The sequence below is a fragment of the Pseudomonas sp. TE6288 genome, from assembly GCF_054062095.1.
The window spans coordinates 1-112306 of the sequence record NZ_JBSSEW010000005.1; the positions used below are offsets into that span (position 1 = coordinate 1).

The 112306-nt window shown below is 63.5% G+C and carries 103 protein-coding genes and 1 pseudogene (1 of these 104 cut by a window edge); 52 read left to right on the forward strand and 52 right to left on the reverse strand.

Annotated elements, in window-relative coordinates; all coding sequences use genetic code 11:
- Positions 1-278 precede the first annotated feature (278 nt).
- From ACVWY1_RS06245 to ACVWY1_RS06265, 5 genes are read left to right on the forward strand one after another with little or no spacing between them, the layout of a single operon-like run.
- Positions 279-680, forward strand: coding sequence for a hypothetical protein (locus tag ACVWY1_RS06245; RefSeq protein ID WP_046856974.1), 402 nt, complete (start codon positions 279-281; stop codon positions 678-680).
- The gene (locus tag ACVWY1_RS06250; protein ID WP_277502992.1) at positions 673-2049 is read left to right on the forward strand and encodes a class II fumarate hydratase; all 1377 of its coding nucleotides are present in this window, start codon (positions 673-675) and stop codon (positions 2047-2049) included. Before ACVWY1_RS06245 ends, ACVWY1_RS06250 begins: the two co-directional genes overlap by 8 nt.
- 25 nt (positions 2050-2074) lie before the next feature.
- Complete coding sequence (locus tag ACVWY1_RS06255) at positions 2075-2536, forward strand: DUF2753 family protein (RefSeq protein WP_102682712.1); 462 nt, start codon at positions 2075-2077, stop codon at positions 2534-2536.
- Between the two features lies 1 nt (position 2537).
- A complete protein-coding gene (locus ACVWY1_RS06260; protein WP_277502993.1) occupies positions 2538-3149 on the forward strand; it encodes a superoxide dismutase in 612 nt (203 codons plus the stop codon).
- Positions 3150-3160: 11 nt separating this feature from the next.
- Positions 3161-4054, forward strand: a complete 894-nt coding sequence (locus tag ACVWY1_RS06265) for a ZIP family metal transporter (RefSeq protein WP_277505558.1) — start codon at positions 3161-3163, stop codon at positions 4052-4054.
- A 33-nt stretch (positions 4055-4087) separates the two neighbouring features.
- On the opposite strand, the gene ACVWY1_RS06270 is transcribed toward ACVWY1_RS06265, so the two are convergent.
- The 10 genes from ACVWY1_RS06270 to ACVWY1_RS06315 all read right to left on the reverse strand — a co-directional run bounded on the left by ACVWY1_RS06270 (position 4088) and on the right by ACVWY1_RS06315 (position 11089).
- Positions 4088-4360: an HPr family phosphocarrier protein gene (locus tag ACVWY1_RS06270; protein ID WP_277502994.1), complete on the reverse strand. Its 273-nt coding sequence runs from the start codon at positions 4358-4360 to the stop codon at positions 4088-4090.
- A 19-nt stretch (positions 4361-4379) separates the two neighbouring features.
- Positions 4380-5234, reverse strand: coding sequence for an RNase adapter RapZ (rapZ, locus tag ACVWY1_RS06275; RefSeq protein WP_023629088.1), 855 nt, complete (start codon positions 5232-5234; stop codon positions 4380-4382).
- Between the two features lie 2 nt (positions 5235-5236).
- Positions 5237-5701: a PTS IIA-like nitrogen regulatory protein PtsN gene (gene ptsN, locus ACVWY1_RS06280; RefSeq protein ID WP_198755567.1), complete on the reverse strand. Its 465-nt coding sequence runs from the start codon at positions 5699-5701 to the stop codon at positions 5237-5239.
- Positions 5702-5713: 12 nt separating this feature from the next.
- A complete protein-coding gene (gene hpf / locus ACVWY1_RS06285; protein ID WP_023629086.1) occupies positions 5714-6022 on the reverse strand; it encodes a ribosome hibernation-promoting factor, HPF/YfiA family in 309 nt (102 codons plus the stop codon).
- Positions 6023-6100: 78 nt separating this feature from the next.
- Positions 6101-7597, reverse strand: a complete 1497-nt coding sequence (locus ACVWY1_RS06290; RefSeq protein WP_277502995.1) for an RNA polymerase factor sigma-54 — start codon at positions 7595-7597, stop codon at positions 6101-6103.
- A 174-nt stretch (positions 7598-7771) separates the two neighbouring features.
- Positions 7772-8497 carry an LPS export ABC transporter ATP-binding protein gene (gene lptB / locus ACVWY1_RS06295; protein ID WP_023629084.1) on the reverse strand — a complete coding sequence of 242 codons (726 nt, stop codon included), beginning with the start codon at positions 8495-8497 and terminating at the stop codon, positions 7772-7774.
- Positions 8498-9022: a lipopolysaccharide transport periplasmic protein LptA gene (gene lptA / locus ACVWY1_RS06300; RefSeq protein WP_023629083.1), complete on the reverse strand. Its 525-nt coding sequence runs from the start codon at positions 9020-9022 to the stop codon at positions 8498-8500. It lies immediately after the preceding gene.
- Complete coding sequence (gene lptC, locus ACVWY1_RS06305) at positions 9009-9581, reverse strand: LPS export ABC transporter periplasmic protein LptC (protein ID WP_046856968.1); 573 nt, start codon at positions 9579-9581, stop codon at positions 9009-9011. The genes lptA and lptC overlap by 14 nt, the downstream gene beginning before the upstream one ends.
- An 8-nt stretch (positions 9582-9589) precedes the next feature.
- On the reverse strand, positions 9590-10114 hold the full coding sequence (locus tag ACVWY1_RS06310; RefSeq protein ID WP_046856967.1) for a KdsC family phosphatase: 525 nt from the start codon (positions 10112-10114) through the stop codon (positions 9590-9592).
- Positions 10115-11089: a KpsF/GutQ family sugar-phosphate isomerase gene (locus ACVWY1_RS06315; RefSeq protein WP_277502996.1), complete on the reverse strand. Its 975-nt coding sequence runs from the start codon at positions 11087-11089 to the stop codon at positions 10115-10117.
- Positions 11090-11334: 245 nt separating this feature from the next.
- Here ACVWY1_RS06315 and ACVWY1_RS06320 point away from each other — a divergent pair, with 245 nt between their 5' ends.
- From ACVWY1_RS06320 to hisC, 10 genes are all read left to right on the forward strand, one after another.
- Positions 11335-12144 carry an ATP-binding cassette domain-containing protein gene (locus ACVWY1_RS06320; protein WP_023630420.1) on the forward strand — a complete coding sequence of 270 codons (810 nt, stop codon included), beginning with the start codon at positions 11335-11337 and terminating at the stop codon, positions 12142-12144.
- Positions 12144-12941, forward strand: coding sequence for a lipid asymmetry maintenance ABC transporter permease subunit MlaE (gene mlaE / locus ACVWY1_RS06325; protein ID WP_031315029.1), 798 nt, complete (start codon positions 12144-12146; stop codon positions 12939-12941). Before ACVWY1_RS06320 ends, mlaE begins: the two co-directional genes overlap by 1 nt.
- Entirely contained in the window at positions 12941-13426 is a 486-nt protein-coding gene (gene mlaD, locus ACVWY1_RS06330; protein WP_023630422.1) for an outer membrane lipid asymmetry maintenance protein MlaD, read from the forward strand. The genes mlaE and mlaD overlap by 1 nt, the downstream gene beginning before the upstream one ends.
- A 9-nt stretch (positions 13427-13435) precedes the next feature.
- Positions 13436-14089 carry an MlaC/ttg2D family ABC transporter substrate-binding protein gene (locus ACVWY1_RS06335; RefSeq protein ID WP_457377975.1) on the forward strand — a complete coding sequence of 218 codons (654 nt, stop codon included), beginning with the start codon at positions 13436-13438 and terminating at the stop codon, positions 14087-14089.
- Positions 14086-14388 carry an STAS domain-containing protein gene (locus tag ACVWY1_RS06340; RefSeq protein ID WP_023630424.1) on the forward strand — a complete coding sequence of 101 codons (303 nt, stop codon included), beginning with the start codon at positions 14086-14088 and terminating at the stop codon, positions 14386-14388. Before ACVWY1_RS06335 ends, ACVWY1_RS06340 begins: the two co-directional genes overlap by 4 nt.
- A 118-nt stretch (positions 14389-14506) precedes the next feature.
- Positions 14507-14746, forward strand: a complete 240-nt coding sequence (locus tag ACVWY1_RS06345; protein WP_023630425.1) for a BolA family protein — start codon at positions 14507-14509, stop codon at positions 14744-14746.
- Between the two features lie 23 nt (positions 14747-14769).
- Positions 14770-16035, forward strand: a complete 1266-nt coding sequence (gene murA / locus ACVWY1_RS06350) for a UDP-N-acetylglucosamine 1-carboxyvinyltransferase (protein ID WP_046856963.1) — start codon at positions 14770-14772, stop codon at positions 16033-16035.
- A gap of 93 nt (positions 16036-16128) precedes the next feature.
- A complete protein-coding gene (gene hisG, locus ACVWY1_RS06355; protein WP_023630427.1) occupies positions 16129-16764 on the forward strand; it encodes an ATP phosphoribosyltransferase in 636 nt (211 codons plus the stop codon).
- A gap of 126 nt (positions 16765-16890) precedes the next feature.
- Positions 16891-18213 carry a histidinol dehydrogenase gene (gene hisD, locus ACVWY1_RS06360; RefSeq protein WP_457377976.1) on the forward strand — a complete coding sequence of 441 codons (1323 nt, stop codon included), beginning with the start codon at positions 16891-16893 and terminating at the stop codon, positions 18211-18213.
- Between the two features lie 2 nt (positions 18214-18215).
- Entirely contained in the window at positions 18216-19265 is a 1050-nt protein-coding gene (hisC, locus tag ACVWY1_RS06365; RefSeq protein WP_457377977.1) for a histidinol-phosphate transaminase, read from the forward strand.
- A gap of 835 nt (positions 19266-20100) precedes the next feature.
- On the opposite strand, the gene ACVWY1_RS06370 is transcribed toward hisC, so the two are convergent.
- The 9 genes from ACVWY1_RS06370 to ACVWY1_RS06410 all read right to left on the reverse strand — a co-directional run bounded on the left by ACVWY1_RS06370 (position 20101) and on the right by ACVWY1_RS06410 (position 33619).
- On the reverse strand, positions 20101-23142 hold the full coding sequence (locus tag ACVWY1_RS06370; protein ID WP_457377978.1) for a multidrug efflux RND transporter permease subunit: 3042 nt from the start codon (positions 23140-23142) through the stop codon (positions 20101-20103).
- Positions 23143-23155: 13 nt separating this feature from the next.
- Positions 23156-24298 (reverse strand): efflux RND transporter periplasmic adaptor subunit, encoded by a 1143-nt coding sequence (locus tag ACVWY1_RS06375; RefSeq protein ID WP_457377979.1) that lies wholly within the window; start codon positions 24296-24298, stop codon positions 23156-23158.
- Between the two features lie 217 nt (positions 24299-24515).
- A complete protein-coding gene (locus ACVWY1_RS06380) occupies positions 24516-25613 on the reverse strand; it encodes a DUF1513 domain-containing protein (protein WP_457377980.1) in 1098 nt (365 codons plus the stop codon).
- 2 nt (positions 25614-25615) lie between these two features.
- Positions 25616-26680 carry an imelysin family protein gene (locus tag ACVWY1_RS06385; protein WP_110697558.1) on the reverse strand — a complete coding sequence of 355 codons (1065 nt, stop codon included), beginning with the start codon at positions 26678-26680 and terminating at the stop codon, positions 25616-25618.
- Positions 26681-26698: 18 nt separating this feature from the next.
- Complete coding sequence (locus ACVWY1_RS06390) at positions 26699-28120, reverse strand: di-heme oxidoreductase family protein (RefSeq protein ID WP_457377981.1); 1422 nt, start codon at positions 28118-28120, stop codon at positions 26699-26701.
- Between the two features lie 198 nt (positions 28121-28318).
- Positions 28319-29653 carry an imelysin family protein gene (locus ACVWY1_RS06395; protein WP_277503004.1) on the reverse strand — a complete coding sequence of 445 codons (1335 nt, stop codon included), beginning with the start codon at positions 29651-29653 and terminating at the stop codon, positions 28319-28321.
- A 159-nt stretch (positions 29654-29812) separates the two neighbouring features.
- Positions 29813-31864, reverse strand: coding sequence for a putative bifunctional diguanylate cyclase/phosphodiesterase (locus ACVWY1_RS06400; protein ID WP_102682811.1), 2052 nt, complete (start codon positions 31862-31864; stop codon positions 29813-29815).
- 320 nt (positions 31865-32184) lie between these two features.
- The gene (locus ACVWY1_RS06405) at positions 32185-32781 is read right to left on the reverse strand and encodes a superoxide dismutase (protein WP_102682810.1); all 597 of its coding nucleotides are present in this window, start codon (positions 32779-32781) and stop codon (positions 32185-32187) included.
- A 238-nt stretch (positions 32782-33019) separates the two neighbouring features.
- Positions 33020-33619, reverse strand: coding sequence for a LysE/ArgO family amino acid transporter (locus tag ACVWY1_RS06410; RefSeq protein ID WP_038705505.1), 600 nt, complete (start codon positions 33617-33619; stop codon positions 33020-33022).
- Between the two features lie 124 nt (positions 33620-33743).
- Here ACVWY1_RS06410 and ACVWY1_RS06415 point away from each other — a divergent pair, with 124 nt between their 5' ends.
- The 6 genes from ACVWY1_RS06415 (at position 33744) to ACVWY1_RS06440 (ending at position 43476) form a co-directional block, all read left to right on the forward strand.
- A complete protein-coding gene (locus ACVWY1_RS06415; RefSeq protein ID WP_277503006.1) occupies positions 33744-34634 on the forward strand; it encodes a LysR family transcriptional regulator ArgP in 891 nt (296 codons plus the stop codon).
- Between the two features lie 49 nt (positions 34635-34683).
- Positions 34684-35679, forward strand: coding sequence for an NAD-dependent epimerase/dehydratase family protein (locus tag ACVWY1_RS06420; protein ID WP_457377982.1), 996 nt, complete (start codon positions 34684-34686; stop codon positions 35677-35679).
- Between the two features lie 87 nt (positions 35680-35766).
- Positions 35767-36591, forward strand: a complete 825-nt coding sequence (locus tag ACVWY1_RS06425; RefSeq protein ID WP_457377983.1) for an ATPase — start codon at positions 35767-35769, stop codon at positions 36589-36591.
- A gap of 301 nt (positions 36592-36892) precedes the next feature.
- Entirely contained in the window at positions 36893-38914 is a 2022-nt protein-coding gene (locus tag ACVWY1_RS06430; protein WP_457377984.1) for a hypothetical protein, read from the forward strand.
- A gap of 88 nt (positions 38915-39002) precedes the next feature.
- Positions 39003-41078: a hypothetical protein gene (locus ACVWY1_RS06435; RefSeq protein WP_457377985.1), complete on the forward strand. Its 2076-nt coding sequence runs from the start codon at positions 39003-39005 to the stop codon at positions 41076-41078.
- A 244-nt stretch (positions 41079-41322) separates the two neighbouring features.
- On the forward strand, positions 41323-43476 hold the full coding sequence (locus ACVWY1_RS06440) for an autotransporter outer membrane beta-barrel domain-containing protein (RefSeq protein ID WP_277503013.1): 2154 nt from the start codon (positions 41323-41325) through the stop codon (positions 43474-43476).
- A 53-nt stretch (positions 43477-43529) separates the two neighbouring features.
- Here the strand turns inward: ACVWY1_RS06440 and ACVWY1_RS06445 are convergent, their stop codons facing one another.
- A complete protein-coding gene (locus ACVWY1_RS06445) occupies positions 43530-44579 on the reverse strand; it encodes an alkene reductase (protein WP_277503014.1) in 1050 nt (349 codons plus the stop codon).
- Positions 44580-44603: 24 nt separating this feature from the next.
- Complete coding sequence (locus tag ACVWY1_RS06450) at positions 44604-44906, reverse strand: ArsR/SmtB family transcription factor (RefSeq protein ID WP_110697584.1); 303 nt, start codon at positions 44904-44906, stop codon at positions 44604-44606.
- Positions 44907-45058: 152 nt separating this feature from the next.
- Between ACVWY1_RS06450 and ACVWY1_RS06455 the strand changes: the two genes are divergently transcribed.
- Complete coding sequence (locus ACVWY1_RS06455) at positions 45059-45637, forward strand: acyl carrier protein phosphodiesterase (protein ID WP_457377986.1); 579 nt, start codon at positions 45059-45061, stop codon at positions 45635-45637.
- 16 nt (positions 45638-45653) lie between these two features.
- Here ACVWY1_RS06455 and ACVWY1_RS06460 read toward each other — a convergent pair whose 3' ends face one another.
- Together ACVWY1_RS06460 and olsB are read right to left on the reverse strand one after the other, a co-directional pair.
- Entirely contained in the window at positions 45654-46442 is a 789-nt protein-coding gene (locus tag ACVWY1_RS06460) for a lysophospholipid acyltransferase family protein (RefSeq protein WP_277503016.1), read from the reverse strand.
- A complete protein-coding gene (olsB, locus tag ACVWY1_RS06465) occupies positions 46442-47197 on the reverse strand; it encodes an L-ornithine N(alpha)-acyltransferase (RefSeq protein ID WP_102682799.1) in 756 nt (251 codons plus the stop codon). The genes ACVWY1_RS06460 and olsB overlap by 1 nt, the downstream gene beginning before the upstream one ends.
- 133 nt (positions 47198-47330) lie before the next feature.
- Here olsB and ACVWY1_RS06470 point away from each other — a divergent pair, with 133 nt between their 5' ends.
- The 7 genes from ACVWY1_RS06470 (at position 47331) to ACVWY1_RS06500 (ending at position 52808) form a co-directional block, all read left to right on the forward strand.
- A complete protein-coding gene (locus ACVWY1_RS06470) occupies positions 47331-48218 on the forward strand; it encodes an acyl-CoA dehydrogenase (protein ID WP_457377987.1) in 888 nt (295 codons plus the stop codon).
- Between the two features lie 46 nt (positions 48219-48264).
- Positions 48265-49341: a serine hydrolase domain-containing protein gene (locus ACVWY1_RS06475; RefSeq protein WP_277503019.1), complete on the forward strand. Its 1077-nt coding sequence runs from the start codon at positions 48265-48267 to the stop codon at positions 49339-49341.
- On the forward strand, positions 49338-49634 hold the full coding sequence (locus tag ACVWY1_RS06480) for an amidase (RefSeq protein WP_139669396.1): 297 nt from the start codon (positions 49338-49340) through the stop codon (positions 49632-49634). Before ACVWY1_RS06475 ends, ACVWY1_RS06480 begins: the two co-directional genes overlap by 4 nt.
- A gap of 44 nt (positions 49635-49678) precedes the next feature.
- Positions 49679-50260, forward strand: coding sequence for a YceI family protein (locus ACVWY1_RS06485; protein WP_102682795.1), 582 nt, complete (start codon positions 49679-49681; stop codon positions 50258-50260).
- Between the two features lies 1 nt (position 50261).
- The gene (locus tag ACVWY1_RS06490; protein ID WP_198755682.1) at positions 50262-51419 is read left to right on the forward strand and encodes a phospholipase D-like domain-containing protein; all 1158 of its coding nucleotides are present in this window, start codon (positions 50262-50264) and stop codon (positions 51417-51419) included.
- A gap of 74 nt (positions 51420-51493) precedes the next feature.
- Positions 51494-52072: a DJ-1/PfpI family protein gene (locus ACVWY1_RS06495; RefSeq protein WP_139669400.1), complete on the forward strand. Its 579-nt coding sequence runs from the start codon at positions 51494-51496 to the stop codon at positions 52070-52072.
- Between the two features lie 145 nt (positions 52073-52217).
- Complete coding sequence (locus ACVWY1_RS06500; RefSeq protein WP_277503020.1) at positions 52218-52808, forward strand: GNAT family acetyltransferase; 591 nt, start codon at positions 52218-52220, stop codon at positions 52806-52808.
- A gap of 32 nt (positions 52809-52840) precedes the next feature.
- Here the strand turns inward: ACVWY1_RS06500 and ACVWY1_RS06505 are convergent, their stop codons facing one another.
- From ACVWY1_RS06505 to ACVWY1_RS06520, 4 genes are all read right to left on the reverse strand, one after another.
- A complete protein-coding gene (locus ACVWY1_RS06505; RefSeq protein ID WP_457377988.1) occupies positions 52841-55234 on the reverse strand; it encodes an RHS repeat-associated core domain-containing protein in 2394 nt (797 codons plus the stop codon).
- Positions 55231-57822: a hypothetical protein gene (locus ACVWY1_RS06510; protein ID WP_457377989.1), complete on the reverse strand. Its 2592-nt coding sequence runs from the start codon at positions 57820-57822 to the stop codon at positions 55231-55233. Before ACVWY1_RS06510 ends, ACVWY1_RS06505 begins: the two co-directional genes overlap by 4 nt.
- Positions 57823-57887: 65 nt before the next feature.
- The gene (locus ACVWY1_RS06515; protein WP_457377990.1) at positions 57888-58859 is read right to left on the reverse strand and encodes a hypothetical protein; all 972 of its coding nucleotides are present in this window, start codon (positions 58857-58859) and stop codon (positions 57888-57890) included.
- A gap of 158 nt (positions 58860-59017) precedes the next feature.
- Complete coding sequence (locus tag ACVWY1_RS06520) at positions 59018-60541, reverse strand: fumarate hydratase (RefSeq protein WP_457377991.1); 1524 nt, start codon at positions 60539-60541, stop codon at positions 59018-59020.
- A 275-nt stretch (positions 60542-60816) separates the two neighbouring features.
- On the opposite strand from ACVWY1_RS06520, the gene ACVWY1_RS06525 reads away from it, so the two are divergent.
- On the forward strand, positions 60817-61737 hold the full coding sequence (locus ACVWY1_RS06525) for an iron-sulfur-binding ferredoxin reductase (protein WP_139669410.1): 921 nt from the start codon (positions 60817-60819) through the stop codon (positions 61735-61737).
- A 91-nt stretch (positions 61738-61828) separates the two neighbouring features.
- On the opposite strand, the gene pyk is transcribed toward ACVWY1_RS06525, so the two are convergent.
- On the reverse strand, positions 61829-63283 hold the full coding sequence (pyk, locus tag ACVWY1_RS06530) for a pyruvate kinase (protein ID WP_023631128.1): 1455 nt from the start codon (positions 63281-63283) through the stop codon (positions 61829-61831).
- Positions 63284-63463: 180 nt separating this feature from the next.
- Here pyk and ACVWY1_RS06535 point away from each other — a divergent pair, with 180 nt between their 5' ends.
- From ACVWY1_RS06535 to sbcB, 3 genes are all read left to right on the forward strand, one after another.
- Positions 63464-63850 carry a tetratricopeptide repeat protein gene (locus ACVWY1_RS06535; RefSeq protein ID WP_277503024.1) on the forward strand — a complete coding sequence of 129 codons (387 nt, stop codon included), beginning with the start codon at positions 63464-63466 and terminating at the stop codon, positions 63848-63850.
- Positions 63851-63973: 123 nt separating this feature from the next.
- Entirely contained in the window at positions 63974-64333 is a 360-nt protein-coding gene (locus ACVWY1_RS06540; RefSeq protein ID WP_046856935.1) for a PilZ domain-containing protein, read from the forward strand.
- A gap of 61 nt (positions 64334-64394) precedes the next feature.
- Positions 64395-65825 carry an exodeoxyribonuclease I gene (gene sbcB / locus ACVWY1_RS06545; RefSeq protein ID WP_457377992.1) on the forward strand — a complete coding sequence of 477 codons (1431 nt, stop codon included), beginning with the start codon at positions 64395-64397 and terminating at the stop codon, positions 65823-65825.
- A gap of 73 nt (positions 65826-65898) precedes the next feature.
- Here the strand turns inward: sbcB and mvaT are convergent, their stop codons facing one another.
- A complete protein-coding gene (gene mvaT / locus ACVWY1_RS06550; RefSeq protein ID WP_028690229.1) occupies positions 65899-66276 on the reverse strand; it encodes a histone-like nucleoid-structuring protein MvaT in 378 nt (125 codons plus the stop codon).
- A gap of 302 nt (positions 66277-66578) precedes the next feature.
- On the opposite strand from mvaT, the gene purU reads away from it, so the two are divergent.
- Positions 66579-67430: a formyltetrahydrofolate deformylase gene (gene purU, locus ACVWY1_RS06555; protein ID WP_046856933.1), complete on the forward strand. Its 852-nt coding sequence runs from the start codon at positions 66579-66581 to the stop codon at positions 67428-67430.
- A gap of 154 nt (positions 67431-67584) precedes the next feature.
- Here the strand turns inward: purU and ACVWY1_RS06560 are convergent, their stop codons facing one another.
- The 5 genes and pseudogenes from ACVWY1_RS06560 to ACVWY1_RS06580 form a co-directional block, all read right to left on the reverse strand.
- The gene (locus ACVWY1_RS06560; protein WP_102682784.1) at positions 67585-68577 is read right to left on the reverse strand and encodes a lysylphosphatidylglycerol synthase transmembrane domain-containing protein; all 993 of its coding nucleotides are present in this window, start codon (positions 68575-68577) and stop codon (positions 67585-67587) included.
- The gene (locus ACVWY1_RS06565) at positions 68574-69338 is read right to left on the reverse strand and encodes a DUF2334 domain-containing protein (protein WP_139669416.1); all 765 of its coding nucleotides are present in this window, start codon (positions 69336-69338) and stop codon (positions 68574-68576) included. Before ACVWY1_RS06565 ends, ACVWY1_RS06560 begins: the two co-directional genes overlap by 4 nt.
- Entirely contained in the window at positions 69331-70452 is a 1122-nt protein-coding gene (locus tag ACVWY1_RS06570; RefSeq protein ID WP_102682782.1) for a glycosyltransferase family 4 protein, read from the reverse strand. The genes ACVWY1_RS06565 and ACVWY1_RS06570 overlap by 8 nt, the downstream gene beginning before the upstream one ends.
- 146 nt (positions 70453-70598) lie before the next feature.
- The gene (locus ACVWY1_RS06575; RefSeq protein WP_457378039.1) at positions 70599-71363 is read right to left on the reverse strand and encodes a methyl-accepting chemotaxis protein; all 765 of its coding nucleotides are present in this window, start codon (positions 71361-71363) and stop codon (positions 70599-70601) included.
- Between the two features lie 93 nt (positions 71364-71456).
- Positions 71457-72593: pseudogene (locus ACVWY1_RS06580) on the reverse strand (HAMP domain-containing protein); the annotation flags it as partial.
- 51 nt (positions 72594-72644) lie between these two features.
- Between ACVWY1_RS06580 and ACVWY1_RS06585 the strand changes: the two are divergent.
- The gene (locus ACVWY1_RS06585) at positions 72645-74120 is read left to right on the forward strand and encodes a helicase HerA-like domain-containing protein (protein WP_457377993.1); all 1476 of its coding nucleotides are present in this window, start codon (positions 72645-72647) and stop codon (positions 74118-74120) included.
- Between the two features lie 101 nt (positions 74121-74221).
- Here the strand turns inward: ACVWY1_RS06585 and ACVWY1_RS06590 are convergent, their stop codons facing one another.
- Both ACVWY1_RS06590 and ACVWY1_RS06595 read right to left on the reverse strand, forming a co-directional pair.
- A complete protein-coding gene (locus ACVWY1_RS06590) occupies positions 74222-75694 on the reverse strand; it encodes an inorganic phosphate transporter (protein WP_023629967.1) in 1473 nt (490 codons plus the stop codon).
- 312 nt (positions 75695-76006) lie between these two features.
- Positions 76007-76207, reverse strand: coding sequence for a hypothetical protein (locus tag ACVWY1_RS06595; protein ID WP_023629966.1), 201 nt, complete (start codon positions 76205-76207; stop codon positions 76007-76009).
- Positions 76208-76775: 568 nt separating this feature from the next.
- Here ACVWY1_RS06595 and pcaR point away from each other — a divergent pair.
- The 9 genes from pcaR (at position 76776) to pcaC (ending at position 86448) form a co-directional block, all read left to right on the forward strand.
- Positions 76776-77645, forward strand: a complete 870-nt coding sequence (gene pcaR / locus ACVWY1_RS06600) for a pca regulon transcriptional regulator PcaR (RefSeq protein ID WP_102682779.1) — start codon at positions 76776-76778, stop codon at positions 77643-77645.
- 416 nt (positions 77646-78061) lie between these two features.
- Positions 78062-79408, forward strand: a complete 1347-nt coding sequence (locus ACVWY1_RS06605) for an MFS transporter (protein ID WP_046856926.1) — start codon at positions 78062-78064, stop codon at positions 79406-79408.
- 181 nt (positions 79409-79589) lie between these two features.
- On the forward strand, positions 79590-80450 hold the full coding sequence (locus ACVWY1_RS06610; RefSeq protein ID WP_102682778.1) for a CoA transferase subunit A: 861 nt from the start codon (positions 79590-79592) through the stop codon (positions 80448-80450).
- Positions 80447-81226 carry a CoA-transferase subunit beta gene (locus tag ACVWY1_RS06615; RefSeq protein WP_139669423.1) on the forward strand — a complete coding sequence of 260 codons (780 nt, stop codon included), beginning with the start codon at positions 80447-80449 and terminating at the stop codon, positions 81224-81226. The genes ACVWY1_RS06610 and ACVWY1_RS06615 overlap by 4 nt, the downstream gene beginning before the upstream one ends.
- Positions 81223-82428 (forward strand): 3-oxoadipyl-CoA thiolase, encoded by a 1206-nt coding sequence (gene pcaF / locus ACVWY1_RS06620; protein ID WP_173862429.1) that lies wholly within the window; start codon positions 81223-81225, stop codon positions 82426-82428. Before ACVWY1_RS06615 ends, pcaF begins: the two co-directional genes overlap by 4 nt.
- Positions 82429-82589: 161 nt before the next feature.
- A complete protein-coding gene (locus tag ACVWY1_RS06625; protein ID WP_102682775.1) occupies positions 82590-83879 on the forward strand; it encodes an MFS family transporter in 1290 nt (429 codons plus the stop codon).
- 9 nt (positions 83880-83888) lie between these two features.
- Positions 83889-85241: a 3-carboxy-cis,cis-muconate cycloisomerase gene (locus ACVWY1_RS06630; RefSeq protein ID WP_457377994.1), complete on the forward strand. Its 1353-nt coding sequence runs from the start codon at positions 83889-83891 to the stop codon at positions 85239-85241.
- Positions 85242-85253: 12 nt separating this feature from the next.
- Complete coding sequence (gene pcaD, locus ACVWY1_RS06635) at positions 85254-86045, forward strand: 3-oxoadipate enol-lactonase (RefSeq protein WP_457377995.1); 792 nt, start codon at positions 85254-85256, stop codon at positions 86043-86045.
- Positions 86046-86055: 10 nt separating this feature from the next.
- Positions 86056-86448 carry a 4-carboxymuconolactone decarboxylase gene (gene pcaC, locus ACVWY1_RS06640; protein ID WP_070093782.1) on the forward strand — a complete coding sequence of 131 codons (393 nt, stop codon included), beginning with the start codon at positions 86056-86058 and terminating at the stop codon, positions 86446-86448.
- 55 nt (positions 86449-86503) lie between these two features.
- Here the strand turns inward: pcaC and ACVWY1_RS06645 are convergent, their stop codons facing one another.
- A complete protein-coding gene (locus ACVWY1_RS06645; RefSeq protein ID WP_102682772.1) occupies positions 86504-87028 on the reverse strand; it encodes an Mpo1 family 2-hydroxy fatty acid dioxygenase in 525 nt (174 codons plus the stop codon).
- A 92-nt stretch (positions 87029-87120) separates the two neighbouring features.
- On the opposite strand from ACVWY1_RS06645, the gene ACVWY1_RS06650 reads away from it, so the two are divergent.
- Positions 87121-87807, forward strand: coding sequence for a Crp/Fnr family transcriptional regulator (locus ACVWY1_RS06650; protein WP_457377996.1), 687 nt, complete (start codon positions 87121-87123; stop codon positions 87805-87807).
- On the opposite strand, the gene ACVWY1_RS06655 is transcribed toward ACVWY1_RS06650, so the two are convergent.
- From ACVWY1_RS06655 to ttgA, 5 genes are all read right to left on the reverse strand, one after another.
- Entirely contained in the window at positions 87707-88690 is a 984-nt protein-coding gene (locus ACVWY1_RS06655) for a LysR family transcriptional regulator (protein WP_430945206.1), read from the reverse strand. The two genes, ACVWY1_RS06650 and ACVWY1_RS06655, sit on opposite strands and share 101 nt — an antisense overlap.
- A 180-nt stretch (positions 88691-88870) precedes the next feature.
- The gene (locus tag ACVWY1_RS06660) at positions 88871-90124 is read right to left on the reverse strand and encodes an OprD family porin (protein WP_457377997.1); all 1254 of its coding nucleotides are present in this window, start codon (positions 90122-90124) and stop codon (positions 88871-88873) included.
- A gap of 322 nt (positions 90125-90446) precedes the next feature.
- Positions 90447-91892, reverse strand: a complete 1446-nt coding sequence (locus tag ACVWY1_RS06665; protein ID WP_046856915.1) for an AdeC/AdeK/OprM family multidrug efflux complex outer membrane factor — start codon at positions 91890-91892, stop codon at positions 90447-90449.
- A complete protein-coding gene (gene ttgB, locus ACVWY1_RS06670) occupies positions 91889-95041 on the reverse strand; it encodes a multidrug efflux RND transporter permease subunit TtgB (RefSeq protein WP_102682767.1) in 3153 nt (1050 codons plus the stop codon). The genes ACVWY1_RS06665 and ttgB overlap by 4 nt, the downstream gene beginning before the upstream one ends.
- Positions 95042-95044: 3 nt before the next feature.
- Complete coding sequence (gene ttgA / locus ACVWY1_RS06675) at positions 95045-96199, reverse strand: toluene efflux RND transporter periplasmic adaptor subunit TtgA (protein WP_102682766.1); 1155 nt, start codon at positions 96197-96199, stop codon at positions 95045-95047.
- Positions 96200-96457: 258 nt separating this feature from the next.
- Between ttgA and ttgR the strand changes: the two genes are divergently transcribed.
- On the forward strand, positions 96458-97090 hold the full coding sequence (gene ttgR, locus ACVWY1_RS06680; RefSeq protein WP_023630222.1) for an efflux transport transcriptional regulator TtgR: 633 nt from the start codon (positions 96458-96460) through the stop codon (positions 97088-97090).
- 151 nt (positions 97091-97241) lie between these two features.
- Here ttgR and ACVWY1_RS06685 read toward each other — a convergent pair whose 3' ends face one another.
- The gene (locus ACVWY1_RS06685; RefSeq protein WP_457377998.1) at positions 97242-98693 is read right to left on the reverse strand and encodes an MDR family MFS transporter; all 1452 of its coding nucleotides are present in this window, start codon (positions 98691-98693) and stop codon (positions 97242-97244) included.
- Positions 98694-99095: 402 nt separating this feature from the next.
- Here ACVWY1_RS06685 and ACVWY1_RS06690 point away from each other — a divergent pair, with 402 nt between their 5' ends.
- Positions 99096-99965 (forward strand): isocitrate lyase/PEP mutase family protein, encoded by an 870-nt coding sequence (locus tag ACVWY1_RS06690; RefSeq protein ID WP_023630223.1) that lies wholly within the window; start codon positions 99096-99098, stop codon positions 99963-99965.
- Positions 99966-99971: 6 nt separating this feature from the next.
- On the opposite strand, the gene ACVWY1_RS06695 is transcribed toward ACVWY1_RS06690, so the two are convergent.
- Together ACVWY1_RS06695 and ACVWY1_RS06700 are read right to left on the reverse strand one after the other, a co-directional pair.
- A complete protein-coding gene (locus ACVWY1_RS06695; protein WP_173862428.1) occupies positions 99972-100145 on the reverse strand; it encodes a hypothetical protein in 174 nt (57 codons plus the stop codon).
- 76 nt (positions 100146-100221) lie between these two features.
- A complete protein-coding gene (locus ACVWY1_RS06700) occupies positions 100222-101130 on the reverse strand; it encodes a LysR family transcriptional regulator (protein WP_102682765.1) in 909 nt (302 codons plus the stop codon).
- 103 nt (positions 101131-101233) lie between these two features.
- Between ACVWY1_RS06700 and ACVWY1_RS06705 the strand changes: the two genes are divergently transcribed.
- A complete protein-coding gene (locus tag ACVWY1_RS06705; RefSeq protein ID WP_457377999.1) occupies positions 101234-102109 on the forward strand; it encodes an MBL fold metallo-hydrolase in 876 nt (291 codons plus the stop codon).
- Between the two features lie 28 nt (positions 102110-102137).
- Positions 102138-102752: an NAD(P)-dependent oxidoreductase gene (locus tag ACVWY1_RS06710; RefSeq protein ID WP_457378000.1), complete on the forward strand. Its 615-nt coding sequence runs from the start codon at positions 102138-102140 to the stop codon at positions 102750-102752.
- Between the two features lie 42 nt (positions 102753-102794).
- Here ACVWY1_RS06710 and ACVWY1_RS06715 read toward each other — a convergent pair whose 3' ends face one another.
- Positions 102795-103661, reverse strand: coding sequence for a LysR substrate-binding domain-containing protein (locus ACVWY1_RS06715; protein WP_046856909.1), 867 nt, complete (start codon positions 103659-103661; stop codon positions 102795-102797).
- Positions 103662-103773: 112 nt separating this feature from the next.
- On the opposite strand from ACVWY1_RS06715, the gene ACVWY1_RS06720 reads away from it, so the two are divergent.
- Complete coding sequence (locus tag ACVWY1_RS06720) at positions 103774-105411, forward strand: 5-guanidino-2-oxopentanoate decarboxylase (protein WP_457378040.1); 1638 nt, start codon at positions 103774-103776, stop codon at positions 105409-105411.
- Positions 105412-105476: 65 nt separating this feature from the next.
- Here the strand turns inward: ACVWY1_RS06720 and ACVWY1_RS06725 are convergent, their stop codons facing one another.
- On the reverse strand, positions 105477-106397 hold the full coding sequence (locus tag ACVWY1_RS06725) for an AraC family transcriptional regulator (protein ID WP_457378001.1): 921 nt from the start codon (positions 106395-106397) through the stop codon (positions 105477-105479).
- 201 nt (positions 106398-106598) lie between these two features.
- Between ACVWY1_RS06725 and ACVWY1_RS06730 the strand changes: the two genes are divergently transcribed.
- Complete coding sequence (locus ACVWY1_RS06730) at positions 106599-106892, forward strand: putative quinol monooxygenase (RefSeq protein WP_139669448.1); 294 nt, start codon at positions 106599-106601, stop codon at positions 106890-106892.
- Positions 106893-106934: 42 nt separating this feature from the next.
- Positions 106935-107168 (forward strand): hypothetical protein, encoded by a 234-nt coding sequence (locus ACVWY1_RS06735; protein WP_277503035.1) that lies wholly within the window; start codon positions 106935-106937, stop codon positions 107166-107168.
- On the opposite strand, the gene ACVWY1_RS06740 is transcribed toward ACVWY1_RS06735, so the two are convergent.
- The 5 genes from ACVWY1_RS06740 to ACVWY1_RS06760 form a co-directional block, all read right to left on the reverse strand.
- Positions 107169-107774, reverse strand: a complete 606-nt coding sequence (locus ACVWY1_RS06740) for a flavin reductase family protein (RefSeq protein ID WP_277503036.1) — start codon at positions 107772-107774, stop codon at positions 107169-107171. It lies immediately after the preceding gene.
- 118 nt (positions 107775-107892) lie between these two features.
- The gene (locus tag ACVWY1_RS06745) at positions 107893-108297 is read right to left on the reverse strand and encodes a heme utilization protein (protein ID WP_457378002.1); all 405 of its coding nucleotides are present in this window, start codon (positions 108295-108297) and stop codon (positions 107893-107895) included.
- Between the two features lie 335 nt (positions 108298-108632).
- Positions 108633-109784, reverse strand: a complete 1152-nt coding sequence (locus tag ACVWY1_RS06750) for a Fic family protein (protein ID WP_457378003.1) — start codon at positions 109782-109784, stop codon at positions 108633-108635.
- Between the two features lie 126 nt (positions 109785-109910).
- Entirely contained in the window at positions 109911-111230 is a 1320-nt protein-coding gene (locus tag ACVWY1_RS06755; RefSeq protein WP_110697667.1) for an MFS transporter, read from the reverse strand.
- Between the two features lie 269 nt (positions 111231-111499).
- A protein-coding gene (locus ACVWY1_RS06760; protein ID WP_102682756.1) for a sigma-54-dependent transcriptional regulator crosses the window boundary here: on the reverse strand, positions 111500-112306 show its 3' portion. The gene runs 528 nt beyond the window's last position; only the last 807 of its 1335 coding nucleotides appear in the window; its start codon lies beyond the right edge, outside the window; its stop codon occupies positions 111500-111502.

Genomic DNA, 112306 nt, shown 5'->3' on the forward strand with positions numbered 1-112306 from the left:
GCCGGCAAGCAAGTGATCGACCTGGTCGGCTTCATGAGCAAGCCGACCTGCACCACCAGCCGCACCGAAGGCATCTGCTGGTAAACCCGGTCGGGGGGGGGGGGGGGGCCCCCCCCCCCCCCCCCCCCCCCCCCCCCCCCCCCCCCCCCCCCCCCCCACGCCGTAACTCCCATTTTCCCCAACCCGGCCATCGCGCCGGGTTTATTTTGCCTATCGTCCAGCTTGAACTGATTCTATTTATCACTTAATAATGAATATCATTATCCAGTAACCCGGCGATGATGTTCATGAAAACCGTCCTCCACGAACTGCCCTACCTGGAAAACTGGCGCTGGCTCAGCCGGCGCATCCGCTGCGCGCTGGAACCCGACGAGCCACGCCTGATCGAGCACTACCTCGCCGAAGGCCGCTATCTGGTGTGCTGCACCGAGACCTCGCCATGGACGGTGGCCTTGACCGCCTTGCGTCTGCTGCTCGATACCGCCAACGATCGCATGTTGCCCTGGCACTGGCGCTGCCTGTGCCTGGACCAGGCCTGGCGGCCGCTGCTCGACCTGCGCAATCTCGACCGCCTCGAACAGAACCAGCGTTGGCAGCCCTACGCGATGCAGCTCGCCAATTGCGTGCTGCTGCCGTCGATTTCTCCCGAAGAACTGATGCAAGGACTTGAAGATGAGTGATACCCGTATCGAGCGCGACAGCATGGGTGAACTGCAGGTGCCGGCCCAGGCCCTGTACGGTGCCCAGACCCAGCGCGCGGTCGACAACTTCCCGGTCAGCGGCAAGCCGATGCCGGCCCAGTTCATCCGCGCCTTGCTGCTGGCCAAGGCCGCTGCGGCCAAGGCCAACGTCGAGCTGGAACAGCTGAGCGCAGGGCAGGGCGCGGCCATCGTCAAGGCGGTGGAACAGTTGCTGGCCGAGGATTTCATCCGGCACTTCCCGGTGGACGTGTTCCAGACCGGCTCTGGCACCAGCTCGAACATGAACGCCAACGAGGTCATCGCGACCCTGGCCAGCCATGTGCTGGGCGAGCCGGTCAATGCCAACGACCACGTCAACTGTGGCCAGAGCAGCAACGACATCATCCCCACCACCATTCATGTCAGCGCCGCCCTGGCCCTGCACGAACAGCTGCTGCCGGCCTTGCGCCATCTCACCCAGGTGATCGAGGCCAAGGCAGTCGAGGTGCACAAGCACGTGAAGACCGGGCGCACCCATTTGATGGACGCGATGCCGGTACGCATGAGCCAGGTGCTTGGTGGCTGGGCCGCCCAGATCAAGGGGGCCCAGGCGCATATCGAAGCCACGCTGCCGAGCCTGCAAGCGCTGGCTCAGGGCGGCACGGCCGTGGGCACCGGGATCAATGCCCACCCGCAGTTCGCCGCAGGCTTTGCCCGCCAGTTGAGCGTCCTGACCCAGGTCGAGTTCACCCCCGGCGAGAACCTGTTTGCCCTGATCGGCTCCCAGGACACCGCGGTGGCGCTGTCGGGCCAGCTCAAGACGGCTGCCGTGGCGCTGATGAAGATCGCCAACGACCTGCGCTGGATGAACTCCGGCCCGCTCGCCGGTCTTGGTGAAATCGAGCTGCAGGGTCTGCAACCAGGCTCTTCGATCATGCCGGGCAAGGTCAACCCGGTGATCCCGGAGGCCACCGCGATGGTCGCCGCCCAGGTGATCGGCAACGACGCGACCATCGCCGTGGCCGGCCAGTCGGGCAACTTCGAGCTCAACGTGATGCTGCCGGTGATTGCCCGCAACCTGCTGGAGAGCATCGAGCTGATGGCCAATGTCAGCCGTTTGCTGGCCGACAAGGCCATCGCCAGCTTCAAGGTCAATGAGGCCAAGCTCAAGGAGGCGCTGTCGCGCAACCCGATCCTGGTCACCGCGCTGAATCCGATCATCGGCTACCTGAAGGCTGCCGAGATTGCCAAGACCGCCTACAAGCAGGGGCGTCCGATCATCGATGTGGCGCTGGAGCACACCGACCTGTCGCGTGACCAGCTCGAAGCGCTGCTGGACCCGGAAAAACTTACCGCTGGCGGCATCTGAACCCGGGCCGCCCAGGAGGCACGTCATGCAGCATTGGAAACGCACCACCCAAGATGCAAACCGCCTGTTCGAGCAGGGCGAGCTGGTCGACGCCCGGGAGCACTACCTGCAAGCACTGGCCTTGGCCCAGGTGCTGTTCGAGCGCTGGCATGACGTCGACGAGGCGGTGGCCGCACTGGTCATCGCCCACCACAACCTGGCCGACCTGCACCTGCGCCTGAACCAGCCGCACGAAAGCGCCGACTACTTGTGCGCGGCGCACCAGCGGCTGCTCCAGGCCAGCCAGGATCCGCGCCTGCCCCAGGCCCTGCGTGACGCGGCCTTGCGCCACAGCGGGCGCACTTATACCGAACTGCTGAGTTTCATCGCCGAGTACGGCCAATACCCGCGTACCGAGCGCCTGCTGAACCGCCAGGCGCCCGCAGCCAGCGAGCTGGTCGCGCACGCGGACATCACGGAACGCAAACCTGCCTACGGAATCCACTGACATGCCACATACCTTGCCTGCGTTGCCCTACGCCTACGATGCGCTGGAACCGCACATTGATACCCAAACCATGGAGATCCACCACAGCAAGCACCATCAGACCTACATCAACAACCTCAACGCTGCCATCGAGGGCACCGAATGGGCCGAATGGCCGGTGGAGCGACTGGTGGGCGCGGTCAAGCAACTGCCCGAGAAACTGCAAGGGGCGGTGGTCAACCAGGGCGGTGGCCATGCCAACCACACGTTGTTCTGGACCGTCATGTCGCCCAAGGGCGGTGGCCAACCCGAGGGTCAGGTAGCCCAGGCCATTGACGAGCAACTTGGTGGTTTCGAGGCGTTCAAGGAGGCCTTCACCAAGGCCGCGCTGAGCCGGTTCGGCAGTGGCTGGGCCTGGCTCAGCGTGACCCCGCAGAAAACGCTGGTGGTGGAGAGCAGCGGTAACCAGGACAGCCCGCTGATGCACGGCAACACGCCGATCCTCGGCCTGGATGTGTGGGAGCACGCCTATTACCTGAAGTACCAGAACCGCCGTCCTGAATACATTGGCGCCTTCTACAACGTGGTCGACTGGACCGAAGTGGAACGCCGCTACCTTGAAGCCCTGAAGTGAGTCTGACCGGTATGCGCTCCGAGGTGATGTCTGTCAGCAGTGTGCGCCTGTTCCGCCTGGCGCTTGGGACCGTGCTGTTGCTGGTCGGCACCGCATTGCTGGTGTCGCGTGGCATCGCCTGGTTGGACCTGGAACCGCGCATGTTGCGAGCCCTGGAGGGCGGCGCACTGTGCGCATTGGGGACGGCCTTGGGCGCAGTGCCGGTGCTGGTAATCCGCAACATGCCAGTGGCCGTGGCCGACACCTTGCTCGGTTTTGGTGCCGGGGTGATGTTGGCGGCCACCGCGTTCTCGCTGATCATTCCCGGGTTGGATGCGGCCCAGGCCATCGGCTTCAGCCCCTGGGGCGCCGGTGGTGTGATCAGCAGCGGCCTGTTGTTCGGCGCGTTGTGCCTGTTTCTGGTCGACCTCAAGGTCTCCGGCGCTTCACCGGAGGCCCTGGTCGGCAGTGAGCGGCAACCGGTTATCGCCGCGCGGATCTGGCTGTTCGTCATCGCCATCATTGCCCACAACATCCCCGAAGGCATGGCGATCGGGGTTTCCGCCGGTGGCGGGATGCCTGATGCCGATAGCCTGGCCATGGGCATCGCGTTGCAGGATGTGCCTGAGGGCCTGGTGATTGCGCTGGTGCTGGCAGGGGCGGGCATGCCGCGCTTCAAGGCGTTTCTGATCGGTGCGGCATCGGGGCTGGTCGAGCCGCTGGCAGCGGTGATCTGTGCCTGGCTGGTGAACATTGCCGAACTGTTGCTGCCGTTGGGCCTGGCCTGCGCGGCGGGGGCGATGCTGCTGGTGGTGACCCAGGAGATCATTCCGGAGTCACGCAGCAACGGGCATCACCGCCTGGCGAGCCTGGGGTTGTGTGTCGGGTTCTGTCTGATGATGGTGATGGACACGGCGATGTCCTGACGCCCCAATTATCTGTTTGGCGTGCCGCCTGGCTCATTCGCCTTCGTCGAATAAGTTCTCGATCAGCGCGACCAACGCCTCCATGGCGTCGCTGTCCTGCTCGCCCTCGGTGAGCAGGTGCACCTGAGTGCCCTTGCCGGCGGCGAGCATCATTACCGCCATGATGCTCTTGCCGTCCACCAGCTTGTCCGGCGCGCGCCCGACTCGTACCTGGCAGGGGAAACGCCCGGCGACGCCGACGAACTTGGCGGCCGCCCGCGCATGCAGGCCCAGCTTGTTGATGATGGTGATTTCGCGGGCGGGCATCGTGGGGCGGATCCTGTGGCTAGAGGTCGCGGTGGCGGACCTGGACGTTTTTCAGGGATTGCTGGAGCAGTTGGCCAAGCCGTTCGGTAATGTATACCGAGCGGTGGTGGCCGCCGGTACAGCCGATGGCGATGGTGACATAGGCGCGGTTGCTGGCTGCGAAGCGCGGCAGCCATTTGAGCAGGTAGCTGGAAATGTCCTGGAACATCTCCTCGACGTCCGGCTGCGCGGCCAGGTAGTCGATCACCGGCTGTTCGAGGCCGGAATGTTCGCGAAGTTCCGGCTTCCAGTACGGGTTGGGCAGGCAGCGCACGTCGAACACCAGGTCGGCATCCACCGGCATGCCACGCTTGAAACCGAATGACTCGACGAGAAACGCAGTGCCGGGCTCGGGCTGGTTGAGCAGGCGCAGCTTGATCGAGTCACGCAACTGGTACAGGTTCAGGTTGGTGGTATCGATCTTCAGGTCGGCAAGGTCGGCGATCGGCCCAAGCAGCTCGCTCTCCACCCGGATTGCCTCAGCCAGCGAACGGCTGTCGTTGGTCAGTGGATGGCGGCGGCGGGTTTCCGAAAAACGCTTGAGCAGTGTGTCTTCGTCGGCATCCAGATACAGCACGTCGCACTGAATATGCCGGGAGCGTGCCTCTTCCAGCAACTGAGGGAAGCGTGACAGATGGCTGGGCAGGTTGCGTGCATCGATCGAGACCGCAACCTTGGGTTGCAACAGCTCTGTGTTGATCAAGGCGTTTTCAGCCAGCTGCGGCAACAGCCCGGCGGGCAGGTTGTCGATGCAGTAATAGCCGTTGTCTTCCAGCACGTCGAGGGCGGTGCTCTTACCGGAGCCGGAGCGACCGCTGACGATGATCAGGCGCATGTTCAGTGCTCGTTTTGTACGTCCAGGACGACCTGGTAGAGGGTCTCGCTGCTATCGGCGGCACGCAGGTTATCGCGGACCTCCTTGCGATCAAGCATGCTGGCGATCTGGCGCAGCAGTTCTAGGTGCGCGTCGGTGGCGGCTTCCGGGACCAGCAGGACAAACAGCAGGTCGACCGGGGCGCCATCGATGGCATCGTAATCAATGGGGGCGTCCAGATGCAGCAGGGCGCTGACAGGCGCGCTGCAACCTGCCAGGCGGCAATGGGGTATGGCGATACCATTGCCAAAACCGGTGGAGCCCAGTTTTTCGCGAGCCCACAGGCTGTCGAAGACGTCTTGCATCTCCAGCTCGGGTACTTGCTCGGCGATCAGGTTGGCGACCTTTTCCAGGGCGCGCTTCTTACTGCCGCCCGGCACGTTCACGAGGGAACGGCCGGGGGTCAGGATGGTTTCAAGTCGGATCATGGATGAGGGGGATCAGCGGGCGGCTGCGCCTTGCAGCAGGCTTTGCTGTTTTTCCTTGTGTTTTTTCAGTTGGCGGTCGAGCTTGTCGGCCAGGGCGTCGATCGCTGCATACATGTCTTGGTGTTCGGCGTTTGCAACCACCTCACCGCCGGGAATCTGGAGCGTGGCTTCGATCTTCTGCTGAAGCTTCTCGACTTTCATGATCACCGTCACGTTGGTGATCTTGTCGAAATGACCCTCCACCCGGGCGAGCTTCTCGAGCACGTAATCGCGCAGTGGTTGGGTGACTTCTACATGCTGTCCACTGATGTTGACTTGCATACAGCTTCTCCTTTGTTGCCCGTGCATAAAGAGGCAGGTGTTGCACCTGCCACTGAAACGCTGTGGCACATCCGGGGGCTACATCAGCCGCTTGCGCTCGCTCGAAGGGGCAATCCCCAACGACTCGCGATACTTGGCGACGGTGCGACGGGCTACCTGGATGCCTTGTGCCTCCAGTAAACCAGCGATCTTGCTGTCACTCAATGGCTTTTTCTGATTTTCCGCAGCCACCAGTTTCTTGATGATCGCGCGGATTGCCGTGGACGAGCATTCGCCGCCCTCGGCGGTGCTCACGTGGCTCGAGAAAAAGTATTTCAGTTCGTAGATGCCGCGCGGGGTGTGCATGTATTTCTGCGTGGTCACCCGGGAAATCGTCGATTCGTGCATGCCCACCGCCTCGGCGATGTCATGCAGGACCAGCGGCTTCATGGCCTCGTCGCCATGGTCGAGGAAGCCACGCTGGTGCTCGACAATCTGCGTCGCCACTTTCATCAGCGTCTCGTTGCGGCTCTGCAGGCTCTTGATGAACCACCGCGCTTCCTGCAGCTGATTGCGCATGAAGGTGTTGTCGGCGCTGGTGTCGGCGCGCCGGACGAAGCCGGCGTACTGCGGATTGACGCGCAGCTTCGGCACTGCCTCCTGGTTGAGCTCGACCAGCCAGCGCTCGCTGTCCTTGCGCACGATGACGTCGGGCACGACGTATTCGGGTTCACTGGACTCGATCTGCGAGCCCGGGCGCGGGTTGAGGCTCTGTACCAGTTCGATGATCTGGCGCAGTTCGTCTTCCTTGAGCTTCATCCGGCGCATCAGCTGGCTGTAGTCGCGGCTGCCGAGGAGGTCGATGAAGTCGGTGACCAGGCGCTGTGCCTCGCTCATCCAGGGTGTCGAGGCCGGCAGCTGGCGCAGTTGCAGCAGCAGGCATTCGCCGAGGGTGCGGGCGCCAATGCCGGCCGGCTCGAACTGCTGGATGCGGTGCAGCACCGCCTCGACCTCGTCCAGCTCGATGTCCAGCTCCGGGTCGAAACCGGCGCAGATTTCTTCGAGGGTGTCTTCCAGGTAGCCCTGGGCGTTGATGCTGTCGATCAGGGTGACGGCGATCAGCCGGTCGGTGTCGGACATCGGCGCCAGGTTGAGCTGCCACAGCAGGTGGCTTTGCAGGCTCTCGCCCACCGACGTACGGGTGGTGAAGTCCCATTCGTCGTCATCGTTGCTCGGCAGGCTGCTGGCGCTGGTCTGGTAGATGTCTTCCCAGGCAGTGTCGACCGGCAATTCGTTGGGGATCCGCTCGGCCCATTCGCCGTCCTCCAGGTTTTCCGTGATACTGCTGGAGGTTTCCTGGAAACTGTTGTCCTGGGCTTCGGCGGTCGGCTTGTTCTCGGCGTTGTCCGCCATGGGGTCGCTGTTGTCGAAGTCCTCGCCGTCTTCCTGACGTTCGAGCATCGGGTTGGACTCCAGCGCTTCCTGGATTTCCTGCTGGAGGTCCAGGGTGGAGAGCTGAAGCAGGCGGATGGCCTGTTGCAACTGAGGTGTCATCGTCAGTTGCTGGCCCATTTTTAGGACGAGCGATGGTTTCATGGCTGGGGCTTAATACCTTGTTGCCGGCGCGCATGCGCCATCCACTACACGTAGGGCGCTTGGGCGCCGACTTTAAGCAAGTTATATGCCTGAAATTGCAGCGTTTGCCTAGAGCACTGTAACAACTTAAGCCCCGATCAGGCGCATTCGCCAGTGCTCCGGGCAGGCCTGTGGTCAGAGTCGGAACTCGTGCCCCAGGTAAACTTCCTTGACCAACTGGTTGGCCAGGATGGTCTCGGCATCGCCTTCGGCGATCAGTTGGCCATCGTTGACGATGTAGGCCGTCTCGCAGATGTCCAGGGTCTCGCGAACGTTGTGGTCGGTGATCAGTACGCCGATGCCTTTGTTCTTGAGGTGGTGGATGATCTGCTTGATGTCGCCGACGGAAATCGGGTCGACACCGGCGAACGGTTCGTCCAGCAGGATGAACTTGGGTGCGGTGGCCAGGGCGCGGGCGATCTCGACCCGGCGACGTTCGCCACCGGACAGGCTCATGCCCAGATTGTCGCGGATATGGCTGATGTGGAACTCCTGCAGCAGGCTTTCCAGTTCCTTGCGGCGGCCTTCGCGATCGAGGTCCTTGCGGGTCTCGAGGATGGCCATGATGTTGTCGGCCACCGACAGTTTACGGAAGATCGACGCTTCCTGCGGCAGGTAGCCGATACCGGCCTGGGCGCGCCCGTGCATCGGCTGGTGGCTGACATCGAGGCTGTCGATCAGCACACGGCCCTGGTCGGCCTGGACCAGGCCGACGATCATGTAGAAACAGGTGGTCTTGCCGGCGCCGTTGGGGCCGAGCAGGCCGACGATCTGGCCGCTGTCGATGGACAGGCTGACGTCGCGCACGACTTGCCTGCCCTTGTAGCTCTTGGCCAGGTGCTGGGCTTTGAGGGTTGCCATTTACTCGGCCTTTTTCTTCGGTTGAATGACCATGTCGATACGCTGACGCGGTGCAGTCACGTTGCCACCGCGCCCGGCGGTAGCCACCTGGGTCTTGGTGTTGTAGACGATCTTCTCGCCTTCGGTGGTGTTGCCTTCGTTCTCGACCTTGGCGCGGTCGGTGAGGATCACCACGTCTTTCTGCGCCTGGTACTGGATGGTCACGGCCCAGCCTTTCATCTTGTCGGGCTTGGCGGCACTCTGCTGCTGCTCGAAGTAGGCCAGGTTGCCCACCGAGGTGACCACATCGATATCGCCGTTGGCGGCGCGGGTCATGGTCACGGTGTTGCCTTTGATCATCATCGAGCCCTGGGTGATGATCACGTCGCCCGTGTAGGTGGCGACGCCCTGCTTGTCGTCCAGGTGGGCGTTGTCCGCCTGGATGCGGATCGGCTGGTCACGGTCGTTCGGCAGGGCGAAGGCGCTCGCGCTTCCCAGTGCTACGCCCAGGCTGAGCAGAAGGGGGATGGTTTTAACGAGCCTCATACTGTCCTCTTACGTTAGAGAGCAGGTCCATCCTGCCTTCTTTCAAATACGCTTTCATTCCTTTGCCCGTAGTCGTGCCACCGGCGCCGTCGATTCTAACGGCTTGCTCGGTCTGCGCATATTGCTTCTGCGGGAACACGGTCATGCGTGTGCTGGTGATGATGGTTTCGCGTTGCTTCTCGTCGGTGCGCGCCACGCGCACCTCGTCGATCAACTCCACCTCGGTGCCGTCCGGGTTGACCTCGGCGCGTTTGCTCTGCACATGCCAGGGGTATTCGGTACCACGGTACATGTGCAGGTCGGGCGTGGTCACCAGGGTAACCTCGCTGGCCTTGAGGTGCTCGACCTTGGCGGCGGTCATTTCGTACTGCAGCTTGCCGTCGGGCAGGAACTGCAGGCTGTGGGCGTTGATCGCGTAGTAGTCGATGGCGCTCTGGTCGACCTGGGCCTGGGGCTGTTCGAGGAAGCTTTCCGGGCTGATGTTCCAGTAGCCTACCGCAACCAGCACGGCAGCGATCCCGCCTAGCAGCGCGACATTTCTGATCTTCTTGCTGAGCATGGGCAGCCTTACAGGTAATGGGCGTTGGCAGCGTCCAGGGTGCCCTGGGCCTGCATGATCAGTTCACAGAACTCGCGGGCGGCGCCTTCGCCGCCGCGGGCCTGGGTAACGCCGTGGGCGTGCTGGCGAACGAAGGCCGCGGCATTCTGCACCGCCATGCCCAGGCCGACGCGGCGGATCACCGGCAGGTCGGGCAGGTCGTCGCCGAGGTAGGCGACCTGTTCATAGCTTAGATTGAGTTCGGCGAGCAGGCCGTCCAGCACCACCAGTTTGTCCTCGCGCCCCTGGAACAGGTGCGGGATGCCGAGATTTTTCGCCCGGCGCTCGACCACGGGGGTCTTGCGACCGCTGATGATCGCGGTGGTCACGCCCGAGGCCATGAGCATCTTGATGCCGTGGCCGTCGAGGGTGTTGAACGTCTTGAACTCGCTGCCGTCTTCGAGGAAGTACAGGCGGCCATCGGTGAGCACGCCGTCGACGTCGAACACCGCCAGCTTGATGGCCTTGGCGCGTTGCATCAGGTCCTGAGTCATTTACATCACTCCGGCGCGCAGCAGGTCGTGCATGTTCAGGGCGCCGGTCGGGCGGTCGTCCTGATCGACAACCACCAGCGCGCTGATCTTGTGGTCTTCCATGATCTTCAGTGCCTCGGCGGCGAGCATCTCGGCGCGGGCGGTCTTGCCGTGCACGGTCATGACTTCGTCGATGAGCGTCTTGTGCACGTCGATGTTGCGGTCCAGGCTGCGGCGCAGGTCACCGTCGGTGAAGACGCCGGCCAGCTTGCCGTCGTTACCCAGCACCACGGTCATGCCCAAACCTTTGCGAGACATTTCAAGCAGCGCGTCCTTGAGCAGGGTGCCGCTCTTTACCACGGGCAGCTCTTCGCCGGCATGCATGACGTTCTCGACCTTCAGCAGCAGGCGACGGCCCAGCGCGCCGCCTGGGTGGGAGAAGGCAAAGTCTTCGGCGGTGAAGCCGCGAGCCTCCAGCAGGGCGATGGCCAGGGCGTCGCCCAGCGCCAGCGCCGCAGTGGTGGAGGAGGTCGGCGCAAGGTTGAGCGGGCAGGCTTCCTGGGCGACGCTGGCGTCAAGGTTGACCTCGGCGGCCTGGGCCAGGGGCGAGTCCGGTTTGCCGGTGAGGCTGATCATCTGGATGCCCAGGCGCTTGATCAAGGGCAGCAGGGTGATGATCTCGGCGGTGCTGCCGGAGTTGGACAGGGCAAGAATGACATCGTCACGGGTGATCATGCCCATATCGCCATGGCTGGCCTCGGCCGGGTGCACGAAGAACGCCGGGGTGCCGGTGCTGGCCAGGGTAGCGGCGATCTTGTTGCCGATGTGCCCCGACTTGCCCATGCCTACCACCACGACCCGCCCCTTGCTGGCCAGGATCAGTTCGCAGGCCTTGATGAAGTCCCCGTCGATGCGGGCCAGCAGGGCCTCCACGGCCTCGAGTTCGAGGCGCAGGGTGCGCTGGGCGGATTGGATCAGCTCGCTGGATTGGGTCATGTCGGAACGCAATGCCTGATGAAAAGGCGGCGATTATAGCCGCAATGTGTGAAAGGCTCATCCTTCGAATGTCATATGGATGCCGCGCCTGCCTGTCTGTGCCCTGAACGAGTGGGGTGACGGCCTTGGGGCGGGCCTATCAGCGGTGCTATAGTTCGCCGCTATTCGGCCCGCCGGGGACCTGTGTGCCTTCAAGATGAAGGCAGGCGTCCACTATGACGAGGCTGCACTAGCAAGGAGTCTAGATGAGTGTGGATAGCGCCTACGCGGTCGAGTTGAAGGGCGTCACCTTCAAGCGCGGTTCGCGCAGCATTTTCAGCAACGTGGACATACGCATTCCCCGCGGCAAGGTCACCGGCATCATGGGGCCTTCAGGGTGCGGCAAGACCACCTTGCTGCGCCTGATGGGCGCGCAGTTGCGCCCGGCCGGCGGCGAAGTCTGGGTCAATGGGCAGAACCTGCCCGCGCTGTCGCGGGGCGACCTGTTCGATGCGCGCAAGCAGATGGGCGTGCTGTTCCAGAGCGGTGCGCTGTTCACCGACCTGGATGTGTTCGAGAACGTGGCCTTCCCGCTGCGGGTGCATACGCAGCTGTCGGACGAGATGATCCGCGACATCGTGCTGATGAAGCTGCAGGCCGTGGGTCTGCGCGGCGCCATCGACCTGATGCCCGACGAACTGTCTGGCGGCATGAAGCGCCGTGTGGCACTGGCCCGTGCGATCGCCCTGGACCCGCAGATCCTCATGTACGACGAGCCGTTCGTCGGCCAGGACCCGATCGCCATGGGCGTGCTGGTGCGCCTGATCCGCCTGCTCAACGATGCCCTGGGTATCACCAGCATCGTGGTGTCCCATGACCTTGCGGAAACCGCGAGCATTGCCGACTACATCTATGTGGTCGGCGATGGCCAGGTGCTGGGGCAGGGCACGCCGGACGAACTGATGGGCTCGGACAACCCGCGCATCCGCCAGTTCATGAAAGGCGACCCTGATGGCCCGGTACCCTTCCACTTCCCTGCGCCTGACTACCGCGCCGATTTGCTGGGGACGCGTTGATGCGCAGAAAATCCTTACTCGAACGTATCCGTCTGTTCGGCCGTTCGGCCATCGATGTGCTGGCCGTACTGGGACGCTCGTGCCTGTTCCTCGGCCATTCGCTGGGCGGGCGCAGTGGTATCGGCGGCGGTTTCCAGCTGCTGGTCAAGCAACTGTATTCGGTGGGCGTGCTGTCGCTGGCGATCATCGTCGTGTCCGGCGTGTTCATCGGCATGGTCCTGGCGCTGCAGGGCTACAGCATTCTCAACAAGTATGGCTCGGAACAGGCGGTCGGGCAGATGGTCGCCCTGACCCTGCTGCGCGAGCTCGGGCCGGTGGTCACCGCTTTGCTGTTCGCTGGCCGCGCGGGTTCTGCGCTGACCGCCGAAATCGGCAACATGAAATCCACCGAGCAACTGTCGAGCCTGGAAATGATCGGCGTCGACCCGCTCAAGTACATCGTGGCGCCACGCCTGTGGGCCGGCTTCATTTCGCTGCCGCTGCTGGCGCTGATCTTCAGCGTGGTGGGCATCTGGGGCGGCTCGTGGGTCGCCGTGGACTGGCTGGGCGTCTACGAAGGCTCGTTCTGGGGCAACATGCAGAACAGTGTCTCTTTCAGCGACGACGTGCTCAACGGGCTGATCAAGAGCCTGGTGTTCGCCTTCGTCGTTACCTGGATCGCCGTATTCCAGGGGTACGACTGTGAGCCCACTTCAGAAGGGATCAGCCGTGCCACCACCAAGACCGTGGTCTATGCCTCGTTGGCAGTCCTGGGTCTGGACTTTATTCTGACCGCCTTGATGTTTGGAGATTTCTGATGCAAAACCGCACCCTGGAAATCGGTGTCGGCCTGTTCCTCCTGGCCGGGATCCTGGCGCTGCTGCTGCTGGCCCTGCGTGTCAGCGGGCTGTCGGCCAGCCCGAGCAGCGACACATATAAAGTTTATGCGTACTTCGACAATATCGCCGGTTTGACGGTCAGAGCTAAAGTGACCATGGCCGGTGTGACCATCGGCAAGGTCACGGCCATCGATCTGGACCGCGACTCGTATACCGGTCGGGTGACGCTGCAGCTGGACAAGCATGTCGACAACCTGCCGACCGACTCCACTGCCTCGATCCTGACCGCCGGCCTGCTGGGCGAGAAGTACATCGGCATCAGCGTGGGCGGCGAGGACGTGGTTCTCAAGGATGGCAGCACCATCCACGACACGCAGTCGGCGCTGGTGCTGGAAGATCTGATCGGCAAGTTCCTGCTCAACTCGGTGGGCAAGGAACCGAAAGAAGCTCAACCGGCTAATTAAGGAGTTTCCATGATTTCGATCCTGCGACGTGGCCTGCTGGTCCTGCTGGCGATCTTTCCCCTGCTGGCCCTGGCGGCGCCGGGGCAGTCTGCCCGTGATGTGATCCAGGGCACCACCACCCAGTTGCTCAGCGACCTGAAGAGCAACAAGGAGCAGTACAAGGCCGACCCCAATGCGTTCTACAACGCGCTCAACGCCAACCTTGGCCCGGTGGTCGATGCCGACGGCATCTCCAGGAGCATCATGACGGTCAAGTATTCGCGCAAGGCCTCGCCCGAGCAGATGCAGCGCTTCCAGGAGAACTTCAAGCGCAGCCTGATGCAGTTCTATGGCAACGCCTTGCTGGAGTACAACAACCAGGGCATCACCGTCGACCCGGCCAAGGCCGAGGGTGACGATCGCACCAGCGTCGGCATGAAGATCACCGGCACCAACGGCGCGGTCTATCCGGTGCAGTACACCATGGTCAAGCTGGACGGCGAGTGGAAGGTGCGTAACGTCATCGTCAACGGCATCAACATCGGCAAGCTGTTCCGCGACCAGTTCCAGGATGCCATGCAGCGTAACGGCAACAACCTGGACAAGACCATCGACGGTTGGGCCGGTGAAGTGGCCAAGGCCAAGGAAACAGCCGACAGCTCGCCGGATAAGGAAGTCAAATGAGCGACGCCGCCGTGAGCATGGCCGCGCCGGGCGTTCTCGCCCTGGCCGGCGTGCTGGATTACCGCAGCGGCCCGGCCCTGCGCAAACAGGGCAAGGCGTTGATCGCCGCCAGTGGCGAGGCGCGCCTGGTGTTCGATTGCACTGCGGTGGTCAAATCGAGCAGCGTTGGCCTGTCGTTGCTGCTGGGGTTCATGCGCGATGCCCAGGCAGCCGGAAAAACCTGGGAGTTGCGCGGTATCCCCGAGAACATGCAGGAAATTGCCGGGGTCTATGACCTCGATGAGGTATTGGCGGGCTGATGCCCTGCCGTTCGGGAAAGGCCCCTCGGTCAGTGCGCCCCTTCATGGGCTTCGCAGGCGAGGGGCTTTTTTGTATGATGGCCGACCCGCGCGCGTTGGGCGCCGATCGAGGTTGAGCATGCAGGCCGTAGAAGTTAAAAGCTTTCTGGAAGAGAAATTGCCGGGAACCCAGGTCGAAGTTGAAGGCGAAGGCTGCAACTTCCAGTTGAACGTGATCAGCGACGAGCTGGCCGGCCAAAGCCCGGTCAAGCGTCAGCAGGCGATCTATGCTCACCTCAATCCGTGGATCGCCAACGGCAGCATTCACGCGGTAACCATGAAATTCTTCAGCAGCGCAGCCTGGGCTGAGCGCACCTGAGCCTACTTGGCGGCGAGATACGTATGGACAAACTGATTATCACTGGTGGCGCGCGTCTCGATGGCGAGATCCGCATTTCCGGCGCAAAGAACTCCGCCCTGCCGATCCTTTCGGCCACCCTGCTGTGCGATGGCCCGGTCACGGTCGGCAACCTGCCGCACCTGCACGACATCACCACCATGATCGAGCTGTTCGGCCGCATGGGCATCGAGCCTGTGATCGACGAAAAGCTCTCGGTGGAGATCGACCCGCGCACCATCAAGACCCTGGTCGCTCCCTACGAGCTGGTCAAGACCATGCGCGCCTCGATCCTGGTGCTCGGCCCCATGGTAGCCCGCTTCGGTGAAGCCGAAGTGGCCCTGCCGGGTGGCTGCGCCATCGGTTCGCGTCCGGTCGACCTGCACATCCGCGGCCTCGAGGCCATGGGCGCGAAGATCGACGTCGAGGGTGGCTACATCAAGGCCAAGGCCCCCGAAGGCGGCCTGCGTGGCGCGCACTTCTTCTTCGACACTGTCAGCGTCACCGGCACCGAGAACATCATGATGGCCGCTGCCCTGGCCAAGGGCCGCAGCGTGCTGCAGAACGCCGCCCGTGAGCCGGAGGTGGTCGACCTGGCCAACTTCCTGATCGCCATGGGTGCGAAGATCCAGGGCGCCGGTACCGACACCATCACCATCGATGGCGTCGAGCGCCTGCACTCGGCCAACTACCGCGTCATGCCCGACCGTATCGAGACCGGCACCTACCTGGTCGCCGCTGCCGTTACCGGTGGCCGCGTCAAGGTCAAGGATACCGACCCGACCATCCTCGAAGCCGTCCTCGAGAAGCTCAAGGAAGCCGGCGCCGACATCACCACTGGAGAAGACTGGATCGAGCTGGACATGCACGGCAAGCGTCCGAAGGCCGTTAACCTGCGTACCGCTCCTTACCCGGCGTTCCCGACCGACATGCAGGCGCAGTTCATTTCGCTCAACGCCATCGCCGAAGGCACTGGCGCGGTAATCGAGACCATCTTCGAGAACCGCTTCATGCACGTGTATGAGATGCACCGCATGGGTGCGCAGATCCAGGTCGAGGGCAACACCGCCATCGTCACTGGCGTCAAGGCGCTCAAAGGTGCGCCGGTGATGGCCACCGACCTGCGCGCTTCCGCCAGCCTGGTGCTGTCGGCGCTGGTCGCCGAAGGCGACACCCTGATCGATCGCATCTACCACATCGACCGTGGCTACGAGTGCATCGAGGAGAAACTGCAGATGCTGGGCGCGAAGATCCGTCGCGTACCGGGCTAGCAGTCATCGTGGCGCAGGGACGCGCCAGCCGAATCGTATGCGGTCGGGCTGCTGAGCCCGGCCGGCAGTAGACGCTTAAGGACCGACGTTCCAATGTTGACCATCGCGCTATCCAAAGGCCGTATTCTCGACGATACCCTGCCACTGCTGGCCGAGGCCGGTATCGTGCCGACCGAGAATCCGGACAAGAGCCGCAAGCTGATCATCCCCACCACGCAGGATGATGTGCGCCTGCTCATCGTGCGTGCCACCGATGTGCCGACCTATGTCGAGCATGGCGCCGCCGACCTCGGTGTGGCCGGCAAGGACGTGCTGATGGAATACGGTGGCCAGGGCCTGTACGAACCCCTGGACCTGCAGATCGCCCAGTGCAAGCTGATGACCGCTGGCGTAACCGGCGCACCAGAGCCCAAAGGCCGCCTGCGCGTGGCTACCAAGTTCGTCAATGTAGCCAAGCGCTACTATGCCGAACAGGGCCGCCAGGTCGACATCATCAAGCTGTACGGCTCCATGGAACTGGCGCCGCTGATCAACCTTGCCGACAAGATCATCGACGTGGTCGACACCGGCAATACCCTGCGCGCCAACGGCCTCGAGCCCCAGGACCTGATCGCCACGATCAGCTCTCGCCTGGTGGTCAACAAGGCCTCCATGAAGATGCAGCACGCCCGTATCCAGAGCCTGATCGACACCCTGCGCAACGCCGTCGAATCGCGACACCGCGGCTGACCTCTGCGCGCGACCTCCGCTGTCGCGCCCGTCTATCCGCGTCATAGCCTTTTTTCTCAGGTGCCCGCGCGGATGGAGTGGTAGCTTTAGGGCGCCTGAACATCCGCTAATAACGAGGCCCTCGCCATGACCGTGTCCACTGCAATTGCCCGTCTCAACGCCGCTGACCAGGATTTCGCCCGACATCTGGATCATCTGCTGAGCTGGGAAAGTGTGTCCGATGACGCGGTCAACCAGCGCGTGCTCGACATCATCAAGGCCGTGCGTGAGCGCGGTGACCAGGCGCTGGTGGAGTTCACCCAGCGTTTCGATGGTGTTGATGCCAAGACGATCGACGACTTGATCCTCGATCGCGAGCGCCTGGAGCTGGCGCTGACGCGCATTACCCCGGTACAGCGCGAGGCCCTGGAAAAGGCCGCCAGCCGCGTGCGTATCTACCATGAGCGGCAGAAGCAGGACTCGTGGCAGTACACCGAGGCTGACGGCACGGTCCTCGGCCAGAAGGTCACGCCGCTGGACCGCGCTGGGCTGTATGTGCCTGGTGGCAAGGCATCGTACCCGTCGTCGGTGTTGATGAATGCCATTCCGGCCAAGGTCGCGGGCGTCGGCGAGGTGGTGATGGTAGTGCCGACCCCCCGTGGCGAGGTCAACGAACTGGTCCTCGCCGCAGCCTGTATCGCCGGGGTCGACCGGGTGTTCACCGTCGGTGGTGCCCAGGCCGTGGCAGCCCTGGCCTACGGTACCGAGAGCGTGCCGCAGGTGGACAAGATCGTCGGCCCGGGCAACATCTACGTGGCCACTGCCAAGCGCCATGTGTTCGGCCAGGTTGGTATCGACATGATCGCCGGCCCTTCGGAGATTCTGGTGGTCTGCGACGGCCAGACCGATCCGGACTGGATCGCCATGGACCTGTTCTCCCAGGCCGAACACGACGAGGATGCCCAGGCGATTCTGGTCAGCCCGGACGCCGCTTTCCTCGATCGCGTCGCTGCCAGCATCGATAAACTGCTTCCGACCATGGAGCGTGCCGAGATCATCGAGAAGTCGATCAATGGCCGTGGCGCGCTGATCCAGGTGCGTGACATGCAGCAGGCCATCGAGGTGGCCAACCGCATTGCCCCCGAGCACCTGGAGCTGTCGGTGGCCGATCCGCAGGCCTGGTTGCCGCATATCCGCCATGCCGGCGCGATCTTCATGGGCCGTCACACCAGCGAGGCGCTGGGCGACTACTGTGCCGGCCCCAACCACGTGCTGCCGACTTCCGGCACTGCGCGCTTCTCTTCGCCGCTGGGCGTGTATGACTTCCAGAAGCGTTCGTCGATCATCTTCTGCTCCGAGCAGGGCGCATCCGAACTGGGTCACACCGCTTCGGTGCTGGCCCGTGGCGAGTCGCTGACCGCCCATGCCCGTAGCGCCGAATACCGCATCCTCAACGAGAAGGGGAACTGAGCATGAGTCGTTTCTGGAGTCCCTTCGTCAAGGACCTGGTGCCTTACGTGCCGGGCGAGCAGCCCAAGCTGGCGCGTCTGGTCAAGCTGAACACCAATGAGAACCCCTATGGCCCGTCGCCCAAGGCGCTGGAGGCCATGCGCGGCGAGCTCAACGACAACCTGCGGCTGTATCCGGACCCGAACGGTGACCGGCTCAAGCAGGCGGTGGCCGAGTACTACGGCGTGACGCCGGCCCAGGTGTTCGTCGGCAACGGTTCGGACGAGGTGCTGGCGCACATCTTCCATGGCCTGTTCCAGCACGACCGTGGGCCGCTGCTGTTCCCGGACGTCAGCTACAGCTTCTACCCGGTCTATTGCGGCTTGTACGGTATCGCGTTCGAGCAGGTGGCGCTGGATGAGCAGTTCCAGATCCGTGTTTCGGACTACATCAAGCCTAATGCCGGGGTCATCTTCCCCAACCCCAATGCGCCGACCGGCTGCCTGTTGCCGCTTGAGGCGGTCGAGCAACTGCTGCAGGCCAACTGTGATTCGGTGGTGGTGGTCGATGAGGCCTACATCGATTTCGGTGGCGAAACGGCCATCAGCCTGGTTGATCGCTATGACAACCTGCTGGTGACCCAGACCTTGTCCAAGTCGCGTTCGCTGGCGGGGCTCAGGGTTGGCCTGGCGGTGGGGCATCCTGACCTGATCGAGGCCTTGGAGCGGATCAAGAACAGCTTCAACTCCTATCCGTTGGATCGCATGGCTATTGTCGGGGCGGCGGCGGCGTTCGACGACCGTGAGTATTTCGATGAGACCTGCCGCAAGGTTATCGATAGCCGGGACTTGCTGGTTTCTGAGTTGGTGGCGCGTGGGTTCGAAGTGCTGCCTTCGGCGGCGAACTTTATCTTTGCCCGGCATCCCGGGCAGGATGCTGCCGGGATCGCGGCGCGGCTTCGTGAGCAGGGGGTGATTGTTCGGCACTTCAAGCAGGAGCGGATTGCGCAGTTCCTGCGGATTACGATTGGGACGCCGGAGATGAACCAGGCTTTGCTTGATGCTTTGAATTGATTTCAGGGGTTTGACAGGGGGGCGGATTGGGGGTGGTTGTTCTGACTTCTGATTCGCCCCTTGTTGTTTGGTGGTTTTGGAAGTTGTATGCGCATTCATTTGTGATGTCGACGCTTATTCACCTTTCCGCCCTTACGGCGGCTTACTTTGGTCGTAACTCGCCGTCCGCGGCCAAAGTAAGCAAAGCCGTGGCGCTCCATTCATCCGGCCCTCCGCTTCGCTCCGGGTTCCCTCACTCCGGTCTTGCTCCCGGGAGGACCGCGCTGAACGCCCCATCCTGGGGCGCAGCGCTTGACGGGCATCCATGCCCGTCACCTCCCTCCGCAAGACCTCCGTTCGGCCTCCTGAAGTCGCGAAGTTACGGGCGGCGCCTGGACTGGCGCAGCTGTCGCTAGTTGGAGCGCAATTAATCTCTCGATTGTTTCGCGGGCTTGCCCCGCGATAGGCCGGAACAGCCAATATATAACTTACTTTGAAACAGTAAGCTTCGCACTTCCTGTTCTTGCTCTTGCTCTTGCTCTTGCTTCTAAGCGCGCGACAGTTCAGGCGCTGCCAATTGCGACTTCAGGAGGCCGAGCGGAGTTCTTGCGTAGTGGGGCGACGGGCATGGATGGCCGTCGAGCGCTGCGCCCCAGGATGGGGCGTACAGCGCGGTACCCACGGGAGCAAGAACGGAGCGAGGGAACCCCGGAGCGAAGCGTAGGGGCCGTATGAACGGAGCCGAACGGTTTTGCCGACTTTTGCCAAGACAAAAGTCGGCCGCCGTAAGGGCGGAAAGGTGACTAAATGTCGATATCGTCTACGAATACGCATAAAAAACAAAAAACAATCACCCTCAAGCCCCAGCAGCACCCCGCCCCCCTTTATGCGCCAAAACACTATAAATGCACGGCAAAACAAACAACGTAAACAAAGTCCCCACCGACATCCCGGTAGCAATCACCATCCCGATATCAAACCGGCTGACCGCCCCGGCCCCGGTTGCCAAAATCAAGGGCACCATGCCGAACACCATGGCCGCCGTGGTCATCAGCACCGGCCGCAAGCGAATCGCGGCGGCTTCTTCGATCGCCTCGCGTACCCCAAGCCCCCGCTCGTCCCGTAGCTGGTTGGCAAACTCGACAATGAGAATCCCATGCTTGGTAATCAACCCGATCAGTGTCACCAACCCTACCTGGGTATAGATGTTCATGCTCGAGACCCCAAGGAACAGCGGCAAGAGCGCCCCGCAGATGGACAACGGCACGGTCACCAGAATCACCAGCGGATCGCGGAAGCTCTCGAACTGCGCCGCCAGCACCAGGAAGATGATCGCCAGCGCCAGGCCGAAGGTCACCCACAACGCGCTGCCCTCCTGGACGAACTGCCGCGCTGTCCCGGCATAGTCCAGTGAAAAACCTTCCGGCGCCTCCTCGCGGGCGATGGCGCGCACGGTATCCAGTGCTTCACCCATGCTCACCAGCGGAACGCCCTGGATGATCGCCGAGTTCAGCTGCTGGAACTGGTTGAGCTGTCGCGGTCGGGCGCGGTCGCTCAGGGTGATCAAGGTCGATAATGGCAACAGCTGGCCTTGCTCGTTCTTCACGTAATAGCTGTTCAGCCAGCCGGGGTTGGCGCGGTAGGGCCGTTCGACCTGGGCGATGACCTTGTAGCTGCGGCCCTCCAGCGTGAAGCGGTTGATCTCGGCCTCGCCCAGCAAGGTCGCCAGGGTGCTGCCCAGAGTGTCCATCGACACCCCCATCTGCGCCGCCTTGGCGCGGTCGATGTCGATCACTACCTCGGGTTTGTCGAAGGCCAGGTCGATGTCGAGGAAGGCGAACTTGCCCGAGGCCTGGGCGCGCTCCTTGACCCGTTGCGCCACCTCTAGCAGCGCCGGGTAGTCACCGGCGGTGTTGATCACCAACTGGAACGGCAGGCCTTCGCCGGTGCCGGGCAGCGACGGCAGGTTGAAACCGAAGATCTGCAGGCCGCCGATCTGTTCGAGTTCGGCCTGTACCAACGGCAACAGCTGCATCTGCGTGCGCTCGCGTTCGTTCCAGGGCTTGAGCAGGAAGCCGCCGATACCGCTCTGCACACCGTTGAAACCATTGATCTGGAATGACGAGTAGTACTCGGGGAAACCTTTGAAGATCGGCGTGAACTGGTCGGTATAGGCGTTGAGGTAGTCCAGGTTCGCGGTCTGCGGCGAACTGCTCATCATGAAGATCACCCCCTGGTCCTCCTCCGGGGCCAGCTCGTTGCGGGTGAACATCAGCAGCACCGGGATCAGGCACAGGATGAGCACGGCGAACACCAGCACCACCGGGCGGCTGTTCAGCGTGCCGTGCAGCAGGCGCTGGTAGCGCACCTTGAGCGCGTCGAAGATCAGGTCCAGGCGGTGGGCCAGGCCACTGGGGTTTTGTTCGTGGCGCAGCAGCAAGGCGCACATCATCGGGGAGAGGGTGAGCGCGACGATGCCGGAGATGACCACGGCACCGGCCAGGGTCAGGGCGAACTCCTTGAACAGGGCGCCGGTCAGCCCGGTAAGAAAGCCGATGGGAGCGTACACAGCTGCCAATGTGATAGTCATCGACACGACCGGCAGGGCGATCTCGCGGGCACCCTCCAGGGCCGCTTCGAAAGGCGTCTTGCCTTCCTCGATATGACGGTGGATGTTTTCCACCACGACGATGGCGTCATCCACCACCAGGCCGATGGCCAGTACCATCGCCAGCAGGGTCAGCAGGTTCAGCGAGTAGCCCATCATCTGCATGAAAAACAGTACGCCGATCATCGACAGCGGAATGGTCACCACCGGGATCACCACCGAACGCAGGGCGCCGAGGAACAGGAACACCACGACGATGACGATCAGTACCGCTTCGCCGAGGGTCTTGATCACCTCGTCGATAGAGGCCTGTATGAACAGGGTGGCGTCGTAGGCGATAGACACTTTGAGGCCGGAGGGCAGTGCTTCCTCGAGCTGCGGCATGATCCGCCGCACCTCCTTGATCACCTCCAGCGGGTTGGCTGCCGGCGTGGCCTTGATGCCGATGTACACCGATGGCGTGCCGTCGAACGAGCTGACCGTGTCGTAGTTCTCCGCACCCATTTCCACCCGGGCCACGTCGCCCAGCAGCACCCGGCTGTCGCCGCTGGTCTTCACCGGCAGTGCGGCGAAGGCTTCGGCCGACTTGAGCTCGGTGGTGGCGTTGATGCTGGTGACCACGTACTCGCCCTTCACTTCGCCGGCCGCAGAGAGGAAGTTGTAGCGGCGCACGGCGTTGGTCACGTCTACCGCCGACAGGCCGAAGCCGGCCAGCTTCACCGGGTCGATCCAGATGCGCATGGCGAACACCTGGTTGCCGAGGATCTCGGCCTCGGCCATGCCCGGCAACGTGGCCAGCTTGGGCTGGATGACCCGTGACAGGTAGTCGGTGATCTGTGGGTTGCTCATTTCCTTGCTGTAGAAGCTGATGTACATCAGTGCCGAGGCGTCGGCGGCCTCCTTGCTCAGTACCGGATCCTCGGAGTCCTGGGGCAGCTTGTTGCGCACCTCGTTGGCCTTGGCCAGCAACTGGGTGAACAGGCGGTCGGTGTCGGCGCCGATCCGCGCGTAGACCGAAATGATCGAGAAGTTCTGCCGGCTCACCGAGGTCATGTAGTCGATGCCGTCGGCGCTGGCCAGGCTCTGCTGCAGCGGCTGGGTGATGTAGCCCTGGATGGTCTCGGCGTTGGCCCCTGGGTAGGCGGTGGTCACCGTGATCAGGGCGTTTTCCATCTGTGGGTACTGGCGGATCTGCAGCTTGCTCCAGGCCTGCAGGCCCAGCAGCAGGATCAGCAGGCTGACCACGCAGGCCAGCACCGGGCGGCGGATGAACGGGTCGGTGAACGCCATGGCCGCCTCCCGTTCACTGCGCGCCGGGCGCGGTGGGTTTCAGGGGCGTATCGGTGCTGATTCGGATCGCCGCGCCTGGGCTCAGCTTGAGCTGGCCGGCGGTGACGACCTGGTCGCCGGCCTGCAGGCCCTTGAGCACCACGACCCAACCCTCGCGGCGTTCGCCGGTCTGTACGGTGAGTTGTTCGGCGACCAGTTGCGGCTGATCGTTGGCATCGCGCAACGGCTGGCCGTCCTCGCCCTTTTTCGGGCTGACGCGATACACCGAGTTGCCATAGAGGGTATAGGTGATGGCGTTTTCCGGCACCACGACCTGCGGTTGCGGGTCGGGCAGCAGCAGTTGCAGGCTGGCGAACATGCCCGGCAGCAGCTTGCCTTCGGGGTTGGCCAGGGTGGCGCGGACCAGCAGGTTGCGCGTGCTTGCCTCGACCTTGGGGTTGATCGCGCTGAGGCTGGCGGGGAAGGTCTGCTGCGGATAGGCCGCCACCTGGGCCAGCACCCGTTGGCCCAGGCTCAGACGAGGCAGCGCTTGCTCAGGCACGTTGAAGTCGACATAGAGGCTGGACAGGTCCTGCAAGGTGGCGATGACCGTGCCGCTGGGCAGGTAGGCACCGACGTCCACCTGGCGGATGCCGATGGTGCCGCTGAACGGGGCGCTGATGCTCTTTTTTGCCAGCGATGCCTTCAGCTGGTCGACCACGGCCTGGTTGCGCCGGTACTGGCTGGTCAGGCGGTCGTACTCGCCGCGGGAGATCGCCGAATCGCCGACCAATTGGCTGCCCCGGCCGAAGTCGACCTTGGCCAGCCCCAGGTCGGCCTGGGCGGTGCCGAGCAGGGCGGTTTCCTGGTCGCTGTCCAGTTGCAGCAGCAACTGGCCCGCCTTGACCTGTTGCCCCGACTCGAAATGCAGCGACTTCACCGTGCCGGCCACTTCCAGGCTCAATTCCACGCCCTGGTAGGCCTTGAGGCTGCCGACTGCCGGCAGGCGCTCCTGCCACTGGCGCAGCTCGGCCTGGGCCGCGGCCACGCTGACCGGGGGCCTGGGCTGCGAGAACATCTGCACTTGCTGGTAGATGGAAAAGGCCTTGATGCCCCCCAGGATCAACACGATCAGCAGGACGACGGCCAACATGATCAGCATGCGGCGGCGCAACATGGTCCGGTTCCCTGGAGGTAGGTTTTTATTTATCGGGCACGACCACGGGCGATCCGCTCCACGGGCGATGGGGCAAGTATTGTCGGTTTTCTGGAAAAGGGGAGGAGATAGATTGCCTGTTGTGGCCTCATCGCCGGCAAGCCGGCTCCCACAGGAGGGTGTTGCTGGTGTGGGAGCCGGCTTGCCGGCGATGGGGCCGGTGCAGGCAATAGAACGATCAGACCAGATGCAGGTGGTTGTCCCAGAACCCGGACGGCAGGTCCATCGGTTGCCCGATCAACTGCGCCTTGCGGCAGTCATAGAAGCGGCAGCGGCCCTGCCCGGAGGTGACGATGAAGCCGTCCTTCACCGCCCCCACCCCGGCGCAATCGGGCATCGGCGCGTCGAGCTTCACTGCGCCGCTGTCCAGGTCCCAGATGAACAGGCGGTTGGCCCGCGGCGCGGTCAGCGCCACCAGGCGCAGGTCGCTGTGGATGGCGACACTGGCGGTGTACTGGGCCATCGATTGCAGCTGGCGCTCCGGCACCGGGAAGGCCTTGAACGGCTCGCCTGGGCGCTTGATCGCCAGCAGTTCGGCGGTTTCTTCCGAGCCCCCCATGAACTGCTGGCAGGCGGCGATGGTGCCATCGTCGCCAACTGCCAGGTGACGCACGCTGTTCATCTGTTGGGCCAGGGTCTCCTTGCTTAGCAGCGTGCCGTCACGCTGCATCAGCACCAGGCTCGGCTCCATGGCGTCGAGGTTCATCTCTACCCGGCTTTCGGCCTCGGTGCGGATGCCGCCGTTGGCCACCACCAGGGTCTCGCCATCGGGCAGCCAGGCCACTTCATGGGGGCCGATGCCATGGGTGGAGAGTTCGCCACTGTGCACCAGGCGCTCGCCCTCGAAGCGGTAGACGCCCAATACGCCACGGCCCGGGTCGCTGGTGTCGTTCTCGGTCGCATACAGCCACTCGCCACCCTTGTGGATCACTGCGTGGCCGTAGAAGTGCCGGTTGGGCTGTGAGGCGAGGGTCTGCAGCAGGCGCCCGTCACGCAGGTCGACCAGATAGCTCTCGGTGCCGGGCCGGCGGGCGACGAACAAGGCGATCGGCAGCGTCGGGTGGTTGATGATCGCATGGCAACGCTGGGTCACCTCGGTGCTGAACACCTGGGTGCCGTCCAGGCGAAAGCCGACGGCGTAGTGCTTGCCGTCGCCATCGTCACGGGCCGACAGCAGCAAGGGTTCGCTGCCTTTGCCGCGGAACAGGCTCCAGCCACCCAGGGTGAGGGCGCTGAGCAGAACGCTACCGAGTTTCAGGGCCTGGCGTCGCAGCATGATCAGTCACCGTCGTTGGCGTTGAAGCCCAGCTGGATGTTCAGCGCCTTGGCCAGCTCGCCTTCGTGCAGGCGGTGGACGACGTTGAGGGCATCGTAGATCTGGTTGAGGGTCTGCTTGCCAGCGTCGTCGGCCAGCAGTTCGCCGAGGGTCTTCTGGTTGTCGGCCAGCAGCTTGAGCGCAGCAGCATAGGCATCGTCGATCTTCTGTGCCAGTGCCGTCTGGTCCTTGCCCAACAGGCCGCGCAGGCCTTGATTGTCGACCCCGACCCAGACGGTCTGGGCGGCCTTGAGCGAGGCTTCCAGGCTCTTGATCGAGGAGTGGCTGCGCCAGGCCTCGGCCTGCAACGGTTGGGCAATGCCCTTGCTCTGCCGGCCCATCGGCGCGCCAAGTTTCTTCTTCAGGCTGTCCAGGGCGGTGACCTGGGCACGCAGCACGTCGGCGATCGCCTCGTGGGAGTCGGCGTAGCGCTGGTTGGGGAACTTGGTCATCTGCGACAGCATGCCGTCGGTGCTGTTCCAGCCTTTGAGGATCTCTTCGGCCAAGGCCTTCTGGTGTTCGCCGATGGCGACCAGCAGCGGGCAGTAGCGGGCCTTCTGTTCGGCACTGGCGATGTCCGGCTTGCTGTCGAACAGGATGTATTCGTAGGCGGACAGGCCACGGACCACGACGCTGGCCTTGCCCAGCGATTCGACGGTGACCGCCTGCTCGCCGTTGACCAGTTGCTCGACCTGGCGGCCGACCAGGTTCTTCTTGTCTGGCCAGAACTGCACCTGCCAGGCACGGTTGCCTTCGGCCAGCGGGCCGACCAGCAACGGTTGCAACTCGGCCCAGGCTTTTTGCGCGGTGAGGAAGTCGGCGCGGGCGGTCTCGAGGTCCTGCTTGCCCTCGCAGTAGGCCAGGGCGCTGGCGGCCAGTTGCCGGTCGGCCTCGACCCAGCGGCTGTAGGTCGGCAGGATCACCTGCTTGGCGATGGCCGCGGAGGTCACTGCCTGTGGGTCTTGTGGCGAGCAGGCGCCCAAGGCGAGTGCGGCGAGGCTGGTGAACAACAGTTTGGGTCGGAACATGCCCGGCTCCTTGTGCGTTTAAAGTGAATTCAGGAAGGCCAGCAGCGCGGCGCGCTGCTCGGCATTGAAGGTCAGTACATGATCGCGCGCCGCCTGGGCTTCGCCGCCGTGCCAGAGCACGGCCTCGAGCAGGTTGCGGGCGCGGCCGTCATGCAGGAACTGGCTGTGGCCGCTCACGGTTTCGCTCAGGCCGATGCCCCACAGCGGTGGGGTGCGCCAGTCCTGGCCGTTGGCGGCAAATTCGGTGCGCTCGTCACTCAGGCCCGGGCCCATGTCGTGCAGCAGCAGGTCGCTGTAGGGGCGGATCACCTGGTTGGCCAGTTCCGGCTCGGCCACATTGGTTGCGGTGGTGAACTGCGGGGTGTGGCAGCCCTGGCAACCGGCCTGGTAGAACAGGTTCTTGCCGGCCAGTACCTGCGGCGCATCGACGTTGCGCCGGGCCGGCACGGCAAGGTTGCGGGTGTAGAAGGTGACCAGGCGCAGGATATTGTCACTGACCTCCTTTTCGCCGCCCTGGCCATCGCCATTGGGCGCAGTCAGGCAATCGACCTGCGCTGCGGTGCAGTCGTCCTTGGGCAACAGGGTGGTGGTCAGGCCCATGTCGCCGGCGAAGGCGTGCACGTTCTGCTGGTTGATGTTGGGCTGCCCTGCCTTCCAACCGAAGCGGCCGATCATGGTCTTGCCCTGGGCATCGTCCCACACTCGGTTGGCGCGGCCACGGATGCCGTCGCGGTTGTGGTCGTCCGGGTCCTCATTAGCCAGCAGGTCGGCTTCGGGGATGGCCTCGAGCAGGCCCAGGCCGATCATCGGCGGGGCGACCCGGGCGGAGAAGCGGGTGTCCGGGTGCAGCGGGCCGTAGCCGAGCTGGCTGATCCGCAGGGTCGGGCGGCGCAGCTCGACCTGGTGGCCGTCCGCGAAGGCGACGCTGTGGTTGTCGTAGGTTACGCGGACCTTGCCTTCCGGGGCCACGCCGGGGATGGCCATGTCCTGCAACTGGGTACCGTAGACGGGCTCTGGGACCACGCCCAGGCGCTCGATCACCTGGGCGTAGTACGGCTGGTCAGGGATCGACAGGCGCACCAGCATCGATACCGCGTTGCTGTCGTCTGGCTCCGGCGGATGGCCGCGACCATCGCGCACGTGGCAGTTCTGGCAGGCGTTGGTGTTGAACAACGGGCCGAGGCCATCGCGGGCAGTGGTGGTGGAAGGGGCGATCACCCAGGGGTTGCGGAAGAAGCTGTTGCCCACGGCGAAGTCCAGGCGTCGTTCGGGCGTGAGATTGGCCGAGGGCAGCGAGTAGGCGTTGCGATCGCTGCGCTGCACCGTCGCCTTGCCGCCCGAGAGCGCCTCGCCGGGCTCGGCCTGGGTGAAACGCGGGGCGTCGTCACAGGCGGCGAGGGCGAAGGCCAGCAGCAGGGGGCTTAGGCGGAGCACGGACATCGAGGATCCTGGGCATGGGCGAAAAACCGGCGTGCAAGCTTATCAGGCCGGGGGTGATTGAATAAGAGCAATTTGCAATTGCCAGATGAAATTGGCTTTACCTGGAAATGTCCGCGCCCACCCATTGCGCTCCCGAAGGCATGTCACGGAAATGAAAAAGGCGGCCCGAAGGCCGCCTCTGCTGAACCGCGACGCTGATCAGAATTCGTGATCGGCTGTGTCCGGGTTCAGGTTGTCGATGCCCAGCTTGCCCGCGGCCTGCTCGATCGCGCCGGTCTGCTTGACCAGGGAGGCGATGGCATCACGCACGATCTGGTTGCCGGCGGCATTGTCGGCGGCGATCAGTTGGTCGTAGTGCTCGCCCTTGAGCGCGTGGTCGACGATCACCTGGATCTTGGCTTCGGTGGCTTCCAGGTCGGCTTTGAGGGTGGCGTCGGTGGCGGGATCGGCCTTGGCCACCAGCGACGACAGGCTCGGGCCGCTCAGCTTGCTGCCGTCGACACGGGTATATTCGCCCAAGTAGACGTTGCGGATGCCCTTGGCGTCGTAGAAGTGCGAGTAGTGGGTGTTGTCGCTGAAGCAGTCGTGTTCGTCTTCCGGCGAGTTGGCCTCCAGCGAGACCTTCATGCGCTCGCCCGCCAGTTCGCCCAGCGACAGGCTGCCCATGCCGAACAGCATCTTGCGCAGGCCATCGTTGGCCGGCTCTTTTTCCAGGCTGGCGCGGTAGTTGTCGGCGACGTTCGGCGCCCAGTTGCCGACCATTTCCTCGAGGTCCTTGACCAGCAGGTCGGTGGCCGCCTTCAGGTAGGCACGACGACGGTCGTTGTGCCCGCCGGTGGCACCTTTGCCTTCGAGGTAGTCGGAGGCCGGGCGGTTGCCCGCGCCTGGGCCGGTGCCGTTGAGGTCCTGGCCCCAGAGCAGGAATTCGATGGCGTGGTAGCCGGTGGCAACGTTGGCTTCGGAGCCGCCCAGCTCGTTCAGGCTGGCCAGCTTCTCGGGGGTGATGTCCTTGACGTCGATCTTGTCTTCGCCCACCTGGATCTCGGTGTTGGCGATGATGTTGGCGTTGGCCGCCGGGTTGCCCAGGGCGTGCTCATAGCTCTTGTCGGTGTAGTCGATCAGGCCTTCATCCAGGGGCCAGGCGTTCACCTGGCCTTCCCAGTCATCGATGATGGTGTTGCCGAAGCGGAATACTTCGCTCTGCAGGTACGGTACGCGCGAGGCGACCCAGGCGTCCCGGGCGGCTTTGAGGGTCTGGTCGTCAGGCTTGGCGAGGAAGGCGTCGACGGCGGTCTGCAACTGCTTGGCGGTGCTCAGCGAGTCGCTGTACACGGCATGGACCATCTCGGCGTAGTGCTTGACCACGGCCTTGGCGGCGGCTTCATCGACAGCCCCTGGTGCCGCGGTGGTGGTGGCAGCGGCAGGTGCCTGGGCTTGCGGTGCGGCGGCCTTGTCGTCCTTGCCTTCGCCGCAACCGGCGAGGGCGATGGCGATGGCCAGCAGACTGGCGGAGGCCAGAGGCATTCGAATCATTATTGGTTTCCTGCGTCGTGTGGTTGGACCATGGGTGGACCGTGCGCCGTGGCACGCGAAACCGCAACATCATGCGAAAGATTTGCATTTGCTGTAAAGGGGCGGGCGCGCATTTCATGCAAACGCCCGTTTGCGCGGCTTCACCCAGGTTGGCGGTGGTTACAACGCGGAAACCTGGTTGCGTTGCGCCTGCTTGAGGAAGTTGGTCAGTTCACGCGCGGAAAGCGGTTTGCTGTAGTGGTAGCCCTGACCCTCATGGCAGCCCTGGGCGATGATGTAGGTCTCCTGTTCGGCGGTTTCCACGCCTTCGGCGATCACCTGCATGCCCAGGCTCTTGCCCAGCTGGATGATGGCGCGAACGATGGTGGCGTCGTCATCGTCGTCGAGCAGGTCCTGGACGAAGCTCTTGTCGATCTTGATCTTGTCCAGCGGCAGCGACTTCAGGTAGCTGAGCGAGGAGTAACCGGTGCCGAAGTCGTCGATGGCGATCAAGGCCCCGGAGCGGCGCAGGCTCAGCAAGTGTTGGGCGGCGGTGCTGATGTCTTCCATCAGACCGGTCTCGGTGACTTCCAGCTCCAGGCTGCGCGGTGGCAGGCGGTAGGCCTGCAGCAGGTTGTTGACCACCCGCGGCAGCTCGTTGTGGTGCAACTGCACAGTGGACAGGTTCACCGCCATGCGCAGTTCGCTGAAGCCCTGGTCGTGCCATTCGCGCAACTGCCGGCAGGCCTGGTCGAGCACCCACTCGCCGATGCTGATGATGCTGCCGTTCTGCTCGGCCAGGGGGATGAACTGGTCGGGCGGGACCATGCCCAGCTCCGGGTGCTGCCAGCGTAGCAACGCTTCGACGCCGACCACGCGGTGGTCGCGATAGCTGATCTGCGGTTGGTACACCAGGTACAGCTGGTTGCGCGGCAGGGCTTCGCGCAGGTCCTTTTCCAGCTCGCGGCGGCGGCGCATCTCGCTGTCGACGCTGGCGATGTAGAACTGGTAGCGGTTGCGCGAGCGGGCCTTGGCCAGGGTCATGGTCTGCTCGGCCTTTTGCAACAGCTTCTCGGTGCTGTCGCCGTCCTCGGGGAACAGGGTGATGCCGATGGTGGCGCGCAGGCGGATTTGCTGGTGGTCGAGGTCGAAGGGTGCCTCGAGGTCGTCGAGGATGCTCTGGGCCAACTCGGCGGCTTCGTAGGGCTGCTCTATATTGGCCTGGACCAGGGCGAACTGGTCGCCGCCCAATCGCGCCAGGGCGCCGAGGCGGCCGCTGTGCGCGCGCAGGCGGTCGGCCAGGGCCAGCAGCAGCTGGTCGCCGACCTGGTAGCTGAACTGCTCGTTGATGCCTTTGAAGTCGTCCAGACCCACGCACAGCACGGCGACGCGGCGCTGCAGGCGGCCACCGTCGACGAGGATCTTGTCCAGTTGCTGTTGCAGTTGCTGGCGATTGGGCAGGCCGGTGAGGAAGTCGTACTGGGCCATGCGCTGCAGGCTGTTCTCGGCCTCGTGGCGCAGGTGGGTGTTGCGTTCGATGGAGGCCAGCAACTGGTTGGCGGTGTTGACCCAGATGCCCAGCTCGTTGCGCTCGTGCCCCTTGAGCAGGGGGATCTGGTGCTGGCTGGGGCGGTCGGGGTTGATTTGCGTCAGGTGCTCAATGATCTTCGACAGCGGCTTGGTCAACAGCCAGTGGTACACCAGGTACAGCACCAGGCCCATGGCCAGGGCGCGCAGCACGCCGGAGATGAAGATGATCACCGCGTTGACCAGGAAACCCTCGCCATAGGCGCAGGTGTCGAGGGTGATGCTCAGGTCGCCGTAGTATTCACTGTAGGGACCGCGGCCGACCAGTTGCGTGGTGTAGGTGCGCTCCTGGCCGAGGATCAGGTCGGTCAGCCAGCGCATGGACATGTCCTGCAGTGGCCGGGATTTTTCCGCGAGCATGGTTTCGTTGGGGTGGCCGATGGAGGCCATGCGTACCGAGCCGTCCTGGAACAGGCCTTCCATCACCTGCATGCCCATTTCCCGGTCGAGGCTGTACACCGCCTGCGTCGAGGGGTCGCGGAACATGTCGAGGATGCGCTGGGCGTCGTTGTTCACGGACTGGCGGGTTTTGTAGGCGTCATAGACGATCTGCGCACAGCTGAGTACGACGCCGACAGCCAATGCCGAGAGCAGTACGACCCTCAGCAACTTGACCGATAAGCTGTTTCGGAATTCCAGCTTCAATGGGGTTTCCTTAATCCATGCGCATGCCATTATTTTGCCATCAACCATGGCGAGAGACTATCGACCCCATACCCCGTCAGGCAACCTGTCCGTCGACGGCATTGCCCTTGACTCTGTATCGGTCGAGCGGTCATGCGACTTGAGTGCGCTGCGTCAACTTTCCAGAAGGTTGATGTTAGCGCGCTATGCGGGCTGAGCAAGAGCGCGAAGATGGGTTGCAAGCAATTCTGTCAGGTCTGCCCTTGCAGGAGGCGAACACATTTCCCCAGGCAATAAAAAACCCGGCGCCGGGCCGGGTCTTTTGAATTCAAGGCGAGCAATCAGGCCTTGAAGGTCTTACCTTCGAACTGCTCGGCAACGAACTTCCAGTTGACCAGGTTCCAGAACGCCTCGACGTACTTCGGACGCAGGTTGCGGTAGTCGATGTAGTAGGCGTGTTCCCAGACGTCGCAGGTCAGCAGCGGGGTGTCGCCGCTGGTCAGCGGGCAGCCGGCGCCGATGGTGCTGGCCAGGGCCAGGGAACCGTCAGCCTTCTTCACCAGCCAGCCCCAGCCGGAACCAAAGGTGCCGACCGAAGTCTTGGTGAACTCTTCCTTGAACTTGTCGAAGGAACCGAAGGCAGCGGTGATGGCGTCAGCCAGGGCACCGGTCGGTTGGCCACCGCCGTTTGGCGACAGGCAGTTCCAGTAGAAGGTGTGGTTCCAGACTTGGGCTGCGTTGTTGAAGATGCCGCCCGAAGAGCTCTTGACGATCTCTTCCAGGGTCTTGCCTTCGAATTCGGTGCCTGGGACCAGGTTGTTCAGGTTCACGACATAGGTGTTGTGGTGCTTGTCGTGGTGAAACTCCAGGGTTTCCTTGGAGATGTGCGGCTGCAGGGCATCGTGGGCGTACGGCAGCGGCGGCAATTCAAAAGCCATGGTGGATCTCCTGATTCAGGTCTGTTTGCGGTATGCGCAAGGCCGATCACGGGCGGCCCGGTGAGCGTCGGCGAGTTTGTACTCTTTGCGACGCAAGGGCTGGATCATAGCACCGGCCTCGGCGCTTAACCACGCAACATCTATAGGGAATAGAGGTTCCAGAGCGGTTGGCTGGGGCCGACAGGTGGGCTGCATGACTGTCGCGGCTCAGCGTGGGATACCCGGTTTTTTCGCGGCGTCAGTTGAAGATCAACTGCGCCGCCACCGCGAACATCATTACCGCCACCATCAGGTCCAGCATGCGCCAGGTCGCCGGGCGCGCCAGCCATGGCGCCAGCCAGGCGGCGCCGATCGCCAGGGTCGAGAACCATACCAGCGAGGCACTGGCGGCGCCGGCCACGTAGGCGCCGGGCACGGTCTGCTGGGCGCCGAGGGAGCCGATCAGCAACACGGTATCGAGGTAGACGTGCGGGTTGAGCAGGGTCACCGCCAGGGCGCTGAGCAACACTGCGCGGCGCGAACGCATGCCCTGGCCTTCCTGATGCTGCAGGCTCTGTTTAGAGCAAGCGCTGCGCAGGGCCTTGGCGCCGTACCAGATCAGGAACAGCGCACCGCCCCAGCGGGCCACGGCCAGTAGTGTTGGGTTGTGCGCCAGCACCGTGGCCAGGCCGAATACCCCGGCGGCGACCAGCAGCGCATCGCAGACGATGCACAATGCGGCTACGGGCAGGTGGTGTTCACGGCGCAGACTTTGTGCCAGGACGAAGGCGTTCTGCGCGCCGATGGCCATGATCAGGCCGAAGGCCACCAGCATGCCGTTGAGATAGCTTTGCCACATAGCGGGAACACTCCACTGACGCCGATGCACGATCGGCGCGGGTTGCCAAGAAAGATGTGGCTATTGTGGCGGCTGTGGCGCTATAAGAAAAACAAATAGAGCTGATCAGTCATTAGAGAAATCGATGTTCGATTACAAACTGCTCGCTGCCCTCGCCGCAGTGATCGAGCAAGGTGGTTTCGAGCGCGCGGCCCAGGTGTTGGGGTTGTCGCAATCGGCCATCTCGCAACGCATCAAGCTGCTTGAAGCACGGGTTGGCCAGCCAGTGCTGGTGCGCGCCACGCCACCGAGCCCGACCGAAGTCGGGCGCCAGTTGCTCAACCATGTGCAGCAGGTGCGCCTGCTCGAGCGCGACCTGCAACGCCAGGTGCCGGCACTGGACGAGGAAGGCATGCCCGAGCGCCTGCGTATCGCCCTTAACGCCGACAGCCTGGCGACCTGGTGGGCGGGGGCGGTAGGCCCGTTCTGCGCCGCGCAGCAGGTGCTGCTCGACCTGGTGGTCGAGGATCAGGAGGTCGGTCTCAAGCGCATGCGCGCCGGCGAAGTGGCGGCCTGCCTATGTGGCAGCGAACGGCCGGTGGCCGGGGCGCGCAGCCTGCCGTTGGGCTCGATGCGCTATCGGGCGCTGGCCAGTCCCGCGTTCATGGCGCGTTACTTTCCCCAGGGGTTCGCGGTCGAGCGCCTGGCCCGTGCCCCGGCGGTCGTGTTCGGGCCGGACGATTTCCTGCAGCATCGCTACCTGGCGTCGTTGGGTGTGCAGGAGGGCTTCCTGCATCACCTGTGCCCCTCGTCCGAAGGTTTCATGCGCATGACCGAGGCTGGTCTTGGCTGGGGGCTGGTGCCGGAACGGCAGGTGATCAAGCAACTGGCGCGTGGCGAACTGGTGGAAATCTGTCCAGATACACCCATCGATGTGCCGTTGTACTGGCATCATTGGCGCAACGGCGGGCAGTTGCTCGCCCAGTTGACCGAGCACCTGCGCCATTCGGCGCGGGCCTGGCTGGTGCCCTTGTAGGCACTTCAAGCGTCAGCTGCATCCGAAATAGGGCAAGGCGGAGTCTTACATGCGAATTCTGGTCACCGGCGCGAGCGGCTTCATCGGCGGGCGCTTTGCGCGCTTCGCCTTGGAGCAAGGCCTTGAGGTGCGGGTCAACGGTCGGCGGGCGGAGGGCGTTGAGCATCTGGTCAAACGCGGGGCGCAGTTCATCCCCGGCGACCTGGGTGATGCCGAACTGGCCCGGCGCCTGTGCCAGGGGATGGACGCGGTGGTGCATTGTGCGGGAGCGGTGGGCACCTGGGGACGCTACCAGGACTTCCACCAGGGCAATGTGGTGCTCACCGAGAACGTGGTCGAGGGCTGTATCAAGGAGCATGTACGGCGCCTGGTGCACCTGTCGTCGCCGTCGATCTACTTCACCGGCCGCTCGCGCCTGGACATCCGCGAAGACCAGGTCCCACGCCGCTTCCACGACCACTACGCGCTGACCAAGCACCTGGCCGAGCAGAAGGTGTTCGGCGCCCAGGAGTTCGGCCTGGAGGTGCTGGCGTTGCGGCCGCGCTTCGTCACCGGGGCCGGCGACGCGAGCATCTTCCCACGGCTGATGCGCATGCAGGCCAAGGGGCGTGTGGCGATCATCGGCAATGGCCTGAACAAGGTCGATTTCACCAGTGTGCACAACCTCAACGAGGCACTGCTCAGCGCACTGTTCGTCGAGGACCAGGCCTTGGGCCAGGCCTACAACATCAGCAACGGCCAGCCGCTGCCGCTGTGGGATGTGGTCAACTACGTGATGCGCCGCATGCAGCTGCCCCAGGTCACCCGCTATCGCTCACCCGGCCTGGCCTACAGCCTGGCGGCGCTCAACGAAGGCGCCTGCCTGCTCTGGCCCGGGCGCCCGCAGCCGACCCTGAGCCGCACCGCAGTGCAGGTGATGAGCACGGATTTCACCCTCGATATCAGCCGCGCGCGCCAGTATCTGGACTACCGGCCCGGCACCGATGTGTGGTCGGCGCTGGATGAATTCTGCAACTGGTGGCAGGCACAACCCGGGCAACGCTGAACCTGTGGGTGGGATGATGGTCATCAGTGCGCCGCCCTGGCGGTTTATACTCATGCCTCTTTGCTACTACCGCGGTTGAATGCACCCATGCGTAACGACGCCCATGAAGATTTTGACGACGTGCCCTCCTTGCGTGCCGGCACTCCCGATGACGACGAACTGCTGCCCGCCCATGTCGCCCGCAGCCGCCAGAAGGCGGCACGGCCGCGCAGCAATGGCCCGCTGTGGACGTTGCTGGGCGCCGCTTTCATCGCCCTGGCCGGGCTTGGCTGGTGGAGCTTCCAGCAGCTCGCGCTGATGGAGCAGCAACTGGTCGCGACTCAGGAAAGCTTTGCCCGTATCAGTGAAGAGGCCGCCGGCCGCCTGCAGGTGATCAGCGGCAAGGTCGACGCCAGTGAATCCAGCAACAGTACGGGCAGCGAGGCATTGAAGTTGCAGATTCGCCAGTTGCAGACTTCCCTGGCCGAGCAGGGCAAGCAGCAGCTGGGCGTTGCCGGCCAGGCGGGAGACCTGGGCAAGCGCCTTGAGCAGGTGCTGGCCGATACCCGTGAACAGCAGAAGGTGGTCACCGAACTGCAAAGCCAGTTGCAGGCGCAACTCAAGGCCGTCAATGCCGAGCTGGCTGCGCTCAAGTCGGGGCAGGTGGACGGCGGTAAGCTCGATGGCCAGCTAAAGAGCTTGAGCAACGACGTGGCGGCGCTGAAGAAACAGGGCAACCCGAGTGCCGCCATCGAGAGCCTGGAGCAAGATATGCTGGTGCTCAAGAGCCAGGTGGACAATCGCCCGACAGCCTCTGCAGGCGGAGCTTCGGTGCAGGAGTTCGATGCCTTCCGCGGGCAGACGACCCGCAATATCAACACCCTGCAGAGCCAGATCCAGAACTTGCAACAGCAGATCAATGCCCGCCCTTGAGCCGAGCATGAATGTGGCACCTGGTACTTCGATCGGGTGCCATTGCCTCTGATCTTGCCTGTTTCCCGCGCCTGCAGCATCCCCTTCGGCAGACCCCGCCCCGTCCGTACCTGGCATTTTTGTCAGGTGTAGAGCTGGCGGGAGTTTGTTACATCTACAGCACGACGACGGCAGCCGTTTCCTTCCTTGATCCTGTTTCCATCACTCGTTGGCAAGTGCCTTGTGTCGTGACGAACTCGTTGCCCCGTATCCGCAAGGGTGCAGGGCCGCGTTCCTAGTAGAATCAATTAGGAAGAAGGCCATGAACAAGCCTGTACCCAAACAACTTAGCGGCCAATTGCTGCGGCCCGCGGGTAAACGCTCCAGAGTGTTGTTTCCACAGGGTGGAGTGTTGGACTTCAAGGACCTGATTGTCGAGGGTCTGGTTGAGGACGGCGTGGACAATCCTGCTGAACTCTTGCCGGTGGCGGATCATGACAAACCGTTGAACGTGAGGGTGCCCAACTGGGATGCGGCCGAGGAAGGTATGGTCATCGCGCTGTATGTGAACGGTGACGAAGAACTTGAAGGTATGGGCGGGGCCTGGCATTCGATCACGGCGACGGAAGCGGCAAATCCCCTTCACGAGTTTCCACTGGCGTTACCGAGTACATACTGGGATTTCGTTGCAAAGGGCGAGGATCGCACCTTCCAGGTGGGTTACTCGGTCCGACCAGAGTTTTCAGGTGAATACGAAAGAGGGCCCAATCGGGTCATCCGTATCGACAAATTGGCGCCAGGCGGCAACCCTGGAACCCTCGCCAGGCTATCGTTTGCTGCGGAGATCGAGGCCAGGAAGCGCATCCTGATAACGGACTTTGTCTCGGACATGCTCACGGTTCATGTCAGGGGCTATCTGGCGCAGAAGCAGGGTGACCAGATCATGGTGACCATGAACGACGGCACCACCTCATTGTCGGTTGGCCCTTTCTCCGTCACCAGCAGTAGTGACGCCACGCCTGTGGCGTTGCCGCTGGCCGAGCTACAAAAGCTCAATGACAATACCCTGATCACATTCACCTACACGTCGCAGGATCGGGCAGGGAATCTCTCGGTCGTTTCCGTGCCGCATAACACCCTCGAGTTACTGCTACGGGATATTCCGGTCGTTTTGCCAACACCTGAAGTGCCAGGATTTGATCAGCCGGGCGATCCGCTGATCCTCGACCAAGATGCCCGTGCGGGCATCAGGCTGGTGGTTCCCACGGTCACCGGGGCTCGTATCGCAGACAAGGTCTTCGTGCTTTGGGGAACGCAGCGTTCGGATGAACATGAAGTCATCGTGGTGCGGCCATCGCCAAACCCATTGTTGGAGCTAGATTTGCTTTATCCGCTGACCAGCGCTGGGCCGCAGACAGGTGCCGTGGCGGTCAGCTATGAACTGTGGCGCGACGGCTTCAAGATCGGCGACGCGACGTCCCCGGCGACTGTGAATGTCGACCTGCGACTGCCGGGGGGGCCCGATCCCGATCCGGAACTGCCAGGGCATGGCAATCTGAAATTGGCCACCATCGTCGGCGATGACTCCGGGCAGACGGATGACCTGACACCCGAGGATGTCGGCGCAGGTGCGCAAGTGACCATCCCCTGGTTCGCCGTGGGCGGTAGTGAACTGTTGCAGGAGGACGATAAACTCCAACTGATCTGGGGCGCACAGCCCCCCCACGCACTTGCTCCCGTGAGCGCTGCCGAGGCGGCTGCCAAGGTCGACATCACCCGCCCGGTTCTCCCGACCGTGTTGGCCAGCGAGCCCAGCGGCACGGTACAGATGGCCTATACCGTGACCCGGGTGTTCGGTGCGAACGGCGAGGAAAACACCGCGCTTTCGCCATCCAAGCCTGTTGCCGTCTTGCGCGGGCAAGATCTACCGGGAGAGGGCACTGCACTCAAGGAACTCGAGTTCACCGACCTCAATCGGTTTGGCGCAATCGACATCGAAAAGGCGCAACGACCTTTACCGGTGAGAATCGAGCTTTATGACAACGTGGTCCCGGGCGACGAAATTGTGATCCATCTCAGGGCAGTCGACAGTCAGCGTCCGTCTGGCGGAAACCCGATCAGGGCTGCTGAAGAAGACCTCCCATTCATCAGAATCGAACAGCATCACATAGACGAGGGTGAACTCACCTACGAGATCGCACGTCGATGGGCGTTTATTGTCTGCACTGGCTCGGCCACCGTCGAGTACACGGCGACGAATAAGTTTGGGCCGGTGAAGGCCGGTCACAAGCGTGTAGTCGTCACGGTAAAAAACCCCAGAGAGGAAACATGCCCGTTGCCTTGAAGTGAAAGTGTCCTGGCGATTCGCCAGGGCACTGTTTCTTCACATTCCATGGTTGTCTGTAGGCACCTTGACTGGCAGAGGATGACGCATGAGCACCTTCAATGAAGGGATAAAGGGCACGCTTGAATTCAAAGCACTCGAAGTCGATGCGCTGTTGGATGACGGTTACGATGAGGTCCCCGAACTGTTACCGGGCGACAGGCTGGGCGATGACCTGCAGGTGATCGTCCCGTGGTGGCCGGAAATTGTGGTTGATAACCACATAGCGTTGGTCTGGAACGAAAAGATTCTCGAAGACGAAGAGGGCGCTTATCACTTTGTCGAGCAGTCTGAGGCGGAGGATGAGAATCATAAGTTCGAACTCACCCTGCCAGCGTCCTTTTGGCGTTCGGTGGGGGAGGGGGAAGAACGGCGGTTCAGCCTGGGCTACGCTGTTCGCCCCTACATGAGTGAGGTCTGGGAGCTTGGTCCAGAGCGGATTGTTCGCATAGACAGGCTGGCCCCTGGGGGGGAGGAGGGGGCCTTGGGGAAGATGGTGTTCCCCAAGGCATTGGAGGACAGGGGCGTCATCCTTGAGTCCGATTTCGAGCAGGGCGTGCTCTGGGTCACGATCAGTGGTTATTTGCATCAGGCGCGGGGTGACACGATCACGGTCAGTATGACCGATGGCATTGAACGAGTCAGCGCGGGGCCGTTCACCGTGGACAGCGAGAGTGGGGCTACCCCCATCGCATTGCCCCAGGCCCTGTTGCAGACATTGGTTGGCGGAATTCCTATCTCTTTTACCTACCAGGTACTGGACCGGGCAGGTAATGAGTCCGCCCTGTCCCTGGTTCATGACAGCCTGGTGCTCGAGGTCGTCCAGCCCCTGCCTGCGCCGCGAGTGGCGGATGCAGACGAGGCGGGCAATCTTGACTTCAGCCTGCTTGGAGATGCCGACGTTCTTGTTTATCTGGACCCCGACGACCGTTGGGTAGCCGGGCAGGCGGTGACGCTGGTCTGGGTGGGCATGACCGCCAATGGCAGCCGTCTGGCGCCTGTGATCAAGCACGGCCAATTGAAGGCTGATGGCGTTGAGTTTTCTTTGGAGAACGCCCATGCGGCAGCGGTTTTACAGGGGGATGCACACCTTGTCTATCGCATTGAAGAAAGTGGACTCGGCTCCGATCCACGGGTGATCTCCATTATCGGCTCCCTCGAACTTGAAGCTCCTAAGGTGGATGAGGCAGCGGAGGGTGCGCTCGATCCCGAGGATGTTCCGCCGCAGGGCGCGACGATACGGATCAAGGCCTACCCCCACATGGCCAGGGGTGATCAGCTCCAGCTGGAGTGGAATGGCATGTCCGCTGCTGGAGATCCTCATGATCTTTGCTGGACCCTCGATGTTCAACACGTGGGTGACCTTGAGCAACGGGTCGGGAAGGACGAGGTCGAGGTCCTCGTCGGGGGGCGGGTCACCTTGTTCCATACGCTGACTGCAGTGGGCGGCGCCCTCTCCGGTTCCGCGAATCGTGATCTGCGGGTAGGGCGTGTTGCTTTCCCGCGCCCCGAAGTAGAAAAGGCGTTCGGCGATGACAAAGACCAGTTGGACTTCAACCGCGACTTCGTCGGGGCCAGCCATGTGAAGGTCACGGTGCGCCAGTATGCCGGCATGGACGGGGACCAGGTCGCGATCGTGCTGGCAGTGCCGGGCATTGACTACCAGTCACCCTGGAAGGACGTCGTCGGGTCAGCGAATCTGGTGTTTGAGGTACCCGCTGGCGTGGTGATGCATGGGATCGGACATAAGGTGCCGATAAGCTACAGGATCCTGCGCGATGATCAGGAGGAAACCTCGAATGTGCTGGAGCTGAACATTCAGGAACAGCTGTTGGATATGCAGGCTCCCAGATACATGTCCTTTGGCGGCGAGGAACCGAAGTTCATCGTGCGCTATCCCGAGGTCAAGAGCACCGATCAGGTCGACATTCACTGGCAGGTTGAAGGGGGACCGTCCAGGAATGCAACGGCGGCGGTGTATCAGGACGCCAGCTACTGGCTTGTGCTTATCGAGCCGGGTTGGGTTGACGCAGATGAAGGAAAGACGGTTTACGCCAACTATTCCGTTGTTCCGAAGGTGGGTGAAAAGCGGCAGTTTTCGCCTGTTCATGTATTCAAGCCGTAGTTACGGCTCAGCCCCAGCATATCCCACATTCCATGCGCTATGGCGAGACGGAAAGCAGTGTTCTTCCGGCGCGCTAACAGAAAAATCTTACAGAAGATTTTCGACTTTCTGTCGAGACTGTTCGCCGTTTCAACTGCGCCGAGGTGCTACCACAACTAGCCGTTCGGTTGACGATGTTAAGTGGGAGATCGATATGAGAGTTTTCAGCATACCCTTGAATATTGCGGTGGGTGTGATAACCGTCATGTCAGGCACTGGCCTGGTCGAGGCCAAGGTACTCGACAATCAGAGCGAAACGGTCACGGGTCCGGTCGCGGATACATACGAGTTGAGAAACGGATCGACCCTGGAGATCACCGCCACCGGCAGCACACAGGGTATAACGGTCTCTACGGGGTCGACCGTCACTGTCAACGGTGGACAGGTAGCCGCCACTGGCGCCCAAGCCGGCATCAACCTGCGCGATGGCACCCAGGCGCTGCTCAATGGCGCAACCGTAACGGGTGGGGCGACGGCAGCCTCGTTCGGCGTTTCGGCGCGTCTAGCCTCCAGTATCCGAGCCCAGGGCAGCACGATTGCAGGTGGTAGTGGTGCCTCCCTTGTGCAAGGCAGCAGTCTTGTACTGGAAGGCAGCACGCTCACTGGGTTGGAACGCGTCGGTGCTTTCGTCGTCGGCTCCAGTCTGCAAGCCACGGGTGGCAGCCTTATCAGTGGCAAGACCTATGGTCTGGATGTACGCCAGGAGTCGGCAGCCAACGGCGGTGGCGACTCCCGGGTGATCCTGGATGGATCGACGGTCAGGGGCGACACCGAGAGTGCCATCATCGTCAGGGCCGGTAGCGGTAAGTCCACCGGCACCGCACATATTCTGGTGGCCAATGGCAGCCAGCTTATCGGTGGCAATGGCAATATCCTCGAGGTCATCGGCGGCATGACCGCCGACTTCACCGCAGACAACAGTCAACTGAGCGGCGACGTAGTGGTGGAAGCCGGCAGTACCGCGAACCTGCTGCTGCAGAACAATGCCTCGCTGCGGGGGAGCCTGGTCAATGTGCAGAGCCTGGAGCTGAACAGCGGTGGCCGCTGGATCCTGACCAAGGATGGCGAGGTTGGCGACCTCACGCTCGACAATGGCACGGTGGATTTCACCGACCGGGACACAACGACTGGCTTCAAGACCCTGACGGTAGACAACCTCAAGGGCTCGGGCATCTTCGTGATGGACATCGACCTGGCCAGTGGTACCGGCGATTTGCTGAAGGTCACCGGGGCCGCCGAGGGCAGCCACCAGTTGAGCATCGCCAGTACCGGCGCCGATCCGGTCGAAGGGCAGGCTCCGCACCGTATCGTCGAAACCGGTGGTGGTGATGCGACCTTCGGCCTGCTGCACGATATCGATTTCGGTACCTACACCTACACCCTGGAAAAAGGCGAGGGCGAGGACAACTGGTACCTGGTGCAGAAGTTCGACGACAGCGGCAGCCCCATCGTGACGCCGGGCGCCCGGGCAGTGCTGGGGATGTTCAGTGCCGCACCCACCGTCTGGTATGGCGAGCTGTCCTCGTTGCGCAGCCGCATGGGTGAATTGCGCCTGGGGCATGGCCAGGGCATCTGGATGCGCAGCTACGGCAACCGCTACAACCTTTCGGCGGGCAACGCTGTGGCCTATCAGCAGGACCAGAACGGTGTGAGTTTCGGTGCCGACGGCGCGGTACCAGGCCACGACGGGCGCTGGCTGCTCGGGGTCATGGGCGGTTACAGCGAGTCCGACCTGGACTTCAGCCTCGGTTCATCCGGCAAGGTCAAGAGCTACTACGTCGGTGCCTACAGCAGCTGGATGGCCGACAATGGGTACTACATTGATGCCGTGCTCAAGTACAACCGTTTCCGTAATCGCAACGACGTGGTGATGAGCGATGGTCGCAAGACCAAGGGTGACTATCACAATGACGGCCTCGGGGCCTCGGTGGAGGTCGGGCGGCACTTCAAGCTGGACGATGGCTGGTATGTCGAGCCGTTCACCCAGCTGTCCACGCTGTGGGTCGATGATAACGGCTACACGTTGGACAACGGCATGCGCGCCCAGAGCGATGGCGCCAACTCGGTGCTCGGCAAGGTCGGTGCGCAGGTCGGGCGCAGCCTGGCGCTGGACAACGGCAGTGTCCTGCAGCCTTACCTGAAAGTCGCGGCGGCTCACGAGTTCATCAACAGCAACAAGGTGAAGATCAACGACAACCACTTCACCAACGACCTCTCCGGCACCCGTGGCGAGGTGGCCGTGGGCCTGGTGGCGCAGGTCTCGGAAGTGCTGCAGCTGCACGGCGAGTTCCAGTACAGCAATGGCGAGCATATCGAGCAGCCGTACGGGGTCAACCTGGGGTTGCGCTACAACTTCTGATCGCCCGCCGGCATCCACTTGCTGGAGCCCGATTCTACAGGCTCAGCATTCGCTTACATTCGCGGGTAGTCGATATACCCGACCGGGCCTTTGCCATAGAACGTCTCCGAATGCGGCGCATTGAGCGGTGCATCGGCGGCCAGGCGCGCTGGCAGGTCGGGGTTGGCGATGAACGGAATGCCGAAGGCCACGGCATCGGCTTTGCCGCTGGCCAGGGCAGCATTGGCGCCGGCCTTGTCAAAGCGCTCGTTGACGATGTAGGGGCCGCCGAACGCTGCCTTGATCAGCGGACCGATGCTGTCGTCAGCTTCTTTCTCCCGCGAGCAGATGAAGGCGATGCCGCGTTTGCCCAGCTCCCGGGCCACATAGGTGAATGTTTCGGCACGGTTGGCGTCGCCCATGTCATGGGCATCGGCCCGTGGCGCCAGGTGCACGCCCACGCGGCCGGAGCCCCACACCTCGATGGCGGCATCGGTCACTTCCAGCAGTAACCGCGCGCGGTTCTCCAGCGAGCCGCCATAGCGGTCGGTGCGCTGGTTGGTGCTGCTCTGCAGGAACTGGTCGAGCAGGTAGCCGTTGGCTCCGTGGATCTCCACGCCATCGAAGCCGGCGGCCTTGGCGTTCTCGGCGCCACTGCGGTAGGCCTCGACGATGTCGGCGATCTCTTCGGTTTCCAGCGCGCGCGGGGTCGGGTAGTCACTGAGCGGGCGCACCAGGCTGACGTGGCCCTTGGGCTGGATCGCACTTGGGGCCACCGGTAGTTCACCGTTGAGGTACGACGGGTGGGAGATGCGCCCGACGTGCCACAGTTGCAGGAAGATGCGCCCACCCGCGCCATGGATGGCCTTGGTCACGTTGTGCCAGCCACGCACCTGCTGGTCGTTCCAGATCCCGGGAGTATCCGGATAGCCGACGCCCATCGGCGTGACCGAGGTCGCCTCGCTGAGGATCAGTCCGGCGCTGGCGCGTTGCACGTAGTACTCGGCCATCAGCGCATTGGGCACGCGGCCTTCGTCGGCGCGGCAACGGGTCAGTGGGGCCATGATGATGCGGTTGGGCAGCTCGAGGTCGCCCAGGGTGATCGGGTCGAACAACGTCGTCATGTGCAAAGCCTCGCTTGGATCAGGTCAGAGCTCTTGGCTCATGTGCTCGAGGAACGCCTTGATGGTCGCCTCGTTGCGTTTGAAGAAATGCCACTGGCCGATCTTCTGGCTGCTGATCAGGCCTGCGCGCTGCAGGGTGGCCAGGTGGGCGGACACGGTCGACTGCGACAGGCCGCAGCGTTGGTCGATCTGCCCGGCACACACGCCGTGCTCGGTGCTGTGGTGCTGGTCGGGGAACTGCGCGGCCGGGTCTTTCAGCCAGTTGAGGATGTCGCGTCGAACCGGATGGGCCAGGGCTTTTATTATTTCGTCGAGATCGAGGGGCATGGTTGGGCTCGTGGCGTGTAGCGGTATATCGCGATGGATCGAAATATAAATCGCTGTATCGCGATATACAAATATGAAGTGATCCTAAGGCCAGCGGCATTGGCTATATCGTCTTATGACGATATAGCTGACAGCGGTGCTAGACTGGCGCCATGAACTATCTCGCGCACCTTCATCTGGGCGGCCCCGCGCCGCAGCAACTGCTTGGCAGCCTGTATGGCGATTTCGTCAAGGGCGAGCTCGCGGGGCGCTTCCCGCCTGCGCTGGAGGCTTCGATTCGGCTGCACCGACACATCGACCGCTACACCGACAGCCACCCGCTGGTGCTGGCGGCGCTGGCGCGTTTCCCGCGCGAGCGGCGGCGGTTCGCGGGGATCGTCCTGGATGTGTTCTTCGACCACTGCCTGGCACTGCATTGGGCGGCGTATGCCGAGCAGCCGCTGGCGCGGTTCACCGATGACTTCTACAAGGTATTGCTCGCCGAGCCGGAGTTGCCGGGCCGGTTGGCGCGCATTGCGCCATTGATGGCGGCGGACGACTGGCTGGGAGCGTATGGCGATTTCGCTACCCTGGAGCAGGTGTTTGCCGGGATTGCCCGGCGCCTGTCGCGGCCTGAGGGGATTGCAGGGGTGATGGCGGAACTGGAGCGGTTGTACGAGCCGTTGTTGGCGGACTTTCGCGAGTTCTATCCGCAGTTGCAGGCATTTGCCCAGGCACAGCAATCGGCTTGAGTCCGCAATCGCGGATTCAGGCTGCCCGAGCCTGTCGCCTCGGTGCCACCTCGACATTCTCTACGCCGAACAGCGCCAGATGGACCGCCTGTTGCGCTTCGAAAGCCAGTACCGCGCGTTCCTTGCCCGCGCTGCCGATTGGCGGCAACAGGTGGATCAGCACTTGTCCGCGGTCTTGCGCGAACAGCCGCATCAAGTGGGAAACCAGGTCGTCCTCGCCAATGAACGGCGCGATCGGATCGGTCTGGCCCGCGCGCAGGTACTGGATTGCCACAGGCTGTAGCGGCGTGACCTGGTCGATCGCCCCGGCCAGCAGGCGCCCATGGAAGGTGCGCAGGCTGCGACCGTCCGTGGTGGTGCCTTCGGGGAAGATCAACAGGGGGCGTTGCTCGCCCAATTGTTCGCTGATCTGCTCGCGCAGGCGTTGTGCATCGCCGCCGCCGCGACGAATGAACAGCGTCCCGGCCTTCTCGGCCAGCCAGCCGGCCAGCGGCCAGTGGCGTACCTCGGCCTTGGACAGGAACGACAGCGGGGTGAGCATGCCCAGCAGCGGGATGTCGGTCCACGACACATGGTTGCAGACCCATAGCATCGGTTGTTGCGGCAGCTCGCCCCTGACCTGCACGTCGAAGGGCAGGGCGGCGACCAGATACCCCATGAACAGCCGTGTCCAGCGTTGGCGCTGTTCTATCGAGGCGTTCAGCCCCAGACGCTCGCCCAGGGCGATGACGCAGGCCATGGCCAGCCCCAGGGTCAGCACCAGAAACAGCCGCAGCAGGCGGGCACCGGCCCGCAGGCGCCGCATCAGACCGCCGCCTTGAAGTGACGGGCGTAGCGCGGGCAGAGGTCGTCGCGCTTGAGCAGGATGAACACGTCGGCAACCTGGAAATCCTCGTCCCAGCACGGCTCGCCGCAGATCTTCGCGCCCAGGCGCATGTAGGCCTTGAGCAGCGGGGGCATTTCGGCGATGACGTTGTTCGGCAGCGGCAGGCTGGGCAGCGGCTTCTTCGGTTCGGCACGCAGGTGCTCGGTGCACAGGTAGCGTTCACGCAGGCGCTGCATGATGGCGTGGGCCTGCACGCCGCCGTCCTGCATGGGGATGCTGGCACAGCCCATCAGGTAACTGTAGCGGCCCTCGTTGAGCACTTCGGCCAGTTCGCTCCAGAGCACGGCGATGGTGCCGCCGTTGCGGTAGGCCGGGTCGACGCAGGTGCGGCCCAGCTCGAGGATCGGCCCCTGCAGCTGCAACAGGCCGTGCAGGCTGAACTCCTCTTCGCTGTAGAAGCGGCCCAGGCTGCTGGCGGCCTGGTGGTCGAGCAGGCGGGTGGTGGCAACCAGCTGGCCGGTGGCCAGGTCGCGCACGCCGATGTGGCGGCAGTGGATGTCGTAGTCGTCCATGTCCAGCCCGTGTTCGGCGCCCTTGAGCTTGGCCTTGAATTCGGCGCTGAACACCTTGAAGCGCAGGGCCTGTGCTTCCTGCAGGGCCGCGGCGCCGACCAGGCGTTCGGCTTGCAGGCGGCGTTCAGTACTGGTGTCGCCAGAGCGAGCGATCCGGGTCATCGTGAGTCTCCATAAGCCAGCCAAAGGGTTGCGGCCGGTCGGCTTTGTTGTGCAAAGTCAGCCTAGGTACGCCCGGTGTCACCCCCGTGAATCTTTGGTGATGCTTGCGTGACACCCCTCAAAGGAGCTTGCGATGGCCTGGTTGCAACGACTCAACGACCCCTTGCGCCACCCGCTGGCGGCGACCCTGGGTGAAACCTATGCGGCGGTGCTCGAGCGCCTGGGGGCGGTGGCGCCGTTCGAGCTGGCGGTATTGGGCGGGCGTGCCATGGCCACGCCCGGTATGGCCTTCCTGCTCGGCTACCAGGCGGCACTGCGGGTGCTGTGGCCCAGCGCACCGGCCAGCTTGGGGGCGCTGTGTGCCACCGAGCGGCGCAGCGTGCGCCCGGCGGACATGCACACCCGCCTGGACGGCCTGCGCTTGACCGGCAGCAAGGACTTCGTCACCGCCGGGCTGGACGCTGAATGGCTGTTGGTGGCGGCGCGCCACGAAGGCGCGGGCGAGGCGCCGCGGTTGCAACTGGCGGTGGTCTATCCGGGCGAGCCGGGGGTCAGCCTTGAAGCCTTGCCGACCCTGCCGTTGATGCCTGAGGTCGGCCATGGCCGCCTGCAGCTCCAGGATGCCGCGTGCGAGTTGCTGGCCGGCGATGGCTGGGATGCCTACGTCAAGCCGTTCCGCTCCCTCGAAGACCTGTATGTGCTCGCCGCGCTGGTGGCTTGGCTGCATGGCGTTGCCCAGGAGTGCGCCTGGCCGCAGCCACTCCGTCTGAAACTGATCGGGCTGCTCGCCGGCTGCGCCGAGGGCAGCCGGCAATGCCCGGACAGCGTGGCCTGCCATTTGCTGCTGGGGGGCCTGTTTGCCCAGTTCCAGGGCTTGCGGGGCGAGATCGAGCAGGCGCTCGCCGCCGGGCCGGCGCACTGGACGCAGTTGTGGCAACGTGACCAGGGCGTGCTGGCGCTGGCCGGCGCCGCCCGTGACAAGCGCCTGGCCAAGGCCTGGGCTGCCGCTGGATTGTCATGAAAGCCTGAGACGCTGGATGGTCTTTGAGCCCCCACACAGGCCTCCCATGAAGTCACTGTTCCTTGCCTGTGCCCTGGCTGTAGCTTCAGCCAGGGCCGAAGACTGGCCCGCGGCGCAGTGGCCAGTCGACAACGCCGTCATCGACTGGCAAGCCGTAGACACCTACGCCTTCGCGCCATGCGATGCCGTGCGCGGTGGCATTCGCACCGATGCGTTGTTGATCATCCGCGACGGGCGCATTCTCCATGAACGCTACACCGAGCCGACCCGTGCCGACACACCCCACCTGACCTGGTCGGTGAGCAAGAGCGTGCTGGCCACGGTCATGGGCGTGGCTTACGGCGAGGGGCGATTCAGGCTTGATGACCCGGCTGCCCGCTATTACCCGGCCCTGCAGCGGCATGCCGGACTGCGCCTGGCCGACCTGCTGCACTGGGCCAGTGGCCTGGCCTGGCAGGAAGATTACGAATATGCGCCATTGAAGTCGTCGGTGGTGGCCATGCTCTACACCCGTGGCCGCACCGACATGGCCGCCTACACGGCATCCAGGCCCGCTGCCAGTGCGCCTGGCACGCAGTTCGTCTACTCAAGCGGTGACAGCAACCTGCTGGCCGCCAGCCTGCGCGGCATGCTCGCACCTGAGCGCTATGCGGACTATCCCTGGCAAGCCCTGTTCACCCCACTTGGGATCGACAGTGCGGTCTGGGAGCGTGATGGCGCGGGCACTTATGTAGGTTCCTCATACCTCTATCTCAGTGCGCGCGATCTGGCGCGCATCGGTCTGTTGATGCAGCGTGACGGGCACTGGCGCGAGCAACAGTTGCTGCCGGCCGAGTGGGTGGCGTTCAACCGCACTTTGTTCAGCGCCGCGCAGCCTGTGCCGGGTGAAGCCAACCCCGGCGGGCACTGGTGGCTCAACCAGTCATTGCCCGGCCAGCCAGTGCCGTGGCCGGATGCGCCGAGCAACACGTTCGCCGCACTCGGCCACTGGGGCCAGGCGCTCTATGTGCTGCCCACGCAAAAGCTGGTGATCGTGCGCTACGCCGATGACCGCGATGGCAGCTTCAGCCACAACGAACTGCTCAAGCGGGTGCTGGCGGCCGTCGCCGGGGAGGGGGCATGAAGCGGGTCGTGCTTCTGCTGGTACTGGCCCTGTCGGCCTGGGGCTGGCACGAGCGCCAGGCGTTGGCGGACTTCCCGGATATCCTTTCGGCCTACTCGGCGAAAGAGTACTGCTCGTGCCGGTTCGTGATGGGTTTCGCTGAGGCCTATTGCCGGGGCTATGTGCGCCAGTACCTGCCCTTGGGCCTGCTGGAAGAGGACAGCTCCCGGCGTCTGGTCACCGCCGAGGGCCTAGGTCGGCGCAACCAGGCGGCCTGGCAGGGCAACCGCGAAGGCTGCCGCTTGCTGCCTTGAAACCGTGCAGGTAAGGTTGACGGCCTTGATTCACAGGATTTCACATGTTCAAGCCGTCCCGCCTGCTGCCCGCCCTCCTGCTCGCCCTGTGCCTGCCCGCCCATGCCAACTGGCACCTGGATGGCGAGTCCTCGCGCCTGTCCTTCGTCACCGGCAAGAATGGCAATATCGCCGAGGTCAACCGTTTCCTGGTGCTGCATGGCAAGGTCGACCGCAAGGGCGCGGCCGAGGTCAGCATCGAGATGGACTCGATCAGCAGCGGCATCCCACTGCGTGACGAGCGCATGCGCGACAGCCTGTTCGCCTTCGAGCAGTTCCCCGAGGCCACGGTGCAGGCACAGATCGACCTGCGCCCGATCAACGACCTGGCCAACGGCGCGCAGCTGGAACTGCGCTTGCCGGTGAGCGTGACCCTGCACGGCCAGACCCGCAGCTACAACACCCTGCTGCTGGCCACACGCCTGGACGAGCGGCGTTTCCAGGTGGTGACGCTGGAGCCGCTGATCCTGCGCGCCTCGGCGTTCGGCCTGCTGCCGGGCCTGGAAAACCTGCGCAAGCTGGCCGGGCTCAAGTCGATCAACCCCTCGGTGCCGGTGAGCGCGGTGCTGATCTTCACCGCCCGCTGACATGCCGGGGCCGGTCTTCCCCTGGCGGGATGGCAACCAGTTCGAACTGCTGATCGACGGCCCCGAGTTCTTCCCGCGCATGCTCCTGGCGATCGTGCGTGCCGAGTTCCAGGTCGACCTGGAGCTTTACCTGGTCGAGGCCGGCGCCTGCGCCGAGGCTGTGGTCGACGCCCTGGAGCAGGCGGCTCGGCGCGGCGTGCGGGTACGCTGCCTGTTCGACGACTACGGTTCGCTGGCCTTTACCGTGTCGTTGCGCGAGCGCCTGCTGGCGGCGGGTGTCCAGCTGCGCTGGTACAACCGCCTGCGCTGGCGCCGGGGTTTGCGCAACCTCTATCGCGATCATCGCAAGCTGTTGCTGGTGGACGAACGCTGGGCGGTGGTCGGCGGTACCGGGGTCACCGACGAGTTCTGGACACCGGATGCCGACACCAGCGAGTGGCACGAGGTGATGGTGCGCATGGAGGGGCCGATCGTCACCGATTGGCAACTCTTGTTCGACCGCCAGTGGCACGCCAACCAGCGCCGCACCGCCTGGCGCCCGCCTGAGGGCTTCGGCCTGCCGCGCCTGCCCCAGGTGCCGGCGCAGGGGCAGGGCATGGGCCGGGTGGCCTATGCCGACGCCCGTCAGCACAAGGACATCCTGCATGCGCTGGTGCGCGCGCTGAACAGCGGCCAGCGGCGCATCTGGCTGGCCACGCCCTATTTCCTGCCGACCTTCAGCGTGCGGCGCTCGCTGCGCCGTGCCGCGCAGAAGGGCATCGACGTGCGCCTGCTGCTCACCGGCCCGCGCACCGACCACCCGGCGGTGCGCTATGCCGGGCACCGCTATTACCCAAGGCTGCTGCGTGCCGGGGTGCGGATATTCGAATACCAGCCATGCTTCCTGCACCTGAAGATGGTGCTGGTGGACGACTGGGTCAGCGTCGGCTCCTGCAACTTCGATCACTGGAACCTGCGCTTCAACCTCGAGGCCAACGTCGAAGCCATCGATCCGCCGCTGAGTGCTGCTGTCGCCGCCAGCTTCGAGCGCGATTTCGCCCAGAGCCTGGAGGTCGACCTGGCGCGCTGGCATGCCCGTCCACTGTGGCGTCGGGTGCAACAGCGCCTGTGGGGCTGGCTGGACCGGCTGGTGGCCAATCTGCTGGATCGCCGCGACTAGCGACGTATATCGCCGTCACGCAAAGCAGACTATCGTGCTGGAACTGTTCCCAGACAACCGATGGAGTGGATGCGATGACGGCGAAGAAGATTCTCATGCTGGTGGGTGACTATGTGGAGGACTACGAAGTGATGGTGCCGTTCCAGGCCCTGGCCATGGTCGGCCATACCGTCCATGCCGTGTGCCCGGAGAAGATCGCCGGGCAGACGGTGCGCACGGCAATTCACGATTTCGAAGGCGAGCAGACCTACAGCGAGAAGCCCGGGCACAACTTCGCGTTGAACTACGACTTCGTTCAGGTGCGGGCCGAGAGCTATGACGCGTTGCTGATCCCCGGTGGGCGTGCGCCGGAATACCTGCGCCTGAACGACAAGGTGCTGGAGCTGGTCAAGGCGTTCGACCTGGCCGGCAAGCCGATCGCGGCGGTGTGCCATGGGGCGCAGTTGCTGGCGGCGGCAGGTGTGCTCGAAGGGCGTGAGTGCAGCGCTTATCCCGCCTGTGCGCCCGAGGTACGGCTGGCGGGCGGACGGTTCATCGATATCGCGGTGGACCAGGCCCATGTGGACGGCAACCTGGTGACGGCGCCGGCCTGGCCTGCGCATCCGGCGTGGCTTGCGGCGTTTCTCAAGGTGCTTGGGACGCGCATTCAGTAAGGTCGTGAGCAGTCTGTCGGTAGCGGTCCTGGAGAAGCACCTGTCGCACAGGGACAACGGCAGGTTGCGATGCCGATGGTAGGGTTTCCCCTCAGGCCGGCTTGCCCGAGCGCGTTATCCACCGCGACCAGACGACTGCTTCCCCATGGAAATACGCTTGCTGCATGGCGCGGCGATTGCGCCTTATATCGATGAGCTTGCGCGCTTGCGCCTGACGGTGTTTCGCGAGTATCCCTACCTCTATGAAGGTTCGCTGGAGCATGAGACGAATCACTTGGCCACCTACGCCGATTCTGGTCGCAGCCTGATGGTGGTGGCATTGGACGGTGGCCAATTAGTAGGTGCCTCCACCGGCCTGCCGCTGACAGACGAGACGCCTCTCTTCCAGCAACCGTTCCTTGCCCAGGGACGTGATCCGACGTCGGTGTACTACTTTGGTGGCTCGGTGTTGCTACCTGCTTATCGCAGTCAGGGCCTGGGCGTGCGCTTTTTCATCGAGCGCGAATCGTATGCACACAAGTTGGCCGAGTTTGATTACTGCGCGTTCTGCGTTGTCGAGCGCCCAGGCATACACCCGCTGCGGCCTGCCAATTACAAACCATTGCACGGTTTCTGGCGTAACCGCGGCTTCCTGCAGGACCCTTCATTGCGTACCCGTCATGCCTGGCGCGATCGGGACGAGCAGGAAAGCAGCGACAAGATCATGTCGTTCTGGCTCAAGGCGCTACCGATATGATCTGCCTGACGGTGTGTCTACAGGTAGGGGCCTCATGATGGGAAGTACATTCGTCCAGTTGCCGGCTCCAGGGTACTGTCGAAGTCGTACGGACCTTTGGCACCTAGCAATCGACGGTATCTAGAGATCTTCTGCATGGGCACGGTCGACCAGAGATTGCCGACGTCCAGCCTGTCCATACGGCTTACACCTGGGACGTAAGTGATCTTGTCGGTGCCATAAACCGGGCGTTGCAGCACATCGGCGATTCGTTGCGCCGCGCCGCTTTTCCCGCCCCAGCAGGCCAGCAGGACGATGGGCTCGCCAGCTGGCGTATGGGCCAGGCGCGGGGCTATTTCGCGCAGCGCGATGCGTGCTGCGTCTTCGTATTGGCCGGCCGCATTCATCAAGACACCGTTCTTGCCCCCATGTGTTTCAAAAGCTTTTATCCCTCTGCCCCATGCATCGTCGTACCAGACGACCTCTGCTTGGTTGGTTCTGGGGCTTCTGAACATGACGTCAATTGAATGCTGAGGGTTCTTGGGGGCGTGAGCTGCGGGCTTTCTCAGTGCATTGCTGCGCTTGAGGGTGCTGACGCATTTTCCAGCCATCCGCGCCAAGCCCCCCGTTGCAAGACTGGATACCCCTGTGCCTAACGATATCCAGCCGAGCACGTTGGCGGCTTGCTCATTCTTGCCTTGCGCTTGCATGGCCATCGCTGCCGCTCCCGTGCCCAAGGACACGATGTTGAGCGTCGCCGTCGCCACGGCCAGTGCACCGCTGGCACTGAGGATACCGCCCGCGGCAAGCGCGGCGCCGGCGGCGCCAAAGCTGGCGACCGTAGCCAGTGCTCCGACTGCCAGACCAATGCCGGCCATGACCCAGGTCTGCCAGCTGTGCCCATCTGGGTCGATGCGGTTGACCGGGTCGCCGCCACAGTAGGTGTAGGCATTGATACCGCCATGACCGAACGGGCTTTCGCTGTCGGGCGCGAGGAAACACATCAGCAAGGGGTCGTAGGGCCGATAGCCTGCGGCGATGTACCAGCCGGTCAGTGGTTCACGGCGTTCTCCTGCATACCCGAACGGCTGTTGCTGGTCGTTGCCCTGTTCGCTGCCATGTGGGGTGTATTGCAGCATGCGCGCCTGGGCGCCGGCTTTGATGCGTATCGAGCCTTGGCCGTCGCAGCCTAGCAAAGTTGTCTGGCGTACACCTTCGGTGATCGCGCTCACCGCGAACAGAGTGCTGCCGTCGCCCATCACCTCAAGTGTGGTGTTTCCCTGGTGCTCATGGGTCAGTTGCTTGCCGCTGAAGAAGCTGCGGTTGAGCGTGCCATCGATAATTCGGTCGCGTAGTTGGCCATTCGGGGTGTAGCGGTACTCGCATGTCCTGCCCTCATATTCGACGCGTTGCAGACGTTCGTGGGCGTCCCACGTGAGCTTGCGCCCCAGGCTGTCGGCGATGACGCGTCCGTGGGCGTCGTAGGTCAGCTCAATCCGCGCTGGCCAGCTGGAGTGGCTATGATCGATCGCCACGATCTGGCAGGGGTCATCGGCTGCGTAGTGGAAGTGGGCGACATCTTCGCTGCCGTCGTTGAAACGGCTGGTGACTTGTCGATAGCCGTCGCGCTCATTGAAGACAAAGCGTTGTTCGACGATGGCGTTGCCGAACGGATCCCGTGGTGCGGCATTGGTGTTCGCGGTAAAGCGCACCAAGCGGCCTCGCGAATCGTAGGCGAAGCGTTCGTCAGCCTCTTGCTGGCCGTCATTGCCAGTACGTCGGATGAGCTGATCGAGTGTGTTGTAGCCGAGGGTTTGGGTGAAGGTCCGAGTTGCACCGTTTTCGGTCAGGGTGAAGGTGCTGCTGGCTTCTCGCCCCATGGCATCGTAGGTCAGTTGCCTGACCAGAACGCGGGCGTCTTGATCTTGAGTGGTGACTTGGTTCACACGTGAAAGGGCGTCATAGGTGATGCGCGTACTGACCTTGCCTGCGATGATTTGCGCGAGCCTGCCGAATGCATCGTAATGGCGTTGTTGTTTGGTGCCGTTGGCGTCCACGAAACCCAGTGGCCTGCCGCCCAACGATGTATGCCAAAGGGTACTGTACTCGGCGCCCTCGATGACCCAGGACTCCTGCTGCGGCAAGCCGGCGGGTGAGAAGCTCCACTTCAGCGTCCCCAGGGCACCACTGGCCTCGGTGGGGTGACCCAGGCGAGGGTGATAATGCAGTTGTTCGCTGTGGCCGCCCTCGGCAGTGGAAGACAGCAGCACGTCATGCAGTTGTGGTTCGTAGGCGAAGTCCACGCGCCTTCCATCGGCAAGCGTATTGGCGTGGGGAGGCAACTGGCCCGGGCGGTAGTGGTAGTGGGTGGTGCGCCCGGCCACTTCGACCGAGCGCTGGCGGCCCAGGCCGTCGAAAGTCTGCCGCCCCAAGGTGATGGCGTTCATGGTTGTTCCTCGTGCGCAGGAGCAGTGGTGGTAATCATTTCGGGATGCTGTCCATCGCTGTGGGGCGCGAATTGCCACGCGAGGGTAGTGCCATCTTCCAAGACTTTTTCGATGACCCGCGAATAGTGGTCATATCGGTAGCGGGTAACGGTAGTGGACATGTTCGGTACGCTGAGCCGCTCTTCGACTACCCTGTCCAGGCCATCGCGCACCCACTTCAATGTGCGGGCCAGATTGTTTTCGCAATCGTAGCGCTGCTCTTCGATGGGGCTGCCCGCGAGGTTTTTCAGGGTCACATTCCGAGGGCTGGAGAGTCCGCCCGCAGCTTGCCATTGCTCGCAGCGACGAGTGATTGGGTCCTGGACCGTATGTGTGGATATGCGTTGGGCGTCGATGGTAAGGGTGGCTTGGCCCCAGTCGTCGAAGACGGTGGTGGTGGTCAGGGACAGCGGAACAGGCGAATCCTTGGACAACCAGTCCTGGGTCGTCCGGCGTATCTGCCGGCCCAGGGCATCGAATTCACAGCGCATGATTTCAAGGAAGCGACCGGGTTCGTTGTCCAGGTCTTCCAATTCGATACGCCGCGTACGTCCGTCGCCGTCGAGCCACAGACGCTGGCGTCGGCCGGTGACCTCCACCTGTTCGACCATCATCGCTGGCAGGACGCTTGTGCCGTGCAGGTTCACGGCTAGTGCGTCTCCCAGGTGGTAACGCACCAGACGCTGTGTCTGGTACGGGCTACCGGTTGCGTTGAGTGTTCGGACGATACGGCCAATCGGGTCATACTCGTAGCGGGTGAGCGCCCCGCTCTCGCTACGTTCCCAAATGGTCTGGCCTGTGAGCAGGGACTGCGCGGTGTTGTGGGTTGAGCGGTTCACGTCGTCATTTTCGAAGCCGATGATCGTGCTCCGTAAAACCAACGCTCCGTTTGCGTGCCCATAGTGGTATTCGGTAGCGGTAGACCTGCCGTTGAGCGTCGTGACGCTTCGCTGGATGCGCCCGTAGCAGATGTGGGGCTGATGGAAATAGATGTGGCGGGTCTCCTCCAGCAAGCGGCTGTCCAGCTCGTCCAGCAACTGCTCACGCTCGACCACGATATGCGCTGGGGCATCCACGATCAGTGAAGGGAGTGGCGCATAGGTGTACGTGCTGCTCAACATTGGAGCTGAGCCGTCAGCCTTGGCTGGCCGGGTAGTTTTCTTGCGCAGGAAGCGCACCATCCCCAAGGGATCTGCTGGGCAACCTTCTCCCCCTTCGGCGGGATAGTAGCAATTGATCTCACTGATGCCGGTTGGGTAGTCGACCTGGGTGATGTTGCCGTAGTTGTCGTATTGATAAACCGTCGTTTCGGTGCGACTGGCCCCTGGGCGGGCATGGTCTGTGTAAGTGGTCGAGACCTGATGGGGGAGCTGGCAGGTACTGGATTGCTCCTCCCAGGTTCTGCCAGGGTCGATACCGTAGCGGGTATGCGTGCTGATCTCGCAATTGCCTCGACGCGAGCTTTCCAGGAGGGGCAGATGAAAGCGGTTCCAGGTGCGGGTGATGGTATCCAGGATCGTGCCCTGTGCATCGCTGACCGTTTCGACCACTTCGTACTGGTAGTCGCTTTCGACCTGATAGAGGTTGTCTCGTCCATGTTCCCAGGAAAACGCCTGGGCGCTGCCGAAGCCAAGGAAATTGGCCGTGCCGATCCATCGGTAGTGGTGCATCCTTTCGGTGTCGGGGGGGCCGGCGCTGTGGATCCATGACTCGACCCGCGGCAGATGGGAAAACGGTGCGTTGGCCGGCAGCTGATGGCCGTCGGCCCCGGTCGCCCACTTGACGATGTCGTGGGCGCCCAGCGGGCTGTGCAGGGTGGTGGGCAGCAGCAGGTGGGCTCCATTGTCCAGGGCCAGGGTGTCGTACTCGATGCCGAAAGGGCGCTGGATGCCGGGAACGTGGATTTCGCTGAGTCGGTCATTGCTCAACACCAGACGCAACATAAGCGCTTGCGTGGTATCCGGGTTGAAGATGAGATGAACTTCTTCCTCCAGCTGATCCACGCTCAGCAGCGCGCGCTGTTCATCGCTGATCCGCTGCAGAATGAATTGGCCGTCATTGCCGTAGGGCGCCCAGTTGATGAACAGGCGATGGCCCTCCGGGGAGTGTATTTCCTCGACCAGATAGCGGCCACTGTCTTCCTGCTCCCGCAGGATTTCGCGTTCTCCGGACTTCTTGTCTACCCGGAAATCACCGTTGTGTTGTGGGGTGACTCGCAGCGCCGGGAGTTTTTGATCGCTGAAGGTCAGCGGCGTATCGGCTGCGAACGTGGAAGCATCTTGATCAATGGCGTACTGCTCGCCGGAGGCGAGCCTCAGGGTGTTCCCGTCGAGCTCGGACAGCCCGAGGGTCCAGCCTAGTCCGTAGCCTTTGTTGACACTTGAGCCCAGCACGCTGAAGACCAGGGTGATCGAGAGCGCCGGCCCTCTCAGCTGGTTGGCGGGTGGTAGGGGCAGGGCGACGGCGAGGGTGAACTGGCCGGTACGGTTGTCCACGCCGGTTTTCATGAAGTCCAGAAAATTGCTGGCTTGGGTATGTATCGTAGACATTGGGTGTTTCCTGTCGCAGGGAGAGGTCGGTGCCCCTTTTCACGGGCACCGAGTTTCCAGGAAGGTCAGGCCTGGCTCGCACTTACCTTGAAGGACACATGCTTTCCTGCTTCTGCAACAAAGAACTCGACTTCATAGCCATTGCCATGCTGGTCGATCACCTTCCAGATACTGCGCTTAGTCTGGGAGCTGCTGTAGTGACGGTTATAGAAGCGTTTGGCGTACATATGGATCAGCAGGTGTCCCGGACGCTGGTGATGGACTCGGTCCGACTCTGGAGATTTCACCGTGAATGGCTGGCCTGCCTCATAGACCGTCACCTTGCGGTGCTGGCTGTAGTCATTGGTAAGTTGGAAAGAGATCAATGCGTGATCCCATGCGTTCATTTCATAGATGGGGTGAGACGAAGGTGTGGCCAGCGCCTCGCTTTGGACCACCATGGTTCTCGGATCGGCAAATCCGAAATAGCCGACCGATTCTTCGAATTCGTCATCCCAGTAATTCAGATTGTCGCTGGGGAGCTTGTACTTGAGGGGTGACTCGACGCTGAGTTGGAAGAGCTCCTTATGACCCAGCGCAGGGGCGATGGATTCAATGACGACCGAGGACTTGAAGGGTTCGGCATTGGTGACGAACAGATGATCTTCATCCATCCAGATCGCCGCGTAGATAGGGCTCAGCGTGCCGCCAGGACGCTTCGATGTCACATAGAAGCGTCGGTGAATGGATTTGGACGACGACGCCAGCAGTGCGCTGGGGGCACTGCCGGTGGCGTTGTGGTAGATGAATCGCTCATCGCGCTGTGTGTGCGCGTAGAGGTCCGGCTGATCCAATACTCGAGGGATGCCTTCGTCATCGATCTGGACCAAGGCTAGCGAGTCGAGACTTTCTCGAGAGATCGTCTGGCCGTTACGAGGTTCGAGCGTGACGGTGATCTCCACTTGTTGGCAGCCATTGGCATACACGCGACGGGAGTTGGAAGTGATATCCAGTTGGAAGCGGCGTAGCCATTGATTGGCTTTTACAGTACTGCTCATAAGGTTTGCCTCTGAAGGAAGTGAGGCTTCATTTGAGTAGGAAAGTGCGCGATGAGAGCGGTATTTATTGCTGGCTGTGGGAGCCTCCATAATTTCTTGCGAGCAAAAAAAACCGCTCCTCGAGGGAGCGGCTTTTTTCTTACGGGTGAATGTTGAAATTACTTCACTTCCACCGCCAGGCTTTCGGCAATTTTGCTCTGCCACAGCGCAGGGCCGGTGATGTGCACCGATTCACCCTTGCTGTCCACCGCGACGGTGACCGGCATGTCCTTCACTTCGAACTCGTAGATCGCTTCCATGCCCAGCTCGGCGAAGGCCAGGACCTTCGACTTGCGGATGGCCTGGGCTACCAGGTAGGCGGCGCCACCGACGGCCATCAGGTACACGGCCTTGTTGTCCTTGATCGCCTCGATGGCGGTCGGGCCACGTTCGGACTTGCCGATCATGCCCAGCAGACCGGTCTGCTCGAGGATCTGGCGGGTGAACTTGTCCATCCGCGTGGCGGTGGTCGGGCCGGCTGGGCCGACCACTTCGTCGCCGACCGGGTCGACCGGGCCTACGTAGTAGATGAAGCGGCCTTTGAGGTCCACCGGCAGTTCTTCACCGCGGTTGAGCATCTCGACCATGCGCTTGTGCGCGGCGTCGCGGCCGGTGAGCATCTTGCCGTTGAGCAGGATGGTCTCGCCGGGCTGCCAGCTGGCGACTTCTTCCGGGGTGATCGCGTCCAGGTTCACGCGGCGGGCGCTTGGGCCGGCTTCCCAGACGATTTCCGGGTAGGCGTCCAGCGATGGCGCTTCCAGCTCGGCCGGGCCGGAACCGTCGAGCACGAAGTGGGCGTGACGGGTAGCGGCGCAGTTGGGGATCATGCACACCGGCAGGGAGGCGGCGTGGGTCGGGTAGTCCATGATCTTGACGTCGAGCACGGTGGTCAGGCCGCCCAGGCCCTGGGCGCCGATGCCCAACTGGTTGACCTTGTCGAACAGCTCCAGGCGGATCTCTTCGATGCGGTTCTGCGGGCCACGGGCTTTCAGCTCATGGATGTCGATGGATTCCATCAACACTTCCTTGGCCATCACCGCGGCTTTCTCGGCGGTGCCGCCGATGCCGATGCCCAGCATGCCAGGCGGACACCAGCCAGCGCCCATGGTCGGGACGGTCTTGAGCACCCAGTCGACGATCGAGTCGGACGGGTTGAGCATGGCCATCTTCGACTTGTTTTCCGAGCCGCCGCCCTTGGCCGCGACATCCACCTCGACCTTGTCGCCGGGGACGATGGAGTAGTGGATCACTGCCGGAGTGTTGTCCTTGGTGTTCTTGCGGGCACCGGCCGGGTCGGCCAGGATCGAGGCGCGCAGGACGTTCTCGGGCAGGTTGTAGGCGCGGCGCACACCTTCGTTGATCATGTCGTCGACGCTCAGGGTGGCGCCGTCCCAGCGCACGTCCATGCCGACGCGGATGAACACGGTGACGATGCCGGTGTCCTGGCAGATCGGGCGGTGGCCGGTGGCGCACATGCGCGAGTTGATCAGGATCTGGGCGATCGAGTCACGCGCGGCAGGCGACTCTTCACGCAGGTAGGCCTCGTGCATCGCCTGGATGAAGTCGACGGGGTGGTAGTACGAGATGAATTGCAGGGCGTCGGCGACGCTCTGAATCAGGTCGTCTTGCTTGATCACGGTCATGCAGCGCGCTCCTCTTAAAGACGGGAACATTCGAAAAGGCATTCCGACAGTGCACACCTGTATGTCAGGAACGCCTGGCAAGGCGCCGGCTGGTCGGGCCGGCACAAAAAAGGCGCGGCAGTATACCGTGCCCCCGTCTTCGGAAACACCTGCACGTGGTCTGGACCAAGGTCGGCAGGGAAGGGGCATCCTTTTTGCTGATGACATGCGATGCTGTGGCATCGGTAGCGCAAAGTGGCGCCAGTAATACTTTTAATCGGACGAGAAACCTGACCATGCCCGAACTCTGCGTGGGCGAGCGCCAATGGGCAGTGCCAGGCGGCAGCAACCTACTGGATGCCCTCAACGAGGCAGGCCTGAACGTGCCCTACAGCTGCCGCGCCGGCAGCTGCCACGCCTGCCTGGTGCGTTGCCTGGACGGTATTCCCCTCGACGCGAAACCCGAGGCGCTGGCGGCGGAAAAACGCGAGCAGGGCTGGCGCCTGGCCTGCCAGTGCTCGGTCACCAGTGACCTGCGGGTGGCGCTGTTCGACCCCCGAAACGATGGCCTGCCGGCCACGGTGATCGGGCTGGACTGGTTCGCCGATGTGCTGCGTCTGAGGCTGCGACCGGAGCGGCCATTGCGCTACCAGGCCGGGCAGCACCTGGTGTTGTGGAGCGACGGCGTTGCGCGACCCTACTCGTTGGCGAGCCTGCCGGGCGAGGACGATTTTCTCGAATTTCACCTGGATTGCCACCGTTCCGGCGCGTTCTGCGACCAGGCAAGGCAACTTCGGCTGGGGGATGTGCTGAGGCTCGGCGAACTCCGGGGCGGTGCGTTGCACTACGACCCGGACTGGCAGGCGCGGCCGCTCTGGCTGCTGGCGGCGGGTACCGGGCTGGCGCCGTTGTGGGGCATCCTGCGTGAGGCATTGCGACAGGGGCATCAGGGGGAAATTCGGGTGCTGCACGTGGCACACACCGCTGAGGGGCACTATCTGGCGCAGTCGTTACAGGCGCTGGACGGAGTGACGGTCGAATGGGTGTTGGCGGCGCAGCTGGATGAAGCGCTGGCTGGGTTGAAGCTGATGTCGCGTCAGACCATGGCGCTGGTGTGCGGGTCACCTGGGAGCGTGGAGCGCTTTGCCCGACGGCTGTTCATTGCTGGGGTGCCACGTAATCAGATATTTGCGGACGTGTTTACCGAGCATGTTTGAGGGCTGAAAAGCATCGCGGGGCAAGCCCGCTCCCACAATGCCGACACCGGCGTGGGAGCGGGCTTGCCCCGCGATAGGTGCTGCTGAGGGATCAGCCGACCAGCGGATCACCGACATGCAGGATCTTCATGCCGTTGGTGCCACCGATGGTGTGGTAGCTGTCACCCTTGGTCAGGATGACCCAGTCGCCTTGCTCTACGAGGCCGCGCTTGAGCAGCTCGTCGACCGCCGCCTGGCTGACCTTGTCGGCCGGCAGCGAGGCCGGGTCGAAGGCAATCGGGTAGACGCCGCGGAACATGTTGGCACGGGCCTGGGTAGCACGGTGCGGCGACAGGGCGAAGATCGGCACGTGCGAACGCAGGCGCGACATGATCAGCGGGGTGTAGCCACTTTCGGTGAGGGCGATGATCGCCTTGACGCCGGGGAAGTGGTTGGCGGTGTACATCGCCGCCAGGGCGATGGACTCGTCGCAGCGCTCGAAGGTGGTGTGCAGGCGGTGGCTGGACTTCTGGCTGGTCGGGTGCTTCTCGGCGCCCGAGCAGATACGGGCCATGGCCTGTACGGCTTCGATCGGGTAGCTGCCGGCGGCGCTTTCGGCTGACAGCATCACTGCGTCGGTGTTGTCGAGCACGGCGTTGGCCACGTCCGATACTTCGGCGCGGGTCGGCATCGGGTTCTGGATCATCGACTCCATCATCTGGGTCGCCACGATCACCGCTTTGTTGTTGCGGCGGGCGTGCTGGATGATCTTCTTCTGGATGGCGATCAACTCGGCATCGCCGATTTCCACGCCCAGGTCGCCACGGGCAACCATGACTGCGTCGGAAGCGAGGATCAACTGGTCGAGCGTCTCGTCGTCGGCGACCGCTTCGGCGCGTTCGATCTTGGCCACCAGCCAGGCGCTGCCGCCGGCTTCGTCACGCAGCTTGCGGGCGTATTCCATGTCGCTGGCGTCGCGCGGGAACGAAACGGCCAGGTAGTCCAGGTCCATTTCCGCGGCCAGCTTGATGTCGGCCTTGTCCTTCTCGGTCAGGGCCGGTGCGGTCAGGCCGCCACCTTTGCGGTTGATGCCTTTGTGGTCCGACAGCGGGCCGCCGATGATCACCACGCAGTGCAGGGCGTCTGCGGTGGCGGTTTCGACGCGCATGACCACCCGGCCGTCGTCGAGCAGCAGTTCGTCACCGACGCCGCAGTCCTTGACCAGGTCGGGGTAGTCGATGCCGACGATATCCTGGTTGCCTTCGGTCAGCGGGTGAGCGGTGGAGAAGGTGAACTTGTCACCGACTTTCAGTTCGATGCGCTTGTTGGCGAACTTGGCGATGCGGATCTTCGGACCCTGCAGGTCCCCCAGCAGCGCGACGTGACGGCCGTTCTTGGCGGCGATGTCGCGGATCAGGCGGGCGCGGGCCTTGTGCTCGTCCGGGGTGCCGTGGGAGAAGTTCAGGCGTGCCACGTCAAGGCCGGCGAGGATCAGCTGTTCGATCACTTCCGGCGAGTTGCTGGCGGGGCCAAGGGTGGCGACGATTTTGGTACGGCGGATGGTCATGCACAGACTCCTATAGTGAAGCGCAGCGAAAGGCTACTCCTCAATTGCGCTGTAGTCATTGTTCCGTTGCACTACCTGTACGGTTGCGAGGGTGGCGTTTGAACGGTCGCTGTATGCTTGCAAAAGGCTGTGAAGATTTGCCGTGAAAGGCCGATACACTGCCATCAAAGGAGAATTCCCATGCGCACCCTGATCGTTTTGACCATGGCGGCCAGTGTCGTCGGCTGCACCCGCTGGTCCATGGACCACCACCTGAACAATGCCTATCGCGCCTATGACCGTGGTGACTGTGCAAAGGTGATGCTGGAGCTGTCGCAGGTCGACCGCACCAGCCGTGCCCGGCCGTTCATCCACCCGGAAGTATCGCTGCTGCGTGGCCAGTGCCTGGAACGCCAGAAGCTCTACGTCGACGCTGCGCAGACCTACCAGTACCTGATCCAGCAGTACCCGCGCAACGAATACGCCTACCGCGCGCAGGCGCGCCTGCAGACGCTGGAGAAGCTCGGCCACCTGCGTGGCAGCGAAGCGGCGGTGGCCAGCCCGGTGAACTCTACACCTTGGCGTTAATCCCAAGGTGTCGATGATTTCATGTAGTCCGTCCGTCGGACTGGGCTAATCTGTTGGAGAGTTGTAACGATCATCGCCAGTACCTTGTCTTCCTGGCTCCAGGTACAGGACTTCACTGCGATCATGTTTATCGAGCGACATATAGAGCGTCATCAACTGCCTTGCGTGCTCAAGGTCTTCAACCGCTGCACCGACCAGCAGATCGGCTATCTGGGCAATGCCTCCGAAGACGGCCTGATGCTGATCAGCCAGTTGCCGGTGCTGGTGGGGCCGGACTTCGAGCTGCAACTGCGTGTTCCCCTTGCCGGCGGTGGCCTGCAGTTCATCAACCTGACCGCCAGTTGCCTGTGGTGCCGCGAAGATGAAACGCCCGGGCATTTCGATGCCGGTTTCATGTTGTTGCAGGCGCCGCAGGAATACGACGGCTTTGTCCGCTCGCTGCGCGATTTCTTCAGCTTCCGGCCCATGAACGCCTCTGCGTAAGGCTGGCCCAGCCCTCGCGCGTGCCGTTAGACTCTGGTCGACCTTGTTACAGGAAGACCCCGTGAGCTCCAGCATCTTCTGGCACGACTACGAAACCACCGGCATCAATCCACGCTGCGATCGCCCCCTGCAGGTGGCCGGCGTGCGCACCGACCTCGATCTCAACGAGATCGAGGCGCCGATCAGCCTCTATTGCCGGCCCTCCGACGATATCCTGCCGCACCCGGCGGCCTGCCTGGTGACCGGCATCACTCCACAGCAGCTGGCCAGCCAGGGGCTGTGCGAGGCCGAATTCATGACGCGCATCCATGCGCAACTGGCCCGGCCTGGCACGTGTGGCGCCGGCTACAACACGTTGCGCTTCGACGATGAGGTCACCCGCTACAGCCTCTACCGCAACTTCTTCGACCCCTATGCCCGTGAATGGCAGGGGGGCAACAGCCGCTGGGACTTGATCGATGTGGTGCGTACTGCCTATGCGCTGCGCCCCGAGGGCATCGTCTGGCCACAGCAGGATGGGCGCACCAGCTTGCGCCTGGAGCTGTTGAGCAAGGCCAATGGCATCGACCATGGCCATGCCCACGAAGCGCTTTCCGACGTGCGGGCGACCATTGCCCTGGCCCGGTTGATTCGGGACCGGCAGCCCAGGTTGTATGACTGGTTGTTCCAGTTGCGCAGCAAGCACAAGGTCATGGAGCAGATCCGCCTATTGCAGCCCCTGGTACATGTATCCGGACGTTTCTCGGCGCAGCGCAACTATATCGGTGTGGTGTTGCCATTGGCCTGGCACCCGCGTAATCGCAACGCGCTGATAGTCTGCGACTTGCAGCAGGATAGTTCGCCGCTGCTCGAGGAGAGTGCGCAAGCATTGCGTGAGCGTTTGTACACGCGGCACGAAGATATGGCCGAGGGCGAACTACCGGTACCGCTGAAGTTGGTGCATATCAATCGGTGCCCGGTGCTGGCGCCGCTATCGGTACTGCGCCCGGCCGATCAACAACGGTTGGGGCTTGAATTGTCGGTGTTGCAGGAACAGGCGCAGCAGTTGGCCAACCAGCAAACTGTTTGGCGAGACAAGCTGGGCATCATCTATCAGGAAGAGGGCTTTGCACCCAGTGAAGACCCGGAGCAACAGTTGTATGACGGTTTCCTCGGTGACCGCGACAAACGCCTGAGCGAACAAGTGCGGTGTACCGATCCGGCGCAATTGGCCAAGGGGCAGTGGATGTTCGATGATCCGCGCATGCCGGAATTGTTGTTCCGCTATCGGGCGCGAAACTTTTCCGACACCCTTGATGAACAAGAGCGCGCACGTTGGCATGCGTTCTGTCAGCAACGTCTTACAGACCCTGCCTTTGGTGCGCCGAACACCCTGGGCGATTTCGAGCTGGCATGCCAAAGCAGCCTGCTAGACGCCAGCGAGGCGGGGCGCCAGGTACTGGAAGCCTGGCAGGGCCATATCCGACAACTGAAAGTGCAATACCAGCTTTGAAATGTGCAGATAAACAAAAACGCCGGCAACTGCCGGCGTTTTCATGTTGAAACCAATGCGCCCGTTAAGCGTATCAGTCCAGCAGGGTGGCCCAGCTTTCGACGACGTCGCCGCCCCACTTGGCTTTCCACTCTTTCAGGGTCTTGTGGTTGCCACCCTTGGTTTCAATAACCTCGCCGTTATGCGGGTTCTTGTATTGCTTGACCTTGCGTGCACGTTTGGTGCCGGTGGTCTTGACTGCGCCACGCGGCGCCTTGCTCAGTTTGCTTTCCGGATCGAGCAGCGCGATCACGTCACGCAGCGATTTACCGTTTTCGGCCATCAGCTCGCGCAGCTTCTTTTCGAACTCCAGCTCTTTTTGCAGTTTGCCGTCTTGCGACAGGTTGGCCAGACGAGCCTGAAGTTCCTTGATAGCTTCTTCGGTGGCGCGGTACTCGTTGATCAGGGACATGGTGTGTTCCTTAGTACATGTTCAGGGAGAGAGACAGTGGGGGCAATAATAGACAGACGATACTCTCAAGTAAACAATTTAAAATTGAAGACTCAATTAATAGTAGGGCATGACTTCACGGTCATTAGGTTAAGAAAAATTTACAAATTTCTTGGGGCAATGCCGATTACCCCCTTGGGAAAAAGGCTATGGACCTGTGTGATCGAGCCCTTCAGGCAAAGCGCTCAGGTAAAGATGATTACTGCGTTTTCCCCGGCAGGCCGCTAGAATATGCGCCTTTGCGAAGTTCTGGAGTCTCTCTCATGCGCACCTATCGACTGGTGATTGCCTGCCCCGACCGTGTCGGCATCGTGGCGAAAGTCAGTAATTTCCTGGCCCTCTACAATGGCTGGATCAACGAAGCCAGCCACCATTCCGACGAGCAGAGCGGTTGGTTCTTCATGCGCCATGAGATTCGCGCCGAGTCCCTGCCGTTCGGTATCGAGGCTTTCCGCGAGGCGTTCGCGCCGATCGCCGAAGAGTTCTCCATGACCTGGCGGATCACCGATTCGGCACAGAAGAAGCGCGTGGTGTTGATGGCCAGCCGCGAGTCGCACTGCCTGGCAGACCTGCTGCACCGTTGGCACACCGACGAGCTGGACTGCGAGATCCCATGCGTGATCTCCAACCACAACGACCTGCGCAGCATGGTCGAATGGCACGGTATTCCGTTCCACCATGTGCCGGTCGATCCGAAGGACAAGCAGCCGGCGTTCGCCGAGGTATCGCGCCTGGTCGAGGAGTGCGGCGCCGATGCCGTGGTGCTGGCGCGCTACATGCAAATCCTGCCGCCGCAACTGTGCCAGGCATACGCGGAAAAGGTCATCAACATCCACCACAGCTTCCTGCCGTCGTTCGTCGGCGCCAAGCCTTATCACCAGGCGGCGCTGCGTGGCGTGAAACTGATCGGCGCGACCTGCCACTACGTGACCGAGGAGCTCGACGCCGGCCCCATCATCGAGCAGGACGTGGTACGGGTCAGCCATGCCGACAGCATCGAGGACATGGTCCGTTTCGGCCGCGATGTGGAGAAGATGGTCCTGGCCCGTGGCTTGCGCTATCACCTCGAAGACCGCGTCCTGGTGCATGGCAACAAGACCGTGGTGTTCAACTGAGTCGAGGGCCGGTGCATGGCGGATCCACGTGACAAGGCCGGCGCCTCGGCGCCAGCGACCTTGGGCGAGGGGTGCCTGGCCCGCTTCGATCCCGAGGCCCTGAGCGACGAAGACGGCACTGAGTTCCCTGGTGCTGTCGAACTCTGGGGGCGGCTCAACCCGTCTGTCGGCGCCGACGATCCAGCAATGGCCGCGCCAGCAGATATAGAAACACCGGCCCCCCGGCCAACAGATAGAAATAGTAGGTAACCGCGCGCCAGATCAGAATGGCCGCGGCTGCCGTCGAACTGCCCACCAGCGGTGACAGCAAGGTCGCCGAAGTCAGCTCCGCCGCGCCGGCACCGCCCGGCAGCAGGCTGAACTGCCCCGCGCTGAGCGACAGCATCTGCACCAGGAAGCTCGGAATCCACGCCAGCTCCACGCCCAATCCGCGCAACACCAGGTACAACACGCTATAGCGCAGGCACCAGTGCGCGCAGGTCAGGAAGAACACCGCAGCCAGTGTGCGCCGTGGCATGCGCCAGGTATCGCCCAGGGCATGGATGAAACGCAGCACTTTGCGTGCCCAGCGTCGCCGTCGTGCCGGTGACATGCCCAGGCGCCGCAACAGCCGGCCATTGCCGCGCATCACCCCGCGTCGATAACGCAGCAGCAGGACGATTCCCGCCAACGCGGTGCACAAGAGCAACGCGCTGCCCATCAACATTTGCGTCTGGCTGTGGCCGAGCCTGTGGAACAGGGCGTACGCGGCTATCGCCAGCATGGCGCAGAAGAAGAACAGCAGGTCGCTCAACTGGTCCATGGCGAACACCGCGCCGCTAAGCGAAGGCGCGATACGCTCGCGTTTCAGCAGGGTCATCAGCGTCAGTGGGCCCCCCGTACCGCCAGGAGTGGTACAGATGGCGAACTCGGTGGCCATGACCACTCCCAGGCTGCGGAGCCGGCCCACCCGGGCGCCCTGTTCGCCGAGCAGCAGGCGCAGGCGCAGGGCATTGAGCGTCCAGCACAGCAGGATCATGCCCAGCAGCAGCGCCATCAGGCCGGGGGCGAAGGATTGCAGGCGTGGGAGCAAATCGCGGCCGCCCAGCAGGGCGGGCACTGACACTGCCAGCAGCAATGCCAGGCCTAGCCAGCCCAGGCGACTCATGGCGCGGCCTGGCGCTCCAACCAGGCCGACTTGGTCAGTGGCTCACGTCCCTGCGCCAGCAATTGGTGCAAGGTCTCGAGCCAGTAATTGCGTGAGCTGGCGTGGCGCATGTCCACCGGATGCAGGCCCAGGCGCAGAGTGTCGGCCTCGCGCCAGCGCCGGCACTGCCAGTCACTGACTACCTTGGACAACCCTCGTCTCCAGGCGCTGCGGGCACTCCATACCAGCCCCGGGGCATCAAAGGCGGTGAAGTCCGGCAGCCGGTACAGGTGCCTTGGGGTGCTGGTGTAGCGCAGCGGCAGCTGGCGCAGCGCCTGGCGCGTGCCTTCGCTCATCAGCCAGGCGGGGGCGACGAACCCCGCCACTGGCCAGCCCTGTTGCCCGAACAACGCCAGCCCGGCTTGCAGGCGCTGAAGTGCGCTGGCCTGTTCCAGGCCGTGGAACTCACCTTCGTGGGTGTAGATCCGGCGCATGAAATATTCGCGCGGCCCGCGTGGCGCCGGACCGTCGTCGGCATGGTAGTAGCCGTGCAGGGCCAGTTCGTCGCCACGGGCCAGGCGTCGGTCGAGCAGGCGACAGAAGGTGGGCGAATGCGTGAGCGGATTGCGGTGGTGGAAATCCGGCACCACCAGCCAGGTCATGGGCACGTCCCCCAGGTCATCGATCGCCTGGACGAAGGGCTGGTAGTCCGGCCAGGTTTCCGGCGCCACGTCGTGCAGCACCAGCATCAGGCTGCGTCGGGTGGAGGCGGGCTCAGCCATGGGCGCGCACCGGTAGCGGGTGGCCCAGCACCGCCTGGTAATGCTGGAGCAGGCCACTGACCACGTTGTCCCAGCTGTAATGGCGTTCCACGTGGCGACGCGCCTGGCTGCCAAGCTGGCGCACGCCGTGGTCGAAGACTTCGCGCACGGCGGCGGCCATGGCGCGGCCGTCGTTAGGTGGGCACAGGCGGCCGCACTGTTCGTTGACGATTTCGCCGAAGGCGCCAGCGTGCACGGCCACCACGGGCGTGGCACTGGCCATGGCCTCGAGAATGACCAGGCCGAAGGTTTCCTGGTCGCCGGCGTGCACCAGCAGGTCGGCGCTGGCCAGTAGCCGAGCGACTTCATCGGGGGGGCAGAAGTGGTCGATCACGCTGACATTGTCTGGCACCCCGATCGGCATGTTCGAGCCCACCAAAAGCAGGTGATAGGGCTGCCCGAGTGCCTGCATGCAGTCGAGCAGTACCGGCAGGTTCTTTTCCCGCGAGCCACGGCCGGCAAACACCAGCAGTCGACTGGTATCGGCGATGCCCAGTTCGCGACGCAGGCCGGGGTCGCGCTTGTCAGGGTGAAATTGCATCAGGTCCACCCCCAGGCGTTGCACATGCACATTCTCGACCCCCAGCCTGCGCAACTTGTCGGCCATCACCTGGCTGGGCGCGAGTACCCGGTCGAAATGTCCGTAGAGCTTGCTGACATAGGCCTCGACATTGGGGGTGAACCAATTGCCCATGCGGTTGCTCACCAGCAGCGGCAGGTCGGAGTGATAGAAGCCGATCACCGGGACATCGAGCTTGCGCCGCGCTTCCAGGGCCGCCCAGGCGGTGAGGTAGGGGTCGCCGACTTCGATCAGGTCGGGCTGTAGACGACGCAGCTCCTTGCACCAAGGGGCCAGGCGCACCGGGAAACGGTAGCCGTTGCCGAAGGGTAGGGGCGGCGCGGGAACATGGTAGACGCCATTGGTCTGGCTGGCGCTGGCGCCGGGAATCAACAGGCTGTGGCGAACGCCGGACATGGCGTCGAGGCGGCGGTGTTTGGCATCAAGATAGGTTCTTACCCCGCCGCTGGCCGGGGCATAGAACATGGTGATGTCGGCGATGTGCACGATCAGCATCCCTCCGGGATCGTCCTCGGGTGTGTCACCAGACGGCACTGGGCCGGCGATGACGCGCCTTAGGGTTGACCTACTTGAAGGATAGTTTGTTCGATCGAGGTTTGGCGCAGCCCGCTCCCACTGCAAAAGTGGGAGCGGGCGCAGGGTCAGATGCGGAAGCTGCCGACCAAGTGCTTGAGGCGACCGGCCTGCTGTTCCAGGTCCGAACAGGCGCGCAGGGTGGCCTGCAGGTTCTCGACGCCTTCCTGGTTGAGCATGTTGATCTCGTTGATGTCCATGTTGATCGAGTCGACCACGGCGGTCTGCTCTTCGGTGGCGGTGGCCACCGACTGGTTCATGCCGTCGATCTCGCCGATACGCTGGGTGACGCTGCCCAGGCGCTCGCCGGCCTGGTTGGCGATTTCCATGCTGTCCTGGCTGTGACGCTGGCTCTGGCCCATGGTGTCGACCGACTCGCGAGCGCCAACCTGCAGCTCTTCGATCATGGTCTGCACCTGTTGCGCCGACTCCTGGGTGCGGTGCGCCAGATTGCGTACCTCGTCGGCGACCACGGCGAAGCCGCGCCCGGCCTCACCGGCGCGTGCAGCCTCGATGGCGGCGTTGAGGGCGAGCAGGTTGGTCTGCTGGGAAATGCTGGTGATCACCTCGAGGATCTGGCCGATGTTCACGGTCTTGTTGTTCAGCGTCTCGATATGCTCGCTGGAGGTGACGATCAGGTCCGAAAGGCGGTTCATCGCATCGATGTTGCGCTGCACCACCTGCTGGCCTTCCTCGGCCAGCAGCCGCGCGGAGCTGGCATGCTGCGAGGCCTGGGCGGCATTGCCGGCGATCTCCTGGGCGGCGGCACCGAGCTGGTTGATGGCGGCGGCGACGCTGTTGGTGCGATTGGACTGCTCGTCGGAGTTGGCCATCGACGAGTTCGAGGCGCTGATCACGCGCAGCGCCACTTCGTTGACCTGCTCGGTGGCCGATGACACCTCGCGGATCGAACCGTGGATGCGTTCGACGAAGCGGTTGAAAGCGGTGCCGAGAATGCCGAATTCGTCGTGGTTGTGAATTTCCAGGCGGCGGGTCAGGTCGCCTTCGCCTTCGGCGATGTTCGACATGGCGCGGGTCATGGTGTGCAGTGGCTGCATCAGCACGCGGATCAACAGCCCGAGCAGGGCGATGATGATCACCACCGCCACCACTGTGGCAATCACTGCCGAGGTGCGGAAGGTGCTGAGCATCGAAAATGCCTTGTCCTTGTCCACCGACAGGCCGATGTACCAGTTGGCCGATGGCAGGCCTTTGACCGGGGTGAAGGTCAGCAGGCGGGTTTCGCCATTGAGGGTGACTTCGGTCAGGTCGCGGGACAGGCGAGGGGTGTTCTGCGGGAACAGGTCTGTCAGCGATTTCATCACCAGGTTCTTGTCCGGGTGCACCAGGATCTTGCCCTGGTCGTTGACCAGGAAGGCATAGCCCATGCCGCCGAAGTTCAGCGAGTTGATGATCTCCACCAGGCCGTCGAGGGCCAGGTCGCCGCCGACCACGCCAACCGAGCGCGACGCGGTGCTGATGATCGAGATGACCATCTTGTTGGTGGCCATGTCGATGTAGGGCTCGGTGAGGATCGGGCCGCTGGCGTTCAGGCCGTCCTTGTACCACGGGCGCACGCGCGGATCGTAGCCGTCGGGCATCTTGGTGTCGGGGCGCACGGTGAAGGTGCCGTCGGGCTGGCCCAGGTAGATGGTCAGGAAGCTCGAGGTGAGTGCGCTCTGGCCCAGCAGGGTGCCGGTGTTCTGTGGGAACTGGGCGAGGTTCTGGGCGACGTTGTCGACCAGTTTGATGCGCCCTTCGAACAGGTTGCGGATGTTGGTGGAGGTAGACTCGCCCATCTCGGCCAGGTAGTTCTCCAGGTCTTCGCGAATGGCGTTACGCTGGAGATAGTCGTTGTACAGGGTGAACAGGCTGAAGGCGAGTATCACGATCAGTGATGCCGCCAGAAGAATCTTGTGGCTGAAACGAAGGCTTTTGTTCATAACGTGATCGTGTCCGCTAAGGTTTTTATCGGGTCGTTCGCACAAAGCACGGCTGGAAAACAGTGCAACAAGTCCCGTGGGTCCTTTTCGGGTTGTTACTGTCTTTCTGGTAAGAATCATTTTGAAATATCGGCTGTCACGCGGCAGAACTTGAGCAGGGGATGAAAGAAGATGTCAGATTCCTTACGAATGGTTGTAGGGGCGGGGCCGGATGGTCAGCCGGTATCCCAGGCCATGCGCCTGGCCAACCGGCATGGCCTGGTGGCCGGAGCCACGGGCACCGGCAAGACGGTGACCCTGCAGCACCTCGCCGAGCTGTTCAGTGACGCCGGGGTGGCGGTATTCGCGGCGGATGTCAAGGGCGATCTGTGTGGCCTCGGTGCGGCGGGCGCGCCACAGGGCAAGGTGGCCGAGCGGATCGCCGGCATGCCGTGGCTGAACCACACGCCCCGGGGCTACCCGGTAAGCCTGTGGGATGTCGCGGGGCAATCGGGGCATCCCCTGCGCACCACGATGAGTGAAATGGGGCCGCTGCTGCTGGGCAACCTGCTGGAGCTCACCGACAGCCAGCAGGCTGCCTTGTATGCGGCGTTCAAGGTGGCCGACCGGGAGGGCTTGCTGCTGCTCGACCTGAAGGACCTCAAGGCCCTGCTCGCGCACCTCAAGGACAACCCGCAATTGTTGGGCGAGGACAGCGCGTTGATGACCAGCGCTTCCACGCAGGCGCTCTTGCGCCGGTTGGCGACGCTGGAACAACAAGGCGCCGAGGCATTGTTCGGCGAACCGGCGCTGCAGCTCGAAGATCTGCTGCGCCCGGAGGGCGACGGGCGCGGCCGCATCCACCTGCTCGATGCCAGCCGCCTGGTGCATGACGCTCCCAAGGTCTATGCGACGTTCCTGTTGTGGTTGCTGGCTGAACTGTTCGAGCAATTGCCGGAGCGCGGCGATGCCGACAAGCCCGTGCTTGCGCTGTTCTTCGATGAGGCGCATCTGCTGTTCAATGGTACGCCCAAAGCGTTGCAGGACCGTCTGGAGCAGGTGGTGCGGCTGATCCGCTCCAAGGGCGTGGGGGTGTACTTCGTCACCCAGTCGCCGGGAGATCTGCCGGATGCGGTGTTGGCTCAGTTGGGGTTGCGTATCCAGCATGGCCTGCGCGCCTTCACCGCCAAGGAGCAGAAATCATTGCGTGCCGTGGCTGATGGTTTCCGGCCGAACCCGGCGTTCGACAGCCTGGCGGTGCTCACTGAGCTCGGTATCGGCGAAGCCTTGGTTGGCACCCTGGAGGAGAAGGGCACGCCAGCCATGGTTCAGCGGGTGTTGATCGCGCCGCCACAGTCGCGGATCGGACCCTTGAGCGCGGCTGAGCGCAGTGCGCTGATCCCGGCGTCAGCGTTGTCAGGGCGTTATGACAAACCGATCGATCGTGAGTCGGCCTATGAAATGCTCACGCAGCGCAAGGGTGAGCCTGTGGAGCCGGTACCCCAGGCCAAGGCCGAGGAAGACAGCTTCGCCGACAAGGCCGGCGAGTTCTTGCAGAGCGCGGCGGGGCAGGCGATCAAGTCGGCGGTGCGCCAGGCGGCCAATCAGCTGGGGCGCCAGTTGGTGCGTGGGTTGATGGGGTCGCTGTTGGGTGGGAAGAAACGTTAAACCTCAATGGGCCTATCTCGGGACAGATCGCATCGGCGCACCGCCGCTCCCACGAAAAAGGCGCCCTGCAAGGGGCGCCTTTTTCAGTACTGCATCAGCACTCAGCTAATGGCCTTGGTGGCCAGCCAGAACAGGCCGGCCGCCAGGCCCATCGACGCCGGCAGGGTGAGTACCCAGGCCAGCAGGATGGTCTTCACGGTGCCGCCCTGCAGGCCGCTCTTGTTGGCGACCATGGTACCGGCGACACCAGACGACAGCACGTGGGTGGTGGACACCGGCAGGCTGAACACGTTGGCCATGCCGATGGCGCAGGCCGCGGTGATCTGGGCCGACATCCCCTGGGCATAGGTCATGCCCTGCTTGCCGATCTTCTCGCCAACGGTCAGCACCACGCGTTTCCAGCCGACCATGGTGCCCAGGCCCAAGGCCAGGGCGACAGCGACGATCACCCAGAACGGGGCGTATTCGGTGGTGGCGGTCAGGTCCTTGCGCAGTTTATCCAGGTCAGCCTTTTCGCGAGGCTCCAGGCCTGGCAGCTTGCCGACCTTCTTCGCCGTGTCGTCCAGGCACAGCAGGTAGCGGCGCACTTCGACGCGCTTCTCGGCGCTCAGGGCGCGATAGTCGGTCACACCGGCGAGCGACGATTGCAGCGCGGCGATGGTCGGCTCGGTCTGCTGCGGATTGCAGCTGAACTGCTCCGGCAGGTCGCTTGCCTGCGCCTTGCCCAGTGCCAGGAACTCGCCCAGGGTGGCGGCGTTGCGCTGGTAGAACTGGCTCAGGTGCAAGGTGGCGTCACGGGTACGCTCGATCTGGTAGGTGGTGCTGTTCAGGTCGAGGACGAACTTGGCCGGGACGATACCGATCAGTACCAGCATGATCAGGCCGATGCCTTTCTGGCCATCGTTGGAGCCGTGCACGAAGCTCACGCCCATGGCCGAGATCACCAGCACCAGGCGGTTCCAGAACGGCGGGTGCTTCTTGTCGTCGAGCTTGCGGCGCTGGTCAGGGGTCTTGTGCATCTTCGACAGCGGGCGCCACCATTTCAGGCCGATCAGCACCAGGGCTGCGACAGCAAAGCCGGCCATTGGCGAGAGCACCAGGGACATGGCGATATCGATGGCCTTCTGCCAGTTGACGCCGTCACCCAGCGGAATGTCGCTGAGCAGGGCGTTGGCCAGGCCGACGCCGAGGATCGAGCCGATCAGGGTGTGCGAGCTGGACGCCGGAATGCCGAAGTACCAGGTGCCCAGGTTCCAGGTGATGGCGGCGGCCAGCAACGAGAAGACCATGGCCAGGCCGTGGCCGGTGTTCACATTGATCAGCAGTTCGACCGGCAGCAGGTGGACGATGGCATAGGCCACCCCGACACCACCGAGCAGAACGCCGAGGAAGTTGAACACGCCAGAGAAGAACACGGCGAGGTGCGGTGGCATGGCCTTGGTATAGATGACGGTGGCTACCGCGTTGGCGGTGTCATGAAAGCCATTGATGAACTCGAAGGCGAGCACGAAGGTCAGAGCGAGCGTCAAGCTCACGATAACCCAGGCATCCAGTCCGCTGAATAAATCGATCATGAAGGTTGTCTGGCGGTCTTAGGGGGGGCGGATTATGCCAGAAAACCATGGCAATCGATGCACCTGCCGCTGACCGATGGCAGGAGAATGCCGGCATGGCACGAGCACCCACGTGCCGGGTAATCGCAAAAAAACGCCGTTAAAAATCGATAAAATTCAGAAAAATCAGCTATTTGAGGTGATTTTTACTGGGCTTGCGCAATTAAAACGACTGTATGAAATTTGTGTGATTCCATTTCATATCACAGGTTTTCGCCGGCATGCTTCGCCGCACACCCTTCCTGGGTGATGGCGCATTGGCACTGAGCGGCTTCAATTGTCGTCGCTGCGCAGCTCCTTTTCGATCTTCTCGATTTCCTGGGCGAACGCCTGGTCGAGAACGCTGGCACGCTTACGCCAGGGTTTGCGTTCCGGGTCGGGTTGTGCGGCATACGTGGTGACTTCACCACCGTAAACATCCTTGTAACGTTCAGCCTGGCGCTCGAGTTCCGCGCGCAGTTCTTCTTTCGTCACAGTAATACCTGAATAGGTTGAAGTGGGGCGTCAGCCTTTAAATACACACGCAGAATGCGGATATGTCGGCAAGCCCAACAATTCATTGCACCGAAATGGCAATGCATGAGTTGGCAAGCTGCTGTGCAGCGCACGGCAAGCCACTGCAAAGACAGGGGCTGGCAGTCGCAAGGCAACGAAAGTGCGTCGATTGGATCCGTTAAACGGTGCTTGCAATCAACACCGGCAATTATAGCAATCGTCCGGTTGAAGGCTATCGTTCTTTACCTGCAACTGACAATAGACCTGAAGTTTATTGTGCAGTCTATAAACCCTTTGTCGTGCCGGCATTCAAAAGGTTCAAGCCGATGTGCCAAGCAAGTTCGCCGTCTACTGTCAGAAATGAAAACGGCCTCGCTGAGGGGCGAGGCCGTTGCCTGGGACTTCTACGGTGGGTACCTGACCAGTCTCTCCAAAGAAGCCACATGTGGCAGGGGAAAGGTATAAGCAAAAGTGTCAGCGGTCAATTGCGATTATCGGCCGTTCGTTCGATAATCGCACGAGGTAGCGATTTTTTTGAGGCATGTCCATGAGCGAAGAAACCAGCGGCCAGTCAGCCAACGAGCCCGCACGCAGTACCAGCCCCACCCTGGCACCCCCGATCGTGGCGTCGGCTGCCAAGCGTATCCAGGCATTCACCGGTGACCCTGACTTCATGACCTCCCTGGCCCGTGGCCTGGCAGTGATCCAAGCCTTCCAGGAGCGCAAGCGCCACCTGACCATCGCCCAGATCAGCCATCGAACGGAGATTCCGCGGGCCGCGGTGCGGCGCTGCCTGCATACCCTGATGAAGCTGGGTTACGCGACCACTGACGGGCGTACCTATTCGCTGTTGCCCAAAGTGTTGACCCTTGGTCATGCCTACCTGTCATCCACGCCATTGGCGGTGTCGGCCCAGCCTTACCTGGATCGCATCAGCGACCAGCTCCACGAAGCGGCCAACATGGCCACATTGGAAGGCGATGACATCCTTTATATTGCGCGCTCCGCCACGGTCGAACGGCTGATCTCGGTGGACCTCTCGGTTGGTGGGCGTTTGCCGGCCTATTGCACTTCGATGGGCCGTATCCTGCTGGCGGCACTGGACGATGCCAGCCTGCACGAATACCTGGAACGCGCCGACCTCAAGGCCCGTACCAGCCGTACCCTGCATGACCCGGCCTCGTTGTTCGCGTGTATCCAGCAGGTGCGTGAGCAGGGCTGGTGCGTGGTGGATCAGGAACTGGAGCAAGGCTTGCGTTCGATTGCCGTGCCGATCTATGACGCGTCGGGTCAAGTGCTGGCGGCGCTGAATGTCAGTACCCATGTCGGCCGCGTCAGCCGCGGGGAACTGGAGCAGCGTTTCCTGCCGATCCTGCTGGCGGCCAGCAGGGACTTGTGCCATCAGCTATTTGGCTGAGCCCGCCGGGGCGCGTTGCGCCCCATTGCCGGCAAGCCGGCTCCCACACCGACCGTGCTCAGCGGGCTTGCCAGCGATGAGGCGATTACGAACAACACAAGACAGTTGCTCATACGCGGAAACGTTGAACACGCCATACCGTTTCCTGTTCGATAAACGCACAGTGTCGCTCTCGACGAATTGCGCCGCCCACGCCCGCTGATTAATGTCTGTCGCACCTGTCGGCTGCGCCGACCGGATAATAACAACAGGCCCGAGGGCATCCCCATGACCACTGTCCCTTCGCTGTCGCGGTCGCACCCGCGCACGGTGCTGCTGCACTCCGGCTGAGCACGGCCGACCTATCCGCTGTTTTCTGTTCCAGTGCATCCGCCCTGCGCGGTAGCCTGCCTGCGCCCAACTCCCGGATAACAATAATGAACAAGCCACAATCCGCTGTCGGCAACTGCCTCGACGTCCAATCCTTCATCAATGCCCAGCCGCTGTCCCGTTATCAATGGCGGGTGGTGATCCTGTGTTTCCTGATCGTCTTCCTCGACGGCCTGGACACCGCCGCCATGGGCTTCATCGCCCCGGCGCTGTCTCAGGAATGGGGCATCGACCGGGCCAGCCTCGGCCCGGTGATGAGCGCCGCGCTGATCGGCATGGTGTTCGGCGCCCTCGGCTCCGGCCCGCTGGCCGACCGCTTCGGACGCAAGGGCGTGCTGGTGGGCGCGGTATTGGTGTTCGGTGGCTTCAGTCTGGCCTCGGCCTACGCGAGCAATGTCGACCAATTGCTGGTGTTGCGCTTTCTGACCGGCCTGGGCCTCGGGGCTGGCATGCCCAACGCCACCACCTTGTTGTCGGAATACACTCCGGAGCGCCTCAAGTCGCTGCTGGTGACCAGCATGTTCTGTGGCTTCAACCTGGGCATGGCCGGCGGCGGTTTCATTTCGGCCAAGCTGATCCCGGCATATGGCTGGCACAGCCTGCTGGTGATCGGCGGTGTCCTGCCACTGCTGCTGGCAGTGGTGCTCTTGGCCTGGTTGCCGGAGTCGGCGCGGTTCCTTGTGGTGCGCAACCGCGGCGCCGACAAGGTGCGCAAGACCCTGGCGCCGATCAATCCTGAACAGGTAGCCCAGGCATCGAGCTTCAGCGTGCCGGAACAGAAGGCGGTGGCGGCGCGCAACGTGTTTGCGGTGATCTTCTCGGGTACCTATGGCCTGGGCACCGTATTGCTGTGGCTGACCTATTTCATGGGCCTGGTGATCGTCTACCTGCTGACCAGCTGGCTGCCGACACTGATGCGCGACAGCGGCGCAAGCATGGAGCAGGCCGCCTTTATCGGCGCATTGTTCCAGTTTGGCGGGGTGCTCAGCGCGGTGGCAGTGGGTTGGGCCATGGACCGCTTCAACCCGCACAAGGTGATCGGCATCTTCTACTTGCTGGCAGGTGTGTTCGCCTACGCCGTTGGACAGAGCCTGGGCAACATCACCTTGCTGGCGACCCTGGTGCTGGTTGCCGGCATGTGCGTGAACGGCGCGCAATCGGCCATGCCATCGCTGGCGGCGCGCTTCTATCCGACCCAAGGCCGTGCCACAGGCGTTTCCTGGATGCTCGGGATCGGCCGCTTCGGCGCGATTCTCGGCGCCTGGAGCGGGGCTACGCTGCTGGGGTTGGGCTGGAATTTCGAGCAGGTGCTGACGGCACTGCTGGTGCCGGCGGCATTGGCCGCGGTGGCTGTCGTGGTGAAAGGGTTGGTCAGCCACGCGGATGCGACCTGAGGTCTGGTGGCTCGCTCCTGCAGGATCGTATAAATAGCAGGGTAACAAATGGTTCGATAATCGCACAAAAGTGCGATTATCGGATTGAGATAACCCCCTCAGTCTCCTTAATCTGGGCCCATCGCAGCGATGCATCGGCCCGCTGCTCACTGACCCGACTCGACCTGACCAGGAGTCTCCAATGGCAGCAATCCTCTCGCTTCACGAGGCCGTGAAGCAGTTCATCCAGGATGGCGACAGTGTCGCCCTCGAAGGTTTCACCCACCTGATCCCGACCGCCGCCGGCCACGAGATCATCCGCCAGGGCAAGCGCGACCTGACCCTGGTGCGCATGACCCCGGACCTGATCTACGACCAGCTGATCGGCGCCGGTTGCGCGCGCAAATTGATCTTCTCCTGGGGCGGCAACCCGGGCGTGGGCTCGCTGCATCGCTTGCGCGACGCGGTGGAGAAACAGTGGCCCCACGCGATCGAGATCGAGGAGCACAGCCACGCCGACCTGGCCAACGCCTATGTCGCCGGTGCCTCCGGCCTGCCATTCGCGGTGCTGCGCGCCTACGCCGGTTCCGATCTGCCAAAGGTCAACCCGCTGATCAAGTCCGTCACTTGCCCATTCACTGGCGAAGTACTTGCCGCGGTACCGTCCGTGCGCCCGGACGTCACCGTGATCCATGCGCAGAAGGCCGATCGCAAGGGCAATGTGTTGCTGTGGGGCATCCTCGGTGTGCAGAAGGAAGCGGCGCTGGCAGCCAAGCGCTGCATCGTCACCGTCGAGGAGATCGTCGATGACCTGCAGGCGCCGATGAATGCCTGTGTGCTGCCCACATGGGCCCTCAGCGCGGTATGCCTGGTGCCTGGCGGCGCCCACCCTTCATACGCCCACGGCTACTACGAGCGCGACAACCGCTTCTACCAGGCCTGGGACCCGATTGCCCGCAACCGTGAGTCGTTCACCGCCTGGGTCGACACCTATATCCGTGGCACCGCCGACTTCACCGAATTCCAGGCCAGGCTGGCCAGCACCGCGGAGGCCGCGCAATGAGCTACTCCACTTCCGAAATGATGACCGTCGCCGCCGCCCGTCGCCTGCGCAATGGCGCCGTCTGCTTCGTCGGCATCGGCCTGCCTTCCAAGGCCGCCAACCTGGCGCGCCTGACCTCGTCGCCCGACGTGGTGTTGATCTACGAGTCCGGTCCGATCGGTGCCAAGCCCAGCGTGCTGCCGTTGTCCATCGGTGACGGCGAGCTGGCCGAGACCGCCGACACCGTGGTGCCTACCGGTGAGATCTTCCGTTACTGGCTGCAGGGTGGGCGCATCGATGTAGGGTTCCTCGGCGCTGCCCAGGTTGACCGCTTCGGCAATATCAACACCACCGTGGTCGGTGACTACCACGCGCCGAAGACCCGGCTGCCAGGTGCCGGCGGCGCCCCGGAGATCGCCGGTTCCGCCAAGCAGGTGCTGATCATCCTCAAGCAGTCGCCGCGGGCCTTCGTCGACAAGCTCGACTTCATCACCTCGGTGGGGCATGGCGAAGGCGGCGATTCACGTCAGCGCCTGGGGCTGCCGGGTGAAGGTCCGGTCGGCATCATCACCGACCTGTGCATCATGGAGCCGGAGGCGGGTACCCATGAGTTCGTGGTCACCTCGATCCACCCAGGCGTGACCCGCGAGCAGATCATCGCTGCCACTGGCTGGGCGATCCGTTTCGCCGACGACGTGCGGCAAACCACGGCTCCGAGTGAGGTAGAACTGTCCGCCCTGCGCGACCTCGAAGCGCGCACCGCCGCCGCCCATGGCCAGACGGCAGGAGAAGCCTGATGCGAGACGTCTTTATCTGCGACGCTGTGCGTACTCCAATCGGCCGTTTCGGCGGGGCCTTGGCCTGCGTGCGCGCCGACGACCTGGCGGCAGTGCCGCTCAAGGCGCTGATCGAGCGCAACCCGGATGTGCAATGGGATCAGCTCGACGAAGTGTTCTTCGGCTGTGCCAACCAGGCCGGCGAGGACAACCGTAACGTGGCGCGCATGGCGCTGTTGCTGGCCGGCTTGCCGCACAGCGTCCCAGGCGTGACCCTCAACCGCCTGTGCGCCTCGGGCATGGACGCCGTTGGCAGCGCCTTCCGGGCCATCGCCAGCGGCGAGATGGAGCTGGCGATTGCCGGTGGCGTCGAGTCGATGTCCCGCGCACCGTTCGTGATGGGCAAGGCCGAGAGCGGCTACTCGCGCAACATGAAGCTCGAGGACACCACCATCGGCTGGCGCTTCATCAATCCGTTGATGAAGGCCCAGTTCGGTGTGGACTCGATGCCCGAGACCGCCGACAACGTCGCCGATGATTACCAGGTATCGCGTGCCGACCAGGATGCCTTCGCCCTGCGCAGCCAGCAGAAGGCTGCCGCCGCGCAGGCCGCCGGCTTTTTCGCCGAGGAAATCGTCCCGGTGCGTATCCAGCACCGCAAGGGTGAGACGGTGGTCGAGCACGACGAACATTTGCGCCCGCAGACCACGCTGGAGGCGCTGGCCAAGCTCAAGCCGGTCAACGGCCCGGACAAGACCGTTACCGCTGGCAACGCCTCGGGTGTCAACGACGGTGCCGCCGCGCTGATTCTGGCTTCGGCCGAGGCGGTGAAGACGCACGGTCTGACCCCACGTGCCCGGGTGCTGGGCATGGCCAGCGCTGGTGTGGCGCCACGGGTGATGGGTATCGGCCCGGTGCCCGCGGTGCGCAAGCTGACCGAGCGCCTTGGCATTGCCGTGGCCGACTTCGATGTCATCGAACTCAATGAAGCCTTTGCCAGCCAGGGCCTGGCAGTGCTGCGCGAGCTGGGTGTGGCAGACGATGCACCGCAGGTGAACCCCAATGGTGGCGCAATTGCCCTGGGGCATCCGCTGGGCATGAGCGGGGCACGTCTGGTGCTGACGGCGTTGCATCAGTTGGAGAAGAGCGGCGGGCGCAAGGGCCTGGCGACCATGTGCGTGGGCGTTGGGCAGGGGTTGGCGTTGGCCATAGAAAGGATCTGATCCTTTGGAACCCTCCGCTTGCACGAGCATGCCTGCCAGGCAGCGTGGGAGCGGCCTTGCCCCGCGATGAGGCCGGTAGCCATGACGCACGGGCAAGGCGGAACGAGTGTGTAACCAGGTATGTCTAGAATTACCTGTGACCCTCCAGGAGCAAACGCACCATGACCTCAACCTATTACACCGGCGAAGAACGCAGCAAGCGTATCTTCGCCATCGTCGGCGCCTCGTCGGGCAACCTGGTGGAATGGTTCGACTTCTATGTCTACGCCTTCTGCGCCATCTATTTCGCCCCGGCTTTCTTCCCCTCCGACGACCCCACGGTGCAGTTGCTCAACACCGCCGGCGTGTTCGCCGCGGGCTTCCTGATGCGCCCCATCGGTGGCTGGATCTTCGGCCGCCTGGCCGACCGTCACGGGCGCAAGAACTCGCTGATGATCTCGGTGCTGATGATGTGCGGCGGCTCGCTGATCATCGCCTGCCTGCCCACCTACGCCAGCATCGGCACCTGGGCGCCAGCGCTGCTGCTCCTGGCGCGGCTGATCCAGGGGCTGTCGGTGGGCGGTGAGTACGGCACCACCGCCACCTACATGAGTGAAGTGGCGCTGCGTGGCCAGCGCGGTTTCTTCGCCTCGTTCCAGTACGTCACCCTGATCGGCGGCCAGTTGCTGGCGGTGCTGGTGGTGGTGATCCTGCAACAACTGCTCACCGAGGACGAACTGCGCGCCTATGGCTGGCGCATCCCGTTCGTGGTCGGTGCCATTGCCGCGTTGATCTCGCTGATGCTGCGCCGTTCGCTGAAGGAGACCAGCAGCGCAGAGACCCGCCAGGACAAGGATGCCGGTAGCATCAGCGGGCTGTTTCGCAATCACGCCGCCGCGTTCATCACCGTACTGGGCTACACCGCCGGCGGCTCGCTGATCTTCTATACCTTCACCACCTACATGCAGAAGTACCTGGTCAACACCGCCGGCATGAACGCCAAGAGCGCCAGTTTCGTCATGACCGGCGCGCTGTTCCTGTTCATGATCCTGCAGCCGCTGTTCGGCATGCTCTCCGACCGCATCGGCCGGCGTAACTCGATGCTGCTGTTCGGCGCCCTGGGGACGCTCTTCACCGTCCCCTTGCTGATGGCGCTGAAGACCGTGACCAGCCCGTTCATGGCCTTCGTGCTGGTAAGCCTGGCCTTGTGCATCGTCAGCTTCTACACCTCCATCAGCGGCCTGGTGAAGGCCGAGATGTTTCCGCCACAGGTTCGCGCATTGGGCGTGGGGCTGGCCTACGCCGTGGCCAACGCGGTGTTCGGCGGCTCGGCCGAATACGTGGCACTGGGCTTGAAAACCTTGGGCATGGAGAACACCTTCTACTGGTACGTAACCGCCATGATGGCGGTGGCCTTCCTGTTCAGCCTGCGCCTGCCGAAGCAGGCGGCGTACCTGCACCACGATCACTAAGGACGTTGCATGAGCAACCAACTGTTCGACGCCTACTTCACCGCCCCGGCCATGCGCGAGGTTTTCTCCGACCGGGGCCGGTTGCAGGGCATGCTCGACTTCGAGGCGGCCCTGGCCCGCGCCGAGGCGGCCGCCGGGCTGGTGCCGCACACGGCGGTGGCTGCCATCGAGGCGGCCTGCAAGGCCGAGCGCTACGATGCCCGGGCGCTGGCCGACGCCATCGCGGTGGCCGGCAATTCGGCAATCCCGCTGGTCAAGGCCCTGGGCAAGGTGGTCGCCAGTGGCGTATCTGAGGCCGAGCGCTACGTGCACCTGGGCGCCACCAGCCAGGATGCGATGGACAGCGGCCTGGTGCTGCAACTGCGCGATGCGCTGGGGTTGCTCGAAAACGATCTCGGCAAGCTGGCCGACACCCTGGCGCATCAGGCATTGCAGCATGCCGACACGCCGCTGGTGGGGCGGACCTGGTTGCAGCATGCCACGCCGGTGACGCTGGGCATGAAGCTGGCCGGTGTGCTCGGCGCCCTCACTCGCCATCGCCAACGCCTCAAGGAACTGCGTCCGCGCCTGCTGGTGCTGCAGTTTGGTGGCGCTTCCGGCAGCCTGGCGGCGCTGGGCAGCAAAGCGCTGCCGGTGGCCGAGGCCCTGGCCGCGCAACTGAAGCTGTCCTTGCCCGAACAGCCGTGGCACACCCAGCGTGACCGCCTGGTGGAGTTTGCCTCGGTGCTGGGCCTGGTCGCCGGCAGCCTGGGCAAGTTCGGCCGTGACGTCAGCCTGCTGATGCAGACCGAGGCGGGCGAGTTGTTCGAACCCGCCGCGCCGGGCAAGGGCGGGTCCTCGACCATGCCGCACAAGCGCAATCCGGTCGGGGCGGCGGTGTTGATCAGCGCCGCCACCCGTGTGCCCGGGCTGCTCTCGACCTTGTTCAGCGCGATGCCCCAGGAGCACGAACGCAGCCTTGGCCTGTGGCATGCCGAGTGGGAAACCCTGCCGGAGATCTGCTGCCTGGTCTCCGGTGCCCTGCGTCAGGCCCAGGTGATCGCCGAGGGCATGGAGGTGGACGCCGAACGCATGCGCAGCAACCTCGACCTCACTCAGGGCCTGGTGCTGGCCGAGGCGGTCAGTATTGTCCTCGCCCAGCGCCTGGGCCGCGACCGGGCCCATCACCTGCTGGAGCAGTGCTGCCAGCGCGCCGTGGCCGAAGGGCGCCATCTGCGTGCAGTGCTTGGTGATGAGCCGCAGGTCAACGCCGAGTTGTCCGGCGAGGAGCTCGACCGCCTGCTCGACCCCGCCCATTACCTGGGCCAGGCCCGCGTCTGGGTGGCGCGCGCCGTGGCCGAACATCAACGTTTCACTGCCTGAAAGGAGACCGCTGTGGCGCATTTGCAACTGGCCGATGGCGTACTGAACTACCAACTCGATGGCCCGGCCGATGCGCAGGTGCTGGTGCTCTCCAACTCCCTGGGCACCGACCTGGGCATGTGGGATGAGCAGATTCCCGCCTGGAGCGAACACTTTCGCGTGCTGCGCTACGACACCCGTGGCCATGGCGGCTCGCTGGTCACTCAAGGCCCTTACAGCATCGAGCAGCTGGGGGGCGACGTGCTGGCCTTGCTCGAGGCGCTGGACATCGAGCATGCACACTTCGTCGGCCTGTCCATGGGCGGCCTGATCGGCCAGTGGCTGGGCATCAATGCCGGCCAGCGCCTGCACAGCCTGACCCTGTGCAACACTGCGGCAAAAATCGCCAACGACGAGGTCTGGAACTCCCGCATCGACGCGGTGCTCAAGGGTGGCCGGCAGGCCATGGCGGACCTGCGCGACGGCTCCATCGCCCGTTGGTTCACCCCGGCCTTCGCCCAGGCGCGGCCGGACGAGGCCCAGCGCATCTGCCAGATGCTCGCGCGCACCAATCCAGAAGGCTATGCCGCCAACTGCGCGGCGGTACGTGATGCCGATTACCGCGAACAGCTGGGGCGCATCCAGGTGCCGACGCTGGTGGTGGCGGGCTCTGCGGACGTGGTGACCACGCCTGAGCATGGCCGCTTCATGCAGCGCCGCATCGTCAACGCGACCTATGCCGAATTCCCGGCGGCGCACCTGTCCAACGTCGAGATCGGCGCGGCCTTCAGCGCCCGTGTGCTCGATTTCCTGCTGGCCCGCTGAGGAACCTGCCATGGATGAGAAACAACGTTACGATGCCGGCATGCAGGTGCGCCGCGCGGTGCTCGGCGATGCCCACGTGGACCGCAGCCTGGAAAAGCTCAATGACTTCAACGGCGAGTTCCAGGAGATGATCACCCGGCACGCCTGGGGCGATATCTGGACCCGCCCCGGCCTGCCCCGGCACACCCGCAGCCTGATCACCATCGCCATGCTGATCGGCATGAACCGCAACGACGAGCTCAAACTTCACCTGCGCGCAGCCGCCAACAACGGCGTGACGCGTGAGGAGATCAAGGAAGTGATCATGCAGAGCGCGATCTACTGCGGGATCCCGGCGGCCAATGCCACGTTCCATCTGGCCGAGTCGGTGTGGGATGAACTGGGGGTGGAGTCCAGGCAGTAACGCATCGCGGGGCAAGTCGCATCGGCGCACCGATGCGACTTGCCCCGCGATTACTTCACACGACTGCTTTCTTCTGGCGAACGGCGACAGGCCCGGCATTGGCCTCCACGGCCTTTTTCAGTTCGCCACACAAGCCAGCCATGAACGCCAGCTCCGCCACCACGAACAGCGGCCCGACGATCAGCCCGCTCAGGTCATCGACGAATGCCGGCTTGCGCCCTTCGTAGGCATGTCCGACGAACTGGATGATCCACCCCACCACGAACGCACCTAGCCCGGCACTCAACCACAGCCCGGTACTCTGCACGGCCAGTGCCTGGCCGGCCCATAGGCACAATCCCAGCAGCAGCCCCATCACCAGGCCGAAGCGCAGGTCCAGGCGCAGGTAGAACCACACCGACCAGAGCGCCAGCAGCAGCGCCGGCGACAGCCACAGCCCCGCCACATCCCAACCTGGGCGTGACAGCAGCACGGCCACGGCCAGCACGATCAGCGGAATGCCGATGAAGTGGGTGGCGATGTTCCGTGGATCGCGGTGGTAGGCCGCGTATTGACTCAGGTGCTCGACGAGGTTTTTCATTGTTGTTCCTCCATCAGGGGTGAGCACAGCTTGCCCCTGTTCATTCATCGTCGTCTGTCGCCTGGCCGACAGAGTTCGCTTTGCGAGGTGCCATGCACGATCCGCGCACTCAACTGCTGCATGGCCAATGGTTCCGGCAATTGCCCGTTACCGTTCAGGATAGTCTGCTGGCCCTGGGCCGTCCGCGTGAACTGGCAGCGGGGCAGCGTCTGTTCCAGCGCGGCGATGCGCCGTGTGGCCTGTATGCGGTACTCGAAGGGGCGATGCGGGTCGGAGCGGTCAGCAGCGCAGGCAAGGAGGCGTTGCTGACGCTGGTCGAGTCACCCCATTGGTTCGGCGAGATCAGCCTGTTCGATGGCCAGCCGCGCACCCATGACGCCTATGCCGAGGGGCTGACACGCCTGCTGTGGATTCCCCAGGCGCCGTTGCTGGAATGGTTGGCGTGCCAGCCAGAGCACTGGCGCGACCTGGCCCTGCTGATGAGCCAGAAGTTGCGCTGGGTGTTCGTCGCCCTCGAGCAGCAGAGCCTGCTGGCCGCCGCGCCGCGGGTGGCGCAGCGCCTGTTGCAGATGGCCGAAGGCTACGGTGAGCGCGATGTCGCCCAATGGCGGTTGCAAGTGTCCCAGGAACAGTTGGCCCTGATGCTGTCGCTGTCGCGCCAGACCATCAACCAGATCCTCAGGAGCCTCGAACAGGCCGGCGTGGTGCGCCTGGGCTATGGCGAGGTGGAGATTGTCGATGCGCCACGTCTGCGGGCGATGGGGCAGTATCAAGGCTGACCAGGGTATCGATCATCGCCCGCGCCGCCGGTGACAGGCGATAACCGCTGCGGCTAACTACCCCGCAGCGCACGCTGAGCACTTCCATGCCCGGCGGCAGGTTGCGCCAGTGCAGACGCACCAGATGGCCGGCGGCCAGGTCCTCGGCCACTGCTTCTTCGCTGGCCGTGCCGATGGCGTCGCTGGCCATTACCACGTTGCGCAGCACTGCCAGGTGTTCGGTCTGCAGGTGCGGGGTGAAGTCATTGCGCCCGCTGAGGTTGGCCAGGCGTTTGCGCACACCGGGAGCGAGCAGGGCGCTGGCCAGTGGGTAGGTGAACAGGTCGTTGGTCGACAGGCTGTCCTTTGCCAGCAGCGGGTGCCCGGGACGGCAGAAGAACAGGCCTGGACGCGGGGACAGTGCCTCGGTGTGGAAGTAGGGATCGGCCTCGAAGGGACGTACGTCATCGACGAAGAACTCGATCTGCTCGCGACGCAGGGCCTGGCCCAGGCGCTCGGCGTTGTCCACCAGCAAGTCGGTGCGGATGCCGGGATGAGCCCCGATAAAATGTTGCAGGGCCTGGGGCACCAGGCGCACGGCCAGGGCCGGGCCGCTGCCGAAGTGCAGCTCTCCGGCATCGAGCTTGGTCATCTGCAGGACGTCATGGTTCAGTTGCGCGGCGCCCTGGACCAGGCGACGGGCATGTTGCAACACCACTTGGCCCTCGGGGGTGGGGGGCAATGCCTTGCTGGCACGATCGACCAGAGCGCAACCAAAGGTATGTTCGAGGTTCTGGATTGCGCGGCTGAAGGCGGGTTGGGTGATGCCCATGGCATCGGCGGCGCGGACGAAACTGCGGTATTCGATGAGGGCGATGAAATAGCGCAGTTGGCGGAGGTCCATGCTCGGGCTCTGGTGCGGGATCAGAGCTTGGTTTTAGCGGCTTGTTACATATAGCGTCAAAGAATGTTATTTGATTTGGATATGTCTTCTGGTTATTTGCCGGACGGCAGGTCCCATCGCGGGCAAGCCCACGCCGCTCCTGCATTGTGCAGGCGTGAGCGGGCTTGCCCCGCGATGGCCTCAAAGGAGATTGAACGGATAGCTGACAATCAGGCGGTTCTCATCGAACGCGTTGCTGCTGAAATCCCTGCGCATGGTCGAATTGCGCCACTTCACCGACAGGTCCTTGAAGGTCCCGGCCTGCACCACGTAGGCCAGCTCGGTCTCCCGGGCCCACTCCTTGCCATCGTCCACCCCTCCGGCATGCACGTTGTCGCCTTTGATGTAGCGGTTCATCAAGGTCAGGCCGGGGATGCCGACGGTGACGAAATTGAAGTCGTGACGCAGTTGCCAGGAGCGCTCCTTGGCATTGTCGAAGCTGGCGTTGTAACTGTCGTTGGCCAGCGTGCCGCCACTGGTGCCGTTGACGCGCATCCAGGCGTCATCGCCACTGATCTTCTGCAGGCCGATATAGAAGGTGTGGCCTTGATATCGCGCCGAGAGCATGGCCGAGACGGTGCGGTTGTCCAGGTCGCCGGCGCGGGCGCTGCCATCCTCCTTGCCGAGGAAGTAGCCCAGATTGGCGCCCAAGGTCCAGTCGCCCAACGGCTGGCTGTGCACCAGGTTCAGATACTGCTGGCGATAAATGTCTTTTAGCCGGGCATCCCACAGGCCGACCATCGTGCGTTTGTCGTTGAAGCTGTATTCGCCGCCGGCGAAGTTGAAGCGGTCGGAGGTGATACCGGCGCGCCCCTGCATGAACATGTCTTCCATGCTCGCATCGTTGCGCGGGCTGTTGCCGCGGAACTGGCCGGCGTACAGGGTCAGGCCGTCGATCTCCTTCGAGGTGAGCTGACCGCCGCGGAACGTCTGCGGCAGCGAGCGGCCATCGTCCGAACGCAGGATCGGCAGCACCGGCATCCACTCGCCAACTTTGAGTTCGGTCTGCGACAGGCGCGCCTTGAACGCTACCCCCAGGCGGCCGAAATCATCCGCCGGGCGACCATCGTCATGCACCGGCAGCAGGTGGGTGCCGGCCGTGCCCTTGCCGCCATCGAGCTTGACCGAGTACAGCCCCAGCACATCGATGCCGAAACCGACGGTGCCCTGGGTGAAGCCGGAGCGGGCGTCGAGAATCAAGCTCTGGGTCCATTCCTCGGCCTTGCCCTGGGGGTTGGCCGGGTCGACGAAGTTGCGGTTGATGTAGAAGTTGCGCAGGTTGAGGCTGGCCTTGGCGTCGTCCAGGAAGCCACCTTCGGCGGCCACGCCGGGCAGGGCGCAGGACAGGGCCAACAGGCCGGGCAGCAGCTGGCGTGCGGGTTGCAAAGTGCTCATCTGTCGTGGATCTCTTGTTTTTATTGGGCGAGCCGGGCCGCTGCGGGTGCGGCCGCAGGGGTAGGCATCTTTAGAGAGAACTTGTGCAACGTTGCGCAGGCGATGGTGCGGGGGAGGGTGGGGGCTAGGCAATTCGTGGATCGCGGAACGGGGCGATTATCGAACGTAATGTTGATCGACTGGCATCGCGGGGGGCAAGCCCGCTCCCACGCGATTCCCCAGGTTGAAGAGCAACGTGGGAGCGGGCTTGCCCCGCGATGAGGCCTGTACGGGCAACAAAAAGCCCACCGCGAGGGTGGGCTTGGTGCCGTTACCGGTCCAGTCAGCCTTTCGGTGTCTGGATCGAGGCTTGCTGCTGGGTCTGCTCGTACCAGCCGCCGCCGAGGGCCTTGTACAGGTTGACCTCGCTGACCAGCTGCGACAGGCGATCACCGATCAGCGACTGCTGGGCGCTGAACAGGTTGCGCTGGGCATCGAGGAAGGTCAGGTTGCTGTCGATACCGATGCGGTAGCGGCGCTCGGCCAGGCGGTAGTAGTCCTGGTTGGCGGCCACCAGGTCACGCTGGGCCTGCAGCTGCTCTTCGAACGTCTTGCGTGCGGCCAGGCCATCGGCGACTTCCTGGAAGGCGGTCTGGATGGTCTTTTCGTACTTGGCGACGTTGATGTCCTTCTGGATCTTCGAGTAGTCCAGGCTGGCCCGCAGGCTGCCTGCGTTGAAGATCGGCAGGTTGATCTGCGGCTGGAACAGCCAGGTGCCCGAACCGCCCTTGAACAGCCCGCCCATGTCCGGGCTCAGGGTGCCGGCGTTGGCGGTCAGGCTGATGCTCGGGAAGAACGCGGCCCGCGCCGCGCCGATGTTGGCGTTGGCGGCCTTGAGCAGGTGCTCGGCCTCCTGGATGTCGGGGCGGCGCTGCAGGATGTCGGACGGCAGGCCGGCCGGCACTTCGGCCAGCTGGTCGGCATTGAGCTCCAGCGGCTTGGGCAGGTTGGCCGGCACGCCGGTACCTACCAGCACGGTGAGGCTGTTCAGGTCCTGGGCGACCAGGCGCTGGTACTGCGACAGCTTGACGCGTGCGCCTTCGACGGCAGTGCGCGCCTGGCTCAGGTCCAATGCCGAGGCGACACCCACCTCATTGCTGCGGCGGGTGAGGTTGTAGCTCTCTTCGTACGTCTTGAGCGTTTCCTCGGTCAGCTTCAGCAGCGCCTGGTCGGCCTGCCAGGTGTAGTAGGCGTTGGCCACGCTGGCCACCAGGCTGATCTGCGTGGAGCGGCGCGCCTGTTCGCTGGACAGGTAGGTTTCCAAGGCCTGCTGGGTCAGGCTGCGCACCCGGCCGAACAGGTCCAGCTCATAGGCGCTGACACCCAGGGTGGCCGAGTACTGGCTGCTGATGGTGGATTCGCCGGTCTGCGACATGTTCGCCGGCATCCGCTGGCGGCTGCCGCTGCCATTGGCGGAAACCGCCGGCAGCAGGTCGGCGCGCTGGATGCGGTACTGCGCGCGGTAGGCGTCGATGTTCAGCGCCGCGACCCGCAGGTCGCGGTTGTTTTCCAGCGACGTCTGGATCAGTTGCTGCAGCGCCGGGTCGTGGAAGAACTGGCGCCAGCCCTGTTCGGCCGCGGCGACGTCGGCCGATTGGGTCGGCGAGTACGCAGGGCCTTGCGGCCACTGCGCGGCCACCGGCGCCTCGGGCGTCTGGTAGTCGGGGATCAGCGAGCAACCGCCGAGGATGAAGGCGGTTACCGCCAGGGACAACAAAGACTTGGTCATTGCCCAGCCTCATAACGTGGAGTTTCAGGGGTGGCGTGTTCTTTCGGCTCTTTGCTGCCGAACAGCGACGACACTGCGACGAAGAATAGCGGTACCCAGAAGATGGCCAGCACGGTGGCGCTGATCATGCCGCCGATCACACCGGTGCCGATGGCGTGCTGGCTACCGGCACCAGCGCCGCTGGCGATGGTCAACGGTACCACGCCGAGGATGAACGCCAGCGAGGTCATGATGATCGGGCGCAGACGCATGCGGCAGGCCTCGATGGCTGCGTCGTACAGGCTTTTGCCCTGTTCGTGCAGCTCTTTGGCGAACTCGACGATCAGGATGGCGTTCTTCGCCGCCAGGCCGATGGTGGTCAGCAGGCCGACCAGGAAGTACACGTCGTTGGACAAGCCGCGCAGGCTGGTGGCGAGTAGGGCACCGATGATACCCAATGGCACCACCAGCACGACCGCGATCGGGATCGACCAGCTTTCGTACAGCGCCGCCAGGCAGAGGAACACGAACAGCACCGAGAGGGCGAACAGCGCCGGCATTTGCGAGCCGGAGAGTTTTTCCTCGTAGGACATGCCGGTCCAGGAGAAGCCGATGCCGGTTGGCAGTTCGCCGGCGATGCGCTCGACTTCGGCCATGGCCTCACCGGTACTGTAGCCCGGCGCCGGGGTACCGAGGATCTCGACCGCTTCCACGCCGTTGTAGCGCGACAGCTTCGGCGAGCCATAGCTCCATTCGCCCTTGGCGAAGGAGGAGAACGGCACCATCTCGCCCTTGCCGTTGCGCACGTACCACTTCTGCAGGTCTTCCGGGCTCATCCGGGCGTTTGGCGCACCCTGGATGTAGACCTTCTTGACCCGGCCACGGTCGATGAAGTCGTTGACGTAGCTACCGCCCAAGGCGATCGACAAGGTGTTGTTGATGTCGGCGATGGTCACGCCCAGAGCACTGGCGCGTTCGTCGTCGATGGTCAGCTGGTACTGCGGCTCGTCGTTCAGGCCGTTCGGACGCACGGCGCTGAGGATCTTGCTCTGCGCGGCCTTGGCCAGGAACTGGTTGCGTGCTTCCATCAGTTTTGCATGGCCGACCCCGGCGCGGTCCTGGAGGAACACGTCGAAGCCGGTGGCGTTACCCAGTTCAAGCACCGCTGGCGGGGCGAAGGCGAACACCATCGCGTCGCGGAAGCTGAAGAAGTGCATCTGCGCGCGCTGGGCGAGAGCGAACACGCTGTTCTCCTTCGAGCGCTCGCCCCAAGGCTTGAGCATGATGAATGCCATGCCCGAGCTCTGGCCGCGGCCGGCGAAGTTGAAGCCGTTGACGGTGAACACGGATGCCACGGTATCGGCTTCCTTGTCGAGCAGGTACTCGCGCATCTGGTCGACCACCACCTGGGTGCGCTCGGCACTGGAACCGGCCGGGGTCTGTACCTGGGCGAACAGCACGCCCTGGTCTTCCTCTGGCAGGAATGCGGTCGGAATGCGCGCGAACAGCCAGATCATGCCAACCACGATCAGCGCGTAGGCCAGCAGGAACGGGATCTTGTTGCGCAGGATGGTGCCGACGCTCCGCTCATAGCCGACGACGCTGCGGTCGAAATTGCGGTTGAACCAGCCGAAGAAGCCGCGCTTGGCCACATGGTGCTCGCCCTTCTTCAATGGCTTGAGCATGGTGGCGCACAAGGCCGGGGTGAAGATCAGCGCGACCAGCACCGACAGGCCCATGGCCGAGACGATGGTGATGGAGAACTGGCGATAGATCACACCGGTGGAACCGCCGAAGAAGGCCATCGGCAGCAGTACCGCCGACAATACCAGGGCGATACCCACCAGGGCGCCCTGGATCTGCTCCATGGAGCGCTTGGTCGCCTCCTTGGGCGGCAGTCCTTCCTCGGACATCACCCGCTCGACGTTCTCCACCACGACGATGGCATCGTCCACCAGCAGGCCGATGGCCAGGACCATGGCGAACATGGTCAGGGTGTTGATGCTGAAGCCGGCGGCGGCGAGGATGCCGAAGGTACCCAGCAATACCACCGGTACGGTCATGGTGGTGATGATGGTGGCGCGGAAGTTCTGCAGGAACAGGTACATCACCAGGAACACCAGGACCACCGCTTCGATCAGGGTGTGGATTACCCCGCTGATCGATTCGGTGACCACCGGGGTGGTGTCATACGGGAACACCGCCTTCACCCCCGGTGGGAAGAATGGCTCGAGGCCGCTGATGGTCGTGCGCAGCGCCTTGGCGGTATCCAGGGCGTTGGCGCCGGTGGCCAGCTTGACCGCCAGGCCCGAGGCCGGCTTGCCGTTGTACTGGGCGCTGATGGCGTAGTTTTCGCCGCCCAGGCCGACCTGGGCCACGTCGCCCAGGCGTACCTGGGAACCGTCGGCATTGACCTTGAGCAGGATCTTCTCGAACTGCTCGGCGGTCTGCAGGCGGGTCTTGCCGATGATAGTGGCGTTGAGCTGGGTACCTGGCAGCGCCGGCAGGCCGCCGAGCTGGCCGGAGGATACCTGCACGTTCTGCGCGGCGACCGCGGTGCGCACGTCGACCGGGGTCAGCTGGAACTTGTTCAGCTTGGCCGGATCCAGCCAGATACGCATGGCGTACTGCGCACCGAACACCTGGAAGTCGCCCACGCCTGCGGTCCGCGAGATCGGGTCCTGCATGTTGGAGACGATGTAGTTGGCCAGGTCGTCCTTGGTCATGCTGCCGTCTTCGGACACCAGGCCGATCACCAGCAGGAAGTTCTTCACTGCCTTGGTGACGCGGATACCTTGCTGCTGCACTTCCTGCGGCAACAGCGGGGTGGCCAGGTTCAGCTTGTTCTGTACCTGGACCTGCGCGGTGTCCGAGTTGGTGCCCTGCTCGAAGGTGGCGGTGATGGTCATGCTGCCGTCGGAGTTACTTTCCGACGACACATAACGCAGGTTGTCGATCCCGTTGAGCTGCTGCTCGATCACCTGCACCACGGTGTCCTGCACGGTCTGCGCCGAGGCGCCCGGGTAGGTCACGGAGATGGCGATGGCCGGCGGGGCGATGCTCGGGTACTGGTTGATCGGCAGCTTCAGGATCGACAGGGCGCCGACCAGCATGATCACCAGGGCGATCACCCAGGCGAAGATCGGGCGATCGATAAAGAACTTCGACATGGTTTACTCCGCTTTGGCGTCAGCTTTGGCCGTGTTGGCCTGAGCAGCGCTGGCCGGCTTCTTGACGTTGGTGGCTTCGCTGACCTTGACCTCGACGCCTGGTCGCACGAACTGCAGCCCTTCGGTGATCAGACGGTCGCCCGGGTTCAGGCCTTCCTCGATCAGCCAGTCACTGCCCAGGGTGCGGCTGGCCTTGAGCTGGCGCAGTTCGACCTTGTTCTCCTGGTTGACCACCAGCGCGGTCGGCGCACCCTTGAGGTCACGGGTCACGCCCTGTTGCGGGGCCAGGATGGCGTTGGCGTTGACGCCGGCCTTGAGCCGCGCATGCACGAACATGCCGGGCAGCAGGGTGTGGTCGGGGTTGGGGAAGATCGCGCGCAGAGTGACGGAACCGGTGGTCTCGTCGACCGCGACTTCGGAGAACTCCAGGCGGCCCTGCTGCTTGAACAGGCTGCCGTCTTCCAGCACCAGCTGAACCTGGGCGGCATTGTCGCCGGCCTTCTGCAACTGGCCGCTTTCCAGGTCACGGCGCAGCTTGAGCAGCTCGGCGGTGGACTGGGTAACGTCGACGTAGATCGGGTCGAGCTGCTGGATGGTGGCCATGGCGTTGGTCTGGCCATTGTTCACCAGGGCACCTTCGGTGACCGAAGAGCGGCCGACGCGGCCACTGATCGGGGCCAGCACCTTGGTGTAGCGCAAGTCGATCTGGGCGCTCTTGAGCGATGCCTCGGCCTGCAATCGTTTGGCATTGGCGTCATCGTATTCCTGCTTGGAGACGGCCTGCTCGTCGATCAGTTGCTTGTAACGCTCGGCCAGCGAGCGGGTAGCCTGCAGGTTGGCCTGGGCGTTGGCCAGGTTCGCCTCGTAGACGGCTGGGTCGATCTGGTAGAGCTGTTGCCCTTCCTTGACGTCGCTGCCTTCCTTGAACAGGCGCTTGAGAATGATGCCGTTCACCTGTGGGCGGACCTCGGCCACACGGTAGGCGCTGGTGCGCCCCGGCAGTTCCGAGGTCAGGGTGAAGGCTTGCGGTTGTACGGTCACGACGCCGACCTGAGGAGCCTGCGGCGCAGGCGCTGCTTCCTCTTTCTTACAGCCACTGAGCAGGGTTGCCAGGGCCACGGCGGAAACCAGGGCGGTTACGGCTGGCTTGAATTGCATGAGGATCCTCGGGTCGCAGGAGCAGGGGAGCTCAAGAATATAGTGGAAGTGCTTGGTCAGAAAAACGCTATCCGGTGGATAAATAGCTTGCTAAGGAATATACTTACATTCATGGTTGTTTGTAAATAGTGCCGGTGCGTCGTGGGTGACCACCGTCTATCGCCCAAATCCACCCGGGAGCGGCCCTGAAAGAGCCTGCCCCGGCCTGATTCCCGCCCGCCAGATTGAGCGCGCGGGGCCTGATGAGGTTGTACTGCCATGGTCCGTCGAACCAAAGAAGAAGCCCAGGAAACCCGCGCCCAGATCATCGAGGCGGCGGAGAAGGCCTTCTACAAGCGCGGGGTAGCGCGTACCACCCTGGCCGACATCGCTGAGCTCGCCGGCGTCACTCGCGGGGCGATCTACTGGCACTTCAGCAACAAGGCCGAGTTGGTGCAGGCGCTGCTCGACAGCCTGCACGAGACCCATGACCACCTGGCCCGCGCCAGTGAAAGCGAGGATGAACTCGACCCGCTCGGCTGCATGCGCAAGCTGTTGCTGCAAGTGTTCAACGAGTTGGTGCTCGATGCCCGAACCCGGCGTATCAACGAAATCCTGCATCACAAGTGCGAATTCACCGACGACATGTGTGAGATTCGCCAGCAGCGTCAGGGCGCGGTGCTGGACTGTCATCAAAGCATTGCCCTGGCCTTGGGTAATGCCGTACGCCGCGGCCAGTTGCCTGCCGAGCTCGAGATCGACCGGGCTGCGGTGGCCATGTTTGCCTATGTGGATGGCCTGATCGGCCGCTGGCTGCTGCTGCCGGAAAGCTTCGACCTGTTGGGCGATGTCGAGAAATGGGTCGACACCGGGCTGGATATGCTGCGCTTGAGCCCTGGCTTGCGCAAATGACACTTTGTTAACGATTGTGAGGAAGTGTTATCCCTTTTCGGTTAACGCAGGATTAATAACCTGGAAGCGGTCTTGCCCGGCAATGACAACCTTCAGGCCGTGATGTCGCCTGGGCGGACGCTATCGCGGGGCAAGCCCGCTCCCACGCCTTTCAGCGCCCGCGCAACTGTCTGTCCGGCAAGGCCAGCGCCGCCAACAGGCCGATCAGCGAAGCCCCGGCACTGACCAGCAACAGGTCGCGGAAGGTTTCCAGCAAACGCGCCTGGGTGTGCGGATCCGCCTCGCCCGCCTTGAGGCTGCCCAGCAGCGGGTTGCCCAGCACTTCGAAGCCACCCTGGTGCAACCACGCCAGCAACAGGCTGGACATGCACGCCACCCCCATCGCCCCGCCCAGCGAGCGGAACAGGTTGGTGGTGCTGGTCGCCACGCCGATGTCCTGGCTGTCCACCGCGCTTTGCGTGCCCACCAGCGAGGTGGGAAATTGCAGGCCGCAGGCAATGCCTGTCAGCAGCATGAACAGTGCGCTCTGTAACCAGGCTTGCGGCGGCGTCAGTGCCATGGCTGCGATGGCCATTGGCATCAACAGCGCGCCTGTGAGGATCTGTGGCTTGAAGCGCCCGGTGCGGCTGGTCATGCGTCCACCGGTAAAGGCGCCGATTGGCAGCCCCATGGCCAGCGGCAGCAAGTGCAGCGCCGCGCTGTCGGCGCCGGCACCGGTGATGCCCTGGTAGCGCAGGGGCATCAGCATGGTCAACGAGATTGACTGGAAGCTGGCAAAGAAGATCACGCACCAGCACAGCACCGCGACCCGGTTGCCGAACAGGCCCAGAGGCAACAGTGGCTCGCGACAGCGCCGCTCGTGGACTATGAACGCCGCCAGCCCCAGCAGTGCGCAGGCCAGCAACGCCAGGACCTCGGACGACCGCCAGGCATGCCCCTGGCCGACCAGGGTGATGCCCAGCAGCAGGCTACCCAGACCGAGGATCATCAGCGCCGCGCCGAGGTAGTCGACCTGTGCCTGGCGATGCTTGACCGGCAACCCGTCCAGCGCCCGGTGGATCACCCACAGCGCGATCAGCCCCAGCGGCAGGTTGATCCAGAACACCCAGCGCCAGGACAGGTACTCGGTCAGCCAGCCGCCCAGCACCGGCCCGGCGACGCTGGCCAGGGCATACATGCTGCTGAAATAGCCCTGGTAGCGGCCGCGTTCACGAGGTGGCACGAAGTCGCCGATGATTGCCTGGCTGACCGACACCATGCCACCCGCACCGATACCCTGGAGCACCCGCGCCAGCACCAGTTGCGGCATGTCCTGGGCCAGGCCGCAGGCCACCGAGGCCAGGGTGAACAGGGCGGTGCCGGTGAGGATCATGCGCCGCCGCCCATAAAGGTCACCAAGCTTGCCGTAGATCGGCACGGCGATGGTCATGGCGACCATGTAGCCAGAGATGACCCAGGCCAGCAGGCCGACATCGTCGAACTGGGCGGAGATCGCCGGCAGCGACACGGCGACGATGGTCTGGTCGAGGGCACCGAGGAAGATCGCCAGCATCAGGGCGGTAAGAACGCTGCGCAGAACGGTGGGGGGCAGGGCGGCGGTCACGGTGGATACCTTGTGGTCAGAGCTGGCGCGATCGCGAGGCATCGAGGGAGCGGGCTTGCTCCGTGATGGGCTCATTCGTGGAGGGGCATTGTACCCTGAGTTACATAGCTACCTATGTACTCCGTGCATCCCCTATGCAAGATCGGCATTGGCGCATTCATCCAGCGCTGCATGGCCGCGTGATATCGTGGCAGGGCCGCAGAGGCTGAAATCCGTGGCCTGCACCAGCTTGGTGCAACTATTTTCCACAGGTTTCGCGTCGCTGTATGTCCACGCCTTCTATTCCTCTGCCTGCATGTCGAGCATGACCGCCCTGATGGCGACGGTTGGAGCAGTCAGGTAGACCCGATACAGGGGTCGGTTGTCAGCCGTTCACCATTTCTCATTACAAGCGGAGTGATCATGCCCAAGGCTTCCCACCACGATCTGCGTTTTGCCTTCCGCGAACTGCTTGCTTCAGGTTCGTGCTATCACACCGCGTCGGTCTTCGACCCGATGTCAGCCCGTATTGCCGCCGACCTTGGTTTTGAAGTCGGCATTCTGGGTGGTTCGGTCGCCTCGCTGCAGGTCCTGGCCGCGCCGGACTTCGCCCTGATCACCCTGAGCGAGTTTGTCGAGCAGGCTACCCGTATCGGCCGTGTCGCCCAGTTGCCGGTGCTTGCCGATGCCGACCACGGCTACGGCAATGCGCTCAACGTGATGCGCACGGTGATCGAACTGGAACGCGCTGGCGTTGCCGCGCTGACCATCGAGGATACCTTGCTGCCGGCCCAGTTCGGTCGCAAGTCCACCGACCTGATCTCGGTGGAGGAGGGCGTGGGCAAGATCCGCGCGGCACTGGAGGCGCGGGTCGATTCGGCCCTGGCGATCATTGCGCGCACCAATGCCGGCGTGCTGACCACCGAGGAAATCATCGTGCGCACCCAGAGCTACCAGAAGGCGGGCGCCGATGGTATCTGCATGGTGGGGGTCAAGGACTTCGAGCAGCTTGAACAGATTGCCGAGCACCTGAGCGTGCCGTTGATGCTGGTGACCTACGCCAACCCGAACCTGCGCGACGACGAGCGCCTGGCGCGCCTGGGCGTGCGTATCGTGGTTGACGGCCATGCCGCCTACTTCGCCGCGATCAAGGCCACCTACGACTGCCTGCGTCAGCAGCGTGGCCTGCAGCACAAGTCGGACAGCCTCGGTGCCACCGAGCTTTCGCACACCTACACCCAGCCCGAGGACTACATTCGCTGGGCGAAAGAGTACATGAGCGTCGAGGAGTGATCCGACCTACCTGACGGCGCTCAGCGTGGCGCTGTGGGGAACGCAATGCTCATGGACGCAACTGTTGGCCGTGTTGGGCTGGCTGCGCAGCAGCTCCACCCGCCAGCAGGCCGAGCCGTAGAGCCCGGCTACCGCGAGCAGGGCGAAGACGAGGGCGCAACGCCTGGATTTGATACTCATGGTGCAGACCTCCTGTTGATGCAACAGGTGATACCTTCAAGCATAGGCCCAATGCGCGTATCTGCACCGTCTTGACTCAGCTCAACCCCTTGTCCCACTCCGGTTCGTCGCCAAACCGCTGCGCGAGAAAGTCCAGCATGCTGCGCAATGTCGCCGGCATGTGCTTGCGCGAGGTGTACACCGCATTCAGGGTAAGTTCCCGCGGCTTGGCTTGCGGCAGCAATCGCACCAGCTCGCCACTGCGCAGTGCGGCTGCTGCCTGGTAGGTGGGCAGCATGGCGATGCCGGCATGGGCCAGGGCGGCTTTCTGCAGGGTCATGGCCTCGTTGGCGCTGATGTTGCCCTGCACCGGCACGGCGACGCTCTGCCCGCCCACCTCGAAATGCCACAGGCTGTGACCGAAGTAGGCGTGGGTCAGGCAGTTGTGCTGGCTCAACGCCTCGACCCGGTCCGGCGTACCGTGCTCGCGCAGGTAGGCGGGGCTGGCGCAGACCACCGAGCGGCACACGCTCAGGCGCCGGGCGATGAGGTTGGGGTCGACATCGTTGCTGGTGCGGATCGCCAGGTCGATGCGCTCGTCCACCAGGTTGACGGTGCGGTCGAGCATCTGCAGCTCAACCTTCACCCCGGGGTAGCGTTTGACGTAGGCCGCCAGCGCATCCACCAGCTGGGCTTGGCCGAACGAGGTGCTGACGCTGATGCGCAGCTCGCCACGGGGCGCGTCGTCCGGCTGGCGCACGGCGCTTTGCAGGTCGCCGGCCAGCTCCAGCATCTGCCGACAACGTGGCAAGGTCTCGAGGCCTGCCGCCGTCAGGCTGAGCTTGCGGGTGGTGCGTTGCATCAGGCGTGCCCCGACCCAGTCCTCCAGCTCCGCCAGGTAGCGGGATACCACGGGCCTGGAGAGTTCCAGGTGGTCCGCGGCGGCCGACTGGCTGCCCAGGTCGACGACGGTGACGAATACGCGCATGGCGTTGAGCCGATCCATGATCTGTCCGATTTTAGAAACAAACTATGTCGAAGCATCGCATTTTTTGTATTGGATCGGGCAACTAAGCTTGCACCCATCGTCCCACTCACAGGATCTTGCAATGTCTCTCTTCACGCCCCTTCGCGGCCTGCTGCTGGCCTGCCTTACCCTCGGCGGCCAGGCCATGGCTGCCGAACCGCTCAAGCTGGAAGCCTACAACCCCGGTCACGCGGCGATCTTCCCGGTCAGCTCGGTGATCGTCAGCGGCGCCCACGACGCCATCCTGGTCGACGCCCAGTTCGGCAAGGCCCAGGCCGAGCAGGTGGTCGAGCGCCTGCGTGCCAGCGGCAAGCAACTGACCACCATCTACGTCAGCCATGGCGACCCGGACTTCTACTTTGGCCTGGACACCATCACCCAGGCGTTCCCCAAGGCCCGCGTAGTCGCCTCGGCCGCCACGGTCGAGCATATCCGCAAGACCATGGATGCCAAGCTGGCCTATTGGGGCCCGCAGATGGGCGCGGACAAACCGGCACGTCTGGTTGTACCGCAGGTATTGCAGGGTGATCGCCTGGAACTGGAAGGCCAGGCACTGCAGGTCGTCGGCCTGGACGGTCCGCAGCCGGACCGCAGTTTCGTGTGGATTCCCTCGATCAAGGCAGTGGTCGGTGGCGTGGTGGTTTCCGAGGGCATCCATGTGTGGATGGCCGACACCCAGACCGCTCAATCCCACGCCGACTGGCTGAAGACCCTAGCGAAGATCGAACAGCTCGCGCCGCGCACGGTGATCCCGGGGCATTACCTGGGCGACAGCAGCCGTTCGCTGGACGCGGTGCGCTTTACCGCCGGCTACATTGGTGATTTCGACATCGAGACCGCCAAGGCTGCCAATGCCGCCGCGCTGATCGCGGCGATGAAGCAGCGCTACCCGAACCTGGGTGACGAGAGCTCCCTTGAATTAGGCGCCAAGGTCGCCAAGGGCGAGATGAAGTGGTAACCCCTTTCAACCTGTTGGAGTGTTTCCCATGAGCAAGATCGCAATCATCGGCGCCACCGGGCGCGCCGGCAGCCAGTTGCTGGAAGAGGCCCTGCGTCGGGGTCACAGTGTGGTGGCCATCGCCCGCAATCCGAGTGCGTTGCAAGGCCGTGACGGTGTGACGGTCAAGGCGCTGGATGCCAAGGACAGTGCCGCCTTGCAGGCGGCGGTGACGGGCTGTGACGCGGTGCTGAGCGCGGCGCATTTCTCGACCATCGAGCCTGGCGCGATCATCGAGCCGGTCAAGCGTGCCGGGATCAAGCGCCTGCTGGTGGTGGGCGGCGCCGGCAGCCTGCTGCTGCCGTCCGGGCACCGGGTGATCGACAGCCCGGATTTCCCGGAAGCCTACAAGGCCGAGGCCAATGCCGGTGTGCGCTTCCTCGATACGCTGCGCCAGGAGCCGACCCTGGACTGGACCTTCCTGTCGCCGTCGGCGGAGTTCGTCGAAGGTCAGCGCAGCGGGCACTACACCCTGGGCAAGGATCACCTGCTGATCGGCGCCGACGGCAAGAGCTGGATCACCTTTGCTGACTATGCCATCGCCATGCTCGACGAGCTGGAGAAGCCGGCGCATTCGCGGGCACGGTTCACGGTCGGCTACTGAGGCGTCTGCATCGCGGGGCAAGTCGGGGCCCCGCGATTGATGTCATGTGCGGGCACGCGCCTGCAGCCACTCCATCAACTCGACCAACCCCGTGGGCATGCTCTTCGACGGGCTGACCAGGTAATACCCCTTCCCGGTCGTCACCTTCAGCTCGAACGGCATGCACAAACGCCCGGCGCGCAGGTCGTCGCCAATCAGCGAAAAGTCGCCGATGGCGATCCCGGTCCCCTGGGAGGCCATGGCCATCGCCATGTCCAGTGTCTCGAAGTGCTGCTTCGGTCCCTGGGGTTCGACGCCGGCATTGGCCGCCTGCAACCACAACCGCCAGTCGTGCTCGTCCCGAGAGGGGTGCAGCAGCATCTGCCGCGCCAGGTCCTGCAATTGCAAGGGGACGCTAGATAGCGATGGTGCGCAGACTGGTGTCAGTTGTTCATCGAACAGCTTGCGTACCTGCAGCCCATGGTTCGGCACCGCGCCATACACAACGGCCGCATCGAAGCCCTCGCGGCGAAAATCCACGCCATGCTGCACCGTGGTGGTCAATTCCACCGGCACATCCGGGCGTAGCGCCTGCCATTCCAATAGCCGCGGCAGCAGCCAGCGCATCACGCAGGTCGGCGCCTTGAGCTGCAGCGTCGTACTGCGCCCGCCGACTTCGCGCACGCCTTGCTCGATCAGGGCGAAGACCTGCTGCACCCGAGGCAGCCAGTCCTGTCCTTCGCGGGTCAGGGCCAGGCCACGGGCCTGGCGCTGGAACAGCGCATAGCCCAGATGTTCCTCGAGCCCGGCGATCTGTCGGCTGACCGCGCCCTGGGTGATATGCAACTGTTGCGCGGCACGGGTGAAGTTGCAGTGCTGCGCGGTCACCAGGAAGGTGTGCAGGGCGGGGAGGGGCGGCAGGCGTTTCATTGTGACAAGCCATGATATTAGGTCATGGCTAGTATGTGTTTTTTTGCATTGTGGCGGTAGTCGGCACTTGGTTCCATGAGCACCAGTCTCAACAAGAATCGGGTACTCGATGATGGCAACCTGTGGCGAAGTGCTGGTCAAACTCCTCGAAGGCTATGGTGTCGACCATGTCTTCGGCATTCCCGGCGTGCATACCGTGGAACTCTACCGCGGCCTGGCTGCCTCCTCGATCCGCCACATCACCCCGCGCCACGAGCAGGGCGCCGGGTTCATGGCCGATGGCTACTCGCGTACCCGGGGCAAGCCTGGGGTGTGCTTCATCATCACCGGCCCGGGCATGACCAACATCACCACCGCCATGGGCCAGGCCTATGCCGACTCGATCCCGATGCTGGTGATTTCCAGCGTGCAGTCGCGCAGTCAGTTGGGTGGCGGGCGCGGCAAGTTGCACGAACTGCCCAACCAGGCCGGGCTGGTGGCAGGGGTGGCGGCGTTTTCGCATACCTTGATGAGTGCCGACGATCTGCCCGAGGTGTTGGCTCGCGCTTTCGCAGTGTTCGACGGTGGCCGTCCGCGCCCGGTGCATATCGAGATTCCGCTGGATGTGCTGGTGGAGCCCGCAGATCACCTGCTACCGGCCCGCCCGGTGCGCACCGCCCGGGCGGGCGCGGCGCCGCAGACCGTGCAGCAGATGGCCATGCGCCTGGCCAAGGCGCGCCGGCCGTTGATCCTTGCCGGCGGTGGTGCCCTGGACGCCGCCGCCGGGCTGGCCAGGCTGGCCGAGCACCTGCAGGCGCCGGTAGCGCTGACGATCAATGCCAAGGGGCTGCTGCCGGCCAACCATCCGCTGCAGATCGGCTCGACCCAGACTTTGCCGGCCACCCGTGCGCTGGTGGCCGAGGCCGACGTAGTGCTGGCCATCGGCACCGAGCTGGCCGAGACCGATTACGACGTGACGTTCAAGGGTGGTTTCGAGATTCCCGGCAGCCTCCTGCGGATCGATATCGACCCGGACCAGACGGTGCGCAACTACCCGCCCGAACTGGCCCTGGTGGCCGATGCCGCACAGGCGACCGAGGCCCTGCTGGTGGCCCTGCACATGCAGGCGCAACCATCGCGTGATGGTCACTGGGGCGCTGCTCGGGCCGCCCGACTGCGCCAGGAAAACGCAGCCACCTGGGACCAGCCTACCTTGAGCCAGACCCGTTTGCTGCACAGCATCCTGGAAACCCTGCCGGATGCCGTGCTGGTGGGCGATTCGACCCAGCCGGTCTACACCGGCAACCTGACCCTGGACATGACCCGACCGCGTCGCTGGTTCAATGCCTCGACCGGCTACGGCACGCTGGGCTACGCGTTGCCGGCGGCCATGGGCGCCTGGCTCGGCAGCGCCGAAGCGCGCGCGGCACGTGCGCCCACGGTATGCCTGATCGGTGATGGCGGGCTGCAGTTCACCCTGCCCGAACTGGCCAGTGCAGTCGAGGCGCAGGTGCCGCTGATCGTGCTGCTGTGGAACAACCAGGGGTACGAGGAAATCAAGAAGTACATGGTCAACCGGGCGATCGAGCCGGTCGGTGTGGACATCCACACCCCGGACTTCATCGGCGTGGCGCGGGCGTTGGGGGCCGATGCCGAGTCGGTGGCTGACGTGGCGCAGTTGCAGGCGGCGCTGGGCCGGGCGGTGGAGCGCCCGGGGCCGACGTTGATCCAGGTGGATCAGGGGCAATGGCAGTTGGCAGTGCAAGGCTGATTGCGCTGCGACGGCCGTGCCCTGGGTGTACAGGCATGCCGGCTTGCACAGGTGCGGCTGGTCCTTCAGTTGGCGCTGGCGCGCAACCTTGCCACGTCGCGGATCGGCGGCGCGCCATACAACCGGCTGTATTCTCGGCTGAACTGGGACGGGCTCTCGTAGCCCACCCGGTAACCGGCCACGGCAGCCTCCAACCCCTCGTTGAACATCAGGCGTCGGGCTTCCTGCAGGCGCAGTTGCTTCTGGTATTGCAAGGGGCTCATCGACGTCACCGACTTGAAGCGGTGATGCAAGGTGGAGACGCTGAGGTTCACTTCCCGGGCGAGGTCTTCGATACGCAACGGCTGGTGATAATGGTTGTTGAGCCAGGTAATCGCCTGGCAGACCCGATGGGTCTGGCTGTTGGCCAGGGCGATTTCGTACAGACGGTAACCTTGGGGGCCGCGCAACAGGCGGTAGAAGATTTCCCGGCGGATCATCGGCGCGAGGATAGCAATGTCGCGGGGCGAGTCCAGCAGTTTGATCAGGCGGATCAACGCGTCCAGAAGCTGCGGATCGCTTTTCTCCACGTACAGGCCCAGACCTGATGGCCGGTTGGGCACCACCATCGGGCTGCTCTCGGCGATCAGTTGGCTCAGTTGCGCCGGGTCGATGTCCAGGCGCAAGCCCAGCGCGGGATGCTCGGGGCTGGCCTTGAGCAGGGCGCCGCTGATCGGCAGGGTGACCGACACCACCATGTAGTGCAGCGGATCATAGGCGTAATGTTCGTCGCCGAGGATCAGGGTCTTGCTGCCTTGGGCAAGAATGCACAACGCCGGTTGAGCCAGCGCGGGCATGCCGCGGATCTCCTCTTCGTAGCACGTAAGGTAAAGGTCCTCGATGGCCGACGCCGGGCCATGGGGCTGGCCGGCGTGGCGCTGGATCAGCGCGGCCAGTTCCTGGCGCTGCAGCTCAAGGGTCGAGTCGGGTGGCGGGAGCGTGGTCATGGCGTGGTTCCTCTACTGACCGGGCCAGCATAGGTATGGCCAATGTCGGGCGCTAGTCGAATGCTGTCGTTCGATTGCCTGATCCTGTCGCACGGCAGGATCAGGCAATCGCTCGGCAGTAATGACCTAACGTCGCGCGAGGGCGGGGCCCTAATCTTGGCAGCCTGTTTTCCCGTCCGTAGCGCTTCAAGGAGATCGTTCATGACCCAGTCTCAACCGGTCACTCACCTGGCTTTCATCCGCGCCAGCAACGGTCGTTCGGCGGAACTCGGCATGCGCCTGCGCGACCTGCTGGAGCCGTCGCTGCGGGCGCCCGGCTGCCTGAGCTTCAGTGTGCAGCGTTCGCAGGTCGATGCCGATCTGTGGCTGCTCAGCGGCAGCTGGAGCGACCAGCAGGCGATGAGCGGCTATTTCGCCTCGCCCACCCTGGAGGTGTTCGGCGAGCTGGTCCAGGCGCAGGTGGTCAGCAGCCTGGACCTGCATACCTTCGCCTGATGTGTAGAATGCCGCCCCTACATCATTCAGGCGGAGTGCAGCATGGCACGTAAAGAATTCCCCCACTTCGAAGCGGTCTCGGCGATGGTCCCGGTGCAAGGCGGCGGCTACCACGCGGCGATCGCCGTGAAGGCCCTGGGCATGGGCGGTGCGCCGCGCTTTCACAAAGTGCTCGACGGGCAGGTGTTCCAGTCGGCGATCGCGGCCGACACGGCCGCTTGTGCTGAACTCGAACGCCTGCAGGGCGTAGGCGAGGAAGGCGAACTGCTCTTCTGATCAGACCTGTGGACGGGCCATCTTGAACAGCTCGCCCAGCGCAAAGTAGTCGGCCGGGCCGCCGCCACGCAGGATCGGCTCGGCGGCGGCGGTGTCGTAGATGCCGTCCTTGAGCAGGTGCTCGGCAATGTGCACCGCCACTACCTCTCCGAGGATCAGCCAGCTGGGGACAAGTTCCTGGTCGGTGCGTTTGAGCTGGACGATCTGGCTGACCTTGCATTCGAAGCTCACCGGGCTCTCGCCCACGCGTGGCACCTTGACCACGTTGGACAGGGCCGGGGTCAGGCCGCTGAGCGCGAACTCGTCGATATCTGCCGCCACCGCTGCACAGCTCTGGTTCATCTGCTCGGCCAGCGGCCGGGTAGCCAGGTTCCAGACGAACTCGCCGGTCTGCTCGATGTTGTTCAGGCTGTCTTTGCGCCCGACGCTGCAGAAACCGATGATCGGTGGGATGTAGTTGAAGGCGTTGAAGAAGCTGTAGGGCGCCAGGTTCAGGCGGCCTTCGCGATCATGGCTGGAGATCCAGCCGATGGGCCGTGGGCCGACGATGGCGTTGAATGGGTCGTGGGGCAGGCCGTGGCCTTTGGCGGGTTCGTAGTAGTACATCTGCGCAAGGCCGCGAGGCCCTTCCTGGTGGGGGACGAGGCGCCTAGTTTGCCAAGGCTTGGCTCAACTGCAAATGATCAAGCCCGGCCGAAGCCGGGCTGGTAGCGCGCATCAGTGATCAGCTGATGCGGTGGCCGTTGGTGCGGTCGAAACCATCCTCTGCGAAGCGCTGGCCGTTGGTGCGGTCGAAACCATCCTCTGCGAAGCGCTGGCCGCTGGTGCGGTCGAAGCCATCTTCGGCGAAGCGCTGGCCGCCGGTGCGGTCGAAGCCGTCTTCAGCAAAGCGCTGGCTGCCGGTGCGGTCGAAGCCATCTTCGGCGAAGCGCTGGCCGCCGGTGCGGTCGAAGCCGTCTTCAGCGAAGCGCTGGCCGCCAGTACGATCAAAGCCATCTTCTGCGTAGGTGGCCGACTGGCTCTGTGCAGCGGCAAAGGTGTGGGCGTTGGTGCGATCAAAACCGCCTTCGGCGAAGGCGCCAGTAGCCAGTACCGACAGTGCGAGGGAAAGGATCAGTTTGTTTTTCATGGTCGTTGCTCCGATGAGTGCCAGGGGTTGTTGTTTCTATGGGTTTAATATTACGCCTGCAAATTTGATTAAAAAGCGCAAAAAATAATGGATAAAAATCTAATAATTAGATTGGTTAGGGCGTGAATGACCTTCAATGCAGTCTTCTGGCGCCCTGCTCGCCGATCAGCCCTGGAACGCAAGAATGAAAAGCGCAGACCGACGACAGGGCCATATCAGCATGTGCCCAGACAATTAATGGGAAATTAAGGCGTGGCGGCAGCGGTTCCTGGGGAGGCATGCACAGGCCGCAAGGCGGCTTGCACCTGTTCCAGCAGCGTCATTTCGTGCAAGCGTCAGGTCGCTTGGGTGTTCACCGTATAGCGGGTACTTCGCCCGCCAGCGGGCAGACGAACCAGGCAGTTTTTCTGCAGCAGGTCGGCCAGGTGCCGGGTGGCCGTGGCCTTGGAGACCTTGGCCACGGCCTGGTACTGGCTGGCGCTGATGCCATCCTCGAAGCCGCGAGACCCGCCATCGAGCAGTCGATTGAGCACCTTGACCTGTTCGGGCAACAAACCATCGCCCCGATGGATCAGCCAGAAGCGCGACTTGGCCAGCACCCGGTCAATGCGCACCAGCGCTTGCTGGAGGCTGCGCAGCAAGGTGGCAAGGAACCAGGCTAGCCAGCGTGTGACGTCCAGGTCGCCGCGCTGGCTGCTTTGAAGGGCTGCGTAGTAGCCGGAGCGATCTTCCAGGATACTGCTGGACATGGCGTAGAAACGCACCGCTCGCTGCTCGCCCTGGGCCAATGCCAGGTCTGTGATGGCGCGGGTCAGGCGGCCATTGCCATCGGCGAAGGGGTGCAGGGTGACGAACCAGAAATGGGCCAGGCCCGCACGCAGCAGGGGATCGAGTTGCCGATCATGGCGGCTGCTCTCGAACCAGTCGAGGAACTGCTGCACCTGCTGCTCCAGGCCGGCGCGTGGCGGTGCCTCAAAATGCACCTTGGGCTTGTCGATACGCCCCGATATCACCTGCATCGGGGCATGGTCGCGCCATGCGCCGATTGGCAGGGGAGGTGCGAGCGAGTCGTCGGTTTCGGGGAACAGCCAGCGGTGCCAGAGGAACAGGCGCGGCTGATCCAGTGGGCGAACATAGCCCATGGTCGCGTCCACCATCAGCTCGGCCAGGCCCTCGCTGCGTGTCGTGGTTGTTCCCGGCTCGGCAATGCCAAGCCGTCGGGCGAGGGAGGAGCGAACGGACTCCACATTCAGCTGTTCACCCTCGATGGCCGAGGACGTGACAATGTTCTGCAACAGGGTATCGAGCGTGTCCAGGTTGGCATTGGCCTCGGTCACTGCTCCCGCTCTGCCCAGCAGGCAACCCTGCGCCTGTACGCAGTCCCTGAGCAAGGGGGCAAGTTGCGACTCGTTCCAGCGAAAGCCGGGCCAGTCGGCCTGCTGCCACACCCAGAAGGTGTCTGCAGCGGTGTGCTGTTTTGAGGTCATGAGCCGAATAATAGCGCTATTCAGCTCATGTTGTGAGCCGAATAGCGCTATTGTTTGGGACACGCCTATTAAAAAGGGGCGCTCCGTCAATCGTAGCGCCCCTTTTTCACGTTTGGCGAGCAGGGATCAGTCAGTGGTGATCCGCGAATGCTGCTTGGTGTCCTTCATCGTCGCGTACACCAGCAGCGAGCAGGCGATGCAGGCGGTGACGTACCAGTAGAAACCGGTCTCCATACCGTTGCTCTTGAACCACAGGGCCACGTACTCGGCGGTGCCGCCGAAGATCGACACGGTCAGCGCGTAGGGTAGGCCCACGCCCAGGGCGCGGATCTCGGTGGGAAACAGCTCGGCCTTCACCACGGCGTTGATCGAGGTGTAGCCACTGACAATGATCAATGCGGCCATGATCAGGAAGAACGCGCCCCACCACGTCTGGATAGTGTGCAGGGTGCTGAGGATCGGTACGGTGAACAGGGTGCCGAGCACACCGAAGGCGATCAGGATCGGGCGCCGGCCGATCTTGTCGGACAGGCCGCCGATCACCGGCTGCAGGCACATGAACAGGAACAGCGTGGCCGCCGAGATGGTGGTCGAGTCGCTGATGCTCATGCCTACGGTGTTGACCAGGTACTTCTGCATGTAGGTGGTGTAGGTGTAGAAGGCCAGGGTACCGCCCATGGTCAGGCCGACCACGGTCATCAGTTCCTTGGGATGACGCATCAGGGTGCGCATCAGGTTCTCTTTGGACTTTTCCTTCTTGGTGAAGGAGGCGGTCTCTTCCATGCCACGGCGCAGGTACAGGGCGACCACCGCGCACAGCGCGCCGATCACGAAGGGTACGCGCCAGCCCCAGGCGTACAGCTCCTCGGTAGTCAGCGTGTTCTGCAGGACGATCAGCACCGCCAGGGCGATGAGCTGGCCGGAGATCAGGGTGACGTACTGGAAGCTGGAGAAGAAGCCGCGGCGCTCCTTGCTGGCCATCTCGCTCAGGTAGGTGGCCGAGGTGCCGTATTCACCCCCTACCGAGAGGCCCTGCATCAGGCGGGCGATGACCAGCAGGACCGGTGCGGCGACGCCGATGGTCTCGTAGCCCGGCGTCAGCGCGATGACCAGCGAGCCGGCGCACATCAGCAGCACCGAGGCCATCAGCGCCGCCTTGCGGCCCTTGCGGTCGGCGTACAGGCCCATCAGCCAGCCACCGATCGGGCGCATGAGGAAGCCCACGGCAAAGATTGCGGCGGTGTTGAGCAGTTGGGCGGTGGTGTCGCCGGCGGGGAAGAAAGCCTTGGCGAAGTACAGCGAGAATGCGGCGTAGACGTACCAGTCGTACCATTCGACCATGTTGCCGATGGAACCACTGAAGATCGATTTGAGGCGGCTGGCGGTGGACTTTTCCGCGGCGGGCGCAACGGCCGCCCCGGTGGGCAGAGTGCTGGCGTTATCCATCAGGGATACCTTCTCGTTGTTTTTGTGGAGCGCGCTCGGGGCGCAGCTTGAGAAGGGTTTTGCAGGAGGTGTGCCAAAGGGGTACTTGGTGGTCCATTTGGGGGCGTCTTGTGCCCTGTCGCTGGCAAGCCAGCTCCCACCGTATCTGGCTTGCATGGTGCCTGGTGGGCGCTGGCTTGCCAGCGATGGGCTGCCAGGCAGTCCCGGCGATTCAGCATGCAGTAAGCGAACTTCCGCTCATTTGCCTGGACCGATAAGCGGAAATCCGCTCATTCGTTGCCGAGAAAGTCCTCACGCACCAGGCCATGGCGCTGCATCTTCTCGTTCAGCGTACGCCGCGGCAGTTGCAGCGCCTCCATCACCCCCTTGATCTCGCCCCGGTGCTGGCGCAGCGCCGCACGCAAGCATTGGGCTTCGAACGCCTCCATCTGTTCGCCCAGCGACTGCCCGCCTGGCAGGCTCTCAAGGTTCTGCGAATCCAGCCCCAAGGCATGGCGTTCGGCAGCATTGGCCAACTCACGCACATTGCCCGGCCAGTCGTGGGCCAGCAGCTGCGCCAATCGTCCTCCGCCGACCGGTGGGGCATGGCGGCCCAGGCGTTCGGCGGCGGTGCGAGCGAAGTGTTCGAACAGCAGCGGGATGTCTTCACGGCGCTCGCGCAGCGGTGCCAGGCGCAGCTCGGCAACGTTGAGGCGGTACGCCAGGTCTTCGCGAAAGCGCCCAGCACGGGCCTCTTCAAGCAGGTCCGGTTTGGTCGCGGCGATGATGCGCAGATCGACGGCGATGCTCTGGTTGGCCCCCAGGCGCTCAAGCCTCTGCTCCTGGATCACCCGCAACAGTTTGGCTTGCTGGGCCAGGGGCATGCTCTCGATCTCGTCGAGGAACACCGTACCGCCATTGGCGTACTCCAGCTTGCCGACGCGCTTGCCCTGAGCGCCGGTAAAGGCGCCGCTTTCATGGCCGAACAGTTCGGCTTCGAACAATGTTTCGGGGATGGCCGCGCAGTTTAGCGCGACAAAGGGTTTGTCGGCGCGCGGGCCGAAGTCGTGCAGGCAGCGCGCCACGCGCTCCTTTCC

Excerpts from the sequence above, each read along its gene's own strand:
- ACVWY1_RS06245 (WP_046856974.1), top strand. The coding sequence starts at position 279 with ATGATGTTCATGAAAACCGTCCTCCACGAACTGCCCTACCTGGAAAAC.
- ACVWY1_RS06250 (WP_277502992.1), top strand. The coding sequence starts at position 673 with ATGAGTGATACCCGTATCGAGCGCGACAGCATGGGTGAACTGCAGGTG.
- ACVWY1_RS06255 (WP_102682712.1), top strand. The coding sequence starts at position 2,075 with ATGCAGCATTGGAAACGCACCACCCAAGATGCAAACCGCCTGTTCGAG.
- ACVWY1_RS06260 (WP_277502993.1), top strand. The coding sequence starts at position 2,538 with ATGCCACATACCTTGCCTGCGTTGCCCTACGCCTACGATGCGCTGGAA.
- ACVWY1_RS06265 (WP_277505558.1), top strand. The coding sequence starts at position 3,161 with ATGCGCTCCGAGGTGATGTCTGTCAGCAGTGTGCGCCTGTTCCGCCTG.
- ACVWY1_RS06270 (WP_277502994.1), bottom strand. The coding sequence starts at position 4,360 with ATGCCCGCCCGCGAAATCACCATCATCAACAAGCTGGGCCTGCATGCG.
- rapZ (WP_023629088.1), bottom strand. The coding sequence starts at position 5,234 with ATGCGCCTGATCATCGTCAGCGGTCGCTCCGGCTCCGGTAAGAGCACC.
- ptsN (WP_198755567.1), bottom strand. The coding sequence starts at position 5,701 with ATGATCCGACTTGAAACCATCCTGACCCCCGGCCGTTCCCTCGTGAAC.
- hpf (WP_023629086.1), bottom strand. The coding sequence starts at position 6,022 with ATGCAAGTCAACATCAGTGGACAGCATGTAGAAGTCACCCAACCACTG.
- ACVWY1_RS06290 (WP_277502995.1), bottom strand. The coding sequence starts at position 7,597 with ATGAAACCATCGCTCGTCCTAAAAATGGGCCAGCAACTGACGATGACA.
- lptB (WP_023629084.1), bottom strand. The coding sequence starts at position 8,497 with ATGGCAACCCTCAAAGCCCAGCACCTGGCCAAGAGCTACAAGGGCAGG.
- lptA (WP_023629083.1), bottom strand. The coding sequence starts at position 9,022 with ATGAGGCTCGTTAAAACCATCCCCCTTCTGCTCAGCCTGGGCGTAGCA.
- lptC (WP_046856968.1), bottom strand. The coding sequence starts at position 9,581 with ATGCTCAGCAAGAAGATCAGAAATGTCGCGCTGCTAGGCGGGATCGCT.
- ACVWY1_RS06310 (WP_046856967.1), bottom strand. The coding sequence starts at position 10,114 with ATGACTCAGGACCTGATGCAACGCGCCAAGGCCATCAAGCTGGCGGTG.
- ACVWY1_RS06315 (WP_277502996.1), bottom strand. The coding sequence starts at position 11,089 with ATGACCCAATCCAGCGAGCTGATCCAATCCGCCCAGCGCACCCTGCGC.
- ACVWY1_RS06320 (WP_023630420.1), top strand. The coding sequence starts at position 11,335 with ATGAGTGTGGATAGCGCCTACGCGGTCGAGTTGAAGGGCGTCACCTTC.
- mlaE (WP_031315029.1), top strand. The coding sequence starts at position 12,144 with ATGCGCAGAAAATCCTTACTCGAACGTATCCGTCTGTTCGGCCGTTCG.
- mlaD (WP_023630422.1), top strand. The coding sequence starts at position 12,941 with ATGCAAAACCGCACCCTGGAAATCGGTGTCGGCCTGTTCCTCCTGGCC.
- ACVWY1_RS06335 (WP_457377975.1), top strand. The coding sequence starts at position 13,436 with ATGATTTCGATCCTGCGACGTGGCCTGCTGGTCCTGCTGGCGATCTTT.
- ACVWY1_RS06340 (WP_023630424.1), top strand. The coding sequence starts at position 14,086 with ATGAGCGACGCCGCCGTGAGCATGGCCGCGCCGGGCGTTCTCGCCCTG.
- ACVWY1_RS06345 (WP_023630425.1), top strand. The coding sequence starts at position 14,507 with ATGCAGGCCGTAGAAGTTAAAAGCTTTCTGGAAGAGAAATTGCCGGGA.
- murA (WP_046856963.1), top strand. The coding sequence starts at position 14,770 with ATGGACAAACTGATTATCACTGGTGGCGCGCGTCTCGATGGCGAGATC.
- hisG (WP_023630427.1), top strand. The coding sequence starts at position 16,129 with ATGTTGACCATCGCGCTATCCAAAGGCCGTATTCTCGACGATACCCTG.
- hisD (WP_457377976.1), top strand. The coding sequence starts at position 16,891 with ATGACCGTGTCCACTGCAATTGCCCGTCTCAACGCCGCTGACCAGGAT.
- hisC (WP_457377977.1), top strand. The coding sequence starts at position 18,216 with ATGAGTCGTTTCTGGAGTCCCTTCGTCAAGGACCTGGTGCCTTACGTG.
- ACVWY1_RS06370 (WP_457377978.1), bottom strand. The coding sequence starts at position 23,142 with ATGGCGTTCACCGACCCGTTCATCCGCCGCCCGGTGCTGGCCTGCGTG.
- ACVWY1_RS06375 (WP_457377979.1), bottom strand. The coding sequence starts at position 24,298 with ATGTTGCGCCGCCGCATGCTGATCATGTTGGCCGTCGTCCTGCTGATC.
- ACVWY1_RS06380 (WP_457377980.1), bottom strand. The coding sequence starts at position 25,613 with ATGCTGCGACGCCAGGCCCTGAAACTCGGTAGCGTTCTGCTCAGCGCC.
- ACVWY1_RS06385 (WP_110697558.1), bottom strand. The coding sequence starts at position 26,680 with ATGTTCCGACCCAAACTGTTGTTCACCAGCCTCGCCGCACTCGCCTTG.
- ACVWY1_RS06390 (WP_457377981.1), bottom strand. The coding sequence starts at position 28,120 with ATGTCCGTGCTCCGCCTAAGCCCCCTGCTGCTGGCCTTCGCCCTCGCC.
- ACVWY1_RS06395 (WP_277503004.1), bottom strand. The coding sequence starts at position 29,653 with ATGATTCGAATGCCTCTGGCCTCCGCCAGTCTGCTGGCCATCGCCATC.
- ACVWY1_RS06405 (WP_102682810.1), bottom strand. The coding sequence starts at position 32,781 with ATGGCTTTTGAATTGCCGCCGCTGCCGTACGCCCACGATGCCCTGCAG.
- ACVWY1_RS06410 (WP_038705505.1), bottom strand. The coding sequence starts at position 33,619 with ATGTGGCAAAGCTATCTCAACGGCATGCTGGTGGCCTTCGGCCTGATC.
- ACVWY1_RS06415 (WP_277503006.1), top strand. The coding sequence starts at position 33,744 with ATGTTCGATTACAAACTGCTCGCTGCCCTCGCCGCAGTGATCGAGCAA.
- ACVWY1_RS06420 (WP_457377982.1), top strand. The coding sequence starts at position 34,684 with ATGCGAATTCTGGTCACCGGCGCGAGCGGCTTCATCGGCGGGCGCTTT.
- ACVWY1_RS06425 (WP_457377983.1), top strand. The coding sequence starts at position 35,767 with ATGCGTAACGACGCCCATGAAGATTTTGACGACGTGCCCTCCTTGCGT.
- ACVWY1_RS06430 (WP_457377984.1), top strand. The coding sequence starts at position 36,893 with ATGAACAAGCCTGTACCCAAACAACTTAGCGGCCAATTGCTGCGGCCC.
- ACVWY1_RS06435 (WP_457377985.1), top strand. The coding sequence starts at position 39,003 with ATGAGCACCTTCAATGAAGGGATAAAGGGCACGCTTGAATTCAAAGCA.
- ACVWY1_RS06440 (WP_277503013.1), top strand. The coding sequence starts at position 41,323 with ATGTCAGGCACTGGCCTGGTCGAGGCCAAGGTACTCGACAATCAGAGC.
- ACVWY1_RS06445 (WP_277503014.1), bottom strand. The coding sequence starts at position 44,579 with ATGACGACGTTGTTCGACCCGATCACCCTGGGCGACCTCGAGCTGCCC.
- ACVWY1_RS06450 (WP_110697584.1), bottom strand. The coding sequence starts at position 44,906 with ATGCCCCTCGATCTCGACGAAATAATAAAAGCCCTGGCCCATCCGGTT.
- ACVWY1_RS06455 (WP_457377986.1), top strand. The coding sequence starts at position 45,059 with ATGAACTATCTCGCGCACCTTCATCTGGGCGGCCCCGCGCCGCAGCAA.
- ACVWY1_RS06460 (WP_277503016.1), bottom strand. The coding sequence starts at position 46,442 with ATGCGGCGCCTGCGGGCCGGTGCCCGCCTGCTGCGGCTGTTTCTGGTG.
- olsB (WP_102682799.1), bottom strand. The coding sequence starts at position 47,197 with ATGACCCGGATCGCTCGCTCTGGCGACACCAGTACTGAACGCCGCCTG.
- ACVWY1_RS06470 (WP_457377987.1), top strand. The coding sequence starts at position 47,331 with ATGGCCTGGTTGCAACGACTCAACGACCCCTTGCGCCACCCGCTGGCG.
- ACVWY1_RS06475 (WP_277503019.1), top strand. The coding sequence starts at position 48,265 with ATGAAGTCACTGTTCCTTGCCTGTGCCCTGGCTGTAGCTTCAGCCAGG.
- ACVWY1_RS06480 (WP_139669396.1), top strand. The coding sequence starts at position 49,338 with ATGAAGCGGGTCGTGCTTCTGCTGGTACTGGCCCTGTCGGCCTGGGGC.
- ACVWY1_RS06485 (WP_102682795.1), top strand. The coding sequence starts at position 49,679 with ATGTTCAAGCCGTCCCGCCTGCTGCCCGCCCTCCTGCTCGCCCTGTGC.
- ACVWY1_RS06490 (WP_198755682.1), top strand. The coding sequence starts at position 50,262 with ATGCCGGGGCCGGTCTTCCCCTGGCGGGATGGCAACCAGTTCGAACTG.
- ACVWY1_RS06495 (WP_139669400.1), top strand. The coding sequence starts at position 51,494 with ATGACGGCGAAGAAGATTCTCATGCTGGTGGGTGACTATGTGGAGGAC.
- ACVWY1_RS06500 (WP_277503020.1), top strand. The coding sequence starts at position 52,218 with ATGGAAATACGCTTGCTGCATGGCGCGGCGATTGCGCCTTATATCGAT.
- ACVWY1_RS06505 (WP_457377988.1), bottom strand. The coding sequence starts at position 55,234 with ATGAACGCCATCACCTTGGGGCGGCAGACTTTCGACGGCCTGGGCCGC.
- ACVWY1_RS06510 (WP_457377989.1), bottom strand. The coding sequence starts at position 57,822 with ATGTCTACGATACATACCCAAGCCAGCAATTTTCTGGACTTCATGAAA.
- ACVWY1_RS06515 (WP_457377990.1), bottom strand. The coding sequence starts at position 58,859 with ATGAGCAGTACTGTAAAAGCCAATCAATGGCTACGCCGCTTCCAACTG.
- ACVWY1_RS06520 (WP_457377991.1), bottom strand. The coding sequence starts at position 60,541 with ATGACCGTGATCAAGCAAGACGACCTGATTCAGAGCGTCGCCGACGCC.
- ACVWY1_RS06525 (WP_139669410.1), top strand. The coding sequence starts at position 60,817 with ATGCCCGAACTCTGCGTGGGCGAGCGCCAATGGGCAGTGCCAGGCGGC.
- pyk (WP_023631128.1), bottom strand. The coding sequence starts at position 63,283 with ATGACCATCCGCCGTACCAAAATCGTCGCCACCCTTGGCCCCGCCAGC.
- ACVWY1_RS06535 (WP_277503024.1), top strand. The coding sequence starts at position 63,464 with ATGCGCACCCTGATCGTTTTGACCATGGCGGCCAGTGTCGTCGGCTGC.
- ACVWY1_RS06540 (WP_046856935.1), top strand. The coding sequence starts at position 63,974 with ATGTTTATCGAGCGACATATAGAGCGTCATCAACTGCCTTGCGTGCTC.
- mvaT (WP_028690229.1), bottom strand. The coding sequence starts at position 66,276 with ATGTCCCTGATCAACGAGTACCGCGCCACCGAAGAAGCTATCAAGGAA.
- purU (WP_046856933.1), top strand. The coding sequence starts at position 66,579 with ATGCGCACCTATCGACTGGTGATTGCCTGCCCCGACCGTGTCGGCATC.
- ACVWY1_RS06560 (WP_102682784.1), bottom strand. The coding sequence starts at position 68,577 with ATGAGTCGCCTGGGCTGGCTAGGCCTGGCATTGCTGCTGGCAGTGTCA.
- ACVWY1_RS06565 (WP_139669416.1), bottom strand. The coding sequence starts at position 69,338 with ATGGCTGAGCCCGCCTCCACCCGACGCAGCCTGATGCTGGTGCTGCAC.
- ACVWY1_RS06570 (WP_102682782.1), bottom strand. The coding sequence starts at position 70,452 with ATGCTGATCGTGCACATCGCCGACATCACCATGTTCTATGCCCCGGCC.
- ACVWY1_RS06575 (WP_457378039.1), bottom strand. The coding sequence starts at position 71,363 with ATGGCCAACTCCGACGAGCAGTCCAATCGCACCAACAGCGTCGCCGCC.
- ACVWY1_RS06585 (WP_457377993.1), top strand. The coding sequence starts at position 72,645 with ATGTCAGATTCCTTACGAATGGTTGTAGGGGCGGGGCCGGATGGTCAG.
- ACVWY1_RS06590 (WP_023629967.1), bottom strand. The coding sequence starts at position 75,694 with ATGATCGATTTATTCAGCGGACTGGATGCCTGGGTTATCGTGAGCTTG.
- pcaR (WP_102682779.1), top strand. The coding sequence starts at position 76,776 with ATGAGCGAAGAAACCAGCGGCCAGTCAGCCAACGAGCCCGCACGCAGT.
- ACVWY1_RS06605 (WP_046856926.1), top strand. The coding sequence starts at position 78,062 with ATGAACAAGCCACAATCCGCTGTCGGCAACTGCCTCGACGTCCAATCC.
- ACVWY1_RS06610 (WP_102682778.1), top strand. The coding sequence starts at position 79,590 with ATGGCAGCAATCCTCTCGCTTCACGAGGCCGTGAAGCAGTTCATCCAG.
- ACVWY1_RS06615 (WP_139669423.1), top strand. The coding sequence starts at position 80,447 with ATGAGCTACTCCACTTCCGAAATGATGACCGTCGCCGCCGCCCGTCGC.
- ACVWY1_RS06625 (WP_102682775.1), top strand. The coding sequence starts at position 82,590 with ATGACCTCAACCTATTACACCGGCGAAGAACGCAGCAAGCGTATCTTC.
- ACVWY1_RS06630 (WP_457377994.1), top strand. The coding sequence starts at position 83,889 with ATGAGCAACCAACTGTTCGACGCCTACTTCACCGCCCCGGCCATGCGC.
- pcaC (WP_070093782.1), top strand. The coding sequence starts at position 86,056 with ATGGATGAGAAACAACGTTACGATGCCGGCATGCAGGTGCGCCGCGCG.
- ACVWY1_RS06645 (WP_102682772.1), bottom strand. The coding sequence starts at position 87,028 with ATGAAAAACCTCGTCGAGCACCTGAGTCAATACGCGGCCTACCACCGC.
- ACVWY1_RS06650 (WP_457377996.1), top strand. The coding sequence starts at position 87,121 with ATGCACGATCCGCGCACTCAACTGCTGCATGGCCAATGGTTCCGGCAA.
- ACVWY1_RS06655 (WP_430945206.1), bottom strand. The coding sequence starts at position 88,690 with ATGGACCTCCGCCAACTGCGCTATTTCATCGCCCTCATCGAATACCGC.
- ACVWY1_RS06660 (WP_457377997.1), bottom strand. The coding sequence starts at position 90,124 with ATGAGCACTTTGCAACCCGCACGCCAGCTGCTGCCCGGCCTGTTGGCC.
- ACVWY1_RS06665 (WP_046856915.1), bottom strand. The coding sequence starts at position 91,892 with ATGACCAAGTCTTTGTTGTCCCTGGCGGTAACCGCCTTCATCCTCGGC.
- ttgB (WP_102682767.1), bottom strand. The coding sequence starts at position 95,041 with ATGTCGAAGTTCTTTATCGATCGCCCGATCTTCGCCTGGGTGATCGCC.
- ttgA (WP_102682766.1), bottom strand. The coding sequence starts at position 96,199 with ATGCAATTCAAGCCAGCCGTAACCGCCCTGGTTTCCGCCGTGGCCCTG.
- ttgR (WP_023630222.1), top strand. The coding sequence starts at position 96,458 with ATGGTCCGTCGAACCAAAGAAGAAGCCCAGGAAACCCGCGCCCAGATC.
- ACVWY1_RS06690 (WP_023630223.1), top strand. The coding sequence starts at position 99,096 with ATGCCCAAGGCTTCCCACCACGATCTGCGTTTTGCCTTCCGCGAACTG.
- ACVWY1_RS06695 (WP_173862428.1), bottom strand. The coding sequence starts at position 100,145 with ATGAGTATCAAATCCAGGCGTTGCGCCCTCGTCTTCGCCCTGCTCGCG.
- ACVWY1_RS06700 (WP_102682765.1), bottom strand. The coding sequence starts at position 101,130 with ATGGATCGGCTCAACGCCATGCGCGTATTCGTCACCGTCGTCGACCTG.
- ACVWY1_RS06705 (WP_457377999.1), top strand. The coding sequence starts at position 101,234 with ATGTCTCTCTTCACGCCCCTTCGCGGCCTGCTGCTGGCCTGCCTTACC.
- ACVWY1_RS06710 (WP_457378000.1), top strand. The coding sequence starts at position 102,138 with ATGAGCAAGATCGCAATCATCGGCGCCACCGGGCGCGCCGGCAGCCAG.
- ACVWY1_RS06715 (WP_046856909.1), bottom strand. The coding sequence starts at position 103,661 with ATGAAACGCCTGCCGCCCCTCCCCGCCCTGCACACCTTCCTGGTGACC.
- ACVWY1_RS06720 (WP_457378040.1), top strand. The coding sequence starts at position 103,774 with ATGGCAACCTGTGGCGAAGTGCTGGTCAAACTCCTCGAAGGCTATGGT.
- ACVWY1_RS06725 (WP_457378001.1), bottom strand. The coding sequence starts at position 106,397 with ATGACCACGCTCCCGCCACCCGACTCGACCCTTGAGCTGCAGCGCCAG.
- ACVWY1_RS06730 (WP_139669448.1), top strand. The coding sequence starts at position 106,599 with ATGACCCAGTCTCAACCGGTCACTCACCTGGCTTTCATCCGCGCCAGC.
- ACVWY1_RS06735 (WP_277503035.1), top strand. The coding sequence starts at position 106,935 with ATGGCACGTAAAGAATTCCCCCACTTCGAAGCGGTCTCGGCGATGGTC.
- ACVWY1_RS06740 (WP_277503036.1), bottom strand. The coding sequence starts at position 107,774 with ATGTACTACTACGAACCCGCCAAAGGCCACGGCCTGCCCCACGACCCA.
- ACVWY1_RS06745 (WP_457378002.1), bottom strand. The coding sequence starts at position 108,297 with ATGAAAAACAAACTGATCCTTTCCCTCGCACTGTCGGTACTGGCTACT.
- ACVWY1_RS06750 (WP_457378003.1), bottom strand. The coding sequence starts at position 109,784 with ATGACCTCAAAACAGCACACCGCTGCAGACACCTTCTGGGTGTGGCAG.
- ACVWY1_RS06755 (WP_110697667.1), bottom strand. The coding sequence starts at position 111,230 with ATGGATAACGCCAGCACTCTGCCCACCGGGGCGGCCGTTGCGCCCGCC.